Origin of the sequence: Pseudomonas moorei (genome assembly GCF_008801475.1) — a bacterium.
GTDB lineage: Bacteria > Pseudomonadota > Gammaproteobacteria > Pseudomonadales > Pseudomonadaceae > Aquipseudomonas > Aquipseudomonas moorei.
This window is the reverse complement of sequence record NZ_VZPP01000006.1, coordinates 1-110357: the sequence shown is the minus strand read 5'-3', so window position 1 is coordinate 110357 and position 110357 is coordinate 1. Positions and strand designations below refer to the sequence as shown.

Sequence of the window (110357 nt, the reverse complement as noted above, 5' to 3'; positions counted from 1 at the left end):
TGTGTTGCTGCTGGCGCGCGAAGGGCGCTGGGCGGCGGTGCGCTCGGTGGGCAGCAGTGACAGCGATGCCGCGCTGACTGCCCTGATCGGTCGCGAAAGCCAGTTGCAGGCCTCCACCAGTGAACGGCCGCTGAACGTTTACCTGCATGCGCCGGCCCGTATCGACTCACACCCCGACGTTCCCGGTGTGCACCTGCGCACCCTCGAAGAGGACCGGACAGCCGTACACGATTGCCTGTACGTCATGTCTCGGGCGGTGGCCTGACATGCGCGCCCTGATGCTCGACTTTCAACCGCGTCGTCGCGCGAGCACGCTGGGTTGGAGCCTGCTGGCCGGTGGTGTGGTGTTGGTGCTGACCTGCATCGTGATCCAGCAACACCTCAGTGAGGAGGCCGAACAACAGCAAGGTCACCTGCAGACCGCCCAGCGCGTACTCACTGGCGACACAGGCGGCAAAGTCAGCCTGACCCCGGCGGAAACCCGCGAACAGGCACAGAACCTGGCCGAGATGCGCAAGGTGTCCCAGCAATTGCGCCGCCCCTGGGAGCAGTTGTTCGCCACGCTCGAAGCCATGCCTCGGGACAATATTGCCTTGCTGACCCTGACCCCGGATGCCCGCAAGGGCCAGGTGCGGATCAGCGCCGAGGCGCGGGACCTGGACGCCATGCTCGACTTTCACCGACGCCTCGAAGCCAGCGACGAGCTGTCCGACGTGTCGCTGCTCAGCCACGAAATCGTCGCCAACGTGCCGGAACACCCGGTGCAATTCAACTTGTCGGCTACCTGGGAGATTGGCGATGCAAATCCCTAGATTGATCGTCCACGAGTACCTGCAAAGCCTCGGCGTGCCGGGTCTGGCAGGGCTGGCGATGGTGGTGCTGGCGCTGACCTATGGCCTTGCCGGGCTGTTGCCGGATTGGCAGTCCGTGCAGCAGCTCAGTCAGCAGACCCGCGAAGCCAGCGAATACCTGGCCAAGGTCGAAGACGGCACGGTGGCCGCGCCGGTGGTGCCGCAACGGCAACTGGATGATTTCCGCAGCAAGTTGCCGACCCAGCCCCAGGCCACGGTGGCCATCGACAAGATCTACGCGCTGGCCGCCCAGGAACACATCACCCTGGCCCGGGGTGAGTATTCCCTGGGCATCGATCCGAAAACCCACCTGGCGCGCTATCAGATCCTGCTGCCGGTGCGGGGCAGCTACCCGCAACTGCGGCGCTTCCTGCACGCCTTGCTCGGCCAGTTGCCGGCGGTGGTGCTGGAGGACGTGGAGTTCCAGCGCAAGAAGATCGCCGACACCGACCTGACCGGGCGGATCCGCATGACCCTTTACCTGTCGAGGTCATGATGAACAACAAACGCGCAGTGGGCTGGGTAGCGTTCTTGTCCGTGGCGGCGGCGCTGGCCTGGTTGCCCGATTACTTCAAATCGGCCGACGACACCGGGGCTGACGTGGCCGTAGTGGCCACGCCGGCCAAAGGCAAAGCCGGTGGCGCGTCGTCAGCCACGCAAGCCGCTGGTGTGTCGAGCGCCATCAAGGACCTGAGCCCGGCCGGCGATCTGTTCGCCGCCCGCAGCTGGAAACCGGCGCCGACACTCGCCAGCGTCACTGAAACAGCGGTCAACGTCGCCCCGGTGGTCCAGGCCCCTACTGCACCGGCTTTGCCTTTCCAGTTCATTGGTCGGCTGGATGATCGCAGCGACCTGCAAGTGTTCTTGCAGAACGGCGAAAAAATATACGTCGTACGCAAAGGGGATGTGATCGACGAAACATGGAAGATCGAGGGGATTTCCGACAGGGAACTGAGCCTGGTCTATCTGCCTCTGCATTTGTCCCAGACGCTGTCTGTGGGGAGCGCGCAATGAACAAATCCCGTTTGCTGATGAGCTTTTGTCTCTGTGCAGGTCTGGCGGCGTGCAGCTCGGCACAGATTGCCAAGGAAGAGGCGACCCAACTGATGGAGTCGGGCCAATACGAAGCGGGCCTGGCCAGGATCGAGGAGGGCTTGCGGGAAAACCCTCGTGATACCGAGCTGCACCTGGCGCTCAATCACGGTCGCGCCCGGGCGGTGACGGCGCTGCTGACCCAGGGCGACATGGATCGCGCCCAGCGTGATTTCGCTTCGGCCCGCATGGCGTACGGCCGGGTGTTGACCATCGAGCCGAACAACCGTCGGGCGCAGGACGCGATGCGCCAGCTCGAACACATGCGCAGCCTCGATGAAAAACTCGAACTGGCCCGAGGCGACCTGCGTCGCGGCGACATCTATGGTGCCGAACGCCAGGTCAAACAGATCCTCGAACTGGACCCGAACAACGAAGGCGCCCTGGAACTGCAAGGCAATATCCGCCTGGTGCAGAGCCGCAACGTGGTGCCTTATCCGCAACTGCGGACCCGCCTGGACCGGCCGGTGACCCTGGAATTTCGCGATGCCAACCTCAAGACCATTTTCGAGGTGCTGTCCCAGGTCGCCGGGTTGAACTTCATCTTTGACAAGGACCTGCGCCCGGACATGAAAGCCACGATCTTCGTGCGTGACGTGCGCATCGAAGATGCCGTGGAACTGCTGCTGCAACAGAACCAGTTGCACCAGAAAGTGGTGAACGAAAACACCCTGCTGATCTACCCGGACTCGCCGCAGAAGCTCAAGGACTACCAGGAGTTGGTGATGCGCACCTTCTACCTGACCAGCATCGATGCCAACACGGCGCTGAACATGGTCAAGACCATGCTCAAGACCCGCGACGTGTTCGTAGATGAACGCCTCAATACCCTGACCATGCGCGACACCGGGGACGCCATCCGCATGGCGGAAAAACTCCTGCAATCCCAGGATCAGTCCAACCCCGAGGTGGTGCTGGAAGTGGAAGTGATGGAAGTCGCCCGCCAGCGCATCCTCGACCTCGGCCTGCAATGGCCCAACACCTTTGGCGTGGTCAACGGCGACGGCTCGCCCGTGACCATTCTCGATCAGCTCAAGGGCATCGACTCCAGCCGGATCACCATCAATCCTTCGCCACAGGCCAAGATCAACGCCCAGGACAAGGACATCAATACCCTGGCCAGCCCGGTGATCCGCGTAAGCAACCGTGAACAGGCGCGCATTCACATCGGTCAGCGGGTGCCGATCATCAGCGCCACCTCGGTACCTTCGACCCAGGGACCGGTGATCACCGAAAGCGTGACTTACCTCGACGTCGGTTTGAAGCTGGAAGTTCAGCCGACCGTGCACCTGAACAACGAGGTGGCGATCAAGGTCGCCCTGGAAGTCAGTAACGCCACGCCGCTGGAGCCGACCCGCCAGGGCACCATCCCGGTCCAGGTCGATACCCGCAACGCCCAGACCACGCTGCGTCTGCATGACGGCGAAACCCAGATCCTCGCCGGCCTGGTGCGTAACGACCATGGCAGCACCGGCAACAAGATCCCCGGTCTTGGCGACATCCCCGGCCTGGGCCGCCTGTTCGGCAGCAACAAGGACGACATCAGCAAATCCGAGCTGGTGCTGTCGATCACCCCGAGGATCGTGCGCAACCTGCCGTACCAGAGCCCGTCGGACATGGAGTTCAGCACCGGCACCGAAACCAGCATGCACATCCAGGCGCCGGACCGTTCGAAGGTCGAAGTCGAAGAGGTTCGCGCCAATGGCATGAGTGCACCGATCGCGACCACCGTAACCGTCGGGAAGCCTTGATCATGAACGCCTCGCAACGCGGTTTTACCCTGATCGAAGTCGTGGTGACGCTCGCCCTGGTCGGCCTTCTGGCCGGCCTGGCCGCGCCGCTGACCGAGACCGTGGTGCGCCGGGGCAAAGAGCAGGAACTGCGCACGGCGCTGTACCAGATTCGCGATGCCATCGACGCCTACAAACGGGCGTTCGACGCCGGTTACATCGAAAAGTCCCTCGACAGCAGCGGCTATCCGCCGAACCTGAAAGTGCTGGTGGAGGGCGTGCGTGACGTGCGCAGCGCCAAGGGTGCCAAGTTCTATTTCCTGCGGCGCGTGCCCCACGATCCGTTGGCTCCGAGCAAGCGTGACGACGACGGTGGTTGGGGCTTGCGCGCCTATGACAGCACGGCTCAAAACCCACGGGAGGGTGTAGACGTCTACGACGTTTACTCCAAGGCCCGGGGCAAGGGTCTCAATGGCATCGCTTACCGGGAGTGGTGAATCTATGCGCCGGGAAAAGGGTTTTACCCTGTTGGAGTTGATGGTGGTCATGGCAATCATCGCGACCCTGATGACCATTGCCTTGCCGCGTTATTTCAACAGCCTCGAAGCCTCGAAAGAGACCACCCTGCGCCAGAGCCTCTCGGCCATGCGCGAAGCCCTCGATCACTACTACGGCGACACCGGGCGTTATCCCGATTCCATTGAGCAAATGGTCGAACAGCGCTATCTGCGCAACCAGCCAATGGACCCGATTGCCGAACGCAAGGACGCCTGGGTCCTGGTCGCGCCGCCCGATGGCGTACAGGGCGGTGTGGCCGATATCAAGAGCGGAGCCACCGGGAGGGCGCGTGATGGCAGCCTCTATTCCGAGTGGTAAGCCTGCTGCGCAGGGCGGTTTCACCTACCTGGGTGTGCTGCTGCTGATCATGGTGATGGGCATGGGCCTGGCCAGTGCCGGCGAGATGTGGGCCACCGCCTCGCGCCGCGACCGTGAACGCCAGTTGCTATGGGTCGGCACGCAGTACGCCCAGGCCTTGCGCAGCTATTACCGCAGTTCGCCCGGTGTGGCCCAGTACCCCAAAGAACTCGCCGACCTGCTGCAGGACGAGCGCTTTCCCAACCCGAAACACCATCTGCGTCAGCTGTATCCGGACCCGATCGGCGGCGGCGAGTGGGCCCTGATGCGCGGCTTCGACGGGCGCATCACCGGCCTTAGCAGCGCCTCCACGGAAAAACCGTTGAAACAGGCGAATTTCCCCAGCCAGTGGTCGGACTTCAACGGCATGGCCAGCTACAAGGACTGGCAGTTCGTGGCCGAGAAGGCCTTCCTCGATGGCAGCTCGGGGCCGGCCAAAGGCCAGAGCAAAGCCCCTCAGGCGTTGCAGCCATGAAGCGCTTGTGCCTGGCCTTGATCCTGCTGCTGAGCAGCGCTGTCGCTTCGGCCGGCGAGGAGGACGAAATGCTCGGTTTCATCGTCGACGACACGATCTCGCACATCGGCCACGACTTTTACTACGCGTTCAGTGAACGCCTGCGCGCCACCAGCCCGATGGATTTCAACCTGGTGGTACGCGAACGGCCTTCGGCTCGCTGGGGCAGCCTGGTGACCGTGGAATATCAACAGCGTTTGGTTTATCGGCGCTTCCTGCCGCCGAACACCGTGGACCTCAAGGACGACGCCTATGCCGCCGCCGACTGGGTACGCGGGCAGGTTGTCCAGCGCAAGCTGGAAGCCTTGTTGCAGGACACCACGGACCTTGAGAGGGACGAACTATGAAAACGAACACTGTCTCGCGGCACCTCGGGCTCTGGTTGCTCGGGCTGGGAAGTTGTGGGTTGGTCCAGGCCACCGAATTGGTGTACACGCCGATCAACCCGTCGTTTGGCGGCAACCCGTTGAACGGCACCTGGCTGCTCAACAACGCCCAGGCGCAAAACGACCACGACGACCCGGACTTGAAGGATCGCACCACCGTGGCCGGGACATCGGCCCTGGAGCGGTTCAGCAGTCAATTGCAATCGAGGTTGCTGGGGCAACTGCTGGACAACATTTCCACCGGCAATACGGGAAGCCTGTCCACCGACGCCTTTATCGTCAACGTCGTCGACGACTCAGGGCAATTGACGATTGAAGTGACCGACCGGGCTACTGGCGAGCTCTCGGAAATCAAGGTGAATGGCCTGAACTGATAGGGATTGGGTCGATGGGGAGTTAGGGACATGAAAAAAATAATTGTGCTGGGGCTGATGTTGGCGGCATTACAAGGGTGCGGTCTGCGCGAGCCGATGTCGGCCGAGCAGGACACCGAAACCCCGACCCTGACCCCCAGGGCCTCGACCTACTACGACTTGTTGAACATGCCACGACCCAAGGGCCGGTTGATGGCCGTGGTCTATGGTTTCCGCGATCAGACCGGGCAGTACAAGCCGACCCCGGCCAGTTCTTTTTCCACCAGCGTGACCCAGGGCGCGGCGAGCATGCTGATGGACGCCTTGCAGGCCAGTGGCTGGTTTGTGGTGCTGGAGCGTGAAGGGCTGCAGAACCTGCTGACCGAGCGCAAGATCATCCGCGCCTCGCAGAAGAAGCCGAACACCCCGGTGAACATTCAGGGCGAGCTGCCGCCATTGCAGGCGGCGAACATGATGCTCGAGGGCGGCATTATCGCCTACGACACCAACGTGCGCAGCGGCGGGGAAGGGGCGCGCTACCTGGGCATCGACATTTCCCGGGAGTATCGCGTGGATCAGGTCACGGTCAACCTGCGGGCGGTGGACGTGCGCAGCGGGCAGGTGCTGGCCAACGTGATGACCAGCAAGACCATCTACTCCGTGGGCCGCAGTGCCGGGGTGTTCAAGTTCATCGAGTTCAAGAAGTTGCTTGAGGCTGAAGTGGGCTACACCACCAACGAACCGGCGCAGTTGTGTGTGTTGTCGGCGATCGAGGCGGCGGTGGGGCATTTGCTGGCCCAGGGCATTGAGCGGCGTTTGTGGCAGGTGGCCGGGGATAATTCGCCGGACACTAATGCGACGCTGGATCGCTACCTGACGCAGAACAAGGTGGATCCTGAGGGGCAGGGGGAGTGAGGTTGGGTGGTTGCTCGCAGGTGTAGTCCGATCGACTGTGGGAAGGTGTACCCGGTCTATTGTGGGAGCTGGCTAGTCGGGGCGCCGCATCGCAGCGATGGCGGCCTGACAGCCGACCTGTGTGGTGTTGACCGCGTACATATCCGTTGCTGCGGTAACGGCGGCTTAGGGTTTCGCCCTTACGGCGAGTCCCTTTTGTCAAACGCCACAAAAGGAACCAAAAGGTCTCGCCCCGGCGTCCGGCCCCTCGCTAAGGCTCGGCGTTCCTTCGCTGCGGTATCCATCCGGGGACACTGCCCTCCGGTTGGCTTCGCTTCAACCTACATGCAGCGTGTTCGACTGCGTCGAACGGCGCTGCGCGCCACTCCCCGGATGCACACCTCCACTCAGCCTCCCGAAGGGGCGGGTGGATCAAGATCAAGAGCTGCAGGCGAGCTAACGCTCGGCCTGATGAGTGGTGAGGAGCGGGGTGGCGCGCGTTGCTGTGCCTTTCTGTAGGAGCGAGCCTGCTCGCGATGAACGTCCGTGCAACGCGGGCATTCAGACAGCCCGCGTCATCGATGACGATGGCGGCCTCACAGCCAACCAATTACCCGCAGGTGCAACCGATCCACTGTGGCGAGCGAGCTTGCTCGCGCTGGGTTACGAAGTAGCCCCATAGCTGACGATTGCGTTTTGTCTGACACACCGCATTCATCGGGTTTGGGGTTGCTTGCAACCCAGCGCGAGCAAGCTCGCTCGCCACAGGGATCTATGTTTGTCAGAACGGGCTGTAGGACTTGGAGTGAAGCTGCGTCACCTTGCGTCGTTGCCTACAACTACGCCAGAATCCGCCGGCTTGTGCGCTTTGGCCCTGATCTCTATCGTTTTCATGTCGCTACCCATTCAGCGACCGGGTTTAGCGACCCGATCAGGTATAAGCGCATCAACGCTCCAGTTTCGATGGCATGCTTGTAAGTGTGCAATTTTCGACATGGTGGCTGTGCGTGGGAGGCCCTCGGGTCTGCCGGGTCTTATACCTCCCGGTTCGCTAACCTGCGTACAGCTGCCACCCTTGCTTGTTTAGCGACAGGTATTGGTGGTTTCACCAGGTATAAAGGAGCTCCACCATGCCCAAACCCACCCCCAATCCCCCCGAATCAAATACCGACAGCACGACCCCCAGCCTCCACCTCAAACCCACCCTCCTGCAATCCAGCACTCCCCACACCCCGAGCAAGATGTTCCTCATCGCCCCCGACATCGACACCGAGAGCCTGCTGGCCCACGCCTGCGAATCACTGGCGTCCGCGAGCATCATGGCCACCGACTTCGCGACCTTCGTGGACGGGCCGCAGCGCAGCATGTTGTTGGGTATCCAGCAGGTGATCATGCTGGCCGAGCTGTCGGTGAACCGCGCACCGGATAACCTCGCTCCGCCCGGTTGAACACTGATCCATTGTGGCGAGCGAGCTTGCTCGCGCTGGGTTGCGAAGCGACCCCAAACCCGGTGAATGCGGTTTATCAGACAAAACGCAATCAACAGCTATGGGACTGCTTCGCAACCCAGCGTGACGGTGCGGCGTTCCGACAAGCTCGCTCGCCACAGATGTTTTGCGATCCATAAAAAACGCGACCCCACAAAGGGCCGCGTTTTTTCACATCATTCAACTTCCGCAAAAACAGTCGCCGAGATAGCCGGATCAACTGAACGCGCGATTACCGGTGCTAAACAATACACGCCTATCAGTTCTGCTAGGTCACAACCAGAGCGACGTCACAGATACTCGTGCTCTCGGACATTGAAAACCGGAGCACACCATGATTTCCCCCCAGCAGAACCAGCTCTGCTCCTATCGCTACGATCCTTTGGATCGCCTGGTCAGCCAGGCCAAACCGCAAGAGTCCACGCTTCAACGCTTTTATTGTAAAAGTCGCGTGACCACTGAAGTTCAGGGCACATTGCACCACTCAATCGTCCAGCACGATGAGCAGCTATTGGCACAACAACAGCGCCAGGACGGTGTAAGCGACACCATGTTGCTTGCCACGGATCAACAACGCTCGATACTCCATACGCTCAAACCAAATCATCAGCGACAACCCTTCACGTATTCACCCTACGGTTATCGCCAACTTGGAAATGGCTTGCTCAGCTTGCTGGGTTTCAACGGCGAACGACTGAATCCGGTAATCGGGCATTATTTGTTGGGTAACGGTTATCGGGCATTTAATTCGGTGTTGATGCGGTTCAACAGTCCGGACAGTTTGAGTCCATTTGGAAAGGGAGGGATAAATTCGTATACGTATTGTTTGGGGGACCCGGTTAATCGGTATGACCCAGATGGACATGTTTCCCAATTTATAAAAGCTGGACTGTTAGCTTGGAAGAGTCGCGCAGCTGCCAAAATAACAGCCAGAATAAATGAGGCAAAAATTGTAGCAAAAACAGGGACTATAAACATGTGGGAGAGTGGGGGGGCGAGGACATTAAAATCTGGAGTGACGCCATTGCAAGCGGTCGAGGCTCGTGATCTGGCGCTCCGCCTTGATTTTTTGGGTAGCAGCAAGCCCCGTCGCAACGCGAAATTTTTTAATGATCTGTCCAGTGCAAAAAGAGAAAGCGAATATCTGCAAAAAATGACAGGGATAGCAGCTGATCAGAATGATCACGTTAAACTGCTAAATTATATTAAGAGCCTGTCCACGGATAGACAGGAAGCAATTAACTACACAAGGTTGAACGACGCAGCGCAAGGAAGGTTTGATCGTGAAGTTTCGCTAATGAACCGCCCCAGCGTCAACGCAGCGCAACAGTATCTTAAGGAGTATCACGCAGTCATTAATCCCAATAGCAACGCATTTAGTGCCGAAGCTGCTCGAGTTCGAAGTGCACACTTCATCAGACTCAAGTAGATAAAACTCGCAAGCACGTTCAATTTCGGAGGTTGTCAGTCAACCATAATATGGTTCGAACGTATCAAGCCCACTAAACCGTGACCCTCTCTCAAGGGTCGCGGTTTTTTTTCACCCCACGCACTTACTTCTGCAACACCGTCGCCGAGTTCGCCGAACCAAACTGCTGCACGCTGGCGGTCTGCGCCATGCCGCTCTGATCAACACTGGCAATGTTGCCAGTGCCGCCCTGGGTCACATAAGCCACGTTCATGCTGTCAGCCTGCTTGATGGTGATGACGTTGTCGTCGCCATACAGCTGCGCGGTGAACGCCTGGTTGCCGCTGCCTTCCTGGTTGAACTCGGTGCTGTTGCCGCTGCCGTTGCTGCTGCCCTGGGCCAGGTTGTTGGTGCCGCGCTGGTCGGCGATGAGGATGTTGTCGCTGCCATTCTGGTCGAAGTACAGCTCGTTATAGGAATCGGCCTGGGTCACGGTGGTTTTGTTGCCGGTGCCGGTCTGGTTGGTGGTCATGATGTGGCCGACGCCGTTCTGGGTGAAGTTGGCGACGTTGTTGGTGCCGTTCTGGTTGACGGTCGCCCGTTGGTTGCTGCCGAACTGGCCACCTTTCTGCGGGCCTTTCCAGTTGCTGGCGTAGACCTTGTTGCCGGTACCCGAGGAGGTGGCGTTGAGCACATGGCTGTCGCCGCTCTGGTAGGTGAAATGCACGTTGCTCGTGCCGGTTTGATAGAGCGCCAGGGTCGAGCCGACGGAGTCGAACTGGTCGGCGTAGATCGCGTTGAGGTCGCCGACTTGCATCACATTGGCGACGTTGTTTTCGCCGAAGCTCTGGTCGACCACGGTTTCGTTGGTCTGCCCGTATTGGGTGACGGTGGCCTTGGCGCCGATCTGGGTGTCTTGCCAGACTTCGGTGCCGTTGCCGTCGCCGTACTGGTTGATGCTCAGGTTGCCACCGGTGCCGCTGCGCTGGTCGCCATAGGCATAGTTGGTGTTGCCGGCCTGGTTGATGTCGATCTGGCCGCCCATCTGGCCGATCTGTTCGGCTGTCGCGTAGTTGGTGGTGCCGTACTGGATGATCACGGCGTTGTTGCCCGTGCCCAGTTGAATCTGTTCGATGTTGGCTTCGTTGCTGTCGCCGTACTGGTAGGTCTTGGCGGTGGTGCCTTCCTGACTGTCCTGGTAGATGAACGAGAAGTTGCCAGTGCCTTCCTGTTGCTGCAGGGCTTCGCCGCCACCGACACCGATCGACTGGCTGGCATGGCTGGTGTTGAAACTGCCGCTCTGGTTCTGGGTGATGGTGCTGTTGTCCTCGAACAACTGCTCGGCATAGCCGGCGTTGTAGTCGCCGACCTGGGTCTGGCTGATGGTGCTGGTGGCCGTGTCTTGCACGGCGGCCGCATCATTGCCCTGGCCAGTTTGCTGCTGGGTGGCGGTGCTGAATGGCGCCGAGGTCTGCTTCACATCGGCGATGTTGGCGGTACCGGACTGGTTCTGCGTGGACACGCTGTCGTCGGCAAGGGCCTGGGCACTGACAATGACCAGGATGGCGGCGGTGAGGGGCGTCAGTTTGAACATGGTGAAACCTCCAAGTGGTGCAGTGCTTTAGCGATATTGTTTGACCGATACGCTCATGCCGTTGCCGGCCTGGGTGACGGCGCTTTGCTGTCCTGAGCCGGCCTGTTCGATGCTGGCGTCGTTGTTGTTGCCGTTCTGGGCGATTTGCGCGCGGTTGTGGCTGCCGCTCTGGATGATCGAAGCGGCGTTGCCCGAACCTTGCTGGGTGATCAATGCCATCAGGTCGCTGCCTTGTTGCAGGATGAAAGCTTCCTGATTGCTGCCCGACTGCACGATCTGGCCGAGCAGCGACTGACCGTTCTGCTGCAACAGCGCGATGTTGGCCTGGCCGTTCTGGTCGATCAGTGCGTGCTGGCCGATCGGTGGTGGCAGCTCGCCGAGATCGGCGGCAGGGGCCAGGTCGTCGTTCTCCATCAAATCGTCGGCGCGCACACCTGCACTGCTGCAAAGCAGAAGCAGGCAGAGCAGGGTGGCGGTCGACAGGTTCATGGCGTTGTCCTGTGGGAAGCGGCCAGCCCCATCGACCCGGGAGTCGATGGGGCAAGGGCTCAGTTGGAGATCACCGACACGGTGCGCACGGTGCCTTGGGACGAGGTGATGGTGGCTGTCGGGTTCGCCGACGGAATCACCGTGGTGGTGTTGTTCACTGTCAGTCTCCAGCGACCGGTCACCGGCACCGTGGTAGTGCCCAGGGTTTGCAGCCCGGTCGGGGTGCTGACCTGGATGGTGATGGTGTTGCCGGTGGTCACCGATGAGGTACCCGCGAAGTCCCAGGTGAAGCGGTTGTTGGAACGGGCGGACACCGTGGCCGTGGTCACCGTGAAGGTTTCCGCAGCAGGCCGTGGCGAGACTTGCACCGTGACCGTGGCCGGCGTCGTCGACACAGCACCGAAGCTGTCCCGGGCGAAGTAGCTGAAGGTCGTGGTGAAGGCCGTGGTGATCGTGGCCGGTGGGGTGTAGGTCAGGACCGTGCCATTACTGCTGACGGTGCCGCGACCTGTCGGTGGTTGGGTGAAGCTGGCGACGGCGAGCGGTACGTTGCCTTCCGGATCGGTATCGTTGGCCAGCACGCTGATCGGAATCGCCACACCCAGGGTCGCGACGCTGTCGGCGACGGCTACCGGAGGCTGGTTGGGCGCCACGGTAATGGTCACCGTCGCAGGATTGGCCGAGGCCAGGCCTTTGACGTCTTGAGCCTTGTAGGTGAAGGTCGTGGTCAGTGGTGCATTGACCACGGCTGGCGGGGTGTAGATGACGGCGGTCGATCCGCTCAATGCCACCGTGCCCTGGCCGGCGGCCGGTTGAGTGAGCGCGGTGATGCTCAGCGGCACGTTGCCATCCGGGTCGTTGTCGTTGGCCAGCAGGTTGAGGGTGATCGGCACGCCGAAGCTGGTGCTGCCGCTGTCGGCCACGGCGATCGGCGCCTGGTTCTCGCCACTGTCCGGTGCGGTACCGACCACCACCACCGGCTCGGTGTCGCTGCCGCCGGCGGCGGATTTGACGGTGACCGTGGCCGGTGGTTGTGGCAGATCCGCCACGGTCAGGCTTTGCAGGGTGCCGGACTTCGACAGTCGGCCATGGCCTTGAGCGACCATGTCCGGAACCGCCACTTCGTCGCTGGACGTCGCCTCGATCAGCAGGCTGTGATTGCTCCAGTTGTAGCGAGCCGTCTGGATTTTCACCAGGTCACTGAGCTTGCTCGACACGGCGGTCGGGCGAGTGGAGCCGGTCGGGTTGGTGGCGGTGAGCACCACCACCGCAGGCACGGGGCCGTTGAAAAGGCGCTGGCCGAAGAACAATCCGGTACCGTCGCCGACCAGGTTGGTCAGGCAGGGGCTTGGCGGTGGGCCTGGGACCAGGGCGACGGTTTCGCGGAAGCACAGCGTGGAGCTGTTGTCGGCTTTGCCGAAGACTTCGACCCGGGTGCTGGTGCTGGTGCCGGTGCCCGATGTGGTGCGGCGGTAGGTGGCGCGGTTGAGTTCGACCGCGGTCTGCGCCCGGTTATCGAGGACTTTGCCGGACACGGTGAAGAGGTTGGTCTCGATGGTCCCGGCGGGGCCCTGGATGCGCACGAAGTTGGTGTTGTTGGGGCTGCCGGTGACCTGTTCGGTGAGGTTCGGGTCGCCGACGAAGGTCTCGATGGCCCCGGTGTCGGGGTTCACTTCGGTGTAGGGCCCGTTGACGCTGCGCAGGAATGGCCCGATCGCACCGTTCAATGCACCGTTGAAAACCCCCGGTGCCCCGACGCCGATGTCCCGGGTGATATTGATGGCGCGCCGTCCGGGCGTGGTGACGTTGACCGTTTCAACACCATAGGGATGGGTGATGGTGTAGGTGCCGGCTACAGGCACGTTGATCCGCATGCGGATCCGCGCAAAGCTGATTTGATCGCCATCGAGTGGGCTGCCTCCGGCGAATGCCGCTTCGACGCCCGCCACGTAGGCATCCATTCCATAGCCGGCGGCGTTGTTGGGAATGGTGGCGTCGGCGAGGAACCAGAACGATTCGTCTGGCCAGTTATCCGGGAACACCATCGGCAAGGTGTCGTCGAAAATGCCCGGAGTCGGCAGCAGGGTGCACATGTAGGCCGGTGGTGTGGCAGCCGCCACCCGCGAGCTCACGGCCCGGGACTGGCACAGTTCCATCGACAGCAGGTTGTTGTCCTGATACCAGATCGGGAATTTCCCGGTGGCAAAGGTATAGGGGCCAGGGTCGACGGCAGCGAGTTGCGCGAAAGCACTGCCGGACAGCGAAAGAGTCAGTCCCAGGGCGTTGAGCGCCAGGCGTGGCCAATTGTTCATGATGCCTCCTGATGGGGATCTGGGCATGTGAGCGTTCATTGCACGATGACCACTTCTTCGGTATCGCTGCCGCCATTGGATGACGTCACCTGAACCTTGGCCGGTGGAATCGGTGAGATCCCGGTGGACAGGGTTTTCACCGCGCCATCGCCACTCAAGGCACCGATGGTTGCTCCGCTGGCGGAAGTGGCGGTGAGCACGGGCGGTGATGTTTCATCGCTGGTGGAGGCGACCACGGTGATTTGTCCGGTGCTCAGGCTGTACTCGGCGCGTGAAATCACCACCAGGTCGGTCAGGGGGATGGGCAATGTGGTCGGTGTGCTGCTGGGGATGGCCAGGTGGTTGTCGGCGGTCACCTGCAGGGTGCTTGGCAACGTCGGGTTGGTGGAGGACTGGGCGTACCAGCTGCCGGTGGTGTCAGCCTCGGAGAAGTTGAGCACCGGGTTGTTGCTGTCCAGGGTCACTTTGGCGGGCGGTGGCGGGGCCAGGACGAAAACGTCCTGATGGGCCACAGGCGCACTGCTGCCGGCCGTACGCGAGTAGGTGCTGCGCTGGGTGATCATCGGGGTCGGCCGGGTCACCGTCGACAACTTGCCGGAAATGGCCATCACGGTCGTGCGCAGATCCAGGCCATTGGGGCCTTCTATGCGGATGTAGTTGGTATTGAACGGGCTGCCGGTGAAGGCTTCCACCAGGTTCGGGTCGCCGACGAATTGCTCGGCGGAACCGGTGACCGGGTTGGTTTCGGTGTAGGGGCCATTAACGCTGCGCAGGAACGGCCCGACGTCACCTTTAAGCGCGCCGTCGTAGGTCTTCGGTGCGCCAATCCCGATGTCCCGGGTCATGTTGATCGCCCGGCGCCCGGGGGTGTCGACGTTGAAGACTTCGACGCCGTAGGGGTGGGTGATGACGTAGGTGCCAGCGGTGGGCACGTCGACGCGAATGCGGATGCGGGCGAAGCTGATCTGGTCGCCTTCGACCGGGTCGCCACCGCTGAAGGCGGCTTCGACGGCGCTGACGTAGGTCAGGTCGATCCCGCGGGCGGCATCGACGATCGAGCCGTCGCCGGTGAACCAGAACGCTTCATCGGGGAAGTTGGTCGGGAAAACTACCGGTTTCGTGTCGTCGAAGATCCCGGGAGCCGGCAGCAGATTGCACATGTAGGTGGGGGCCCCCGGCGCGCTGGGGACCCGCGAACTGACGGCCTTGGACAGGCACAAATCGAGCGTGCGGCCATGGGTGTCCTGGTACCAGGACGCGAAGGAGCCAATGGCGGGTAAATAGGGTCCGGGGTCGACGGCAAACAGCGCTGCCTGGGCAACGCCTTGGGCCAGAGCGGTGACGACCAGGGCAGTCGCGGTTTTGGACAGTAAAGGGTGCATGAGTATTCCCTCTATCGAAGTACCTGCCCCTTGGGGATGGGTCAGTTGGCAGGGCTTCGGCAACTTCCATACCAATCGTTGGAAATACCCCTGAGAGCCCCGCGATACAGGCGTTTGTGACACAGGCGCAGAACCTGGCCCGATAAAGGGAACGGGCCTCTTTCCCCAACATTGGGGGCAGATGGGGATGGTGCGACAGTGGGGAAAGGGTGGGGGGGATGAAACCCAACTTCGGGCAAACTGCCAGCAGTGGGCTATAAACCCTCTAGGGGTTTTTCGGAAAAACGTCGATGACCATGCAGGCAAAAACGCTGGAGTCCGATAAGGGCGACATCCGCTTGAGCAGGCGCAAGCGGCCGTTCAATCTGCTGCGCTGGTTTTCGCTCATCAGCATGGCGGTGATCGGTACGGTGGCGGTGGCGCTCGGCTCGGTATCGACCAGGTTCGTGATTACCGAAAGCGTGCAGCGCGATGCGTTATTGACCTCGCAGTTCCTGACCGCGATTGCCTCGGCCGAGGTGCGCCATGTGTCGATCCCCAACGTGCGGACCATGGGTGAATTGCTCGACCCGCGCAAAGACCGCGACTTTCCCGATGTCGACCCAATGGCCCGGGCCAATGCCCGTGGCGAATTCCTCGACCACCTCTCGCACTTGCCGGACGTGATCCTGGCCAACGTCTATGCCCCTGACCGCATGGTGATCTGGTCGACCAACCCGGCCTTGATGGGCACCACCATTCATGCCGATGAAGACCTGGATCGGGCCTTCGCCTCAATGACGCCGGTTTCGGCCAGTTACCACGATGTGGACAAGACCCGCATGGAACAGAAGTTCGTGACGCCACCGCAATACATCTTCATCGAGAACTACATTCCACTGTTCGATGCCGATGGCGACAAGGTCACCGCGATGGTCGAGATCTACAAGGAACCCCAGGACCTGATCCAGCGCATGGCGCGCGGCCTGGTGCTGATCTGGCTGGCCACGGCCCTGGGTGGTGGGCTGATTTACCTGGGCCTTTACTGGATTGTGCGGCGGGCGGCGATTCTGCTGGCGCAGCAGCAAAAGCAATTGATCACCAACGAAACCTTTGTCGCCCTGGGCGAGATGTCATCGGCGGTCGCCCACAGTTTGCGCAACCCGCTGGCGACCATTCGCTCAAGCGCCGAACTGGCCCTGGAGTTCGACGGCGGGCCTGCGCACAAGAACATCAACGACATCATCGGTCAGGTCGATCGCATGTCGAAGTGGGTGCGCGAGTTGCTGCAATCCTTGCGACCGCTGAGCGACGAAGCCGAGCCGGTGAACCTGGTCGCGGTGTTGCTTGACAGCCTCGCGGCGTTTGAGCAGCAGATCGCCAGGGCCGGGATCAACGTCGTGTTCGAGCCTCAGGACACGCCCATGGTGTTGAGCCAAAAGGTGCAACTGACGCAGATCCTCAACAGTTTGCTGGCCAATGCCCTGGAGGCCATGGACGAAGGCGGAACGCTGACCATCAGCCTGAAGCCGATCGATGCCCGCCGCGTGTGCCTGGTGATGAGCGATACCGGCAAAGGCATGAACGCGGAGCAGCGTGCCATGGCGTTCCGGCCGTTCTTCAGCACCAAGCAGGGCGGGCTCGGAGTCGGGCTGCTGCTGGTCAAGCGAATCATGGAGCGTTTTGGCGGCACGGTGGCCCTGGATAGCCGTGAAGGCGAGGGCACGCGTGTCCGTCTGACGTTCAAGCTGATTCCCTGAAAATGGGGACGAACTTTCCCCGCTAGCGGGTGCCATTCCCCAGTCGTTTTTTTCAGGTCATGGCACATTGATGTTGATAAGCCATTGTTTCAGCGTGTATTAATTCTTTCGTATAACGCTGTTACAAATTTGGCGAGCTATTTGCAAAACCCCCATCACCCCCTTCACGCATACGAGGCGGCTGGTGATGGACAGAAAAGCGCGGTACCCCTCCAAGTGGTTCGGCCTGTTGACGCCCTTGAGCGTCCTCCTCTCGATGACACTCAGCACAGGGACGCTGCGCGCTGCACCCATAGACGACGAGCGACAGCCGGAGCCGTCCGATCCTTCCGCTTACTACGATGAGCCGGCGGACGAGCCGGCTGCATTGAACGCCATTTTGACCATGCCGGAGGCCAACCAGGATTCCTTCGAGTTGCCTGACGGGGTCAAGGGAACACGGGATTCAACCCGGGTGGAAAACGTTCTGCCGCCCCCGGTGCAGACCAGTTTCAACTACCCCACCAATGGCAAGCCGAGCCCGTTGTTTGGTGCGCAGCCGTTCACTCAGCAGTTGGTGCTGTTCGAGGAATTCGGCCCGGAAAAACTCGACCCCACCACGCCTGCGGCGCCCTTGCCGTTTCCACCGGCAGCCATTGGCCCATTGCCCCAGCAGGACCCCACCAGTGCGGCCCGCAGTGCGCCACCCAGCGCCGCGCTCGATGCGTTCATGCGTCAACCGGGGCTGACGCCGTTCCCCAGTCAGTACTCCAACGTGGTGGACCGCAACCCTTGGCAGGCGCAGATCGAATATTTCCTCAACCGCCGCATCGGTTCGTCGGCTGAAGGTCGTCCACCAGGAAAGGGCTGGTCGCATCAGCGCTGGAACGAGTTCTACCCGCAGATGGCCTACAAGACTGTGCAGACTGGTGCGCGGGTCAACAGCGGCTGGCGTGACAGCCATCAGATGCACGGCTATGCCGTCGGTGAGTTCGGCCCCGGCGGGCTCTACCACAACGTTGCCGGTATACCGGCAACGGATGGCACCTCCAAGGGCGTCGATGCGCGTTTCCACCCGAACATGCCGGTGCAGAACCACAATTCGGTGTGGACTTTCGACGGCACGTTGCCGCCCAAATTGTTGATGGTGCGTTACGGTCAACCGGTGTTGATGCGCCACTACAACGGCTTGCCCATCGACCCGGCCGCCAACATGGGGTTTGGCCTGCACACCATCAGCACCCACGAGCACAACGGTCACGCACCGGCGGAAAGCGACGGATATGCCAACGCGTTTTTCTTCCCCGGCCAGTACTACGACTATCGCTGGCCGATCCAGTTGGCAGGCTATGACAGCATCAACACCGACGCCCATGACCCGCGCGCGGCATTTCCTTGCGCACCGGGCGAGACCCTGTGGACCAACGACGTCAATCCCAGCCGCAAGACCTGCGAGAACGGCACGATCAAGATCCGTGGCGACTGGCGCGAAACCATGAGCACCCACTGGTTCCACGACCACATGCTCGATTTCACCGCGCAGAACGTCTACAAGGGCAACGCGGCGATGATGAACTACTACAGCGCCCTGGACCGTGGCAATGAATCGGTGAAGGACGGCGTCAACCTGCGCTTCCCCAGCGGCAGTGCCTTGCCGTGGGGTAACCGCGACTACGACGTCAACCTGGTGTTTGCCGACAAGGCCTGGGATCAGAACGGTCAGCTGTGGTTCAACCCGTTCAACACCGACGGCTTCCTCGGGGACCAGGTGCTGGTCAACTGGCAATGGAAACCGAGCCTGGATGTGCGCGCCCGCAGCTACCGCTTCCGCATGCTCAACGGTTCGGTATCGCGTTACTACAAGTTTGCGCTCGTACGTGAAATCAAGGGCACCAGCGGTGAGTTCCAGGGGCCCAAGGGCTCGGGCGTTTCCTATGCCCGGGTGCCGTTCCACATGATTGCCAACGACGGCAATATCATGGAACACAGCGTGCCCTTCGACGGCACCATGGACCTGGACGGCGACGGCGATAAACAGAACCACAACGCGATCCTGCCGACCCAGGGCATTGCCGAGCGCTTCGACATCATCGTCAACTTCGCGAAAAACGGGATCAAGCCGGGCGACAAGATTTTCTTCGTCAACCTGCTGGTGCACGACGATGGCAAAGGCCCGAAAGAACCGGTCTCCCTGGCCGACGTACTGTCCGAGAAATACCTGGCGGTAATCAAGCAAACCAGCAAGGGGCCGCAGTGGGACAAAGGCGATCCGGCGGTGGGCAAGGTGTTGCAGCTCAACGTCAAGCCTTACACCGGTCAGGACCTGGCCATGGACCCGGCGCTGTATGAACCGGCCAAACCGGGCAAGGCTGAAGGCCTGGTGATGATCCCGCTGAAGATCCACCGCGACAACGCGGCCGACAAGGCGCTGCTGGCCAAGGCCCGTCACCGCACCTTCGTCTTCGGTCGCTCCGACGGCACCGACGAAGCACCCTGGACGGTCAAGACCGATGGCGGCTTCGGCTTCCACATGGACCCGCGTCGCTTGAACGCAGCGACCCAGTTGGCCAGCGGTCCCACCGATGCCGGAGCGGCCGGTTTCGGCACCCTGGAAGTGTGGAACATCAAGGCCGGTGGTACCGGCTGGAGCCACCCGGTGCATGTGCACTTCGAGGAGGGGATCATCCTCAGTCGCGGCGGCAAGGCACCACCGGAATGGGAAAAATGGGCACGCAAGGACGTTTACCGCATCGGTTCGGAGAAGGATGGCCTGGACAATGTGGAAATGGCGATCAACTTCCGCGAATTCGCCGGGACCTACATGGAGCACTGTCACAACACCCAGCATGAAGACAACTCGATGCTGCTGCGTTGGGACATTGAGAAGCCCGGGCAATTCCAGTTGATGCCGACACCGCTGCCCAGCTGGGATGGCGTGCGCTATGTGAACTCGGCGGCGCTGCCAACCTTCCGCACTGGCGACGGCATGGGCCCACAAGTGCTGGCCAGGTAATGAACCGGGAGGGTGTCGACATGAAGTGGCAAACACCACGCTCACGAGACTGGGGCATGCACCTGGTGCTGGTATTGGCGACCTGCGTGCTGGCCAGCCAGTTGCTGGTCGCCGGCCAGTCACCGTCGACACCTGCACCTGCATCGACAGCCGCTGATACCGCGGTCGCCGACTCCGCCACCCCGTGGGGTGGCGACTATTTCCCCAACACCCTGCTGACCGATCAGGACGGTCGGCAGGTGCATTTTTTCGACGACCTGATCAAGGGCAAAGTGGTGGTGATCAACTTCATCTTCACGTCCTGCAGCGACTCCTGCCCGCTGGAAACCGCGCGCCTGCGCCAGGTGCAGAAACTGCTCGGTGATCGGGTCGGCAAGGACGTGTTTTTCTACTCCATCAGCATCGATCCACTGAGCGATACACCGGCCGTGCTCAAGGCTTATGCGCAACGCTTCCAGGTCGGGCCGGGCTGGCAGTTCCTCACCGGGGAATTCGCCGACGTCACCGAGCTGCGGAAAAAACTCGGGCTGTTCATTGAAGGTGTCGACAACGGGCGCAGCAAGGATCACAACCTGAGCCTGATCGTTGGTAACCAGCAAACCGGGCGCTGGATGAAAGCGTCGCCGTTCGAAAATCCGTGGATTCTGGCCGACCAGTTGGCCAACACCTTGCAGAACTGGAAGCAACCGAGCATTGAGCAGAGCTACGCCGACGCTCCGCCAATCCGGCCGCCGAGCAACGGCGAAGAACTGTTTCGCACCCGCTGCGCGTCCTGTCACAGCCTCGGCCCGCTGGACGGGCAGGGTATCGGCATGCGCAGCATCGGCCCGGACCTGATTGGCGTGACCCGTCAGCGCAATCCGGTCTGGCTCAACCGCTGGATTCGTGAGCCGGACCGCATGCTGGCGGAAAAAGACCCGACTGCCATGGAACTGTTCGAGCGTTTCGACAAGATCCCGATGCCCAACCTGCGCATGGACGAGCATTCAGCGCAGTCGATCATCGAATTCCTCGAGGAAGAAACCGAGCGCCAGCATCCGGTCGCGGCATCGTTGGCCAGCAGCACAGAGGCACCGGAAGATCATCCGGCGATCGCGGTGCCCGGCAAGGCCCTCGATAAAACCCGGGCGCAGTAATGGCTAAATAATTTCAATGGGCAGTCAATCCCGGTCAATGCCACCTACACTGATCCGGGACATGGCTAAGAAGGCTTGTTTCAAGTATCCAGGACGGTTCCATGCAGATACTAGAACAACAAAAAATACCTGCGCCGGATGCGCCGGCAGCAGAAGGCAAGGGCTGGCGGCCACCCTTCAATCTGGTGCGCTGGTTTTCCCTGGCGAGTTTTTTCATCATCGCCGCCGTGGCCCTGGGGCTGGGTTACATTTCCACGCGTTTCGTGGTGGAAGAGAGCATCGAGCGCGACTCGCTGCTCACCGCCCAATTCATCCAGGCCATTGGCGATGCGGAAATTCGCCATGCCGGAATAACCACAACCAGGACCATGGGCGAGATGCTCGACCCGCGCCTGGACAACGCCTACCCCGATGTCAGTCCGGGTTCTCGTGCCGCTGCCCGCATAGAGTTTCTCGACCATGTCGAGCACTTGCCGGATTCCCTGCTGGCGGTGGTGTATGCACTGGATCGCACGGTGGTCTGGTCGACCAACCCGGAGATGGTCGGCATGCACGTCGAAGGCGACGATGAGCTGGACGAGTCCTTCGAAATGAAGGAAACGGTGTCCACCAGCTACCACGAAATCGATGAGGAACGTCCCGAGCAAAAACTGCTGCGCGAGCCTGAATATCTGTTCGTCGAGAACTACATCCCGATGTTCAACGCCGACAAAAGCAAAGTGATTGCCATGGTGGAAATCTACAAGGAGCCGGCCGACCTGGTGGCGCGTATCCAGCGCGGATTCAAGGCGATCTGGCTGGCGACCCTGCTCGGTGGCGCGGCCATCTACCTGGGGCTGTTCTGGATCGTGCGGCGGGCGGCCACGCTGCTGCAGAGCCAGCAGAAACAACTGATCGCCAACGAGACGTTCGTGGCCCTGGGGGAAATGTCCTCGGCGGTCGCCCACAGCCTGCGCAACCCGCTGGCGAACATCCGCTCCAGCGCCGAGCTGGCCCAGGAAATCGCCAGCCAGACCGCACAGAAGAACATCGGCGACATCATCAGCCAGGTCGATCGCATGTCGCGCTGGGTCCGTGAATTGCTGGTGTCGTTGCGCCCGGTGAATGACGACGATGAAAACGTCGATCTGGTGCTGGCCGTCGACGATGCCCTGAGTGCCTTCGACCCCTTGATCAAACGTTCGAACGTCGAAGTGCGCTTCACGCCCAAGAGTGTTCCGCCAGTCGTCAGCCAACAGGTGCTGCTGACGCAAATTCTCAATAGCCTGTTCGCCAATGCGCTGGAGGCCATGCCCAAGGGTGGCGTGTTGAGCGTCGATATCGAATCGACGACGCCCGAGCAGGTGAGCCTGATTATCAATGACACCGGCAAGGGCATGACCCAGCAACAACTGCACTCGGTCTTCAAGCCGTTCTTCACCACCAAGCAAGGCGGGTTGGGCGTAGGCCTGGCCCTGGTCAAAAGAATAATGGAGCGTTTCGAAGGTTCGGTCGAACTGACCAGCCAGGAGCAGGAAGGAACCCGCGTCAGTCTCAACTTTAAAGTGGCAACGGGAGGGGAATATGGAGCACAGCATATTGCTGGTCGAGGATGATGAACTCCTCGCCGAGAATATTCAGACCTACCTGGAGCGCAAGGACTTCGAGGTGACAGTCTGCCACTCGGCGGAAGACGCACTGGAGCAATTGGGGACCTTCGTTCCTGACGTCGTGCTGACCGACAACTCCTTGCCAGGCATGAGTGGTCACGACCTGATCCAGAAGTTGCGCATCAGCGCACCGGACCTGAAAGTGATCATGATGACCGGCTACGGCAACGTCGAAGATGCCGTGGTGGCGATGAAAGAAGGTGCCTTCCATTACGTGACCAAACCGGTGGCTTTGCCAGAGCTCAAGCTGTTGCTGGACAAGGCCCTGGCCACCGATCGGATGGAGCGCACGCTGTCGTTCTACCAGGAACGCGAAGCCCAGAAATCCGGGGTGCAGGCACTGATCGGCGAATCGGCACCGATGCTTTACCTCAAGGGCACTATCAACCAGTTGCTCGACGCCGAACGCCGCATGGCCAACTCCGATCTGCCACCGGTGTTGGTGGAAGGCGAAACCGGCACCGGTAAGGAACTGGTGGCCCGCGCCCTGCATTTCGATGGTCCACGGGCCAAAGGTCCGTTCATTGAATTCAACTGCGCCTCGATTCCGTCCAACCTGGTGGAGTCGGAGCTGTTCGGTCATGAGAAGGGCGCGTTCACCGACGCCAAGGACCGTCGCCTCGGCCTGGTCGAAGCGGCCGATGGCGGCACGCTGTTTCTCGACGAAATCGGTGAAATGGACCTGCTGCTGCAGGCCAAATTGCTGAAGCTGCTGGAGGACCGGACGATTCGCCGGGTCGGTTCGGTCAAGGAGCGCAAAGTCGATCTGCGGGTGATCAGCGCCACTAACTGCAACCTTGAACAAATGGTCCAGCAGGGCAAGTTCCGCCGCGATCTGTTCTTCCGGTTGCGCATCATTTCGATCAAGGTGCCGCGCCTGTATGCCAGGGGTGAAGACATCCTGCTGCTGGCCCGGCACTTCCTGGCCACCCACGGCAAACGCTACGGCAAGCCGAACCTGCACTTCAGCGACCAGGCCGAAGAGTTGCTGCTCAACTACAGCTGGCCCGGCAACGTGCGCGAGCTGCGCAATATGCTCGAGCAAACCGTGTTGCTGGCGCAGCACGACACCATCGCGGCCCATCAGCTCAACGTCTGCCTGAGCCTGGTGGATGAGCCGCCGATGTTCCAGCACGAGATGCCGCCCAGCGAGCCGCGTCCTTCCTACAACGGCAGCGAGTCGATGAACCTGCCGGAAGTCGAGCGCGACATGGTGCGCAAGATGCTCGACAAGACCGACTGGAACGTCACCAAGTCCGCACGCCTGCTGGGCCTGAGCCGCGACATGCTGCGCTACCGGATCGAAAAGCTCGGCCTCGCTCGCCCGGACAAACGCCAGTGGTAACGAGCCACTTCAAGCGGGAGCGGCCCGTTACAGGGCCGGGTCCGGTGCGCTGCGACAGGACTGCATGCACGAGGGATCGAGGACTTCCTGGTTCACGTAGACACCGCGCTCCGGGTCGTAGGAGCGGATGAACACGCGAACGGTGGTGTCCGCTACCGTCGGCAGGCGGGAGTCGGAGAACACATGCTCGCTTGAAATCGGGATGAATTCGGCGGGCGCCGTCGGGATGTATGAGCCTGGCGGCACGGTGTTGATGGAAGGCGGCGAGGGATGGGCGAAGGGTTGGTCTGACCCGTAATAATGGAACTCAGTGTTCGACTGATCGGTTTGCATCAGGCTGTCGTCCGCCTGTACACCCGTGGCGGCAGTCAGGCACAGGGCAAGCAACAGTGTCTGTTCGGTTTTGTTCATGGCAACACCTGCGAAATCGGTTTTCGCGCATTTCCCCAAGGCCATTAACTATAGCGTTCCCGTGGCCAGGCGTCGGTGTGGCCTGGCTTACAAGATCACTACAACCTCCGGATGGGGTGATTGCCAGGCATGAACTAGAATCGGCGCGGTCAATCAAGACCCGATTCTGGAGCGTGCAATGGAAATGCCGACAAAAGATAAAGCCATCGCCAGCAACCGCGATGCCTGGAATGACTCCGCCCGCCACCACAAGGACAGCGCCGAATGGCAGGTGCTGTTAAGCGCGGTGACTCGCAGCGATTTCTCTTGCCTGGACGACACCCTGACCGGGTTGCTGACGCAGGTCGGGGTCGACGGCAAGGAGGTGGTGCAACTGGGCTGCAACAATGGTCGCGAAAGCCTGTCGCTGTATGCCCTGGGGGCCAGGCATGTGGTCGGCGTCGATCAGTCGGCGGCGTTTGTCGATCAGGCGCGGGAACTGGCCTCTCGCTCACCCCGTGATCCGGAATTCGTCGAGGCGGACATTCACCACTTGCCGCTTCAGTTGCAGGGTCGCTTCGACCTGGCGCTGATCACCATCGGCGTATTGAACTGGATGCCGGACATCGGCGAGTTCTTCCGCCACGTGGCACAAACCCTGAAGCCGGGCGGCGCGCTGGTGGTGTACGAAACCCACCCGTTCCTGGAAATGTTCGACCCCGAGGCCGCCGAGCCTTTCGGACTGGCCAGCTCGTACTTTCGCGCCGAGCCTTTTGTCCAGAACCAACCGATCGTCTACGAAGGCAAAGTCGAGCAAGCGGCGGCTGCTTCCTACTGGTTCGTCCATACCCTGGGCGCCATCTTCACCGGGGCCCTCTCGGCCGGGTTGCAGATCAGCCACTTCAAGGAGTACCCGCATTCCAACCGCGAGGAACTCTATGATCGCTATCAGAAGCAAGCGGCGCAGTTGCCGTTGTGTTTTACCTTGGTGGCGGTGAAGTAGGCGAAAAGGCCAGGGGCATCCAATCAGAAATCTTAGTGATTGATCACATGGCCAGGTTGTGCGCAAAGATCGATGCCAAGGGCATGAATGACTTTCAATACCGTGTCGAATCGCGGTTTCGCTCCTGGGGCGAAGGCCTTGTACAGGCTTTCGCGACCCATTCCTGAATCCTTGGCGATCTGGGTCATCCCACGGGCTTTTATCACGTAGCCGACGGCGCGAAGAAACTCCTCGTTGTCACCGTCTGCCAGTACTTGGGAGAGGTACTCGCTGATAGCTTCTTCACTGTCGAGCAGTGTTGCCATGTCGAAAGTAGTCAAAGTCTGGCTCAAGGTTAAACCTCCTTTGCCAATTTTTTTGCACGTTTGATATCAGTGCTTTGTGAGGATTTATCGCCACCGGCCAGCAGGACGATGACGACACCGTTTCGCATCGTGAAATAAATTCGATATCCCGCGCCTATGTCCACGCGCATTTCGGAAACGCCATCACCTACTGGCTTGATATCGCCAAGGTTGCCCGCACAAGCGCGCTCAATGCGACGAGCTATGGCAATCCTGGCTCGCAAATCGCGAACCGAAGCGTGCCATTGAACAAATAGGCTGGTTTGCTGAACAAGATAATTCATTACCCGACTGTATCCAAGTGGATACGGTTGAGCAGTCAGAAATTTCCTTGCGTATTCGTGTTTTTTCCCAAGAGTGTGTAGGGCGATGTAGCTCCGGACATCTGATGCCAAAGATGTGAAGGCTTACTCTACTGACTCCGCATGGTCTTCCATGGCAATGCCAGCCACGCCATAGGCCACCCTCGGCACCCCTGGCAGGTGCTGCTCCAGCAGTTCACTCAACGACTCGCCCTGCTCCAGACAAGCATCGCCAAAGTCGGCACCCAGTTGACTGGGGTGGGCGACGATTTCCAGTAGACCGTCGTCCGGTGGTGGGGCGTTGCGCAGGTCCTGCGGGGTGCCCACGTAGTCGGCGGTGGCGCCGGCCAGGCGGCTCAAGCGGTGATTGAGCAAGTGCTTGAACATGCGTTTGGGCAGGCTTTGCGTGTGTCCCAGGTTACGCGCCAGGCGCAGGGGAACGCCTTGGTCGGCGGCGAAACGCGCGACGATTTCGCCGATCGGCCAGATGGTGTGCACGTTCTGATGGGAGTCCAGATGGCTGGGCCTGACCCCGTGGTCCAGGCAGCGTTGCCATTGCGCTTCGAGTTCTTCGTGTACGGCGCGGCGATCCTGATGGCCGAGCCACAGGCGGGCGCGGGACAGGTTGAGGTCGAACAGGCCGGCGCTGTCGCAGAAGGTCCGGCGCGTCAGAATGCGCCGGCTCAACGGGCGGCCGGAGGTGAGGTTGAAGTGCAGGCCCACGCGTCCTTCCAGCAACGGATGCCGGGCCAGTGAACACGCCGCTTCGAAGGCCGGCATATTGGCCATGGCGGTGGCGGAACTGATGACCCCGGCCTGGAAGGCGCCCAGGATCACCGCGTTGTCGCAGGCACTGAGGCCGAAATCGTCAGCATTGACGATGACTTGGCGAGGCATGTTCGTCCTCCATGGGGTTAGGTGGATGCAAGGGCTCAGAAATCAATCCAAGGGGTATAGACCAGACTCCCGCATCCATGACAGCCAAATGTCAGATCAACATCTCCCGCTTTTGCGGCCAATTGCCATCAAGCGCTTGCCGCTGCTGGATCTGCAACAGGCAGGAAGGGCCGGGAAGGCTTTGGGCAAATCGATAAACGGTCGTGAGTCTTTGAATTCGTGGCAGGCGCTACCGTCTTTTGAACACGGCTCGAAGGCCATTCGGTAACCGACAAAAAACATTGAGTCCCGCTATTCTTGGCCCACGCTCCTCCAACAGGTTCTTCCATGCTTGAAGTCCGCGGTGTCTTCAAAAGCTACGCCACGCCCCAAGGGCCATTGCCGGTGTTGCAAGGGGTCGACCTGACCTTGAAACCCGGCAGCAGCCTGGCGTTGATGGGCGAGTCGGGCAGTGGCAAGAGCACCTTGCTGCATTTGATCGCCGGTCTGGACAAGGTGGATCGCGGCAGCATCCGCCAGGGCGAGCATCGCCTGGAACAGATGAACGAAAGCCAACTGGCGAGCTGGCGGCGCACCGAGATCGGTTTGGTGTTTCAGCAGTTCAACCTGATCGGCAGCTTGCGCGTGGAGGACAACCTGGCGTTCCAGGCGCGGCTGGCGGGGCGGCATGATCGGCGTTGGCAGGCGCATCTGGTGCAGCGCCTGGGGTTGAGTGAGTTGCTGCGGCGCTATCCGGAGCAGTTGTCCGGAGGGCAGCAGCAGCGGGTGGCGTTGGGGCGTGCCCTGGCGTCGCGGCCGCCGTTGCTGTTGGCCGACGAACCCACCGGCAGCCTCGATGAAGCCACCAGCGATGAAGTGCTCAAGCTGTTGCTGGAACTGCTCGATGACAGTCCGACGACCCTGCTGATGGTCACCCACAGCCCCCACGTTGCGGCGCGGCTGGCCGACAAAGTGGTGCTGCACGGCGGACGTCTGGCCGGTGTGGGCGAGCGCTGAGATGCGCATTTTTGGCGAGACCCTGCGCGCGTTGCTCAGCCATTGGCGGCTGCATCCGGTGCAGTTTTTCAGTGTGCTGACCGGGTTGTGGCTGGCCACCAGTCTGCTGACAGGCGTGCAGGCGCTCAACAGCCAGGCGCGGGACAGCTACGCCCGCGCCAGCCAGTTGATCGGCGGCGAACCTCAGGCCAGTCTCAGTGCGCCGGGGGGCGGGACCTTCTCACAGCAGCTGTTTGTCGACCTGCGCCGCGCGGGTTGGCCCGTGTCGCCGGTATTGCAGGGCCGGCTGATGCTTCAGGGTCATGAGGACCAACGTTTGCAACTGATGGGCATCGAGCCGGTGTCACTGCCGGCCGGTGCGGCGGTGGCCGGACAGGCCCTGGCCATCGAGCAGGTGGTCGGGTTTTTCACGGCGCCCGGCAGCACCTGGATTTCGCCGCAGACTTTGCAGTCCCTGGGATTGAGCGAAGGGGCGCGCCCCCTCGCGGCAAATGGTCAGGTGCTACCGCCATTGCACGCGCAAAGCGACATGGCCCCTGGGGTGTTGCTGGTGGACATCGGTTTTGCCCAGGCGATTCTCGGATTGCCCGATCAGTTGTCGCGTCTGCTGCTGCCCAAGGGCTTCACCGCGACGCTACCGGATGCGCTCAAGGGGCAACTTCAGCTCAAGACCGCGGGCGAAGAAAACAATCTGGCGCGCCTGACCGAAAGCTTTCACCTGAACCTCGACGCCTTGGGTTTTTTGTCATTCGTGGTCGGCCTGTTCATTGTGCATGCCGCCATAGGCCTGGCGCTGGAGCAGCGTCGAGGTTTGCTCAGAACCCTGCGTGCCTGCGGGGTCAGTGCGCGAATGCTGAATGCCTGCCTGGCTGTCGAGCTAGGTGTGCTGGCGCTGATGGGCGGGGTGGCCGGCGTTGTCAGCGGCTATTGGCTGGCCGGCGTATTGCTCCCGGACGTCGCCGCCAGCCTGCGCGGGTTGTATGGCGCGGAAGTGGCGGGGCAACTGAGCCTCAGTCCGCTGTGGTGGCTCAGTGGGATCGGTCTGAGCCTGCTGGGCGCCTTGCTTGCCGGAGCCAACAGTTTGTGGCGGGCGGCGCGCTTGCCATTGCTGGCGCTGGCCGATCCGCAAGCCTGGCATCAGGCCCATGCGCGCTGGCTGCGGCGCCAGGGGTGGGTGGCGACCCTGGCCTTGGCTATCGCATGGCTGGCCTTGCTGCGCGGTGACAGCCTGGCCAGCGGTTTTGTGCTCATGGCCACGCTGTTGCTGGGGGCCGCGCTGGCGTTGCCGGTGCTGCTCAATACCTTGCTCAATGGTTTGCTCAGAGGCAGTCGATCCGTGCTTGGCCAATGGTTCCTGGCCGATTGCCGGCAGCAATTGCCCGCGCTGAGTCTGGCGCTGATGGCGTTGCTGTTGGCGCTGGCGGCAAACATCGGTGCCGGCAGCATGACCGCCGGTTTTCGCCAGACCTTCAGCGACTGGCTCGAGCAACGGCTGACCGCCGAGCTGTACCTCAATCCGCAAAACCCGGCCCAGGCCCGGGAACTGCACGCCTGGCTCAAGCAACAGCCGCAGCTCACGGCGGTGTTGCCGAACTGGCAAGTCGCAATCCAGTTGCAAGGCTGGCCGGTGGATGTCTTTGGCGTGATCGATCACCCGACTTACCGCGAGCATTGGCCACTGCTCGAAGCCTTGGGCGACAAACCCTGGGATCGCCTGGCCAGGGACGACGCGATGATGCTCAGCGAACAACTGGCCCGACGCTTGAAAGTGCATCTGGGCGATCACTTGACGATTCCCACGCCCAATGGCGACTGGTCGCCGCGTATCGTCGGGATCTACGCCGACTATGGCAATCCGAAGGGGCATGTGCTGGTCAACGTCAATCACTTGCTGCGCGGCTGGCCGCAATTGACGCCGAACCGTTTCAACCTGCGCATCGAGCCGACATTGATCACACCGTTCGTCACGGCGCTGCAAGCGCGTTTCGCCCTGGATGACAGCCGCATCGTCGATCAGGCCCGGCTCAAGGGCTGGTCCACGCAAGTGTTCGAACGCACCTTCGCCGCCACCGCCGCGCTCAACAGCCTGACCCTGTGCGTAGCGGGCGTGGCGCTGTTCATCAGTCTGCTGACCCAAAGCCAAAGTCGCCTCGGACAATTGGCGCCGCTGTGGGCGCTGGGCGTGACGCGCCGGCAACTGATGCTGCTCAACCTCGGGCAAACCTGGTTGCTGGCGTTGCTGACGCTGGTGCTGGCGTTGCCGCTGGGCATTGCCCTGGCGTGGTGCCTGGACACGGTGATCAACGTCCAGGCCTTCGGTTGGCGCCTGCCATTGCGGGTGTTCCCGCTACAATTGCTGCAACTGATGGGGCTGGCGGTGCTGGCGACCTTGCTGGCCTCGGCATGGCCGCTGTATTCGCTGTATCGCACGCAACCGGCGGACCTGCTGAGGACCTTTGCCCATGAGGATTAGGCTGGGTGTATTGATAATTGCCACCTTGCTCGCCGGTTGCGATCAATCGGCACCGGTGGACAAAGGCTTTGCCGGGCTCGGCAACCAAGCGGCCGCATTCACCCCGGTGGTGCCGGGTCGTGTGTTCAGTTTTCCGGCGGATCATGGCTCGCACGATGGCTTTCGCATCGAGTGGTGGTACGTCACCGCCAACCTCAAGGACGCGCAGGGCCGTGAGTTCGGCGTGCAATGGACGCTGTTTCGCAGCGCCTTGCAAGCCACGCCCGAGCAGGCTGGCTGGGCTAATCGGACCTTGTGGCTCGGTCACGCGGCGGTGACCTCGGCGGCGGTGCATCACGCCGCCGAGCGTTACGCCCGTGGCGGTGTGGGCCAGGCCGGAGTGAACCTGACACCGTTCGATGCGTGGATCGACGACTGGCGTTTCAGCAGTCAGGCAACGGTGGCCGACCCGCTGGCCGATCTGCAACTCAGCGCCCGCGACAAAGGGTTCAGCTATCAATTGCACCTGACCTCCAATCGGCCCCTGGTGCTTCAAGGCGACCAGGGTTTCAGTCAGAAGTCCGAACAGGGCCAGGCGTCGTACTACTACAGCCAACCGTTTTTCCAGGCCAGCGGCACCCTGGAGATCGACGGCGAGACGCATCAGGTCAGCGGTCCCGCGTGGCTGGACCGTGAATGGAGCAGCCAGCCCCTGACCGCCAACCAGACGGGATGGGACTGGTTTTCCCTGCACCTGGACAGCGGCGAACAGGTGATGCTCTATCGCATGCGGCAAAAGGACGGCGGCCCTTACCTGACCGGTACGTGGATCGACGCCCAGGGGCAGGCGCAGTTGTTGAAGGCCGACGACATCCGCCTTGCTCCCCAGGACACCACCAGGGTGGCCGGGCGCAAGATGCCGGTCAGCTGGTCGATCCAGATCCCCGGCAAGCACCTCGACATCGTCATCAGTGCACTCAATCCCGGCGCCTGGATGGATTTGCGCATTCCGTATTGGGAGGGGCCGGTACGCCTGAGCGGCAGCCATGGCGGGCAGGGCTATCTGGAAATGACCGGCTATTGAGGGGGAACTCTCGACAGCGCGCTATCCTCCCAAGTCAATAAGCCCTTTCACAGGAGCCTGCCATGCGCGAAGACCTGACACCGCCCGACCTTGAAACGTGGCAGCGCCTGTTCGAAGACGAGGGCTACTGGCAACAATCCCCCGACGCCCACTACATGGAACTGCAGCGCCTGGCCGACGACCTGTTGGGGCAGGGCGCCATTGACCTGGAACAATGGCAGGACCTCAAGGCCAGGGCTGAGCAATCCCATAAGGACTCCCCGGCCGTGAACGTGGCCCGGGAAGTCGACGATCCCGAAGCCTGATCCCGTGAAACCCTGCCTCTTGCGGATCCGCCCGACTCAAGGGTCGCGGCAATGCAAGCGCCAGCAGCGAATCGACGTCGCAAGAAACCGCGAGCACTCCCTGATCAGCGTCTATGCTCATCGGCACGGTCGGCGCTTGATCGAGGTTGAGCGCCTTTCGCTGCCATTCTTCACAGGGAAAGTACCGCTATGAAACGTCACACCCGCAAGCTCTCCACATTGACCCAGGCGATCAGCCTGGCGGCTGTGTTGTCGACGGCCAGCTTCTGCGCTTTCGCTGCGGACATTCCGTTGGCGGAATCCGTGATTTCCGATCATGTCACCACTAAAGTCGTGTCGGTCGACGTCCCTAACCGTCAGGTGGTGCTGGAAGGCCCTGAAGGCAATCAGGTGTCGTTGCAACTCACTGAAAAGGCCAAGAATCTGGATAAGCTGAAGCCCGGTGACAAGGTCAAGGTTGATGTTCTGCACTCGGTCGCGGTCTCTCTGGACACCAGCGTCGATAAAGGCCAGCCGGGCACTACCGAATACACCGGAGAGACGCGCAATGCACCGGGCTCGGCCAAGCCAGGTGGCGAAGCCTACCGGCAGGTGAAGGTGGAGTTGCAGATCACTGATATCGATCTCAAGCACCATCGCGTGACCTTCAAAAACCCGGCCGGCCAGTCGAAAACGGTCGATGTGCAACGGCCTGAAGTTCAGGCCAAGCTCAAGGACCTGAAAAAAGGCCAGAGTGTGGTGGTGACTTATACCGATCTATTAAAAGTGACCACTCTGAAATAGATGGATAGTTGGTTTTACAGGGCGATTGTTCTTGTATAAGCGTTTGTACAAGAACAATCAGTTGTTAATGGACGAACTGGTGAGTTTGGTTTTTTTGTTCGAATCAACTATCCGTTGATATGTCAGTAACAGGTGTAACTGCAAATTTCATGTTGTAAACGCGGTTTTTCTCAACGACATCAATTAAAATGCTTCTCGTTCGCCCAGTGCCGAGGCTCTTTACCAGTGCAAGGATTGCCGAGGCCATTGCACTGGGCGAACAACTTTCTCCAGTCATTCCAGCCTGTTTTTCACCCCCTCAAAAGAATCCAAGTCGATCAGCTGCGCGGATCGATATTGATGTCGCCTGCGCAGACTTTCCCATGAGGGATGAACGTCACTCATCGAAAGTTGAAGTTCGGATATTCCGTCAGCCCCCATCATGTCGGGGTCACCGAAATGCAGCTCTGCAAAATGTACAAAGTGCAGGCGTTTACGCCGGATACCGATAAACACGGTCCCTTACTTTGAGTTCGGCCATCGGCAGGCGAATTCGCTTGTCGCGCACTATGCTAGAGGGCCGGCAAGTCGAACGATCAGTGCCGCGCGAAGGTCATACGGCAGGACCCTGCGCCACGTTGTGCGCACCATGGCTAAAGCCACCACTGCAGTCCCGAGATGGAGTGAAGACGACATGAAAATCCTGATGGTTTTAACGTCCCACGATCAATTGGGTAACACCGGCAAGAAAACCGGGTTCTGGCTGGAAGAATTCGCCGCCCCGTATTTCGCCTTCAAGGACGCGGGGGCTCAGTTGACCCTGGCCTCGCCCAAGGGCGGGCAGCCACCGCTGGACCCGAAGAGCGATGAGCCCGATGCGCAAACCGAAGCCACCGAGCGCTTTCGCAAGGACGCCGCAGCACAATCGGCGTTGGCATCGACAGTCGTCCTCAGCTCGGTGAAGGCCGACGATTACGACGCCATCTTCTACCCCGGCGGCCATGGGCCGTTGTGGGACCTGGCCGAAGACAAGCATTCAATCGCGTTGATCGAAGCCTTTTACAAGGCAGGCAAACCGGTCGCGGCTGTGTGTCATGCACCGGGTGTCTTGCGCCATGCCAAAGGCGCCGATGGCCAGCCACTGGTCAAAGGCAAGAAGGTGACGGGGTTTACCAACAGCGAAGAAGAAGCGGTGCAACTGACCCACGTCGTGCCGTTTCTGGTGGAGGACGAACTCAAGGCCAAGGGCGGGATTTATTCAAAGGGACCTGACTGGGCCAGCTATGTGCTGACCGATGGTCTGTTGCTGACCGGGCAGAATCCGGCGTCTTCGCAAGCGGCTGCCGAAGCCTTGTTGGCAAAATTGAAGTAGATACTGCTTTTGTCGGAGCACGGCTTGCCAGTGATGGCGCAGGCGAAATCGCTATCGCTGGCAAGCCAGGCTCCCACAGTCCCGTGTGTTAGAGAGTGCTCAACACGGCGAAACACTGCTCTATCGAGCGCCGCTGCGTCTCGGCGTACAACCCCAGCTCATCAATCGTCGGACGGCCCAGGGCCTGCTCGAACGCTTGCTGGTTGGAATGCACCCCGTAGTGGGTTTGCGCCGCATCACCCAGGTTTGACTGAAATATCCCCGCCGCACTGACCGGCAGGAAATCTTCGTACACCAAGGGTTCAACCTGCAGATAGCCACCGCTGACCAGATCTTCCAGCGTCAAGGTGTTCAGCCCCTTCGCGGCCAGGCCTTTTTCCGTCACGAAATAGCGAAAGTACGCCAGGTCCTGTTGGCGCATGCCTTCGTACGTGTCGGGAAACTCACTGAAATGCTGCACCATCAGCGCGTTGTAGCGAGCAGCGTTGGCTTCGTTGGGGAAATCCTTGAGCTCATCGCGCGCCGCATTGAGCAAGCGGTCGTACAACGCCCGTCCTTTAGGCGTGAGGGCCGCGCCGCGTTGTTCTATTTCACCGAAACGGGCGCTGTGGCTGCCCCGGGCCTCGGCCTGATCGGTGAATGCGATCGGCTCGTCGAGTGCCTTGAAACTGGTCTGGCGCAACAGGATCGGGCACTGGCGGCGGGGCGGGCCTTCGATCACGGCTTTGGGGGTGATGCCATGCGCCGGCATTTGCGCCTGGACGATATCGATGTCCAGGGTGCGCGGTGTCAGGTGATTGATGTGCGGGCCCTTGAAGGCCACCACATCGGCAATCAGGCGATGCTGGGCGCTGAGCTGGCGGTACTGCTCGGCAGTGACCGTGGCGCTGTGGTGCCAGCGGAAGGTTTCCAGCGCTTGTTCGACGAAGTCCCGGGCTTGCGGTTCGGTGAGGCCGCCCTGGCTTTCGGCTTGATCGATGAGGGCGAGGGCGGTGGGGGTGAAGATCGAGCGTTTGTCGAGCGTCGATTGGGCGAATGCCCGCAGCTCAAGGTCTTCGATCAACTCCAGGCGCAACAGCGAGGTGAATACCCGGAACGGGCTGACTTGCAGTGCCTCTTCATGCACGGCACGAAACGCGGTGGAATGCACCGGCACCCCGGCCGGCGTCAGGTCGTAATAACCCACCGGTTGCATGCCCATGACCGCGAACAGACGGGCGAGGGTCGCCAGTTCTGCCGCCGTCCCGACACGGATCGCGCCGTGGCGCTCCAGGTCCAGGCGCTCGATTTCGCCGGTGCTTTGCAACTGCCGGGCCACTTGCGGATCGCTGTCCAGCACATGACGGTTGGTCTGCTCCACCAGTTCCATCAGCGCGCCGTACAGCGGCACCTCTTCGCGGTACATGTCGGACATCGCTTTGGAGAAGCGTTGGCGGATCAGGTCGGGGCTGACGAAGTTCGGGTGATTCATGAACACAATTCCTGGCGCGGTGACGTTGAGCAAAAGATCGCAGCCTTCAGCGTCGCCGACAAACGAAGTTTCTGACGAACTTCATTCTGCAAAGGACTGCATCCTCAGTGTAGTCGTTGATCCTGAGGGCTTTCCGAGCGCAGGGATGCCAAAAACTCCCGATACAGGCGCGCCGAACCGGAGGGCGCTTCGACCATGGGCATATGGCCGATGCCCTCCCAGACTTCCACCCGCAGATTGGCCAGGCCTTTGCTCCAGATGGCCACGCTGCTGACATCGATCAAGCGATCCTTGCGTCCCCACAGCAACAGCGCGGGTGCTTGAATGGCTGGAAGCTTGGGCTCCATCGGTGGGCTGGCGCGAAAGTCGCGGAAGATTTCCTCCAGTTCGTCACGTGCCTGTTCATAGCGATGGGCCATGGCGTCCAGCACCACGCGCGGCACCCAGGGCGGAGCCGCCATGGTCATGCCATAGAAGTATTTGAATTCTTCCCGGGAGTTGATCAGAAACGGGTTATGGCCCTTGGCCAAGTGCCGTTCCAGGTCACTGGGTTCGGGGGCGGTGACGCCCGCCGGGTCGAACAGGGCGACCGAGGCAATGCGGTCCGGATAGGTGGCCGCCAACCATGCCGCAATGTAGCCGCCCATCGAGTTGCCGATCACATGGACCTTGTCGACCCCACAGACATCGAGCAGCTGGATCATGCGCTTGGCCTGCAGCGGGATGTCATAGCCGCCGCCTTCCTTGAAGCCGGTTTCGCCATGGCCGGCGATGTCGGGAATGATCACCCGGTAGCTGCCGACAAAATGCCGGGCAAAACGCAGCCAGAGATTCTTGTCGGCACTGAAGCCGTGCAGCATCAAGACGTTGCTGGACGCCTCATAAGGGCCGCCTTGCCAGGTCGAGACGGTCATTTCGGATATGGGCACGACGATCTTGTGCAACTTGTACAGCTTGGCCTCGGTGGCCACGCTCAAGTCATAAAGCCAATAGCCGATGGCCGGGTAGCTCAACCAGCTCCAGGCGGCAAAGACCGCGATAGCGACAACCAGTAAAAGCATCAGGCGTCTTCCTTCTAACGGTTCAGGACAAAATGTGATCGGCGGGTTTCAGGGCTCGGGTCAGGCGATGGAAGCTGAAACTGAACCCCGGAAACATGGCAATCACATGACCGCTCTTGCTTTGATACCAACTGTGGCAGCCTCCTGACTTCCACACGGTGCGTTCCATTTCTCTATGGATCATTTCAGTGTAGGTACGTTCTGCCTCGGGGCGAACTTCGATGCTGCGCAAACCTCGTGATTTGAGGGTACGAATGCAGTCGAGGATGTAATTCATCTGCGATTCGATGATAAACAGCGCCGACGTATGGCCGATGCCGGTGTTTGGGCCGGTGACGATAAACAGGTTGGGAAAGTCCGGCAGGCTGGTGCCGAGGTACGCGCGCGGGAACCTGGCCCAGACATCTTTCAGGCGAGTGCCGTGTTTGCCGGTGACCGGGTAGGAGATCACCCCGTCGGTGGCGTCGTAGCCGGTGGACCAGACAATGAGGTCCAGGTCGATGTGCTGGCCGTCCTGCATGACGATGCCGGTTTCGTCGAGGGCGGCAATGCCTTGTTCGCGGCTGTGCAGCGTCACATTGCTGCGACCCAGTGCCGGGTACAGCGTGCTCGACAGGATCACCCGTTTGCAGCCGATGGTGTAGTCCGGCGTCAGTTTTCGCCGAAGTTCGGCGTCCGGCACTTGGCGCTTGATGAAGCGCAAGGCCTGGTGCTGGACCATGCGTATCGCCGGTTTGGAGTATTTGAAGGCAATCACCCGGGTTTCGAATTGCCAGTAAATCAGCCAGCGCAGCAGTTTGTAGGCCGGTTTCAGCCCGAGCAACCAGCGCTGGAAGCGGCCAAACGAGCGGTCAGCCCGGGGCAATACCCAGTGCGGCGTCCGCTGGAATACATGCAGGTGCGCGACATCCGGGGCCATTGCCGGAATCACCTGGGCCGCACTGGCGCCGCTGCCGACAATGGCCACGCGTTTTTGTCGGTAGTCGTAGGTGTGATCCCAGTTGTTGGTGTGAAAAGTCTTGCCCTGAAAGCGTTCCTGGCCTTCGAAGTGCGGCACCACAGGCTGGCTCAACGGCCCGGTGGCATTGATCAGGAACTGCGCGTAGAAGGTGCCCTTGGCGGCCGTGTGGACCGCCCAGCGTTTGTTTTCGTCGTCCCATTCGACGCGTTCGACATTGGCCTGCAGTTCAACCCGGTCGCGCAGGCCGAAGTGCTCCACGACATAGCGGGTGTAACGGTGCAGTTCGGCCTGTTCGGCGAACATCTGCGTCCAGCGGTAGGGCGCGAAGGACAGCGAGTAAAGCGGCGAGGGCACGTCGACCGCGGCGCCCGGGTAGGTGTTCTGGCACCAGGTGCCACCGAAAAAGTCCCGTCGCTCGAGCAGGCGAAAGTCGGTGATGCCGGCCTTGAGCAAATTGACCGCTGCACATTGACCGCCAAAGCCGCTACCAATGATCAACACCTGAAAGGTCTGCATGGGCCTCCTCTTTATCGTTTTTGCGTCAAGCCTGTCTTCATGTATAGCCAAACATTGAGCGTACGCCTGGCGGCTATGCCACGGTATTCAGCCCGCCCACCGGTGATGGCTATTTAACGTTGCCCTGTTAGACTTCGAGGCATACGCGCAACCCTGGAAGCATCAGGTACCGCTCTGTGGAGAGGTCCCAATGGGAAAGATGGGAGTGAAAGGGCTTTCACTGGCCAGGAGGCTCTACACGTCGCGCATGCTTGGCCTGGTGCTGGGGCTGTTATGCGTGAGTGTGGCGATGTACCCCCTGAACCCGGCACCCTGGGTCTGGGCACTGATGTTGTTCAACGGCCTGATCTGGCCGCACCTGGCCTATCAATGGGCGCGCCGGTCCCAGGCTCCTTATCACGCCGAACACCGTAACCTGCTGGTTGACGCCTTTCTGGGTGGCTTCTGGGTGGCGGCCATGCAGTTCAATCCGCTGCCCAGCGCGATCACCATTTCCATGATGGCCATGAACAACGTGGCGATCGGCGGCTTGCGTTTTCTATTGGCGGGCAGCGTTACGCAGATCCTCGGGATCGGTATCGGATGGCTGATTTTCAAACCGCTGTTCATTCCTGAAACCAGCCAGATTCAGCTTTACGCCTGCTTGCCCTTGATGTGTTTTTATCCGCTGGCGCTGGGCTGGATCTGCTTTCGCCAGGCCCATACCCTCGGACGGCAGAAACGTGAATTGCTGGCCCTGAGCCGAACCGACAGCCTGACCGGTCTGCTCAACCATGGTGCCTGGAAGGATCAGCTGGAAGTCGAGTTTCAGCGCTGCCAGCGCCAGCATCAGGGTGGGGCGATTGCGCTGATCGACATCGACCATTTCAAAAGCATCAATGACACTTACGGTCATGTCGCCGGTGACATCGTGTTACGGCAACTGAGCAAGATGCTCAAGCAGAACCTGCGGGCCACCGATGTTGCCGGGCGTTATGGCGGTGATGAGTTTTGCGTGATTCTTCCGGATCTGCCCTTGAACAATGCCGCGGCGGTCATGGAGGCGCTGCGTGATCGCTTTGCCACGTTGGGCTATGAGCAGAATCCGGCGCTGACCGTCAGCCTGAGCATCGGCCTGGCTGCGTTCAATCCCGCTCACAGTGACGCGACCTTATGGCTCAGCGATGCTGACCGGGCGTTGTACGAGGCCAAGACGACGGGGCGTAACCGGGTCATTTGCTGCGGTGATGGTCGGGCTGAGCATGAGCTGCTTGATTCGGTTTGATGTTCATTGAGGCAGCCTGCCTTGCTCCCCGATTCCTTGTAGGAATTGGCTTGTTGGGGCGTCGCATCGCAGCGATGGCGGCCTGAGAGCCGACCGGTGTTTTGTTGATTGAGTACATATCCGTTGCTGCGGTAACGGCGGCTTAGGGTTTCGCCCTTACGGCGAGGCACTTTTTTCAAACGCCAAAAAAGTACCCAAAAAGGCTCGCCCCGAGCGTCCGGCCCCTCGCTTAGGCTCGGCGTCCCTTCGCTGCGGTATCCATCCGGGGACACTGCCCTCCGGTCGGCTTCGCTTCGACCTACATGCAGCGTGTTCGACTGCGTCGAACGGCGCTGCGCGCCACTCCCCGGATGAACACCTCCACTCAGCCTCCCGAAGGGGCGGGTGGATCAAGATCAAGAGCTGCAGGCGAGCTAACGCTCGGCCTGATGAGTGGTGAAGAGCGGGTGGCGCGCGCTGCTGTGCTTTTCTGTGGGAGCGAGCCTGCTCGCGATAAATGTCCGGGCAACGCGGGCAATCAGACAGCCTGCGTCATCGTCGATGTCCATCGCGAGCAGGGGATGGGGTTTCACGCGATTAGCGTTTGCTCACCCTCACTCTTTAACGTGCATGAACTCTTCAGCCCAACGAATGTATTCCGCCGGCTGCGTATAGGTGTGTGTCAGTTCCGTCGCGCTCAGGTCGGCGGCCTGGGTGAAGATTTGGCGTTGCTCGCGCAGGCTGTCATAGGTGGCCTTGATCGCGGCGAAGTAGGCGCCGTGGCCGTCGATGACGACACGCACGCCCAGTTCGGCCAGGCGTTTGTCGTCGCGCAACAAAGGGTTTCCGTAGGTCACGAGCATCAGCGGTACGTTCAGGTGTTCGGCGATCTGTTCCAGGTGGTCGAAATCCTTCACGCCCACCATGCAGATGCCATCCGCGCCGGCAGCCTGGTATTGCTTGGTGCGGCTGATGATTTCCTGTACTGGCAGAATCCCTGCGTGGGTGCGGGCGATGATGGCCATTTCCGAGTCACACCGGGCTTCCAGTGCCGCGCGAATCTTGCCGACGCCTTCGGCAACGGTGATCAGGTCCGTGGACTTGCGGCCGAATTGCGCCGGCAGCAAGGTGTCTTCGATGGTCAGGGCCGCCACGCCGGCACGTTCGAGCTCGACGATGGTGCGCATGACATTGAGGGCGTTGCCGTAACCATGGTCGGCGTCGGCGATCACCGGCAATTGGGCGACACGGCCGATGCGGGTGGCCTGTTCGGCGAACTCGCTGAGGGTGATCAAGGCAAAATCGGGGGCGCCCAGTACCTGCAACGACGCGACCGAACCACCGAGAATGCCGACTTCAAATCCCAGGTCGGCCGCAATGCGCGCCGACATCGGGTCGAAGACCGACGCCGTGTGATAGCAGGTGTTGGAAGCGAACAGTTGGCGAAAGTTGCGGCGTAAATCTTGATGAGAAAGCCTGGACATATGAGTTCCACCAATGGAAATGGAAGGGCTTGAGCAAAAGTGTCAACGCCGAAGATGTAAAAGGCTATCACGCGGGGCAGTCGAGAATGATGACGAATTTGTCGGCGATGGCGGATGGGCGCTCAGTTGGTGGTGAGCCGGCAGGCACTTACGCTGCCACCGCCTGCGGCTGTTGCGGGTGCAAGGGGACGGCACGGACCGAGTCGCCGGGTTGCAGTTGCAGGCGCTTGGCGGTGAGGCGATCGACGATCAGGCGCTCGTCCACCAGGCGCGCCGGAGTGGCGGTGATGCGACAGTTTTCCAGGCGACGGTTGTGGATCAGCCACATCGGGGCCTGGTCGTCCAGGGGGGCGATGGCCAGCTCCAGTAACTGGCAGTCGCGCACCAGGCGAATGCTCGAAACGGCGGACTCGATCACCGGGCCAGCGTCGAAGATGTCGATGTAGCCCTTGTGGGCAAAACCTTCGGCGCTGAGGATCTTCAGCGCCGGCTCGGTTTTCGGATGAGGCTTGCCGATCACCGCCCGGGCCTGTTCGGTCAGCAGGCAGGTGTACAGCGGCTGGCGTGGCATCAGTTCAGCGATGAACGCCTTGTTGCCCAAACCCGACAAGTGATCGGCGTGCTTGAAGTCCATCTTGAAAAAGTGGCGGCCGACGCTGTCCCAGAAGGGTGAGCAGCCTTGTTCGTCGGCACGGCCGCGCAGTTCGGCGATCAGCTTGTCGCCGAACAGGTGTGGGAACTCGGCTACAAACAGCAAGCGTCCCAGGGACAGCAACCGGCCGTGTCTGCTCTGGCGTCGATCGGGCCGCAGGAACAGCGAGCGGAGTTCCGATTGACCGGTCATTTCATTGTTCAGGAACAAGGTCGGGATGTGTCGCTCGATACCCAGGTCCGGTGATGAACTGACCGTCAACCCGACCCGATAGTTGTACCAGGGTTCGCGCAGGCCCACGGCTCCGGTCAGGGCGCTGACGCCCAGCACCTGCTGGTCGTCGTCTTCGAGTACGAACAGGTAATCGGCGTCGGCGCGCTCGACTTGTTCGGCGAAGGTTCTTTGCGCCCAGCGCAAGCGATGGTTCAGGCGCTCTTCGCTGGCCGGCAGCGACGTCAATCCGCAATCGGTCTGCCGGATCAGTGCGAGCAAGGCGGGCAGGTCGGTCGGCTGGACCGGACGAACAATCATGCTGCAACTCCTTCTGCGGGCTTGCCGGGGCATCGTCGTTGGGCGCGACCATGGACAATGATCACAAGGCAATCAGCCGGATCAGGCTGCCTTCGTTCACCTTCAGGGCCGTGCACATCGCGGCATCGAGGGTCACCGGCTGCCCGGCGCTGTAGTCCAGTTCGGCGACGATGGCGCGGTAGTTTTCCAGCGAGTCATTGCTCACCAGATAGCGGCCACGGGCGTCGATGGGTGAGCCGGTCCGCACTTCAGCGATGTGGCTCTGCTCGATGGAGCGGATGCCACGGGTGCGTGCATGGAGCGTCGGGCCCCCGTCAAAGAGATCGACATAACTGTTGGTTTCGAAGCCTTCGCGCTCGAGAATATCGAAGGCCTCCTGGCCATCGGGATGGATTCGGCCGATGCAGTCTTGCGCGGCCTGGGGCAGCATCGGCACGTAGATCGGGTACTGCGGCATCAATTCGGCGAGAAACCCACGACTCTCAAGTCCGCAGAGTCGCTCGGCCTCGACATAGGGCAAATCGAAGAAGTGCTTGCCCACGGCATCCCAGAACGGTGAATGCCCGTCATCGCTGCTGAAACCGACGATTTCGGTGATGACCGCGTCGGCAAAGCGCGGCGCGTGGGCGGCGATGAACAGCAGTCGCGCCCGTGACAACAATTCGGAATAGGCCGTGCGCACCAGCTGCGGATCGATATGAAAGCCGCGTAGCAAGGTGTGGCCGTTGAGGTCGTGGCAGAGCGACAGTGCAGGCACGCCATGTTCGATGTTCAGCTCCCGCGAAGCGCTGTTGAAGTGGCGGTTGCGCAGGGTGTAGAACGGCTCACTGAACCCCGCGCTGGCAACAATTTCCGAGCAGCCCGCCAGACGCCGCGTCGTCGAGTCTTCCAGCACGAAGAAGTAATTCTCCGGGCCCGGGCTCTGGACGGTTTGCTCGAACGACGTGCAGGAATCGAGAATTTTATCGCGCAAGCGTTCGCTGTCGTCCGGCAGGGACGTGACGCCCACCAGGCTTTCGCGAGCCAGTCGCTGCAATTGGGGCAGGTCGGTTAACACCACTGGACGCAAGACCAGCATGGATGCACTCCTGTATCAAAAGGCCCGGCGGCTTGCACCGGACCTGACTATCGCTGTCGGTTTCCACGCATTGAATCGGCGGTTGCCTTGCCAGGTCCGCACTGATTTCAGTCGCTACTCGAGGTTGGCCGCGCGCGCTATCAATCCCGGGTCATTACGGCGGCAGGGATTGATCAGATTGCATGGGGTTTTGAGTGTGGACGGTGGGCTGTCCAGACGGGAATCGATGTTCGGGTCTTTGAAAGAAGGCATCCGGGCTCCTGCTGGATGGGGGATTAATAGTCCGTTGAAAGCAGTATTTATTTAAGGCGCACTGCATGTCTAGTTAATTTTCGAGGGGTTTTTCAACGCACGAAAACAGGGCGAAATGTCCGTACGGCGGTGGCTACATGGATGTCAGGACATCTTGTAGGGCATTGCCTATAAACAGGCCGGAGATGGCTTTTAATACGAAGTGAAAGGCCCACAAGGCAATCTTTCTTGCGGCACAATTGCACAACCACCGACGGCGAGGCGCCGTACTGACTTTCCATCGACAGAGTGAACCTTTGTGCAGGCGACCCGTTTGACCCTGATCTGCCACGCTCGAACCGTCGCACAGAAATTGGCGCGATTTCCCACGAACGAAGCCCTGGAAATGGATTGGCAATCGGCGCGGGGTTCTCGTGGTGCCCGATTCAAACATGCGCGACTGTTGTGCGGCCCGGAAGAGCGTACCCGGCAGACCGCCGAACTGTTCGGGAGCGCCGCAGACGTGGTCATGGCCCTGCGGGACTGCGATTTCGGGCGCTGGAGCGGTCAGCGAATCAACGATGTGCAAAAAAACGAAGGCGAACGGCTCCAGTCCTGGCTTGCCGACCCCGATTCGGCGCCTCACGGTGGTGAATCGGTGAGTCAAGTGACTGAACGCGTGGTGGCCTGGCTGGACACACTGCAGGCGACACCGGGTCAAGTGGTCGCGGTGACGCATCCGTTTGTCATCCGCGCCGCGCTGACGCATGTGCTGCAAGGTTCAGCGTTCAATCTGATAGATGTTGAGCCGCTGTCGACCGTCGAACTGAGGTTCCAGGGTTGCTGGCGACTTCGCCTGGCCGGAGCAGACCTCGAGGAAGGGTGTTGATGAAAAAGCTACTGGTCATCGGCATCGGTGCCGGCAATCCCGACTACATCACCATTCAGGCGGTGAAGGCGTTGAACACGGTCGACGTGTTTTTCCTGATGGACAAGGGCCGGAGCAAGGACACGCTGATCGACCTGCGCCGCGATATCTGCGAGCGCTACATCACGGATCGCCACTACCGCTTTGTCGAAGCCCGAAGCCCTGAACGCGATCGCGATGATGCGGACTACCGGGCCAGTGTCGATGACCTCAACCAGGCCAGGCAGCGGATCTTCGAACGGCTGATTAACGAGGAAATGACTGACGAGGAGTGTGCCGCTTTCCTGGTGTGGGGCGACCCGGCGTTGTACGACAGCACCCTGCGCATCCTGCAGGCGATTCTGACTTCAGGTGCCTGTACGTTCGAGTACGAGGTGATCCCGGGCATTACCAGCGTTCAGGCGTTGGCGGCGCAGCACAAGGTGGCGCTCAATCAGATTGGCCGCGCGGTTGAGATCACCACGGGTCGGCGCCTCGCCGCCGGGCAGGTGAGCGAGGCCGACAGCCTGGTGGTGATGCTCGATGCGCAGGACGCTTACCGTCAGGTGGCGGATCAGGAGACCGAGATTTACTGGGGCGCCTACCTGGGGACGCCGGATGAAATCCTGATCAGCGGCCGGCTCAAGGACGTGGCCGATGAAATCGAACGGGTGCGCAAGGCAGCACGCCTGGCCAATGGCTGGATTATGGATACCTATTTGTTGCGTAAGCCTTGAGCATTACCTTGTCTGTTCGGGCCGCTTCGTGGCCCGCAAGGCCACCTCAAGAAAGGGCCTTGACCCCGCGCCCAAAGCGCTCCCGATACACCGACGGCGGTACGCCGACCACGCTGCGAAACGCCACCCGGAAGCTTTCCACCGAACGATAACCACAGCGCAGGGCAATCTGCTCGGTGTTTTGATCGGTGCTTTCCAGCAGTTCGCGGGCGCGGCCCAGGCGCTCATGTTGCAGCCAGGCCTTGGGTGACTGGCCGCTGGCTTCGGTGAAGCGGCGCAGGAATGTCCGCTCGCTCATCGCCGCTTCGCTGGCCAGGTCACGCACTTCCAGCGGTTCATGCAGGCGCTCGCGTGCCCACTGCATGACGCGGGAAAGATCGCTGCGCGGTGCAGGACTGACCGGTGTCGGAATGAATTGCGCCTGGCCGCCAGTGCGTTGTGGCGACATCACCAGCCGCCGTGCCACCGAGTTGGCCACTTGCGTGCCGAAATCCCGGGCCACCAGATGCAGGCAAGCATCGATGCCGGCAGCGCTGCCGGCCGAGGTAATCAACTGGCCTGAGTCGACATACAGCACATCGGGGTCCACCCGAATGTTCGGGAAGCGTTCCGCCAGTTCCGTGGTGTAACGCCAGTGCGTGGTCGCACTGTGACCATCGAGTAACCCGGTGGCGGCCAGCACGAATACCCCGGAACAGATCGACAGCAACCGTGCGCCTCGGGCATGGGCCTGGCGCAGGGCGGCGAGCAATGCCTCGGGCACCGCTGCCTGGCGGTCGCGCCAGCCGGGAATGATGATGGTCCGGGCCTGTTCGAGCAGTTCCAGGCCGCCGTCGGCCAGCACCTGAATGCCACCCATGGCGCGCATCGGGCCCTGATCGACAGCGGCGATGCTGTGCTCGTACCAGGGGAATTCGAACTCCGGCCGCGCCAGGCCGAAGATTTCGATGGCGATGCCGAACTCGAATGTACAGAGGCCGTCGTAGGCCAGAATGGCGACCAATTCAGGGCTGGGTTGCATTTGGCGGAAAATTCCCGGTGAGTGTCTTGTGCGCCACTTTAGCGAGAATGGGCCGGCGGATAAAGTCTGCTCACACCCAACGACACTTAGGAGTACTGACCATGACCAGCCTGGTTCGCGAAATTCCCGCCGCCCCTTCGGCCATTGCCCTGATGCACTTCAGCAATCGCCTGACGTTCGAAACCGATTGTTCCGACGTCCACGGCAGTCAGGCCGCTGGCGAAGTTGATTTCACGCTGTTGGACGTGCGCGGGCCGCTGGCGTTCGAGCGCGGGCATGTACCCGGAGCGATCAATATTCCAGGGCGCTTGCTCAGTGCTGAAGGCCTGGCGGCTTACCCGAAAAACACCCTGTTCGTGGTCTATTGCGCCGGCCCTCACTGCAACGGCGCGAACAAGGCGGCGGTGAAACTGGCGGCGCTGGGGTATCCGGTCAAGGAGATGATCGGTGGTGTGACCGGGTGGCTGGATGAGGGGTTTGAATTGAGCGTCACAGTGCAACGTCCAGCCAAAGCGACGATAGGGTGTGAATGCTGATCAACTGTGGCGAGGGAGCTTGCTCCCGCTGGGCCGCGAAGCGGCCCCAAATCAGTCGACTCAATTCTTTTGACGATCGCGTACTCAGGTTCACCGGTTCAGCGTGTGCCTGAAGACGCCTCCCACCACCCATCCAGCGTCCCCTGCAACCACTCGAACACGGTCGCATGGGCGGCGCTGTCCTGCTGACCCCGCGGCAATGGCGATTCATCCGCAAAATGCTCATTCAGAACCGCCACCGATTCGGCATTCCACTCCGGATGAAACTGCAGGCCCACCCGCGTCGGTCCGATGCGGTACATCTGCTGCTCACACTGTTCGCTGCTGGCCAGCAACTGCGCATTCGCCGGCAGGTCGATGGCGTCTTCGTGCCACTCCAACACGTTCAGGCTCCGGCCATCGACGAAGTGCACGGTGGTCCATCCGGTCTCGGTACGCTCCATGCGCCGCACATTCCCGCCCAGGCTCAACGCCAGCAATTGGGCGCCCAGGCAAATGGCGAACACCGCCGCGCCTTGATTCAGGCTGGCTGCCAGCCACTGCCGTTCGGCCGACAGCCATGCCGGACCGGCGTTGGACTCGAAAGGCCCGCCCAGCAAAATCAGCGGCGCGGCGCTCACGGGCGGCAGTTGACCCAGGTCGGCGCGAAAAACGTTCAGCGTCACACCACGGGATTCGGCCCACAGGGCGATAGCGCCGGGACCTTCGGCGGGATGGTGCTGGATCAGATTCAAGGAAGGCATCACGCATCTCTTCAGGGGCGGGTGGGCGGCCAATGTGCCGTAAAAAGTGCTGGGTCGCCAGCGCGACTCTTGGGTCGGAAAACAACCAAATTCTTGTAGGCTTTTTCCGAATTAGCGGATTATCTGACAGTCTTTGCACCGCGATGGCGCACACCACAATGGCCTTCTTTCCTGTGGCCACTTTTCTGTAAGTATTTGTCGCTTCAGCACAATTTGCCCTCCTGAAGCCACTCTAGACTGCCGGCCACTTCGGTCTTTACCAGCCAAAAGCTACCGACCGAAAGCTGATAATCGAAAGCTGCCAATAAAAGCCTCCGCACACAGGAGTTATAAATGAAGAAGCTAGTGATGTTCGGTGCCCTGGCACTGTCGATGCTGTCCCTGACCGCCGTGGCCGAAGACGCCAAGCCGATCCGTATCGGTATCGAAGCCGGCTACCCACCGTTCTCGATGAAAACCCCGGACGGCAAACTGACCGGTTTTGACGTGGACATCGGCGACGCCCTGTGCGAACAGATGAAAGTGAAGTGCACCTGGGTCGAGCAAGAGTTCGACGGCCTGATCCCGGCACTGAAGGTCAAGAAAATCGACGCCATCCTGTCGTCCATGACCATCACCGACGACCGCAAGAAGAACGTCGATTTCACCATCAAGTACTACCACACCCCGGCGCGCTTCGTGATGAAGGAAGGCACCGATGTGAAGGACCCGCTGACCGAACTCAAAGGCAAGAAAGTCGGTGTGCTGCGCGCCAGTACCCACGACCGCTTTGCCACTGAAGTGCTGGTACCGGCCGGAATCGACCTGGTTCGCTACGGTTCCCAGCAGGAAGCCAACCTGGACATGGTGTCGGGACGCATTGACGCGCTGCTGGCCGACTCGGTCAACCTGGACGACGGTTTCCTGAAAACCGACGCCGGTAAAGGTTTCGCGTTCGTAGGCCCTGAGTACAACGATCCGAAATACTTCGGTGGCGGCGCCGGTATTGCCGTGCGCAAGGGCGATAAGGAACTGGCGGACAAGTTCAACACCGCTATCACCGAAATCCGCGCCAACGGCAAGTACAAGCAAGTGCAGGACAAGTACTTCAAGTTTGACGTTTACGGCAAGGAATAACCGAGCCGTTCCAGGAAAATGGCAGCCGTTGACGCGGCTGCCATTTTTTTATGATTTGCAATCAGGCCGCGGTCTCTTGTGGGAGCGAGCTTGCTCGCGAAGGCGTTGTGTCAGGCAACATCAATGTTGAATGTGCCGACCTCTTCGCGAGCAAGCTCGGTCCCACAAGGGATCTTGGTGCCGCTGATATCGGAGCGCCCCATGCAACGCATCAACCACTCTCTGCCCTGGAGCCATCTGGGAACGGAACGCACCCTCAGCGTGTTCCGTTATGGCGCGGGTACTCGCAAGGTCTACATCCAGGCCAGCCTGCATGCCGACGAGCTGCCGGGCATGCGTACCGCCTGGGAACTGAAAAAGCGCCTGACCGAGCTGGAAAGCCAGGGCCAGTTGCAAGGTGTGATCGAACTGGTGCCGGTGGCCAACCCCATTGGTCTGGATCAGCACCTGCAAGGTAGCCACATGGGCCGCTTCGAGCTGGGCAGCGGCAAGAACTTCAACCGTTCGTTCGTCGAGCTCAGCGCACCGGTGGCGCAGTTGATCGGTGATCGCCTGGGCAGCGATGCCGAGGCCAACATCGCGCTGATTCGCCAGACCATGGGGCAGGTGCTCGACAGTCTGCCAAGCCCGACTTCGCAGCTGGAAGCCATGCATCGCCTGTTGCTGCGCCATGCTTGCGACGCGGATATCACCCTGGACCTGCATTGCGACTTCGACGCGGCGATTCACATTTACGCCCTGCCGCAACACTGGCCACAGTGGCAATCCCTGGCCGCGCGCCTGAAGGCCGGCGTCGCGTTGCTGTGTGAAGACTCTGGTGGCAGCTCGTTCGACGAGTCGTGTTCCTCGCCGTGGTTGCGTCTGGCCAGGGCGTTCCCCGAGGCGGCCATTCCACCGGCCAACCTGGCGACCACGCTGGAGCTGGGCAGCATGGGCGACACTCGCGTCGATCAGGCCCAAGCCAATTGCGAGGCTATTCTCGGCTTCCTCGCCGAACAGGGCTTCATCAAGGGCACCTGGCCAGCGGCGCCGGCGCAATGCTGTGAAGGCATGCCGTTCGAAGGCACTGAATACCTGTTCGCGCCGCATCACGGTGTGGTCAGCTTCCTGCGCGATGCCGGTGAGTGGGTGGAGAAGGGCGACGCGCTGTTTGAAGTGGTCGACCCGCTGAACGACAAGGTCACCACCGTTCGCGCCGGCACCAGCGGCATGTTGTTCGCCATCGACCGCGGACGTTACACCCAACCGGGTACCTGGCAGGCGAAAGTCGCCGGGCGCGATCCGATTCGGGCGGGCAAGCTGATCAACGACTGAGCCGATTCACCTCGGCAGGCGCTGGCTTGCCAGTGATGGGGTCGTTGAGATCGCCATCGCTGGCCAGCCAACGCTTTTACAGGGGAGTGCGTAGCCGGGAAGAGATGTTAGGCTCTGTCCCGAATCCTGCGCACTGTGAAGGAAGGTCCATGTTGAGATTTCTTGCTCTGCTCACGCTGCTGGCGTCCGCCGCTGTCCACGCTCAAACCCCGTTGCACACCGATCTGCCGCTCAAGTACCTGGAGCAGGCCAGCATCGACTCCCGCGATCAGCCCCTGGTGATTTTCCTCCACGGTTACGGCAGTAACGAGCAGGATCTGTTCGGCATCAAGGACGACTTGCCCGCGCAATACACCTACCTGTCGGTCCGTGCGCCGATGGTGATGGAAGAGGGCAGTTACCAGTGGTTTCGCAAGAAGGGCGAGGGTGCCTATAACGGCGAAACCGATGATCTGAAGTCCAGCGCTCAATTGCTCCTGGACTTCATCGCCCAGGCGGCGACGAAATATCACACCGGGCCTGACAAGGTGTTTCTGGTGGGGTTCAGCCAGGGGGCGATCATGTCTTATGAGGTCGGCCTGCGCCACCCCGACGCAGTGGGCGGGATCGCGGCGTTGAGCGGGCGGATTCTGCCGGTGCTCGAGTCCGAGCTTCAACCCGATGAAAAACGCCAGTCGCTGGCGATTTTCATCGGGCATGGCACGGCGGATAAACGTCTGCCGTTCAGTGACGGCACCGACGCCGAGCGCCTGCTCAAGAGCGTGTCACTCGAACCCGAGTTTCATGCCTACCAAGGGGTTGGCCACAACATCAGCGCCGACGAGGTGCAGGACTTGAGTGCCTGGTTGCAGCGGCTCAATCCGTGATGCTTATTTGCCGCTGACGATCTGCTTGATCAGGTTTTCGTGGGCAGCCATGTCGCCGGGACGGGAAATCACCTGGACCACGGTCATGTGACTGCCGGACGCTGCCATCAACGTCGTATTGAGGGTCTGACCACCACCCTGGGTGGCGGTGCTGTCGACCTGGCGCAAGCCCAGCCCGTTACTTTTCAGGGTCAGGCTTTTTTCACTGAGTTTGTTGTAATCCGGCAGGGCCTTGCGTTGGGCAGCGTCGAAGTCGGCCACGGTGCCGTCGAGAAATGCGCCGTCGTTGTCCTTGACCTGGACGCCTTCCGGCAGGCTGTTTTCAGCAGCGATCACCACGGTCTTGGTGGTTTCGTTGCTGTACATGGTGCCGCTCGCGCCGGTGGGACTGGTCGGCAGCGGGTTGGCGATGAAGCCCTTGGGCAGGGTGAAGGTGAACTTGCCGCCGAGCATCGAGACTTTCTGCGTCGGTGCCGTCTCCTTGGCAGTGGCCTTGGCGGCCTGCGCATTCAAAGCCCCCAGACTGGCCGCCGCTGCCAGCAACAGAACAACGGCTTTTTTACTCAACAGTGACATTCGGAATCTCCAGGGATGGTCGCGCGATGGGGCGGCGATCATCCCATGGAGGTTATGGCGGGTTCCAGTGCGGACTAACGGACGGTCAGGGATGCACCTTTGGCGAAGGAACTTGCTTACGTGGGCGGCCCCTGCATTTTTCCAGTTGCACCGCACTGGCAGGTTGGCGACGGCTGCGCCGCCGAACGGGGGCAAGCCCCCTCGCCACAAGGTCTGGCGCAGTCAAGCCTCCCGGCGCACCGGATAGCTTTTGATCACCTCCAGAAACTCGATCCGACGCTCCCCGGCCAGCAACTCCGGCAGCAGTTTTTCATACGCCTGACGGTAGGGCTTGCTCAGGTGGCGAGTGATGAAGTCTTCCTTGCTGCAATTCCAGGTTTCGTAGAGCACCAGGGTGTTCGGGTCGTCCTGGAGCTGGTGCACCCAGGTGTTGACGAAATCCGGCTCGGCCGACATCTGGTGCACGACGTCCAGCAGGCGTTCCCTGGTTTCGGCGAATCGTTCCGGTTTGGCGGGCAGGTAAACGATAAACGCGACTTGATCACTCATTTCATCACCTTCGAACGTCGGGAGCGGGTTATTGAGCCTGGTTCTGCGGGAACAGGTTGCGGCGGGTTTCCTCGTCGAATTCCGCTTTCAGCACCAGTTGCCCTTTCAGGCCGTGAGCACGCTGGGCTGCGGGGCGGGCGCTGATTTCATCGAACAGGCGCTTGACGTTCGGGTAGGCTGCCAGGCCGTTTTCGCCCAGGATGTACGGCGCGTAATTGGCCCAGCCCCAGAGTGCCATGTCGGCGATGCTGTAGGTGTCGCCGGCCAGGTACGGGTGATTGGCCAGGCGCTGGTCGAGCACGCGGTAGTGACGCTCGACTTCCTTGAGGTAGCGGTTTTTCGCGTAAGGCAGGTCTTCCGGTGCGTGGTGCAGAAAGTGCACGGCCTGGCCGGAGAACGGCGACAGGCCGGTGGCGATGAACATCAGCCACGACAGCAGTTCGGCATTACCGGCAGCGGTGGTGGGCAGGAAGCGCTGATGTTTTTGCGCCAGGTGCAGCAGGATCGCTTGCGAGTCGAAAACCGTGGCGTCGCCATCGACCAGAGCCGGTACCTTGGCGTTCGGGTTGATCGCCAAAAAGTCTGCCAGATGTTGCTCGCCCTTGAAGGTATCGACGCCGATCAACTCATAAGGCGTTTGCAGTTCTTCGAGCAGCAGGGCGACTTTCATCGGGTTGGGCGAAGGGTGGAAAAAGAATTTCATGGTGTAGGCCTCAGTCAGTGGTGGGTTGTGAACTGAGGCTGATGTTGGATGAAACCCGTTCGAATGACGTACGAGGTTGTTGCTCTAGTCGTGCGAAACCATCGAAGGTGTTGCAGGGGCTTTGCCGAGGGGTTGCGACGTGGCGATCACCGCGCCAGCAATGATCAGTAAGGCGGGGATCATCAGGATCGGGCTGGCATGGCTGCGCCCGACCAGAATCAGCAGCACGGTGGAAATCAGCGGCGCCAGGTAAGACAGCGCCCCCAGCGTGGCCAGACTGCCGTGTTTGGTCGCGTGGTCCCAGGCAAAGAACGCCAGCCCCGCCGGCCCCAGGCCGAGGACGATAATGGCTGTCCATTGGCTCGCATTCGGCCAAATAGTGGTTTCCAGCACCCAATGGCAAACCAGCCCCGCTGCTGCGGACATGCCGCAGATGCCGCCGATGGTGCTGCTCGGCACTTCGCTGAATCGCCGATTGAACACGGAGTATCCGGCCCAGATTACTGCACAGCCGAACGCCGCCAGGTAGCCGGCGAAGGGCGTGGCGGCGGACGTCTCCGTGCCGCGTTGTTGCATGATGAAGGCCGTGCCGGCCAGGCCCAGCACCGCGCCGAGCACCTGTCGCTTGTGCAGTTTTTCTCCGGCGGCGAACGCCGAGAGCAGCACCAGCAACAGTGGCCACAGGTAGTTGATCAGACTGGCTTCGGCCGCTGGCGCGGATTTGAGCGCGAAAAAATACAGCGCGTGATAAACGAAAATGCCGACAAAGCCCGTCGCCCATACAGCCCAGGGTTGGCGCCAGCTCCTGAAACCACTGAGGCCCCGACGGCCGAGAATCATCAGGCTCGCGGCAAAGGCCACGCCGAAACTCAGTGTCAGCAGTTCAAAGGGGGGGATGCCTTCGGTGAGGGTGGTCAACAACGCCAGGCAGGACCAGAGGAAGATCGCAATCACGCCGACCGCTGTGGCAGCGTGAGCAGTACGGACGCGAGACGTGGTCATGTCTGTTCCTTCAGGTCGTTGAACGGGCGACTTCCTTGCCCGATGACCAGATGCAGCTTAGCGCTTGATCGCGGTTCGTCCAGCCTCCGCCGCCATCGGGCCGACGGGCCGCGCCAGCAAGCGTTTGGTCACCCCCAGCATCGCCACCGATACCGCCACTCCAAGGGTGAATGCGTGCATCCCGAGTTCAGGCAATGCCAGCGCCAGGACCAGGCAAAAGGCCGAGAACGAATACATCCCGGTTGCCGTCGCCCGCAGCAGGGCGGCGGTAAACGCCGGGCCACGGGTTTGCTGGGAAAACACCGCCATCACGCTGCCCAGCACCGGGAACACGGCGAGCAGGCCGCTCCAGCGATCGCCCACGGTGCTGGCGAGCAAGGTGACCGCAAGAGTCAGCAAGGCGCCGGCCATCATGCGCAGCAGCAGTTTGTCGGACTTCGGTGCCGGGCCTGACACGATCGGCTGTACCGACGGGAACAGGTAGGGCGCGGCCAGCAGTGCCGTTGCGGCGGCGATCAATGACAATGGCAGCGACGGCGGGATCAACGACAGCAGCACCGCCACCGTGGCCCACACCAGCAGCGAAGCCCCTAGCGCCAGCGGCCATCCCGTGCGTTGGGCAACCTGTGCGTAGGTCACACAGAAGGCGATCATTGCGAACATCGCAGACAGGGCCGCCGTGGCCGATTGCGCAGCGAAGGCGACCCCTTGTTCGATGGCGAGGAAGAACAGAATCGGCCCGACCACCACCGGCAATCCGGACAGCCAACCGGCCACGCTCGGCCCCCAGCGTTTACCAGCCAGGGAAATGAGCAGCAGGAATCCCGGAATGACCAGCAGTTTGAGCATCAGCACACGCACATCTCCAATCTGTTTCAGGCGGCAACGTTAGCATTGCGAACAGTGGATTGCTCTATAGAGTTAGAGTTCTTGTATACAACTTTCCATCTGACCCCCTCACACCCCTGTAGGAGTTGGCTTGCCAGCGAAAGCTTTACCCTCATCAACACCCTAATCGGATGCAGCCACTTCATCGCCAACTACCCGACTTGGGGTGGGAGTTGTTTGTGCTGATCAGCGGGGCGAACGCCTGGTTGATCCTGCAGTTTCTGGGGTGAGTGACAGCAAGGTTGTGCCGACAGTGAACAAAGGTTCTATGGTCCTAGCGATGAACCCTCACACGTTGTCGCGGTGAAACGCCTCGACCATGTAGTCAATGAACACCCGCGTCTTGGCCGGCATCAGCGTCCGGCTCGGGTAATACAGTGAAAGCGCCCCCGCATCGGCATGCCAGTCCGGCAGCACGCGCACCAGTTCGCCGCGCTGAATAGGCGCTTGTACGTCGGGCAGGATCAGCAGGGTGACGCCCAGGCCAAGAATTGCCGCTTCGCGCATGGCCGCCGGGTCATTGAGCACGATGTTCTCGTTCAGGCTGGCTGTGGCTGCATTGCCGGCGCCATCTTGCATGAGCCATTGGCGAATGCGTCCGGTGCGGCTGCCGCGCATCACGATGCCATTGAGTCGTGACAACTCCGAAGGGTGGGTCGGCAGGGGTTGCCCTGCCAGGTACGCAGGGGAGGCCACGGCCACAATATCCGCCATTGCGAGTTTCCTTGACACGACCCCTGGCGTTAGCTCGAAGGCCCCACCGATGGCGGCGTCATAGCCTTCAGCGATCAAGTCCACCTGGCGATTTTCGAAGTGCCATTCGGGGCGGATTAATGGGTAACGCGCGAGAAAGGCCGGGAGCAATGGCAACACATGGCTGATGCCAAACGTCGGCGGCAGGCTCACCTTGAGCACGCCGGCGGGTTCGCCACGGTCGCTGCTCACGGCGCTGATCGCCGTTTGCAGTGCCTCCAGATTACCGCCGATGTCGGCCAGAAAACGTTCGCCGGCTTGCGTGAGGGACAATTTGCGCGTCGAGCGCTGAAACAGCCGTACGCCGATGTTGCGCTCGAGTATTGCCACATTGCGGCTGACCGCCGCAGGCGTCAGTGCGAGCAACCGCGCGGCGGCGGAAAAGCTCCCCGTTTCGGCGCTGCGCACAAAGGATTCAAGGTTGGCAAGGGTTTCCATGGGGCGATACCTGATAGCAATGCTTGAAGATCATTCAATTTATTACCGGCTAATCAAGCGCTAATGGCAAGTGCAGTATTCACTCCAACCACAACCCCTCGGAGTGAAAAACCATGAGCACCATCGGAATCATCGGCGCCGGCGCAATCGGCGCAGCGTTTGCCAGAGCACTGTCGCGTCAAGGCATCGAACTGGTCATCGCCAACAGTCGCGGCCCTGAAAGCCTGGCGTCACTGGTGGCAGAACTCGGACCGACCGCTCGCGCCGGCACCCGTGAAGAGGCGGCCGCCCAGCCTATCGTGCTGGTAGCAGTGAACTGGTCGAAATTGCCTGCCGCGCTGGCGGGTCTGCCGGCGTTTGACGGGCGGATCGTGATCGATGCCAACAACTCGATAGAGGCACCAACGTTCAAGGCAATAGATCTGCAAGGCCGTATGTCCAGCGAAGTGTTCGCCGAGTGGGTGCCCGGTGCGCGGGTGGTCAAGGCTTTCAATCACCTGGCGGCGGGATTGCTTGAGCGTGATCCGGCAGCGGAGGGCGGACGGCGAGTGCTGTTTGTCTCGGGTGACGATGCCGACGCCAAAGCGCAGGTGGTGGACTTGATCGAGCGAGTGGGGTTCTTCGGGATCGATCTGGGGACGCTGAGTGTTGGGGCCAGGCTGGCGCAGTTTCCGGGCGGACCTTTGCCGATCTTGAACCTGGTCAGATTTGCCTGAAAACCGGGCAAAAAGAACCCGGTGTGACCTGAGTCACACCGGGTGTTTTACCAGGCTGCGGCGGTTCTTCGTGGGTCCCCGCGCAGCCTGTTGAACGCTTTACGCCCGTTCGATCGCCAGAGCCACGCCCTGACCACCACCGATGCACAGGGTGGCGAGGCCTTTCTTGGCGTCACGCTTGATCATTTCGTGCAGCAGCGTCACCAGTACCCGGCAACCCGACGCACCGATCGGGTGGCCCAGGGCGATGGCACCGCCGTTGACGTTGACCTTGTTCAAGTCCCATTCCAGGTCCTTGGCCACTGCCAGGGATTGCGCGGCGAAGGCTTCGTTGGCTTCGATCAGGTCAAGCTGGTCGATGGACCAGCCGGCCTTGTCCAGGCAACGACGGGTCGCCGACACCGGGCCGATGCCCATGATCGCCGGGTCCACGCCAGCATTGGCGTAGGCCGCGATTTTCGCCAGCACCGGCAGGCCCAGGGCCTTGGCTTTTTCGGCGCTCATCAGGATCACGGCGGCGGCGCCGTCGTTGAGCGACGACGCGTTACCGGCAGTCACCGAACCGTCCTTTTTGAAGGCGGGTTTGAGCTTGCCCAGGGATTCGGCGGTGGTGCCGGCCCGTGGCTGCTCATCGGTGGCGAAGGACAGCGGATCGCCCTTGCGCTGCGGAATCAGGATCGGCGTGATCTCATCGACAAAACGTCCGCCTTCGATGGCGGCCGTGGCTTTTTGCTGAGAGGCGGCGGCGAAGGCGTCTTGCTGCTCGCGGGTCAGGCTGTACTTCTCGGCCAGGTTTTCGGCGGTGATGCCCATGTGGTAATCGTTGAACGCATCCCACAGACCGTCACTGATCATGGTGTCGACGAGCTGCGCGTTACCCATGCGCAGGCCGGTGCGAGCGCCGGGCATGACGTAGTTGGACAGGCTCATGTTTTCCTGGCCGCCAGCGATGATCACCTCGGCGTCGCCGCAACGGATGGCCTGGGCGCCCAGATGCAGGGCCTTGAGGCCGGAGCCGCAGACCTTGTTCAGGGTCATGGCTGGCACGGCGAAGGGCAGGCCGGCCTTGATCGACGCCTGGCGCGCAGGGTTTTGCCCGGCGCCGGCGGTCAACACCTGGCCCATGATCACTTCATCGACTTCGGCAGGGTCCAGACCGGTTTGCGCCAGCAACTGACGGATCACCGCCGCGCCCAGGTCAACGGCGGAGACGTTTGCCAGGGAACCCTGGAAACTGCCGATGGCGGTGCGTGTGGCGGCAACAATGACGACTTCTTGCATGGAATGATTCCTCAGTGGTCAGCGAACTGCATTTCCGGAACATGGTCCGGCACGATCAGTTTACCGGCGGTTTTGGCAACGATCTCTTCGACGCTGACGCCTGGAGCGCGTTCCTTGAGGACAAAAGCGCCATTTTCGATTTCCAGGTAGGCCAGGTCGGTCAGCACGCGCTTGATGCAACCGGCGCCGGTCAGCGGCAGGCTGCATTGGGACAACAGCTTGGACTCACCGTCCTTGGACGCGTGGGTCATGATGACGATGATGTTTTCCGCACCGGCCACCAGGTCCATGGCGCCGCCCATGCCCTTGACCAGTTTGCCGGGAATCATCCACGAGGCGATGTTGCCGTGTACGTCGACTTCGAAGGCGCCCAGCACCGTCAGGTCGACATGGCCACCGCGGATCATCGCGAAGGACTCGGCCGAGGAAAAGATCGAAGCGCCGATGCGGGCGGTCACGGTTTGTTTGCCGGCGTTGATCATGTCGGCATCGATGGTTTCTTCAGTGGGAAAAGGACCCATGCCGAGCAGGCCGTTTTCCGACTGCAGCATGACTTCCATGCCTTCGGGGATGTAGTTGGCGACCAGGGTCGGAATGCCGATGCCCAGGTTTACGTAGAAGCCGTCCTGCATTTCGCGGGCGACGCGTTGAGCCATTTGTTCGCGGGAAAGTGCCATTGTTGTTATTCCTTCATTCGGTCCGGGGGCAGGGGATCACTTACGCACGGTGCGCTGTTCGATGCGCTTCTCGAACGTGCCGCAAATGATCCGGTCGACGTAGATGCCAGGGGTGTGGATCTGCGACGGCTCCAGCTCGCCGGGCTCGACGATTTCCTCGACTTCGACCACGGTGATCTTGCCGGCGGTGGCGGCCAACGGGTTGAAGTTCTGGGCGGTGTGGCGGTAGATCACGTTGCCGAAATGGTCGGCTTTCCAGCCTTTGACAATGGCGAAGTCACCGGTGATGGATTCTTCCATCAAGTACTTGCGGCCATGGAATTCGCGCACTTCCTTGCCTTCGGCAACCGGAGTGCCGACACCCGTGGCGGTGAAGAACGCGGGGATGCCGGCGCCACCTGCGCGCATTTTTTCGGCGAGGGTGCCCTGCGGGGTCAGGATGACTTCGATTTCGCCCTTGAGCAGTTGTTCTTCGAACAGCTTGTTTTCGCCGACGTAGGAGGCCACGACTTTGCTGATCTGGCGGTCGGTCAGCAATACGCCGAGCCCGAAGCCGTCGACGCCGCAGTTGTTGGAGACGACGGTGAGGTCGCGTGTGCCCTTGCGCTTGATCTCGGCGATCAGGTTTTCCGGGATCCCGCACAGGCCGAAGCCGCCGGCGATCACGGTCATGCCGTCTTCAAGACCTGCCAGAGCTTCCTCGTAGGAACTCACGCGCTTGTCGAAACCTGCCATATGCACCTCTTTTATTCTTTGTGGGCGGCTGGCTAGCCGTATGGAATGGAGTGTCTCGCTGCAAGATTGATTTGTTAAGTTGTTTTTTTGGCTGGATTAATTGATTAATGTCATTAAAGAGTCATCCTGTACGCGCTGGCTTGCCAGCGAAGACGGCAGGCCAATCGACGACGATGTCGTCTGGCAAATCGCTTTCGCTGGCAAACCGGCTCATGCAGAACCCTCGGCTGTTGATTTTATCCTGCGGCTTGAAATTTGCCGCATGCAAACGGAGCGAAGCGACCTATGACCGTCAAGCAGATCCGCGCCTTCCTGGCGGTGGCCCAAAGCCTGAGCTTCGCCGTGGCCTGCGAACGCCTGCACCTGTCACAGTCGGCCTTGAGCCTGACCATCAAGGCGCTGGAGGAGGGCCTGGGCGGGCGCTTGTTCACCCGCAACACGCGCAATGTCGCGCTGACCGCCGAAGGCGAAGCACTGGTGCCGCTGGCCCGTCGATTGATCGCGGACTGGGACAATGTCGAAGATGAATTGCGCCAGCGCTTCACCCTCCAGCGCGGGCGCGTGACCCTGGCGGCGATGCCGTCGTTCGCCGGCAACCTGCTGCCACCGATCCTCAAGACCTTCCGCGCGCGCTACCCGAAAGTCAACGTCACGGTGAACGACGTGATCAACGAGCAGGTGCTGGAAATGGTTCGTGATCGCCAGGTGGAATTGGGGGTGGCGTTTGAGCCGACCCAGAGTTCGTCGCTGCATTTCACGCCGCTGTACGTTGACCGCTTTGTGGCGGTCGTGCCCCATGACTCGCCGCTGGCCATACTCAATGACATCGACTGGCTGACCTTGCTCAAGGAACCGTTCATTACCTTGCAGCGCCCCTCGACGGTGCGGGTGATGCTGGAGGAACACTTGCAGGCGCGGGGCATGAAATTGCCGGTGGAGTTTGAAAGCCATCAGTTGTCGACGGTCGGTCGGATGGTTGCCAGCGGGCTGGGCGTGAGCGCGGTGCCGGCCTTGTGCGCCGGGCAGATGCGCGAACTGGGCGCGCGTTGTATCACCTTGCGCGACCCGGTGGTGGAGCGGGCGCTGGGCGTGCTGACGTTGCCGGGAGGGGAGCTGTCGGCGGCGGCGCAGGCGTTGTTTGATGTGCTTAAAGAAGAAAGCCTGGGTTGGCAGGCAGTCGGACATTGATCACCCTGCTCGCGATGGACGCCAGGACACCGCGGGCATTCAGATAGCCCGCGTCATCGTTGACGTCCATCGCGAGCGGGCTCGCTCCTACGAGGATTGGGTCGCATCAGTGGTGGGTGAGGCGCTGCGCCAATAACGGCAACAGCTGCTCGCAGGACATTTCTATCTTCAAATCCAGCAGGTCATCGGCCCGGGTCTTGCCCAGGTTGATCGCCAGCAATGGCTTGCCCTGATCCACCACCGTGCGGCACAGGCGAAATGCCGAATAGGCCATCAACGACGAACCGACGACCAATAGCCCGGCCGCCTTCTCCACCGCAGCCATCGCTTTGGCAGCGGTTTCCTGTGCAACGTTTTCGCCAAAGAACACCACGTCCGGTTTCATCCGTTCACCGGCGCAGTACGGGCAACGCGGCACTTGAAAGCGGGCTTCGAAGGCGGCATCCAGCAAGGTGTCGCCGTCCGGCGCCTGCACTGCGTCAACGCCGGCCAGATAGGGGTTTTGCGCTTCCATCAGTTGCTGGATCGAATCCCGTTCGCTGCGTTTCGCGCAGTCCAGGCACAGCACCCGGTGCAGGCTGCCGTGCAGTTCGATCACGTCATGGCTGCCGGCCTGATCGTGCAGGGTGTCGACGTTCTGGGTGATCAGGCCGCTGATCTGCCGGGTACTCTGCAAGCGGGCCAGGGTGTCGTGAGCCACGTTCGGCCGCGCCTGGCGCACCCTTGGCCAGCCGAGCATCGCCCGCGCCCAATAACGTCGGCGGGACTCGGGTGCCGAGAGAAATTCCTGATACATCATCGGCTGCCGGCCACGGCGTACGCCCTGATTGTCGCGATAGTCCGGGATACCCGACGGGGTGCTGATCCCGGCACCGGTCAGGACCACGAACGGTTCGTCGGCCATAAGCTGTTGGAGACGGTCGAGTTGTTCGTGGATAAGGCTGTCGAACATGTCGGGAAACCTATAGGAGCGAGCTTGCTCGCGATGGTGTGTCAGTCGACATCAATGTATCTGATACACCATCGCGAGCAAGCGGGCTCCTACCAAAGGCAGCCGGGTTTACTTGCGTGCTTCAAGAATCAGGTTGAACGGCGTTTGCGTCGCCCGGCGGAAACTGGAGAACCCGGCTTCGGTGAACACCTTGCGCAACCGGGCTTCGCCCGCCTGGGCACCGAGGCCGAGGCCGACTTCCTGGGACAGCGAGTTCGGCGTGCAGATGAAAGTCGAGGCGGCATAGAACAAACGTCCGACCGGGTTGATGTTTTCATCGAGCGTGTCGTTGGCGAATGGCTCGACCAACAGCACCGTGCCGTCCGATTTCAGCGACTCGTAGGCGTGTCTGGCCGCGCCGACCGGGTCGCCCATGTCATGCAGGCAATCGAAATAGCAGACCAGGTCATAGTCGTTGCCAGGGTAGCTCTTTGCCGTGCCCTGGAAGAATCGCGCCCGTCCGGCCACGCCACCTTCTTCGGCACGCTGGGTGGCGACGGCGACAGACGGCGCATGGTAGTCGAACCCGACAAATCGCGACTCGGGAAAGGCCTGGGCCATGATCACGGTGGAGGCGCCATGCCCGCAGCCGATGTCCGCCACTTTCGCGCCGGCTTCCAGCTTGGCCACCACGCCTTCAAGGGCCGGCAGCCATTCGGCGATCAGATGGGCCTTGTAGCCTGGGCGGAAGAACCGCTCCGTGCCGCTGAACATGCACGGGTGGTGATCGCCCCAGGGCAGGGCGCCGTCGCCGCGCATGGCGTTGACCAGTTTGTCCTTGTCATGGAAAAACGACGCGACCACCCCGATACCACCGGCGATGTAGACCGGCGAGTCCTCGATGGCCAGCGCCAGGGCTTGCTCTTCGGGCAAGCGGAACTGGCCGTCGGTGTGTTCCATATAGCCGGAGGCGGCGTGGGCGCTGAGCCATTCGCGCACCAGGCGTGGGTTGCAGCCGGTCTTGCCGGCGAGTGTTTCAGGGGTGACTGGCTGACTGTCGGCCATGGCCCGGTACAGCCCGAGTTCTTCGCCGAGAATGACGTTGGCGAGCATCGCCGCGCCGCCCATGTCATTCACCAGTTTGCCCATGAAGTCATTGAGTCTGGCCTCGTCCATCACGTGTGCTCCTTCAGAAAGGATCACGGTCCAGAGGCCGGGTGTGTAGGACTCGCGCCACTGGGCGGTGGTCGTGGGGGATGAACAGGACGATTTGCATGTCCTGAGTGAAATAAGTTTAGTTCGCGGGTCGAAAGCCGCCTTTGCTGGCGACGAAGCTACCTGTGGGAGCGGGCTTGCCCGCGAAAGCGCAGTGTCAGGCAACAGATGGGCCAGATCTGCCGGCCTCATCGCGGGCAAGCCGAATGGTCGCACCGCCGCTCCCAGAGACATTTTGGCCAGCACTGCCTGCGCATGTATCCCACTGTATCTAACGGCCTTCCCGATACAGTCCCCCTCAATTCAGGGCCACCGCCGAACACAGAGCAGATACAAATCTGCGCTGAACTGTGCAGGCCGTTTTGGCGCCCTGAACCGTGGCGGCCAAGACCCTTTCCTTGGCCGTCGCAACCGGCGGCCGTTCGCTCCTGACACTGTTCCGCGCCTGATGCGGTCAAGGGGACCCCAATGACAACGCTTGTGTCGCAAGCCAATCTCAACGCCACGCCGGTCGATCGCCTGCGGGTCGATCACTACACCCATGGCATCATCGGCCCCAGCCAGCCGATGCTGGGGCCTTTGGCCGACGGCGGCACCCTGATCACCGGAACGCCGCCGGGTTGCTGGGGGCCGATGATCACCCCGGCCTTTGAAGGCGGCCATGAAGTCACGCAACCGGTGGCCATCGCCGGTGCGCAAGTCGGCGATGCGGTCGCCATCAAGATCAAGAGCATGCGCGTGACCTCGCTGGCGACTTCGTCCGGGGTCATGACCTTTGTTGAGGGTCGTTACAACGGCGATCCGTTCGTCTCCAAGTTCTGCGCCAAGTGCGGCACCGAACATCCGGCCAGCCATGTCGACGGCATCGGCGAAGACTCGATTCGCTGTAACCACTGCGGCGCCGAAGTCAGCGCGTTTCGCTTCAGCCATGGCTATGTGATCGTGTTCGATGCGCAGAATCAGGTCAGCCTGACGGTCAACCAGGACATCGCCAATCAACTGGCCGGCCAGGCGTCCGAAATGTCAGCGCTGCCGGAATTCGCTGCGCAGCATTCGATCCTGTCCCTGGCCCGTGCCGACATGCCTGGCGTCGCCGCGCACATGCGACCGTTCCTCGGCAACATCGGCACTATGCCGTCCCGCGATTTGCCTGATTCCCACAACTGCGCCGATTTCGGCCAATACCTGATCAACGCACCGCACCGTTTCGGCATGACCCGTGAAGAACTGCATGCGGCCAAGACCGACGGGCACATGGACACCAATTCGATCCGCGAGGGCTGCGTATTGATCTGTCCGGTGAAAGTCCCCGGGGCCGGGGTGTACATGGGCGACATGCACGCCCAGCAGGGCAACGGCGAAATCGCCGGGCATGCCACCGATTGCTCCGGGGAAACCGAAGTGGTGGTCGAGGTGGTGAAAAACCTGACGCTGGACGGGCCGATCCTCCTGCAGAACCTCGATGACTTGCCGCCGATGGCGCGGCCAATGAACGCCGAACAACGGGCGAAGGTCCGTGAGCTGGGCGCCCGTTGGGGCCAGCACGAGATCGAGCAGAGCGGCCCGGTCACCTTTATCGGCAGCGGCGAAAATCTCAACCTGGCGGTAGAGAATGGCTTGACGCGTGCCGCACAGGTCACCGGCCTGCCGTATGACGAAGTGCTCAACCGCGCCACCCTCACCGGTTCGATCGACATCAGCCGCCTGCCGGGCACGGTGCGCGTGACGTTCCTGTGCCCGATGGAGGTGCTCGATCGCATCGGCATCGGTCATCTGGTGCGTGAGAAGTACGACCTGGCTTGAGCCTGACCGGCGGGTTTGTACCGAAGTGTGTACAGACCCGCTGGCGATACAAGCACTGCCGTTTTCCGTCGGTACGCAACACAGACCCGATACATCGATTCGATTAACTGTGATTGCGTACCGACAACCCCAGGAATCGACACTATGCAAACCCCCATCATTTCAGCGAAGGCCAGCGCCGGGCTCGGCTTGCGTCGCGGTCTGCTCAACGACCTCCAGGCTGCCCCGGTCGGCCAGTTCGACTTTCTCGAAGTCGCACCGGAAAACTGGATCGGCATCGGCGGCGCCCATGGCGCAGCGCTGCGAGCCCTGGCCGAGCGCTATCCGCTGTCCTGCCACGGGTTGTCGTTGTCCCTGGGCGGGCCGTCGCCGCTGGACGTCGGCTTTCTGCAAGAAGTGCGAGTCTTCCTCGATCATTACAACGTGCCGCTGTACAGCGAGCACCTGAGTTACTGCAGCGATGACGGTCATCTGTACGACCTGTTGCCCTTGCCGTTTACCGAAGAGGCGGTGCACCACGTCGCCGCGCGCATTCGTCAGGCCCAGGACATTCTTGGCCGGCGCCTGGCGGTGGAAAACGTTTCCTATTACGCCGCGCCACAGCAGGACATGGACGAGGTGACCTTCACCAACGCCGTGTTGCACGAGGCCGATTGCGACCTGTTGCTGGACGTCAATAACGTGTACGTCAACTCGATCAACCACGGTTTTGATCCACACACCTTTCTCGCCGGTATCGATTCGAACCGGGTGGTGGCCATGCACATCGCCGGGCATTTCGATGAGTCCGACACCTTGAAAATCGACACCCACGGTGCGTCGGTCAAACCGGCGGTGTGGTCGTTGCTGGCCGAGGCCTATGCCCGGTTCGGCGCCCAGCCGACATTGCTGGAGCGGGATTTCAATTTTCCGGCGTTCAGCGAACTGGTCGCCGAGTTGCAGACCATTCGCCGTTTGCAGGCCAGGGAGGTGAGCCGTGGCTAATCGCTCGTTGCACGAACAACAAAGCAGCATGGGCCGTTATCTGCGCGACCCGGAGCACTGCGCGCCACCCGCGGAAATGGACCCGGCGCGGGCACGGGTTTACCGCGACCTGGTGTTCGCCAACCTGTCGTCATTGATCAGCGGCACCTTCCCGGTACTGGTGCAAATCCTCGGTGATGAACAGTGGCGTGCGCTGGTGCGGATTTTTCTGCGCGACTACCGTGCCCACACGCCGAAATTCGGTGAAATCGCCGAGGAATTTGTCGAGTTCCTGGCGTCTGCACCGCTGGCGTTGGCCGAAGGTTCCTGGCCGCCGTTCATGGTCGAGCTGGCGCACTACGAATGGGTGGAAATGGCGCTGCAGCAATCCGTGGCCGAGCCGTTGCCAGCGGGCGATGTCGAGCCGTTGCCGAGTCGCCCGTTGCGCGTCTCGCCACTGGCCTGGCCGTTGGCTTATGCCTGGCCGGTGCACTTGCTGGGGCCGGATTATCAGCCGGACACCGCGCCCGCTCAGCCGACATTGCTGTTGGTGCGGCGGGCCGAAGACTGGCAGGTGAAATTCTCAGAACTGAGCCCCTTGGCGTGGCGCTTGTTGCAGCGCATTGACGAATTTCCGGAGCTGGACGGCCGTGCGCAATTGCAGGGGCTGGCGCTGGAGGCGGGTGGGTCCGGGTCGTCGACCTTCTTCGATGACGGCCTGGCGTTGATCCGTCAGCTGCATGGGGAAGGGGTGGTGGGCGTGAGGCTGTAGGGTCCCGTCGTTTAGCAGGCGGGCGCGCTTGCCTGCCAGGGCGCTTCAGTTGAAGCAACGCACCGTCGCGATCACCAGCGCAATCAGTTGGCCTGCCGGTGTCCACGCCACCTGGACGATCAGCAGGAGGATGAACGCCAAAAATGCCCTGAGCAGAAAGGCATGGGTCATTTTGATGCAGGACACTTTGCGATTGGCCCCGGCGTGGTTGTACCTGACGGCGATAAGCAGCTTCTTGACCAGTTCGGGCTTGGGGGTGGCCGCGCTCCACAGGCTGGCCAGGTCCGTTGCATCGACACGGCTGGAGGTTGAAACCCTGAGCGTTTCGAAGGCCCATATCCCGGCCCTGAACAGGTACAACGTGGCCAAAAAGAAGATGGCCAGCGAACAGACGCTGAAGCTGATCGTTGATTTGTCGCTCCAGATGCTCGGCAGCAGAGAAGCCAGCACCGGTGTAAGCGCCGTCACGGCCGCCAGATAGATACTGGCCTTGCTGTCTGCCGTTTTCCGGCGGTCCGATTCGGCGTCATCGAGGCGCCGTGCCTCCTCCAGGGCGGCATCGGTGTCGACAGCCCAGCGGGCGATATTGATTTTGGCGATGTCCTGCTTATGCCGGGCGTCCTGCAGCTTGAGCTCTTGCGAAGTGAGCGGCTCCATTGCAGGCCAGATCAGTTCTATCAAGTCCATGGGCGACCCATGCCTTGAAGCTCGTCCACAATGGCACTGGTGATCGGCGCGCCGGTCATGTTTTCCAGCCAGGCCCACTGGCCATTGGGGTTGATTTCCAGAAACCAGAATCGATCATCCTGATCACAGATCAAATCAATCGCCCCAAAGCGTAAACCCAAGGATTGGGTCAGCTCGATGCACTGCTGTTGCAGGCGTTCCGGTAGCTGGATGAGTTCATGCTTGAGGTCGGCATGGGAGCCGCGGCGCCAATCCACCGTCGTCTCGGCATGCGCCTGGGACCCGATCGCAACGGCAAATACCCGCTGTCCAACCACGGTCACACGTACGTCGTACTGCTTGGCGATCTCTTGTTGGACGATGATCGGCGCCAGGGCCAGGGCGGGGGCATCCGCCGCACAGAGACCATCAAGGCGAGTGGTGAACATCACGCTCTCGCGCTCGCCCGTCAGCAGGGATTCTCTAAGGGGCTTGGCAATGGCGTTGAAGTGCTCGGTGATCTGTTGCGCCGTTTGCAGGTCGTTGGTGATACGAGCCGCCGGCACGTCAAACCCGAGGCGATGGGCAAGCAGCAACTGTCGCGGCTTGTCCTCCGCCAGGACAATTTGAGTCGGCGAGTTCAGCCAGCGCCCCTCAAGGCGGGTATACAGGCTTTTCAGCAAGCTGGCCCACTCCGACTCCGCGTAGCGGCGTGCGGCATCGTCGATGATGTTTTCGCAAATCCGAGGCTTGCCCGGCCGCCTGAAGTAAGCGCCCGAAACCTGCGAGCCGCAGACCGTCCTGCCATCGAGTGTCAGCGTCCAGTCGTCGAGGATGCGATCCGAAAAGCTGCACGCCATGGAGGGCAGCAGTTCGGTGTTGAGCCGGAAAAAATCGATGCCCCGCCGCCTTGATTCGAGCACGACAAAGTCCGTCGTAATGTCCCGTTGATTGGTCACTAAAAGCAGCATCAGCGTGGCACGTCCGGCGCCGAGACATCGACGCATTCAGGGTCCAGCGTCGAGTCTGTAGTGTCATCCTTCTCCGCGACCGCGTTGGTCTTGGTGATCAACTCAAGCAGATAATCCAGCGAGGGATCGTCTTGCTCAGGCGCAGCAAGGGTTTTGGTGAGCAGTTCGAGCGGGTATTGGCTGACCGCTTCCATCATGACGAACGGCGTGTCGTCGTCTTCTTCCACTCGAGCGTGTGTCTTGGTCAGAATTTCGGGAATTTGCCGGCATTCGACGAGGGGCACGGCGCCTTGTGCATGGTCGACCACCCACACATCCAGTTGCCTGGAGTAATGACCGGGAATACGGGCTTCACCGGTACGTAACGTCGCATGGGCGACCAGTAGGGGCGTGGCGTCAGCGGGCGAGTTCGACCTGGGCATGATACGTAGCTCCCTCAGCCTTGGATGCAGCACCGTTGAGTGTTGACGGCCATCCGGCTGAAGCCGGGGGCGTACGCGCCCTGGGCCGGACATCTTCAAGGATAGTCGAGAGTGCGGAGTTTTTCGGGGCGATGCTGTCACTTTGCCTCAGGTGTTTCAGCGATGAAACACTTGTAAGTCGTTGAAATTTTTTTGCTCGATCCCCGAAATAAACCTCAAGCCTGGCCGATACAAAGAGCAGGCGCATACAAACCCACGACAACAATAGCGCCCCGCTGAAAGGGCCTGCGCCTGTCTGCCATTCAGTGATCACGCAAGGATGCTCGTAGCCACCATCACCCGAGAGTCATCCTATGTCATTGCGTAATCTGAGTATCGCGCCTCGAGCTTTCCTGGGTTTTGCCTTCATTGCCCTGCTGGTCATCGTGCTGGGGGTGTTTGCGGTGAATCGCATGAGCATCATCCGCCAGGCTTCCCTGGACATGGAAACCAATCAACTGCCCAGCGTCGGTTATCTCGGCAACATGACGGAAAACGTGCTGCGCATGCGCATCCTGTCGTTCCGCGTATTGGTCAACCGTGATCCGGCGGCGTTGCAGGAAGCACAGACGCGTATCGGTGTGCTGGTGGACAAGGTGCGCAGCGCTCAGGCCAGCTATGCCGCGTTGCCATTCCAGCCCGAAGAGGCGCAGCTGTACAAGTCGTTCACCGCCACCCTGGACAGCTACATGCGCGACCAGGAGCAGATGCTGGAGTTGTCGCGGCAAAACAAGCTCGATGAAATGCGCGCGCTGATCAATACACGGATCAAGGACGGTACCGATCAGATGGGCGAGCAGCTCAACAAGTTGGTGGCACTCAACACCGGCTATGCCAAAACCGCCTCGGCCGAAGCGGGCGACAACTACAGCAGCGCCATTCTCGGCATTGTGGTCGCCGCCGTGATAGCCGCGCTGATGACCATTCTGTTGGCCTGGCTGCTGACCCGCAGCATCGTCACGCCGCTGAACCGTGCATTGCAGGCAGCGCAGACCATTGCTGACGGCAATCTGAGCAAAACCATCGAGGCCGATGGCCAGGACGAGCCGGGGCGGTTGCTCGGTGCCTTGGCGAACATGCAGGCCAATCTGCGCAAAACCATCGAACAGATCGCCGGTTCCGCCACGCAGTTGGGGGCTGCCGCCGAAGAGCTCAGCGCCGTGACGCAAGACGCTTCCCGCGGGCTGCAGCAACAGAACAACGAAATCGAACAGGCGGCGACGGCCGTCAACGAAATGACCGCCGCCGTGGAAGAAGTGGCGCGCAATGCGGTATCGACCTCCGAAGCGTCGAACCAGTCGACCCAGGCCGCCCGCGAAGGTCGCAACCGTGTGGTGGAGACCGTCGACGCGATCCAGACCATGACCCACGACGTGCACACCACCTCGCTGATGATCGAAGGCCTCGCCGCTCAGGGACGCGACATCGGCAAGGTGCTGGATGTGATCCGCGCCATCGCCGAGCAAACCAACCTGTTGGCACTGAATGCCGCGATCGAAGCCGCCCGTGCCGGTGAAGCCGGACGCGGTTTTGCCGTGGTTGCGGACGAGGTGCGGGCGCTGGCCCATCGCACGGCGCAATCGACCCAGGAAATCGAGAAAATGGTCGCCGGCATCCAGAACGGTACCGGTGAAGCCGTGGCGTCGATGCAGCAAAGCAATCAACGTACCCAAAGCACCCTGGAAATGGCGCGTGCCGCCGGTGTCGCACTGGAACAGATCACGCAGTCGATCCATTTGATCAACGAGCGCAACCTGGTCATTGCCAGCGCGTCCGAAGAGCAGGCCCAGGTCTCGCGCGAAGTCGACCGCAACCTGGTGAACATTCGCGATCTCGCCACCCAGTCCGCCGCAGGAGCCGACCAGACCAGCGCCGCCTCCCATGAACTGTCACGCCTGGCGGTGAATCTGAATGCGCTGGTGTCGCGGTTCGTCATTTAACGCTGAGCCTATGGCCGGGGTTGCGGATTGATCCCAAACCCCGGTCTTTCAAGCCGAGCGAGCCGGCAACTTCAGCTGCGCACACAAGCCTCCGCCCTCACGGTTACTCAACGTCAGCGATCCCCCGATCGCCAACGCCAGTTGCTTTGCAATCGCCAGCCCCAGGCCGGTGCCGCCCGTACTGCGGTTGCGTGAATTTTCCACGCGGTAGAACGGCTCCATGACCTGGGCCAGTTGCTCTTCGGCGATGCCGGGGCCACGGTCCATGACTTTCACCGACACGCTGCCGTCGGACTGCTTTTCCACCAGCAACTCTGCCGAGCCTGCGAATTTGAGGGCGTTGTCCGTGAGGTTGACCAGCACCCGGCGCAACGCATGGGGGCGGGTGTCGATGACAGTGGTGCTCTTGCCGTTGAGCTGAACCTGCTTGCCCATGTCCTGATAGTCGAAGACCAGGCTGTCGAGAAACGAGTCCAGGTCGGTGCGGCGACTTTCTTCGGTGGAGCCATGGATGCTGCGCGCGTAGGCCACGCCTTCGCGCACCAGGTGTTCCATCTCGCCGAGGTCGTTCCAGAGTTTGTCTTTTTCGGCGGAATCGTCCATGAATTCGGCGCGCAGTTTCATCCGGGTGATCGGCGTTTGCAGATCATGGGAGATCGCCGCCAACAGTTGCATGCGCTCCTTCAGGTAGGCGGCAATGCGCGCCTGCATGGCGTTGAAGGCTTTGGCCGCGTGCGCCACTTCAGTCGGGCCTTTTTCGTCGAGCAGCACTGGATGGGCGTTGGGGTCGAGGGTGTCGACGGCTTCGGCGAGGCGGCTCAGGGGGCGAATGGCGATCCGCACGGCCAGCCAGGTGCAGGCCAGCATCAGCGCCAGTTGTCCAAGCAGCACGAAGGGCAGCCAGGGCGACAGCGGCACCATCGCAGGCCGCACATCGATGGTCAGCGGGCTGCCGTCCGAGAGTTTCAGGTGCACTTGAAAGTGTTTTTTCGGCCCAGGAATGTCGGTGAAGGTCATCGGGTAATCCTTGCCAATGGCGTCCTTGATCGAGGCCATCGCAATCGGCGCCTCCGGCATGTCCATGTCCATGGGCGTGCCTTTCTCGCCGTCACTGAGCAGATAGCCGTAGTTGGCCCGTTGCAATTGTTGCAGCCAGCTGGCGCGCTCATTGGCCGGCAAGCGGTCGAGGATGGCGATGGAGGTCGAGACGTCGGTTTCCAGGTTGCCGAGCATGGTGTTTTTCGAGCTTTCATAGCGCTCGTAGTACTGCGCACCGAATGACAGGGCCTGGGCGAGTATCAGGCCGATCAGGAAAATCAGCGACAGCCGTGAAGCCAGGGTGCGAGGCCAGCGCATCGAGAGACTCATGAGGGCGCACCGACGATTTCCACCGGCAGGGAAAACACGTAGCCCTCGCTGCGCACGGTCTTGATGTAGGCCGGTTCGCGGGCATCGTCCAGCAGGCGCTGGCGCAGGCGGCTCACCAGCAGGTCGATGGAGCGATCGAACAGGTCGGCATCGCGGCCCTGGGTCAGGTTCAGCAACTGGTCGCGGTTGAGCACCCGCTGCGGATGGTCGAGGAACACTCGCAGCAGGCGATATTCCGCGCCACTGAGCGCGACCAGGGTGCCGTCGCCGTCCAGCAGGTGGCGGGCCGAGGTGTCCAGGCGCCAGCGCCCGAAGGCCAGCAGGCGACTGGTTTCGGTGACCACCAGGTTCGGCGGCAGCATCCGTGTGCGGCGCAGCACGGCGTTGATCCGCGCCAGCAGTTCACGGGCGGCGAACGGCTTGACCAGGTAATCGTCGGCACCCATTTCCAGGCCGATGATGCGATCGGTTTCATCGTTGCGGGCGGTAAGCATCAAGACCGGAGTGGCCTTGTGTTTGCCGGAGCGCAGCTCGCGGCAGAGCATCAGGCCGTCGTCACCGGGCATCATGATGTCCAGCACGATCAGGTCTACCGGGGTGGATTCGAGGAAGCTGCGCATTTGTCGACCATCGGCCACGACCGTGGTGCGCAGGCCGTTCTTCTTGAGGTAGTTGCCGACCAGTTCGCGGATCTCGCGGTCATCGTCAACGATGAGAATGTGATCGACGTGTTCCATGGGGACTTGCCTCTGTCAGTGGGGGGTGTCGCACAGTCTATCGAGCCCTGGTCTGCTCGCCCTTGGCCCTTTGTATTGCAGTGTATCTGGCCAGTCGGTGGATACACACAGACGCAAAAAAGCGAATTTTCAGGGGTTTTGTATCCCTGTGTATCCCGGCCCGGCTTTGATACTTGCCGATTTACCCGCGCTTTTTCCCGACACATACGGGATACCTCGGGGGCTTCTAATAGGTCCCAACGAGGCACACCCAACCGCCTCTAGCCACCCAACGACCTGTCCGTTGAAACCTTGAGGAAAACGCCATGAACACCAAAGCTGTCTACGCCGCTTGCCTGTTTGCCGCTCTGAATATCTGCACTTTGTCGGCCCGCGCCGAAGCCGATGTCAGCGCTAAAACCTACACCTACGGCACGCAACTGGACATCAAGAAAGTGGTGTCGTCGAAACAGGACGCCACGCCGTCCTGCGGGATTGTGAATGCCCAACTGACCTACCTGGACTCCCAGAGCAAAACCCGGGTCCTGGACTACCGCAAGTTTTCTGACAGCTGCAACTCGGACAACTGAGTCCTGCGATCAGCCATTACCCATCCGCCATCCCCTTTGAATACAGGAAGAACACCATGAAACATCTCAGCCGCTACTTGACCGCCATTGCCTTTTCCGTCGCCGGCGCCGCTGCCCACGCCAACACCGCTGTGGAACAAAGCGCGTGCGGCAGCAGCACTTGCTTTCAACTGACACCCGTGGCGCAGAAGGGCGGCAAGGCCTTTCTTGCCGAGGACGGCTATAGCCGCACGCCGCAGGGACGAGTCGTTGCCGAAAACGGCTATAGCCACACGCCCCAAGGTAAGCAGCAGGATAGCCAGACAGTTTGATGAATAACACGATCCCCTGTAGGCGCTGGCAAGCCAGCGCCTGCAGGGGGACGTCTGTGCACCGCCCCCCTCATTTTCAAGGTGATCCCATGTTACTCATCGCTTTCCTGGGCGGCCTGTTGACCGTGCTCAGCCCCTGCATCCTGCCGGTCGTGCCGTTCCTGTTCGCCGGTGCCCATCGATCGCGCTCGTCGATCATCCTGACCCTGGCTGGCATGGTGCTGACCTTCGCCCTGATTTCCAGCCTGGCGGTGGTCAGCAGTGAATGGGTGATCAAGGCCAGCAGCACCGGCCGCCAAGTGGCGCTGATCGTGATGGTGCTGTTCGCCCTGTCGCTGATTTCCGCACGGGTCGGCGATTGGCTGGCGCGGCCTTTCGTGCTGCTGGGCAATCGCATCGACCCGGCCAGCCGCAAAATGTCCGGCCCGTTGAGCTCGATCATGATCGGTGTCGCCACCGGCCTGCTGTGGGCACCGTGCGCCGGGCCGATCCTCGGGGTGATCCTCACCAGCGCCATGTTGCAAGGCGCGAATGCCGGGACCAGCCTGTTGCTGGTGGCCTATGGCACGGGCAGTGCGTTGTCCCTCGGCACCTTGATCTTCGCCGGTCGCGGTCTGGTCAATCGCCTGAAACCCTCGATTCCCGTAACCGGTTGGCTGCGTCGAGGCGCCGGAGTGGCGGTGCTGGCCGGTGCCGTGATGATCTCTACCGGCGCCGATGACGTGCTGTTGGCCAATACCTCGTCGGAAGGGGTCAGCAGCGTCGAGAAAGGCTTGCTGGAAACCGTGCCGAAGGTCGTCGACTACCTGGTCAGCAAGGTCACGGCCGAGTCGTCCATGGACAACGCCAAAGGCGCCATGCCGTCGCTGTCCGGGGCGGTGGCATGGATCAACTCGCCCGCGCTGAGCAACGAGTCGCTCAAGGGCAAAGTGGTGCTGGTGGATTTCTGGACCTTCGACTGCATCAACTGCAAGCACACCCTGCCGTACGTGAAGGACTGGGCGAAGAAATACGGGAAGGACGGCCTGGTGGTGATCGGCGTGCACACGCCTGAGTACGGGTTTGAACGCATCATCGACAACGTCAGGGACAAGGTGAAGGAGTACGGCATCACCTACCCGGTAGCGATCGACAACAACTACGCGATCTGGCGCAACTTCGACAACCAGTACTGGCCGGCGCACTACCTGATCGATGCCAAGGGGCAGGTGCGATACACGCACTTTGGTGAGGGCAGCTATGAGACCCAGGAGAAGATGATCCAGCAGTTGTTGGAGGAGTCGAAGGCAACTGCGCCTGCGGCGTAATATCCACAGCTCAATGAGCCGTCCGATTCTCCTGACTTCGCCGCCACGCCGCTGGCGGCGATCCAAATTCACGTCTGAATGCCCGGCTGAACGCCGTATCCGTCTGGTATCCCACCTCTTCGGCGATCCGCAGCAGAGAACTGTTACTGCTGCGCAACAGATTGGCCGCCAGCAACATGCGCCATTGCGTCAGGTACTGCATCGGCGAAATCCCGACCAGTTGCTGGAAGCGTTCGGCGAGTACCGATCGGGATGTGCCGGCGGTGCGTGCCAGCTCTTCCAGGGTCCAGCAGTGACAGGGTTTGCCGTGCAGCGCGTTGAGGGCGGCGCCGACGATGCGGTCGCTCACGCCGGCCAGCCAACCGGTCCGGCCCTTGCCTTGTTCCTGCATGTACAGGCGAAGTACCTCGATGAACAACACCTCGGCCAGTTTCGCCAGCACGCCTTCGCCGCCAGGCCTGGGTGAACGGGCTTCGGCCAGGGCGTAACGCACCGAAGATTCCAGCCAGATACCGGCCGCCGAGCCGCGCACATTGACCCGCACCACGGACGGCAACCCCGTCAGCAGCATCCCCGCCAACCGCGTGTCGCACGCCAGATAGCCGCACACCAGGCGCGTGACCGCGCCGCCCCCGCCATAGCTCAACTGCCGGGGGCGGCGCGCCAGTACCGCGTCCAGACGGGCACCACTCGCAGGCGCAAGGCCGGGTTGCGAGCACATGCGATGGGCATCGCCTTGGGGGAATACCACGACATCGCCGGCCGTCAGCCGCAACGGCGGGTCATTGCCCAGTTCGACGTAGCACTCGCCTTCGGTGATCAAGTGAAAGATCACCACCCGTTCGGCGTTGGGCTCCAGGAAGGGCGCAGCGCTGTCCGCGCTCGGTGACTGGTAGCACCAGGGCGCGGTGAACCGGGCGTTGATGAAAATCGCGCCGACCAGGCGCACGACACGCAGGGTTTGTGACAGGGCATCCATAATGGGTTTTCCCATGCCGATCGTGGGTCAAAAGCTGATTGTGGGCCTGTCGCGGCGAAGCATGAAACCTCCGGACGATCGGACAGTCTTGGCCGACGATCGGGCAGGACGCCGCCGTTGCCCGGCGCGATAGTTGTCACACAGGGCCCGCCGGCCCTGCCATCCAAAACAAGAATGAGAGGTTGCCATGCCTAAGTTCGTCATAGAACGCGAAATTCAAGGTGTTGGGACACTGTCACAAAGGGATTTGAAAGCCGCTTCGCAAAAGTCCTGCCGGACGTTGCGCGACTTGCCGGAGGTGCAGTGGCTGCAGAGCTATGTCACCGGTGACAAGCTCTATTGCGTGTACATCTCGCCGAGCGAAGAGCTGATCAGGGAGCACGCCAGGCAGAGTGGTTTCCCGGCCAATCGAATTTCCGAAGTCACCCAGATCATCGATCCCACCACGGCCGAATAAGCCGGGCTGCGTTCCTGACCGCAACGGAGCGGAATCCATGAGTACACCCATTGATCTTGTTGCCCTGAAAAACCGTCAAATGGCCGCTTGGGCCAGTGGCGACTACGCCGTGATCGGTACCACCCTGCAGATTGTCGGTGAGCAACTGGCCGAAGCCTGTGACCTGCTGTGCGACGAGTTGGTGCTCGACGTGGCGGCCGGTAATGGTAATGCCACGCTGGCGGCGGCGCGTCGCGGCTGCATCGTGCGCTCGACGGACTATGTCGCCGCATTGCTTGAACGCGGTGAAGACCGGGTCAGGGCAGAGCGCCTGAATGACAATGTCGTCTTTCAAGTGGCTGACGCCGAAGCGTTGCCCTTCGAGGACGCCAGTTTTGACGCTGTGCTTTCGACCTTTGGCGTGATGTTTGCGCCAGACCAGCCCAAGGCCGCTGCGGAACTGGCGCGGGTCTGTCGGCCAGGAGGCCGGATTGGTCTCGCCAACTGGACACCGGAAGGCTTCGTCGGCCAGATGTTCAAGACGCTGGGTAAACACCTGCCGCCACCGCCCGGCGCGCTGCCGCCGTCGCAGTGGGGCACCGAAGCCTGGTTGCGCGCGCACTTCGACGAGCGCGACTTCCTGCTTCAGGTGACACGCCGCACGTTCAACTTCCGCTATCGCTCGGCGGTGCATTTCATCGACACCTTCCGCACGTGGTACGGGCCGATGCACAAGGCCTTTGCCGCGCTGCCACCCGAAGGTGCCGAGGCCCTGGAACATGACCTGACCGAACTGATCAACCGGTCGAACCGGGCAGGGGAAAAGTCGCTGGTGGTGCCGGGTGAGTATCTGGAGGTAGTAATCACCAGGCGTTAAGTCGACAACCCATCACCCCCTGTGGGAGTGAGCTTGCTCCCACAGGGTATTTGCACTGATTGTCCGGGGACTAGATGACTTTCGCCCCCCGAGCCACCAGCAACTCGCGCAATACCGAACGATGACAATGGGCTTCGTCCTCGCAGTAACAGCCGACGGCCAGCGAGGTGTGATGGGAGAGGGCGGCCAGCAGATCGAGCAACTGGCTGGGCGCTGGATGGTTCATTTCGGCCTTGAACTTGCGTTTGAAGGCGTGCCAGGCCTTTTCGTCTTCGGCAGCCTTGGCTTCGTGCACCAGTTCCGCGCTCGGAGACAGCAACGGCTGCCAGACATCATAGAAATCCCGGCTGGCGAATTCGGCCTTGGGTACGCCCCGCGGTGGCCGGCGCACGGTACCCAGGCGCAGGCCTTCTTCAGGTTGGCGCGGGGCGCCCAGGCGCACGATATGAATGGGCATGGCGCTACTTGAGCCGCGAGCCGTCGAACCACTCCAGCGCCGTGCGCCACAAGCAGATCCCGAGAAAGTACGCCGACATCAATAGCCAAAGCCCCATGACCATCGGATTGATGACCGGATGGTTGAGCACCAGGGACAAGCTGCACAGTAACCAGATGGCCGTCACGGCGATATTGACCGGCATGAAGCGGCGCACACGGAACGGGTGCAGGAATTTCATGCGGGTCAGGGTCAGCAAGGCGAGGCCAATCACGGTGAGAAAGGTGATCCATGGCGACGGCGCAATGATGTACAGGCACAGGGCAACCACGTTCCAGGCGGCAGGGAAGCCCTGAAAATAGTTGTCCTTGCTTTTCATGTTGACGTTGCAGAAGCAGAACAGCGATGACACCAGGATCAGCGACACGGTCAACAGCAGGGTGTAATCCGGCAGCGGAATGTAGCGGTAGATGAACAGCGCCGGGATGAAGACATACGTCAGGTAGTCGATCACCAGGTCGAGGATCGAGCCGTCGAAACTCGGCAGCACCGACTGCACATTGACCTTGCGCGCCAGGGCACCGTCGAGGCCATCGACGATCAGGGCCACGCCCAGCCACAGCAGGCAACTGGTCGGCTGGTTATCGAGCAGGGCGAGGGTCGCGAGGAAGGCAGTGACTACGCCTGTGGCGGTAAAGCCATGGGCTCCCCAGGCTTTGAGCCTGGCGATGTGTAGAGTCGATATCACGGGGCGTTCTCCAGAAAGTGAAGCAAGCCAGTCATCACCCTCATCTAGCGGGCGGCGGCAAACCGGGGTCGGGTTGCAGGTATCGACCGGGTATCCGGGAATAAGGTTCACCACTCATGAATCTTAGCCGCGCCGTAAAAAAATACAGCGGATAAATCTGCGCTACCCAGTGGCGACGTGTCGGCCAAACGGTGGTGGCGCAATCGGAGGCGAGGACTATCGTTGCCTGACTGGATCACTCTCATCAATGAGGACGCCGTCATGAACACCAGCGATCTGCTCGAACAATTACTGCGGGCCGGCCAGGGCTCGATGTCTCAACAGGGCGCGGGTGGGGCGTCGGCTCAAGGTGGGCTCGGGGATCTCGGCGGATTGCTCGGCGGCCTGCTGGGGGGCGGTGGTGGCGCAGTGAGTGCAGGCGGCGGTGGCCTGGGAGGGCTGGGTGGTTTGCTGGGTGGCCTGCTCGGCGGTGGTTCGCCAATGGGCGGTGCGGCCCCCTCGCGTTCCGGTGGTGGCACTAACTATGCCGCCCTCGCTTCGTTGGGAATGATGGCATTTCAGGCGTATCAAGCCTGGCAACGCAGCCAGGCCGCCGCGCCGCAACAGGCACCCCGCACGGTGGACTTGTTGGCGGGTCCGGAAGTCGAGGCGCACAGTCACGCGATCCTTCGCGCATTGATAGCGGCAGCCAAGGCTGACGGGCGGATCGACGATGCCGAAAAACAGATGATCAGCGCCGAAATCGGCCGTCACACCGATGACCCGCAATTGCAGCAGTGGCTTGATGCCGAAGTTGCCAAACCGCTCAATGCGTCCGAAGTGGCACAGTCGGCCACCGACCCCGGCATGGCGGCGGAAATGTACCTGGCCAGCGTGATGCTGGTCGACGATCAGCAGGACGCCGAGCGCAATTACCTGGACGAACTGGCGGCGGCGCTGAACATCGACCCGGATCTGCAGGTGCATCTGGAACAGCAGGCCAAGGGCGGGGCGGCCTGAAGATCAAGTCGTTTGACGGGGCGCCATCGTCGGAACGCCGCCAGGAGCAAGCCACGCACCCACAGTTCGCTCTTCGGTGTGGCCGTGCCGAAATCCTGCGGGAGCGGGCTTGCTTGCGATGGCGATTATCAAACACCGCAGATTTCAGCGCTTAACCTTGGGTTTCCCGCTCCAGGGATTCTTCAGCCGCTGCAACCTTACCTTTTGTCTTCAGCTCACTGACAATCACCGCCGCGACGATCAATCCCGCCCCCAGCAGCGCAATTGCCGGCAAGCGTTCCCCGGCGATCCGCCCGACAATCCCGGCCCACACCGGCTCACCGGCATAAATCAGCGTGGCACGGGTGGGCGAAACACTCTTCTGCGCCCAGTTCATCGCCACCTGAATCGCCGCACTGGCCATGCCCAGGCCCAAGGCACTGCACAGCAGCAGCCAGGAGAAATCCGGAATCCGTTCCTGGGTCGGCACCACCATCAGGAACGACAACAGGGATGTGACGGCCAGTTGCACCACGGTCACTCGCTTCACATCGACCTGGCCGGCAAAGTTGCTGATCAAGATGATTTCCGCGGCGATGGCTATGGCGCTGATCAAGGTAGCGATTTCACCAGGACTGAAGTGCAACGAAGCTCCGGACGGGCCGGACAGTAGCATCAAGCCGGTAAAGGCCAGCATGATCCCGATGCTCGGCATCAGCCCCGGACGCCGCCCCAGCACCAGCCATTGCAGCAGGGGCACGAAGGGCACGTACAGCGCCGTGATGAACGCCGACTGGCTGCTGGGAATGCTTTGCAAGCCAACCGTCTGTAAGCCATAACCGAGCATGATCGCCACGCCGATGAAGGTGCCGGCCTTTAACTCGAACAGGGTCAGGTCGCGCAGGGTGCGCCAGGAGAAGAGGGCAACGATGCTCGCGGCGGCGGCAAAGCGCAGGCCGACGAAAAACATCGGTCCGCTGGCCGTCATCGCATGCTGAACCAGCAAAAAGGTCCCGCCCCAGACCATGGTGATCAGCACCAGCACGCACTCGGCCTTGCTGAGCCGCAGGAAACGGGAAGGGGCTTGAGGAGCGTTCAGCGACGTCATGATCTTGCGCACTACCTGAAGGGGGACGCACAATGCGCCCGAAGTTGGGCAGTATACTGCGCAACACCACCAAGTGAGCAATATAGTGCACAAAGATTCCACGCCTCGGGCTTCGGTCCTGCAGCACGTCAGCCAGAATATCCGACGCCTGCGCCATGCCGCCGACATGAGCCAGACCGCCCTGGCGGAAAAGTCCGGCGTCAGCCGCCGCATGCTGGTGGCCATCGAAGCCGGCGAAAAGAATGTCAGCCTGACCACCCTCGATCGCGTGGCCGAAGCACTGGACGTGGCCTTCAGCGACCTGATCCAGGCCCCGGACGTCCGCGATCACAGCCGCATCAACGAACTGGCCTGGGCAGGCACGATCCCCGGCAGCAAGGCGGTGTTGCTGGCCAAGGCCAACGCCACCCGCGAAGTCGAACTCTGGGAGTGGCGCCTTGAACCGGGCGAACACTACCCCTCGGAGCCGGATGCCGATGGCTGGAGCGAGCAGTTCTACGTCTTCGAAGGCTGCCTGACCCTGATGGTCGGTGACGTGCCGCATCGCATCAGCGCCGGGGAGTTCTTCATGTTCGCCAGCAACCAGCCGCATTCCTATCGCAACGAGGGGCCGGTGGCGGTGCGTTTTGTGCGCAACGTGGTGATCTGAACTGTTTGCCGATCAACAGCGGATACACATTTTGCTGTTCTCAAATGGTTATATGTTCTCTGTTTTTTATTTAAATCACTGATAAATAAAGACTTAATTTTCAGGCACGACTCCTGCAAAAGCTCTGGTGAATTCACCCAGAACCTGGAGTCGGCCCATGACAGCCTCAGCCCAATCCCCCCGCTCTGCCAATGTGAGCCCCGCCCATGTGATCGGCTCGGACGCCGAGGCGATTGCCGTCGCCCACAGGCTCGCCGCGCGTTTCGCCGTCGAGGCCAGCGTGCGCGATCGCGAGCGGCGTTTGCCGGTCGCCGAACTCGACGAGTTCTCCGCCAGCGGTCTGTGGGGCATCACCGTGCCAAAGGCCTACGGTGGCGCCGGCGTCTCCTACGTGACCGTGGCCGAAGTGATCAAGATCATTTCCGCCGCCGATTCCTCCCTCGGCCAGATCCCGCAAAACCACCTCGGCGTGCTCGACATCCTGCTGCAAACCGCCAGCGAAGAGCAGAAGCATTACTACTTCGGCAAGGTCCTGCAGGGTTACCGTTTCGGCAATGCCTTTTCCGAAGCCAAGAGCAAAAACGCCGGTGCCTTCGAAACCCGGATTCGCTTCAACGACGACAGTGCGCAAATTGACGGCGAGAAGTTCTACTGCACCGGTGCGCTGTTCGCGCACATCGTGCCGGCGGTGGCGGTCAACGAGCAGAATCAGGCGTTCATCGCCTTCATCGAACGTGACAACCCCGGCTTGAGCGTGATCGACAGCTGGGACGGTTTCGGCCAGCGCACCACCGCCAGTGGCGGTGTAACCCTGAACGCGGTGAAGGTCCCGCTCAGCGCGGTGATCCCGGCCCATAAAGCCTTCGACGAACCCACCGCCGACGGCCCGATCTCGCAAATCATCCAGGCTGCCGTCGACACCGGCATCGCCGTCGGCGCCCTGGAAGAAACCAAGCGCTACGCCCGTGAGGCGCGACCCTGGATCGACAGCGGCCAGGATCACGGCTGGCAGGACCCGTTCAGCATCGCCGCGATCGGCGATCTCGAATGGCGCGTGCATGGCACTGAAGCGATCCTGAAAAAAGCCGGCCAGGCCATCGATGCCGCGCTGCTCGACGCCAATGAAGACACCGTGGCCCACGCCTCGGTGGTGGTGGCCCAGGCCAAAGTGCTGTCCGCCGAGATCGCCTTGCTCGCCAGCAGCAAGCTGTTCGAACTGGCCGGGACCCGCTCGGTGCTCGGCAAATACAACCTCGACCGTCACTGGCGCAACGCCCGGACTCACACCCTGCACGACCCGGCGCGCTGGAAATACCACTTGATCGGCAACTACCTGCTCAACGGCGTGAAACCTGCGCGCCACGCCTGGAACTGAGGAGCACAGCATGAACGCCTTGACCCAACCGATTGCTACCGCACACCCCTTGGCCAAAACTCAGCACGACCTGCACAACGCCCGCAGCCTGTTCGATGCGACCCTGGGTTTCGTCCGCCAACACGATCAGCCAACGGACGATCCTTTGCTCATCAGCCGTTTCGGCGATGTGCACATCCGCATCGAAGTCGCCGCCGCGTTGCTGGAACGGGCCGAAGAATTTCTTGCCAGTCACACGGATGCCATTGAAATCAGCATCGCCGTTGCCGAGTCCCACCTGGCCAGCGCCGAGGCCTTGAGCACCGCGAGCAACGCTGAGTTCGAACTCACGGGCTTGCGCACCGCGCTTCCCGGCTCGCTGCACGACCCCCTGCGCTGGAAACTCCAGCTCATCGGCAACTTCCGCCTCAATGGCATTCATCCCCCCAGTTTTCCAACCGCCGCAGAGGGAGTCGTTTGATGGCCCGTGAAATTCGACTCAACGCCTTTGACATGAACTGCGTCGGCCACCAGTCGCCGGGATTGTGGGCACACCCACGGGACCGCTCATGGCAGTACAAGGACCTGGAGTACTGGACCGACCTGGCGAAAATCCTCGAGCGCGGCAAGTTCGATGGTTTGTTCATCGCTGACGTGCTGGGCATCTATGACGTGTACAACGGCAATGGTGATGCGGCGATTCGCCAGGCCGCCCAAGTGCCGGTCAACGATCCGCTGCAACTGATCCCGCCGATGGCGCTGGTGACCGAGCATCTGGGCTTTGGCCTGACCGCGTCGCTGTCGTTCGAGCATCCGTATCCGTTTGCCCGCCGCCTGTCGACCCTCGATCACCTGACCAAGGGGCGCGCGGGCTGGAACATCGTCACGTCGTACCTGGAGAGCGGCGCGAAGAACCTCGGGCAGAAAACCCAGACCGAACACGACGCCCGTTACGACTTCGCCGAGGAGTACCTGGAGGTTTGCTACAAACTGTGGGAAGGCAGCTGGGAAGAGGGCGCCATTCTGCGCGATCGTGCGCGGCGGGTGTTCAGCGATCCGGGCAAGATCCATGAAATCCGGCACGTCGGCAAACACTTCCAGGTACCGGGCATTCACCTCTGCGAGCCTTCACCGCAACGGACGCCGGTGCTGTATCAGGCCGGCGCATCGAGTCGCGGCAAGCAGTTCGCCGCTGAACATGCCGAGTGCGTGTTCGTCGCCGCGCCGTCGAAAGTCCTGTTGAAGAAAACCGTGGCCGATATCCGCCGGCGTGCGGCCGAGGCAGGGCGCGATCCGAAGAAGATCCTGATTTTCAACCTGCAGACGGTGATCCTCGGCGAGACCGACGCCAAGGCCAGGGCCAAGTTCGAAGAGTACAAAAGCTGGGTCAGCTACGAAGGCGCCATGGCCCTGATTTCCGGCTGGACCGGCATCGATTTCAGCAAGTTCAAACCCGACGAACCGCTCAAGCATGTGCACACCAACGCCATTCAATCCGCGGTGGAAGCGTTCTCCACCGCCGACCCGAATAAAGTCTGGACCCCTAACGAACTGGCCGACTGGGTGGGCATCGGCGGCTTTGGCCCGTTGTTCGTCGGCAGCCCGGAAACCGTCGCCGACCTGTTGCAGGAGTGGGTCGAAGAGACCGATGTGGACGGGTTCAACCTGGCCTACGCCCTGACCCACGAAACCTTCATCGATGCCGTGGAATTGCTGGTGCCCGAGCTGCAGAAACGCGGGGTCTACAAGACCGAATACGCCCCCGGCACCTTGCGCGAGAAGCTGTTTGGTGAAGGGCCGCGATTGCCTGATATCCATCCGGGCAGTGGCTATCGCGATCTGGCGGCGTTGCGTCAGCAGGAGAAGAAAGTGGTGTCGGCCTAAAGGCAATCGTGAGCAGGCTCGCGATGAGGCCGTCTACCGCTTCGATGCCGGTTCGATCGTGTTCGAACAGCAACCGTTCGAACTCATCGACCTTTTGAGCGCCGCCCGCCGGGCCCTGATGACGCGTCCTACTTTGGTACTGCTCGATGAACCGTCCATGGGTTTGGCGCCTATTATCGTCCAGGAGATTTTCGAGATCGTCGCCCAGCTCAATCGCGAGGCGCAGGTGAGCTTCCTGATTGCCGAGCAAAATATTAATGTGGCGCTCAAGTACGCTTCACAGGCCTATGTGCTCGACACCGGCCGGGTGGTGTTGTCCGGCAGCGCCGAAACCCTGCGCACGCGGGACGATCTGCACGACTTCTATCTAGGCAAACATTGATCAGCGAGAACGCCATGAGCGAAACCCCAAGCGGACAGGTGACCGACGCCATCCGCCACGCAGACATCCTGATCATCGGCGGCGGCCTCAGCGGCGCGATGCTGGCGGCGCAACTGTTGCGCCTGCCCGGCAAGCGCCAAGTGCTGGTGATCGAGCCCCGCGCCGAACTCGGTCGCGGCGAGGCCTACAGCGCCGTGGAGTTGGGCCATACCCTCAATGGCAACGCGGCACGCATGAGTGTCGACCCGGACAATGCCGACGACCTGACCCAATGGCTGACCGACTACATCGGTGCCGGTGGCTGGCCGGAATCGGACGAGCAGCACGTACCCATCAGCGAACTGTTTCCGCCACGGGGGATTTTCGGCCTGTACGTGCAACAACGTCTGGCCGAGGCGCAGACGGTGGGCGCGTTGAACGGTTCAACGGTGGAGCATGTGCGGGCCGAGGTGGTGGATCTGCAAACCGATGCGGATTCGGTGCGATTGACCTTGAACGATGGGCAGCGCTTGCAGGGGGCTTTCGCGGTGCTGGCGACCGGGATGTTTGCCGCTGCGCGCACGCCGCAGACCGAATCCAGCGGCCTGAATGCGGCGGCACTCGATCCCTGGGATGTGGCGGCCATGCGTCAACTCGATCCGTATTCGACGGTGCTGATCATCGGCTCGGGCCTGACGATGGTCGATGCCGTGGTGTCCCTGGAACAGGCCGGGCATCGCGGGCCGATCGAGGTGTTTTCCCGGCACGGCCTCCTGCCTCATGTGCGACGCCAGCCACCGGCCTGGGTCGATTTTCTGGCCGAGGACCCCAGCATTCGCACGCCACGCCAGTTGGTGCGCGAACTGCGCCGGCATTGCCGCGACGCCATCGCCCAGGGCATCGATTGGCAGGCGCCGCTGGACACGGTACGGGCACATATCGGTCGTTTGTGGAGTCAGGCAAGCGATGCACAGCGCCGGCAATTCGTGCGGCATGTGCGACCGTGGTGGGAGAGCCATCACCATCGCTCGCCGCCCTTGAGCGCCGAGCTGGTGGCGCGCTTGCACGGAGAAGGGCGGTTGCGCATTCAGGCGGCGTCGTTCAAAGGGCTTGCACCTTCCAAGGGCGGTGAAGTGAGCATCCGCATTCGTCGTCGGGGGGAAGTGCAGACGGTTGTCGTCAGTGGCGCCGCGTTGATCAACTCCAGCGGCATCGAGTACGACTGGCGCCGGGTGGCTCGGCCGTTGCCGCAGCAATTGCTGGCTCGCGGATTGATCCGGCCTGGACCGCTGGCGCTGGGGATTGCCGCACAGGTGGATGGCGCGGTGCTGGACGCCGAGGGTCGGGCAGCCAGTCGGCTGTTTGCCATGGGACCGCCGTTGCGCGGGATGTGGTGGGAAAGCACGGCCGTCACGGATGTCGCCAGCCAGGCCAAGGCCCTGGCCGCACGACTGGCCAATAACGCTGTGGCGAGCGAGCTTGCTCGCGCTTGAATGCGTAGCGCTCACAAAATCCCGAGACCGCTACGCCGCCCCTTCCAACCGGGGCGCGGAGCGGCCCATCGTTGCTATCGGGGCGTGGTGTCGCTGAGCCAGCGCTGCTTGATCCGGGCCAGGCGCCCGTCACGGTTCATTTCATCCAGCGCCTGTTGCCAGCGCGCCACCTGGCGCGCATCGGTCTGCAGGGAAAACGCGATGTAGCTGCCTTGCCGCATCAGCGGCATCTGGTACTGCAGCCGGTCGGGTGCCAGGCCTTCTTCGCGGGCCAGGGTCGCGATGGAGAGGGTGTCGGCCACCACGAACTCGGTAGGCCCCATGCGCGCCAGACGTACCATCTGCTCGGGCGTTTCGACGCCATACAGGTTGTTCAGACCCTGCTGCTGCAAGTAGCTGTAGGCCAGCCATTTGCGTGGCACGGCGATGCGTCCCAGGCGTGCGGCGTCCACCAGGCTGCGAACCGGTGGCTGGGTGCTGTCGGCTGAATAGAGCGCGGTTTCGACGTCCAGCAACGGCCCCACCCACTGGTACTGGCCATCGCGCTCGGCGGTGCGCAACACGGTGAAAACGGCGGTGGCGGGTTCGCTGCTGGCCATGTGCAAGGCGCGCAGCAACGGAACCTGCTGCAACTGCACTTGATCGCCGGTGCGCTCGGCCAGGGCCTTGACCACATCGACGCCGAACCCGACCAATTCACCGTTCTGTTGGAAATGCAGGGGGGGATGGATGTCGGTGAGCAGGTTCAGACTGGCTGCGGACGCATGCACGCTCAGAACCCATAGCAGGCAACCGATAAAGCGCTTCATGAATCGTCCTTGATGAAATGAAGCGCAAATCTTAGTACGGACGTACCGCCACTGTCCCGGACAATCTGCGGGGCTTTTGCGTCAGACATCAGGAAGGGTGGGGCACCCGGAAAATACCCTCAATCCTGGGCGTCGAGCATTTCCACCGGGTAGGAGAATACATAGCCTTCGCTGCGCACGGTTTTGATGTAGGTCGATTCTCGCGAGTCATCCTTCAAGCGTTGGCGCAGGCGGCTGACCAGCAAGTCGATGGAGCGGTCGAACAGGTCGGCGTCGCGACCCTGGGTCAGGTTGAGCAACTGGTCGCGGCTCAGCACCCGCTGTGGGTGATCGAGGAACACCCGCAACAGGCGATATTCCGCGCCGCTGAGGGCCACCAGGGTGCCGTCTTCATCGAGCAGATGACGGGCCGTGGTGTCCAGGCGCCAGCGACCGAAACCGAGCATGCGGCCGCTTTCGGTGATCAGCAGGTTGGGCGGCAACATCCGGGTACGGCGCAGCACCGCGTTGATCCGCGCCAGCAATTCGCGGGCGGCGAAAGGTTTGGTCAGGTAGTCGTCAGCGCCCATTTCCAGGCCAAGGATGCGGTCGGTTTCGTCGTCGCGCGCGGTGAGCATCAGGATCGGCGTGGCCTTGTGCTTGCCCGAGCGCAATTCACGGCACAGGACCAGGCCGTCGTCGCCGGGGAGCATGATGTCCAGTACGATCAGGTCCACCTGATTGGCTTCCAGGAAGCTGCGCATGTGTCGGCCGTCGGCGACCACGGTGGTGCGCAGGCCGTTTTTCTTCAGGTAGTTGCCGACCAGTTCGCGGATTTCCCGGTCGTCGTCGACGATCAGGATATGGTTGACGTGGTCCATTGCTTGGGTCCTCTTTTTGGTCCTTGGTGGCCTTTTAGCCGACCTGCGTTTTTTTGATTGAGTACATATCCGTTGCTGCGGTAACGGCGGCTTAGGGTTTCGCCCTTACGGCGAGGCACTTTTTTCAAACGCCAAAAAAGTACCCAAAAAGGCTCGCCCCGAGCGTCCGGCCCCTCGCTAAGGCTCGGCGTTCCTTCGCTGCGGTATCCATCCGGGGACACTGCCCTCCGGTCTGCTTCGCGACGACCTACATGCAGCGTGTTCGACTGCGTCGAACGGCGCTGCGCGCCACTCCCCGGATGAACACCTCCACTCAGCCTCCCGAAGGGGCGGGTGGATCAAGATCAAAAGCTGCAGGCGAGCTAACGCTCGGCCTGATGAGTGGTGAAGAGCGGGGGGGGGGGCGCCTTGCCTCTCTGTAGGAGCGAGCCTGCTCGCGATGAACGTCCGGGGCAACGCGGGCATTCAGGCAGCCCGCGTCATCGTTGACGACCATCGTCGGAACGCCGCCCGGAGCAGGCTCGCTCCTACAGGGGCTCTGGCTGCCGGTATCGTCATTGCCGATGTGGATACCCTAGACCCCAGCCTGCCGCACTTCGATATAGCGCGAAGGCGGCCTGCCGGCCGACCCATCACCCGCTGATGTACCCAATTCCCTGGAGCTGGCTTGCCAGCGAAGAGGGCAGCCCATTCAACATGGATGGCGCCTGACGCACCGCCTTCGCTGCGATGCGACGCCCCGGCAAGCCAGCTCCTACTTTCACCCCCCCGATCCCGTCCAGCCACCCTCACGAGCCATCTCGATCTCTCAATTTTATCCGCTGACGCCTGATTCCTCTGTCCACAGAAGCAGCAAGCCGAAGCAATGGCTTCGGCTTGCGATGTTACAGAACGACCTCGGCTTGATTACGCAACGACCTGATAGCACGGCACGTAGGCCGCGCCGCCGGGCAGTTTCATCCGGTGCTGGGCGACGAATGCCTTGAGCAGTTGATCCAGCGGTTGCATGACGGCCGCATCGCCACGGATCTGGTACGGTCCGTGTTCTTCGATCAGGCGGATGCCCTTGTCCTTGACGTTGCCGGCGACGATGCCGGAGAACGCGCGGCGCAGGTTGGCGGCCAGTTCGTGGGGCGGCAGGTCGCGGCTCAGTTTCAGGTTGGCCATGTTTTCGTGGGTCGGATCGAACGGACGCTGGAAGCCTTCGTCGATTTTCAACAGCCAGTTGAAGTGGAACGCGTCATTGCGCTCGCGGCGGAACTGCTTGACCGCTTTGAGGCCCTGGGTCATCTGCCGTGCGACTTCGGCCGGGTCGTCGATGATGATTTCGTAGTGCTGTTTGGCGCCATCGCCCAGGGTGGCGCCGACGAACGCGTCCAGCTGTTCCAGGTACGGCGCGGCGTGTTTCGGGCCGGTGAGGATGACCGGGAAGGGCAGGCCCTTGTTGTCCGGATGCATCAGGATGCCGAGCAGGTACAGGAACTCTTCGGCGGTGCCGGCGCCGCCCGGGAAGATGATGATGCCGTGGCCGACGCGGACAAAGGCTTCCAGGCGTTTCTCGATGTCCGGCAGGATCACCAGTTCGTTGACGATCGGGTTCGGTGCCTCGGCGGCGATGATGCCCGGTTCGGTCAAGCCCAGGTAACGACCGGCATGGATACGCTGCTTGGCGTGGGCGATGGTGGCGCCTTTCATCGGGCCCTTCATCACGCCGGGGCCGCAACCGGTGCAGACGTCGAGGTTGCGCAGGCCCAGTTCGTGGCCGACTTTCTTGGTGTACTTGTATTCTTCGGTGTTGATCGAGTGACCACCCCAGCACACCACGATTTTCGGCTCGACGCCGGGGCGCAGGGTGCGGGCGTTGCGCAGCAGGTGGAAGACGTAGTCGCTGATGCCCTGGGAGGTGCTCAGGTCGATGCGTTGGCTGTCGAGTTCATTTTCGGTGTAGACGATGTCGCGCAGGGCGCTGAACAGCATTTCCCGGGTGCTGGCGATCATTTCGCCATCGACGAAAGCGTCGGCCGGGGCGTTCAGCAATTCCAGGCGTACGCCGCGGTCTTGTTGGTGAATGCGGATTTCGAAGTCCTTGTAGGCTTCGAGAATGGTCTTGGCGTTGTCGACGTGGGCGCCGGTGTTGAGGATGGCCAGGGCGCATTGGCGGAAGATGTTGTAGGTGCTGCCGGATCCGGCTTCGCTCAGTTGCTGGACTTCCCGTTGGGACAGGGTTTCCAGGCTGCCTTTCGGGCTGACCGAGGCGTTGATTACTTGTCGTTGGGTCATTCAATGATCCTTAAAACGATGTCATCCCCACAGAAACAACGAATGACATCCGAATAGTGTGTATCCATGAAAGAAGATGGCACTAATTGCACGCTCTCGCCACGTCCCCCGTTTGACGATGAAAAGATGAAAAGGAGCTCCAGCATAGCTAAATCCCGTGCAGAGGCGATAATGCCCGCAATCTTTTTACCCGCGACTGAAGGAAACCCGACGTAATGTTCGAAATCCAGCCGATGAACGCCGAAACCTATCGGCAACAAACGCGGCGCAGTACGGTGATCATCGCCCTGATTTTCCTGACGCTGGCCATGGCACTGTCGGCCCTGGCGGTGGCGTTGTTCGGTGAGCCTGGCGGGGACAATCTTCGATTCAACATTGGCGGCGTGTTTGCTGCCGTGCTGGTGATGGCGGCGCTGATGCGCCAGGTGTTCTGGACCCGGCAATGGATGGCGCCGGCGGTCTACAGCTGGCAGCTCAAACGCAGCCTGATGAGCATCACCAACGTCATGCACCATGTCACGACGGCAGTGGAGGCGGGCGATCCGACGGCGATGAAGCTGTTGCGCTTCTATCATCTTGGGTTGAGCCAGATGCACCAACTGGACGGCAACTCCAGCGATCATGGGCAATTGAACCGGGAAATGGAACAACACGAGGCGCGGATGGCCGCGCTGGGCATCGATACCGGGCAGACGCGGCTGGATCCGCTCTGGATCGAAGCCGTGAAGCAGGCGCGGTAGGCGCTGGCGCAGCCCACCAACATTCAAGGAGCGAGGGCATGGGACATCCGTCCATTCACGACCACATCGAAAAAAACCGGCCCGGCGTCGCCAGGCTCAAGGTGCGCTCGGCCGTCACGCTGATGCTTGCGGTGTGCCTGTCGATGATGGTGATCGTGATCTGGGAGACGTGGAACTCGCGTCAGTACCACTTGCACGACAAGGAAGTGGCGATGTCCAACCTAGCGCAGACCCTGGCCTCGCAAGCGCAGTCGTCAATCAAGCAGGCCGATACGCTGCTGTTTGCGTTGGTCGATCGCCTGGAAAACGAGGGCATCGCGCCTGGGCAACTGGATCGCCTGCAACGCTTGCTCGGCGCCGAGCGCAGTGAACTGAGCCAGATCCACGGCCTGTTCGTGTATGACGAAAACGGACGCTGGATCGCCAATTCCAACGGTGCCGAAGTGGGCGGTGCCAATAACTCGGACCGTGAGTATTTCATCTACCACCGCGATCATCCCGACCGGGGGCCGCACATCGGTCCGTCGATCAAAAGCCGTTCCAGCGGCGAATGGATCATGACGGTGTCGCGCCGGGTCAATCACCCGGATGGCAGTTTTGCCGGTGTGGCACTGGCCACTCTCTACCTGAACCACTTCCTGCAACTCTACGACAGCATCGACATGGGCGATAACGGGGTCATCAACCTGATCGCCGACGATGCCAGCATCATCGTGCGTCGACCGTTCAATGAGGCCGACATCGGCGCGAACCTGTCAAAGAGCCCGCTGTTCACCCAGCTGCTGCCCGCCGCGAGTTCCGGCACGGCGACGATCAGGTCCCTCATGGATGGCGTCGAACGGGTGGTGGGTTATCGCCGGGTCGAGGGTTATCCGCTGATCGTCTTCGTCGCCCTCGACAAGCAGGAAGTGCTGGCCAGCTGGCGCAAGCAGTCGATGCTCAGCGCCGGGATCGTCGCGGTGCTGCTGGGCTTTCTCGGCGTGCTCGGCTTTCGCCTGATCAAGCTGATGAAGCAGCAGGATCGGGTCCAGACCGAGCTGCTTGGCACCCAGGAAAAACTTCTGGAGCTCAATCGCAACCTTGAACTACTGGCGCTCGAGGACGCATTGACCGGACTGGCCAACCGCCGCCAGTTCGATTTGTTCATTCATTCGGAAATGGGACGTGCGCGGCGCAACGTCACGGACCTGGCGCTGCTGATGATCGATGTCGACCATTTCAAGGCCTTCAACGATCAATATGGCCATCTGGCCGGCGATGAGTGTCTGCGCAAAATCGCCGCCATCATCACCGATCACATCAAGCGCCCCAAGGATCTGGCGGCCCGGTTCGGTGGCGAAGAGTTTGCCGTGGTGTTGCCCGGCACCGATTACGTAGGGGCGTTCCTGGTGGCGGAAAAAATCCGCCAAGCAGTGCTGACAGCCGGTCTTCAGCACAGTGAAAGCCCCGAGGGCAGGGTGACCGTGAGCGTGGGTGTCTGCGGCCACGGCCCGGCATCGCAAGCGCAGACGGACGACTTGATCGGTGCCGCCGACAAGGCGCTGTACGTGGCCAAGGCCAGCGGGCGCAACATGAGCGTGATTGCCAACTGACGCTCAGACAAAGCGGTCGCTGCCTTGAACCAGTTGGGTCGCCAGGTACGACTGCTTGAGTTTTTCCAGCCACCAGCCCAGCGCGCGACCGTCGTGGTCGCCGCGCCATCCGGCATACAGGATGTTGGGCTCACGCGGATCGGCCATCTGCTTCTCAATCAGGGCGCCGCTTTTGAGTAGCGAGCCGACCCGGTGCCTGGGCAACCAACCCACGCCCAAACCGTCGCACTGCGCGAGGATTTTCGCGCGCATGGTCGGAAGCGCCAGCACGCTCTGGCCGCTGGAAACGCCGTAAGTACTGCCCTCGGTCGCGCGCGACGAGTCGGCGACGACAATCGCCCGGTGTTGCGCCACCTGGGCGCGTGATACCGGTTCCCTGGCCTTGGCCAGCGGATGCTTTGGCGACACGGCGAACACCCACTCCATTTCGCCCAACTGCATCCAGCGCAAGGACGGGATCGCCGGCGGTTCGTTGGTGGCACCGATGATCAGGTCCGCGCGGCCTTCACGCAGGGCTTCCCAAACCCCGCGCAGCACTTCCTGGGTGATGCGCAGCGGGACGCCGGATCCCAGGGCGTCAAACTCATGGATCACCGGCATCAATGTCTCGAATTCCAACAGTTCATCGGTGACGATCCACAAGCGGCTCTCCCAGCCGTTGGCCACTTGCTGCACCCGTTGGGTCAGGCGCGAGACGTCCTGCATCAGCCGCGCCGCTTCGTTCACCAGCAACTCGCCGGCGGGGGTGAGTTGCAGGCGATAACGACGGCGATCGAACAGCAGCGCATCGAAGCGTTCTTCCAGTTGCCGGGCGGCGTAGGACACCGTGGACGGCGCCTTGCCCAGATGAGCGGCGGCCCGCGACAGACTGCCGGTTTCGCGGATGGCTTCGAGCAGTGCCAGGTCTTCAATCGACAGCATGTTTTTCAATCCTCAATCGGGCACTCCCTATTGCAAGAGCCTGGCTGGCCAGCGAAGGCGTCCCCAGTGTTGCCATCTTCGGCAGGCAAAACCGGGTGAATCAGGGCGTTCGGCGCAATTTCCATCGCCGCAACAATCGAAGATAGACCAGCCCGTTGATCAGCAGCACAACACTGCCCAAAACGAGTTGAATGGCTGGCGTCAGGCCGGCCGGATAAATCACCGGCCAAACGTAATGTTCGATGAATCCACCGCCATAGCCGGCGTCCCCGGCTGCCTGGCGCAGGTGATTTTCCCAGTCGGTGAGTGGGCAGGGCAGGTGGAAAAACTCCACCGCCATACCCCACAGCGCCACGGGCAAATGCCAGGCGATCAATTGACGCCACTGGAGCGCCAGCAGGCCGCCGCCCACCACAAACAGGATGAACAGCAAATGAAACAGCACCAGCCCATCGGCGGCGATTCGGTAGGGCATGTCGACTCCCGGACGCGTCAGGTGAGTGCCTCCATGGTACGCGGGCGGGTGGCGGGCGCTCTATCGATTGTCGTGCGCCAGGGTGCCGAGTACCTCCTTCAATCGCGTCACCATGGCCTCGCTGCTGCGTTGCATCGGTGCACGCAGTTCATCACCGATCAAGCCTTGCAGGGCCAGGGCGGTTTTCACCGGGGCGGGATTGGGTTCGATGAACAGGCTTTGAATCAGTGGCAACAACTGGAAGAACGTCACGCGCCCGGCGGCCAGTTGGTTGTCGCGGATCTGTTGATACAGCTGGACGAACCGTTCCGGATGAACATGCGCCGACGCGGCAATCGCGCCTTTGGCGCCCAGGCACAGGGCGTTGAAGATCTGGTTGTCTTCACCGCACAGCACATCGACCTGGCCGCTGTTGAGCAAGGCGAGGGTGTTCGAGAAGTTACCGCCGCAATCCTTGATGGCGACGATGCGTTCATGGGCCACGATGTTCAGCAGGGTCGCCTGTTCGAAAGCGACCCCGGTGCGGTAAGGAATGTCGTAGAGAATCAGCGGCACGCTGGAAGCGTCGGCCACGGTCTGGAAAAACGCTTCGAGGCCAGCCTGGGACGGGCGGATGTAATACGGCGGCGGCACCAGCAAACCTGCCACCGGACGCTTCAGGATCTCGCGCTGGAACTGCAGCAACTCGCTCAGGTTGTTGCCGGCCAGGCCCATGACGATGCGATCGGCCGGCACCAGCTCGAGTACGGCATCGAGTACCGCCAGTTGCTCCTGTTTGCTCATGGCTGCCGGTTCGCCGGTGGTGCCACAGACAACCAGGCCGTCGACGCCCTTTTCCAGCAGGTGGCTGACCAGCCGGCGCAAGCCGACGAAATCGATGGCACCGTTGTGGAACGGCGTGACCAGTGGAACCCAGATACCTTGAAACGATGACATACGCTGACTCCTGAAGGTTTGACCGATTTCGTCACCGTCAGAAGCGTAGAAGGAAGCAAGCAAGGGGAGGGTGGTCCGTCGCGCTCAATGTCCTGTCAGCTCATCTGACGGGACAGCGCGCCCCGGTCACATGAGCGACTGTTTCTTCGATTTGAGGGCGTGCGCAACGCAACCTTGCGCCTTGGCATTCAAGCCAATGACGTCAATGTTGAGGTAGAAGGTTGCGGACATGTTTGCTTACACCCTGAATGAGGTGCCCAGTTTTAAAAGGCGGCGCCGGGTTTGTCAATCACGAAAATCTGTGAACGCCGCGCGCATGCGCCCGTTGCGCTTGGCCTGATAGAGCAACTTGTCCACCTGTTCGACGAACGCCAGTGCCGTGGTGTGCGGCGTTGCATGGGTGGTACCGACCCCCAGGCTCAGGCTGAGCAAGGGCGATACAACGGAAAATTCGTGGGGAATCTGTTGTTGGCGAATCAGGTGCAGGCACTTGTTGGCCACCAATCGGGCGGATTCGGCGTCGGTTTCCGGCAGCAGCCAGACGAACTCTTCGCCGCCGATCCGGGCGATGAAATCCCGTGGCCGATTCGCCGCCAGCGACAGCGTGCGCGCCACACGGCGCAGGCATTCGTCACCCTTGATGTGGCCGTAATGGTCGTTGTACTGCTTGAAATAATCGATATCCAGCACGATCACCGACAGCGGCGCGCCGCTGCGCTGGGCGCTGGTCCATTCCCGTTCCAGCACAGTGTCGAACATGCGCCGGTTGGCAATGCCCGTCAGGCCGTCCTGGAAGGAATATTCCTCGAGCTGTTTCTGCAGGCGAATCAGGTGCTCTTCGGTTTTCTTGCGCTCGCTGATGTCGAACATGAAGCCGACCAGCGCTTCGACCTCGCCGTCCTTGCGCACCACGTGCACCACATCGCGAATCCACACGTATTCACCGTTGCGGGTCAGTGCGCGGTAATCCGCCTCGTGATCGACGCCGGCACGGGATTGCGAGACGCAGAACTCCACCACGTAGTCGCGATCGTCCGGGTGCATGCGTTCGACCCAGTCGTTGACCCCGACCCAACTGTCCTGCGCCCAACCCAGCAGGCTCTCGATCTGCGGGCCGATGTAGCTGAAGGTCATGGTCTTCCAGTCGATTCGCCACGGGATCGCCTTGGTCGACTCAAGCAGGGTTTTATAGACGTCGCTGTCGGTTTCGACTGAATGCATGAACGGCCGCACCTTGAGGGGGAAAATGCAGCGCCATCATGTTGCTACTACTGAGCCGGCGCAAGCAGGCAGCCGATGAATGGCAATGTGCGCAAGATCGTTCAAGCCAACGGCGGCCAGAGCTGGCACAGTTTGCTGTCTTTCACTGGTTGTCGAGCGTTATGTCCAACTCACTCATGCCGCGCAGTGCGTTTCTTCGCGGCGCTGCGGCGATCATGCCGTTGTCCCTGGCCACCGCACCCTGGGGGTTGCTGGCCGGTTCCATGGCCATCGAAGCCAATCTCACCCCCCTGCAAGGCCAGGGCCTGTCGAGCATCGTGTTTGCCGGCGCCGCGCAATTGGTGGCCATCGGCATGCTCAAGGGCGGTGCCGGGATCTTTTCGATTCTGTTGACCACCTTGTTACTGACCTCCCAGCATCTGCTCTACGGGATGAGCCTGCGTTCGGTGATTTCGCCGCTGCCGGGGCGCTGGCGGGCAGGATTGGGCTTTCTGCTCACCGACGAGTTGTTCGCCCTGACCAGTCAGTACGACAAGCAACAATTCAACCGCTGGTACGCCCTGGGTGTCGGCTTGACGTTCTACGTCGCCTGGAACCTCTTCACCCTGCTGGGCATCGTGCTCGGCAGCAGCATTCCGGGCCTGGAGCACCTGGGGCTGGATTTCTCCATCGCCGCCACCTTCATCGCCCTGATCACCCCGGTGGTGCGCAATGTGCCGACCGTGGTGTGCGTCGCGGTGTCGCTGTTCTGTTCGGTGCTGTTCAGCTACTGGCAATGGGGCTCGGCGCTGGTGTTGTCGGGGTTGGCGGGCATGAGCGCCGGTTTTATCTGCAATAAATTCCAGGGTGAACGCACATGATGGTCTGGGCAGTGATTATCGGGATGGGCGTGTTGGTGTTTCTCAACCGCTACGTGTTTCTGGAACCGCGGCTGCCAGTGCGCTTGAGCAGCAATGCCCGACAGTTCCTGGGCTTTGCCGTGCCGGGCATGTTGACCGCCATCTGCGGGCCGATTGTGTTCATGCCGGAAAAGCAGCTGAATCTGCATTGGGACAACCCGTACCTGATCAGTTCGCTGGTGGCCGTCGGCCTGGTGCTCTACACCCGCAATACCTTGCTCAGCATGCTGTTGAGCATGGGCTTCTTCTTTCTGCTGCGAGGGTGGCTTTGAGCCGGACACCGGAAATTGTTCTACGCTTAAAGTTGATGACCGATCCCTTCAGGAAGAGAGGTGAACATGGCAACTGACCCAAAGCGTCCGGACCTGGACGATGACACGGATGAACCGACGGAAGAAGAGCTCGAGCAGCAGAAGCACGCTGAGCAGACATGGAAACATGACGACAGCCGTGAGTTGTCGGAGCGCGACATGGAGCGCCCATTGAAGCCCTGACCGGGCTGCGTACAAATAAGCCCCCACTGTAGGAGCGAGCCTGCTCCGGACGGCGTTCCGACGTGGACCCAAGGACGGCGCGTTTAGCCAGTGAACACGCGCTATCGTTAACGACCATCGCGAGCAGGCTCGCTCCTACAAGTGGAGCACGTTCATTCAACTGAACCCCATTGCCATTGAACGGGGCTTTTCAATTCTTCAAGTGTGGATCAGGCGTCGTCCAACAGAAACTCGGGATGAGCGGCCCGATACCCCAGGGTTTTGTCGAGCCAGGCGTTCAACTCATTGACCATCACCGGCGGTTTGCCCGGATATCTTTCGAGGGTTGAACTCAGTAAGTGATTGATATTGTGGACTGTTCGCAGGTTCCGGGTCTTTATGTATTGCCCGATAAAACAGTCGAGTTGGTAGTGTTCTGTCGGCGAAAGATAAATGCACGCCAGACCCACGACTTGATTCATTGCAAAATCGTCGCGCAATTTAGTTCTCTGCAAGGCTTGTTTTCAGGGATTTCCTTAGTTGTTGACTCTTTGGTCAACTGGGTGGTGCAACTGGAAATGCGGCGCGCATGCTATCGGTAGTTTTTATAAATGTATGCACGATCAACGAATTGTCGGACAAGCGGTTAATTCACCAAACTCATGGATATATATAAGTGTTAATTGATTGAAACAGTCGGCATGACGAAGTTGGTTATGTCTTGTATAAACAATTGTTGGTTATGCCAATGTTCCTGTCGTTATTGACATATTCAAGTTATTTCATCAATCAATGTGGCCGCCTGATTTCTGACGTTGCCAACCGCTTTGGCGACCTTGTGCCATTGGAACGCGTCACTGCCTTCACCCTGCAAAAGTACCATCTGTTCGGCACGTTCCTTCGGGGTGGCCGGGTCCAGCCATTCCCGCGCCAGCTCGGCTGACAGCACGACGGGGCGGCGGTCGTGTATGTCCAGCAAACCGCCAGCGCTGTCGGCGGTGATGATGACAAAGCCGTCATCGTCTCGCGGCGCGGCGCCGCCAAGTGGGAACTGCCCGATCGCCGCACAGTAGATCGGCCCCCGGTCGCGTCGTCGGATCAGCCAGGGTTGGCGGGTGCCGTCTCCGGCGTCGACCCATTCGAACCAGTTGTCTATCGGGCAGATCGCGCGGTGCGGCCAGATCGCCCGGAAAAACGGGCCATGGGCGACTTTCTCGACCCGCGCATTGATCGGTGCCGCACGATCCTTAGCCCAGTGCGGGCGCCAGCCCCATCGCTGCCGATCGGCGTGCAGGCCGTCGCTTTCCAGATGCAGCAGCGCAAGCTGCGTGGTCGGCGCGGCGTTGTAGCGCGCCAAGGGTTCATCGCCAACGTGATTGATCAGTGCATCGGGAATGCTCAGCACGGCAACGAAATCGTGAATGCCTCGATACTGCGACAGTCTTCCGCACATTGAATGAACCCTCCGCTGGGAGTTTCAGCATAGATGCTCAAATCATTTCAGAGCACCCAACTCCGCAGGCGTCCGGCTTGCCGCGAAGCTGTGGACCAGGCAAGGCGGCGACTGTTTCAGTATTCCTTATCCATTAATCCCGGATGCCGGGCAGCGCCGGAACCAAACTCTGTGTACCCTGATCCAACCTCGGCCCACAGCGACCTGCGGGCTGGCGAAGGATGAACGGGCGAAGGACTTTGCCGTTTGACGTGGTGACCGAAACGGTCTGGCCCAAGGCAAAACATGAAACAGTTGGTCAAGGTTTTATCGGCGATCGCCATGGCAGCCAGTCTGCTGGGTTGCATCGCCGCCCCTATCGAAATGACACCGCAGACTGAACAACGTCTACGCACCCAACCCCCGATCCGCTTTCTGCTGACCTTCGATGACGGTCCCAGCGCGTCGAGTTTCTGGAACCCGACTGAAACCGTGCTCGATAGCCTGACGCGCAATGGGTTGCAGCCGGACATCAAGGCCGTGTTCTTTGTGCAGACCCGCGCCTCACGGGCCGGCGGCAGTGACATCGGGCGCGCGGTCATGCACCACGAGCGCGATGCCGGGCACATTCTGGGCTTTCACACCGCCACGCCTTCGCACACCAACCATCGCTCCCTCGACCCGCAAACGCTGGAACAATCACTCATCAATGGCAGCGCCGACATCGCCGCGATCACCGGCGCGCCCCCGACGCTGCTGCGCCCGCCATTCTGGAACTACGACAAGCGCACCTTCGCCGCGTATCAGCAGCACGGCATGCATGTGTTGCTCACCGATTTGAGTGCCAACGACGGCAAGATCTGGGGCTTTAACGCCAGCCCCCGCCGGCGCGCCCACTTCCTGCGCTCGATGTCCGAAGTACGCGAGCGCATCGCCCGGGGCGAGCTGCCGGTGGTGGATGGGGTGATTCCGGTGGTGGTGACGTTCCACGATCTCAATCGCTATACCGCGCGGCACACCCGCGAGTACCTGCAAATCCTGCTCGACAGCGCCCAGGCGACAGGGGTGAGAACCGCCGAACAGCCTTTCTACGACGATACGGCCGCGCTGCAGCGGGCGGCGATGGCGCGTACCGTGCGCGACAGTTCGCAGCCGGTTGAGTTACCCGGTTTCTGGAACTGGATCTGGGGCGGAAATTCCGATTGAAAAAATGCTCGAAACTGCGAGGCAGCTAACACTTTTTGCTGGCGCAGGATTGGTAAACAGCATCTATCCTGAGTGGGATCCAATCCGATCAATTGCCGTGCGAGGCAGCGGCCATGGTTCCCATTTCAGTTCTTTGCAACATAGTCGAGTCCGGTTTTGTGCCGTTGGCCTGCGAATGCACGGAGAACGGCGGGTTGCTCCGTATCGAGATCTACGAACCGGTGAGCGGGCGAGTGGAGCTGTTATTGAGCGGTGTCTCGACCGAAGACTTGACCAGTGTGCGTGCCATTTCCGAATTCATTGGCGAGTTGCGCACCGAGATGAAAGCCGGGCGCCGGGCGTTTGCCGGTTAACGCCGATCGCGGCTCATGAGGACCTGTGGAAAGGGAGCAAGCTTCCTCTCCACAGGTCCTCATGAGCCCTGCGGCAGCAGCTCATCAATCATCCGCAAACAATGGTTCAACCCCGGTGACACGTCGCCGACCCGCCGGCTGAGAATGATTGGCGAGGTCGCGTTGTCTTCCAGCAACGGGGTGAAACCAATGTCGTCGCGGTGCAGCAGTTGCACCGAGGCCGGCACCAGCGTGACGCCGATTCCAGCCCCCACCAGTCCGATCGCCGTTTGCAGTTCGTTGGTCCATTGCGCGACATGGATACTCACGCCGTAGGATTCGAAGAGTGCAATCACGTGGTCGGCGTAACTCGGCCGGGGGTTGCCGGGGTACAGCACGAAGGCTTCTTTGGCCAGGTCACGCAGGCTGATGGGACCGGCGAGCAAGGGGTGGCCGGCGGGCAGGGCGGCGACCAGGCGATCTTCGGTGAGGACGGTCTGGATGATCGCCGGATCATCGATACGGATACGCCCGAAGCCAATGTCGATACGCCCGGCCTTCAGCGCCTGAACCTGCTGCAGGGTGGTCATCTCCGACAGCCCCAGCTCCAGCTCCAGTGGTTCGCCGCTGCGCAGGCGGCGAATCAGTTCCGGCAACACGCCGTAGAGCGTCGACGGCGCAAAACCGATGCCCAGCCAGGTCTTTTCCCCCAGGCCGATACGCCGCGTGTTGTCGCAGACCTTGTTCAGTTGTTCGAGCAGGGCCGTGGAGTGTTCATGGAAAAAACGCCCGGCGTCGGTCAGTTTCAGCGGTCGCCCGCGTTCGAGCAGGATCACGCCGAGTTCATCTTCCAGTTGCTGGATCTGCCGGCTCAAGGGCGGTTGGGCGATGTGCAGCAACTCGGCGGCGCGGGTGAAATTGAGGGTTTGAGCCAAGACCTGAAAATAACGCAGGTGACGCAGTTCCATAGAGCCTCCAGTCGGCCATCAGTTGCATACCTTTAAGGTATCAAATCAGACAAATTCTATATTGGCTTCCTGAAAAAAGCCGTACCAGAATCGATTCCAGAACTTCAAGAACCTGACGCGGGTATCGAAATGCTTGCAACAGCCATTGAATCGATCGAGACGATCATCGTCGATCTGCCGACCATCCGCCCGCACAAGCTGGCGATGCACACCATGCAGAACCAGACCCTGGTGATCATTCGCGTGCGTTGCGCCGATGGCATCGAAGGCATCGGCGAATCGACCACCATCGGTGGCCTGGCTTACGGCAACGAAAGCCCCGACAGCATCAAGACCAACATCGACACGCACTTTGCGCCGCTGTTGATCGGCCAGGACAGCGGCAACGTCAATGCCGCGATGTTGCGCCTGGAACGCAGCATCCGTGGCAACACCTTCGCCAAATCCGGGATCGAAACCGCGTTGCTCGACGCCCAGGGCAAGCGCTTGGGCCTGCCGGTCAGCGAGTTGCTCGGCGGTCGCGTGCGTGACGCTCTGCCGGTGGCCTGGACCCTGGCCAGTGGCGACACCGAGAAAGACATCGCCGAAGCGGAAAAAATGCTCGACCTGCGCCGCCATCGCATCTTCAAACTGAAAATCGGTGCCGGTGAAGTCAACCGCGACCTGGCACACGTGATTGCGATCAAGAAAGCCTTGGGTGACCGCGCCAGCGTGCGGGTCGACGTCAATCAGGCCTGGGACGAAGCGGTTGCGCTGCGTGCTTGCCGGATTCTCGGCACCAATGGCATTGACCTGATCGAACAGCCGATTTCGCGCAATAACCGCGCCGGCATGGTGCGCCTGAACGCCATGAGTCCGGCGCCGATCATGGCGGACGAATCCATCGAGTGCGTGGAAGACGCGTTCAACCTGGCCCGTGAAGGCGCGGCTTCGGTGTTCGCCCTGAAGATCGCCAAGAACGGTGGCCCGCGTGCGGTGCTGCGTACCGCCTCCATCGCCGAGGCAGCGGGTATCGGCCTGTACGGCGGCACCATGCTCGAAGGCGGCCTCGGCACGATGGCGTCGGCCCATGCCTTTATCACCTTGAACAAGCTGGCGTGGGACACCGAACTGTTCGGCCCGCTGCTGCTGACCGAAGACATCCTCAGCGAACCGCTGGTGTATCGCGATTTCGAGCTGCACGTACCGAAAACCCCGGGGCTGGGCCTGAGCCTGGATGAAGAACGCCTGGCGTTTTTCCGCCGCGACAAAACATCCACTGCCATTCATCAAGCCTGAGGAGAGCATTATGCTGTTCCACGTAAAAATGACCGTGAACCTGCCGGTCGATATGAATCCGGAAGCAGCCGCCAGACTGAAAGCTGACGAGAAAGCCCTGGCCCAACGCCTGCAAGAGCAAGGCAAGTGGCGTCATCTGTGGCGCATCGCCGGGCATTACGCGAACTACAGCGTGTTCGATGTCGACAGCGTTCAGGAACTGCACGACCTGCTCATGCAATTGCCGTTGTTCCCGTACATGGCCATCGAGATCGACGCGATGTGCCGTCATCCTTCTTCCATCCGTGACGATGACCGCTGAACGGCGCCTGTTCAGCTCGCAACGCCCATAATTACAAGATGAGGACCCACCCAAATGAACGTCAAGATTTCCCATACTGCTGAAGTCCAGAAGTTTCTCGAAGAGGCCAGCGGCCTGCACAACGATGCCGGCAGCCCGCGCGTCAAAGCCCTGATGTACCGCATCCTGCGTGATTCGGTGAACATCATCGAAGACCTCGCCGTGACCCCGGAAGAGTTCTGGAAAGCCGTCAACTACCTGAACGTCCTGGGCGCGCGCCAAGAGGCCGGGCTGGTGGTGGCCGGGCTCGGCCTGGAGCATTACCTCGACCTGCTGATGGATGCCGAAGACGAACAGGCCGGCAAATCCGGCGGCACGCCGCGCACCATCGAAGGTCCGCTGTACGTGGCCGGTGCGCCACTGTCCCAGGGCGAAGCACGCCTCGATGATGGCGTGGATCCGGGTGTGACCCTGTTCATGCAAGGTCGCGTGTTCAACACCGCTGGCGAACCGCTGGCCGGCGCCGTGGTAGATGTGTGGCACGCCAACACTGGCGGCACCTACTCGTACTTCGACACCGCGCAATCGGAATTCAACCTGCGTCGTCGCATCGTCACCGATGCCGAAGGCCGCTACCGTTTCCGCAGCATCGTGCCGTCGGGCTACGGTTGCCCACCGGACGGTCCGACCCAGCAACTGCTCGATCAACTGGGCCGTCACGGCCAGCGCCCGGCGCACATCCACTTCTTCATTTCCGCGCCGGACCATCGCCACCTGACCACGCAGATCAACCTCGATGGCGATCAATACCTGCACGACGATTTCGCCTACGCCACCCGTGACGAGTTGATCGCCAAGATCACCTTCAGCGATGACCAGGCGCGTGCAGCGGCCCACGGTGTCAGCGGTCGATTCGCGGAAATCGAGTTCGACTTCACCCTGCAGTCGTCGGCCCAGCCTGAAGAGCAGCAGCGCCACGAGCGGGTTCGCGCACTGGAGGACTGATCGAAAAAACCTGTAGGAGCGAGACTGCTCGCGATGGTCGTTAACGATAACGCGTGTTTACTGGCTAAACACGGTGTTCTCGAGTCCATCGCGAGCAGGCTCGCTCCTACAGGCGTTTCGGTTCTAGAATGAAACGATGCAACCCATAACAACAATCAGAGTGACCCGATGATGCAAGCGCAACTGTTGAGTCAGCGCAGCAGAGTGTTCGACCATGCCGACCCCCATGCAGTGTCTGGCTACGTCAATCAGCACGTCGGCAACCACTGTATTCTCATGCCCCGCGCAGGCCAGCCTCTGGCCAGTCTCGACCATCGCAAATTCGCCAGCCTCGATCTGTGTCGCATCAGCTACGGTGGCAGCGTGCGGGTGACCTCGGGCGCGCTGGAGGATATCTATCACCTGCAAGTGTTGCTGCGCGGCAACTGCCTGTGGCGCGGGCACGGCCAGGAACATTATTTCGCCCCCGGCGAATTGCTGCTGATCAACCCCGACGATCCGGTCGATCTGACGTACTCGGCCGATTGCGAAAAATTCATTCTGAAAGTCCCCACCCGGTTGTTCGAGTCGGTCTGTGATGAGCAGCGCTGGCGTTATCCGGGGCAGGGCGTGCGCTTTGTGGAGAACCGTTATCAGCTCAATGAGCTGGAAGGTTTCGTCAACTTGCTGGCGATGATTTGCCAGGAGGCCGAGGCCACCGAGCAGATTCCCAGGGTGCAGGAGCATTACACGCAGATCATCGTCAGCAAGATGCTCAGCCTGATGAAGACCAATGTCAGTCGCGAGTGCCTCGGTTCGCCGACGGCCACCTTTGACGTGATCGCCGATTACATCGCACAGAACCTCAAGCGAGACATCGACAGCGAAGAACTGGCACGCCAGGCCAGCATGAGCCTGCGTTCCTTGTATGGCCTGTTTGAGCGCAACGCCGGGGTCACGCCGAAAAACTACATCCGCCAAAAGCGCCTGGAACGCATCAACGCCTGCCTGAGCGACCCGACCTGCAATGTGCGCAACGTCACCGAAGTGGCCATGGATTACGGTTTCCTGCACCTGGGACGGTTCTCCGACAGCTACCGCAAGCAGTTCGGCGAGCTACCTTCCGACACCCTCAAACGCAGGCTCTGAGCCCCCATCCTTCAGGGGCTGGCTTGCCAGCCAAGGCCGAAGCAAAAACAAAAAAGGGCCCGCGCAACCCGACGTTGCGCTGGCCCGAGGGTGACACCTGACTACGGTCCACTGGTATGGACCGCAATGAATCAATGGGCTCCGGCAGCCTTGTTCAGATCGCTTTCAGCCCATTCGGTATAGACGCAGGCATCCGCCGTCGCCCAGCGCACACGCACCGGATCTCCCGCCTTCATGGGCATGCCGGCCGCCGACAACGCCTTGACGGTCATCGACGTGCCGCCCGAAGTCACCACGCTGCAGGTCTGGCTTTCGCCCAGGAACAGCACTTCCACGACCTTGGCCGAGACTTCATTCCAGCCTGCCGCCAGGGGCTCCTTGGCCGCTTGCTCAACGCTCAAGGCCAGCGCCTTTTCCGGACGCACCATCAGCAGCACATCCTGATGGGTTTGCAGCCCGGCGGTCAGGCGGATCGACAGCGACTGACCTTCAAACGAAGCCGCCGCATTGCCCTGGGCCTTGAGCTTGAGGAAGTTCGAGTTGCCGAGGAACGAGGCGACAAACGCATTCGGCGGGTTCTGGTACAGGTCATAGCCGCTGCCCAGGCCAACGATCTTGCCGTGGCTGAAGATCGCGATGCGCTGGGACAAACGCATGGCTTCTTCCTGATCGTGAGTCACGTAGACGATGGTGATGCCCAGGCGCCGATGCAGCTGGCGCAGTTCATCCTGCAAGTCTTCACGCAGTTTTTTGTCCAGGGCGCCGAGGGGTTCGTCCATCAGCAGGATGCGTGGCTCGTAGACCAGCGCCCGAGCGATGGCGACCCGCTGTTGCTGACCGCCGGAGAGTTGCGAAGGGCGGCGATGGGCAAATTGCTCCAGCTGCACCAGCTTGAGCATCGCATCGACCCGGCGTTCACGTTCGGCCGCGGCCAGCTTGCGAATCGTCAGCGGGAAGGCGATGTTGTCGCGCACCGACAGATGCGGGAACAGCGAGTAGCGCTGGAACACCATGCCGATGTCGCGCTTGTGCGGCGGTACATTGACCAGCGACTGGCCGTTGACCAGGATCTCGCCGCTGCTCGGGGTTTCGAAGCCGGCGAGCATCGACAGGGTGGTGCTTTTGCCGGAGCCGCTGGAGCCGAGGAAGGTCAGGAACTCACCGTCCTTGATGTCCAGCGAGATGTTGTCCACGGCGGCGAAGTCGCCGTAGTACTTGTTCAGGTTGCGCAGGCTGACCAGCGGCTGGTCGTTTTGTTGCGCGCTATCTTTGATCACTGCACTCATGTCGTACTCCTGCGCGCTCAGGCGCTGATTTCGTTGCGCCGGCGCAGTGCGGCGGCGATCACCATGACCAATACCGAGAGGCCGATCAGCAGCGTCGAAGCGACGGCGATCACGGGCGTCAGGTCCTGGCGCAGGGTGGTCCACATTTTCACGGGAAGGGTCTGCAGGGTCGGGCTGGCCATCATCACGCTCAGCACCACTTCATCCCACGAGACGAGGAAGGCGAAGAGGGCGCCGGCCACCATGCCCGGGCGAATCGCCGGGAAGGTCACCTTGAACACCGCTTGCAGGCGCGAAGCACCGCAGATCACCGCCGCATCCTCGATCGACTGGTCGAACAGCTTCAGCGAGTTGATGATCGAGATGATGGTGAACGGCAACGCGACAATCACATGGCTGACCACGAACGCGAACATCGTCCCGGTGTAGCCCAGTTTCAGGAACAGCGCGTACACCGCCACCGCGATGATCACCAATGGCACGATCATCGGCAGGGTGAACAGGCCGTAGAGCATTTCCCGACCGGGGAAGCGACCGCGCACGAGGGCGAACGCCGTCGGCAGGCCCAGGGCCACCGCAAAGAGCGTGGTCAGCACCGCGACCTTGAGGCTGGCCATGGCCGCGTTCATCCAGTCGGCGTTGGAGAAGAACTGGACGTACCATTTCAGCGTCCAGCCCGGTGGCGGGAACACCAGCCATTGCGACGACCCGAACGACAGCAGCACGATGAACACGATCGGCAGCAACAGGAACAGACCGATCAGCCCGGTGGTGGTGTACAGGCCGAAGCGCATCCGGCGGCTCATGGCATTGGGAGTCAGGAGCATGACGGCTTACCTCGCGTTACTGGCGCCAACCGGGGATTCCGGCTGAAGCTTCAGGTAGAAGTAGAACAGCACCAGCGTAATGACGATCAGCAACGCGGCGCCGGCGCTGGCCAGGCCCCAGTTGAGGAACGACTGCACCTGCTGAATGATGAACTCGGGCAGCATCATGTTCTGCGCACCGCCCAGCAGTGCCGGGGTGACGTAGTAACCCAGCGACATCACGAACACCATCAAGCCGCCGGAGAACAGCCCCGGCCGGCACAGCGGCAGGAACACCCGGAAGAAGTTGGTCCACGGACTGGCGCCGCAGATCGAACCGGCCTGCAGGATCATCGGGTCGATGGCCTGCATGGTCGCCTGCAGCGGCAGCACGATGAACGGGATCATGATGTAGCTCATGCCGATCACCACGCCGGTCAGGTTGTGCACCATCTCCAGCGGCTGATCGATGATGCCCATGGCCATCAGTGCCTTGTTGATCACCCCGGAGGCTTGCAGCAGCACCAGCCAGGAGTAGGTACGGGCGAGGAGGCTGGTCCACATCGACAACAGCACGATGTTGAGAAGCCAGCGGCCCCAGCCGCGCGGCACCAGGGTGATCGCCCAGGCCAGCGGGAAGCCCAGCAACAGGCTGAACAGCGTGACCAGGCCGGCCACCGAGAAGGTGTTGAGCAACACCCGGGCGTACGCCGAGTTGGCGAACAACTGTTCGTAATTGCCCAGGCCCGGCACCGGTTCAAGCACGCCGCGCAGCAGCAGGCCAATCAACGGCGCGAGGAAGAACAGGCCGAGGAACAACAGCGCGGGGATCAGGTTGCTCGCACCACGCCAGCGTTGCGCCAGGGTCGGGGTTTGCGTCATCGCAGCGGCCTTGCCGGCAGCGCCGGAGGCGCTCCCGACGGGCGTGGATGGACGGGACGCGGTTACCGTCATTTTCATTTGACCAGCCATTCGTTCCACCGTGTCGCGATGGCCGGACCGTTCTTGGCCCAGTACGCGAAATCAAGAGTGATCTGATCCTTAACGTAGGCCGTCGGCAGGTTAGGGGCGAGCACCGAGTCCAGGCGCGCGACGCTGTCGACGTTGACCGGGGCGTAGGCGGTCAGGTTGGAGAAGTCGGCCTGGCCCTTGGCACTGCTGGCGTTGGCCAGGAACTTCATCGCCGCGTCCTTGTTTTTCGAACCTTTTGGAATGACCAGGATATCGGCCATGACCAGGTTCTGTTTCCAGCTTACGCCAACCGGGGCGCCGTCTTCCTGCAGGGCGTGGATCCGGCCGTTCCAGAACTGACCCATGCTCGCTTCGCCAGAGGCCAGCAACTGTTGCGACTGCGCGCCACCGCCCCACCAGACGATGTCTTTCTTGATGGTGTCGAGTTTCTTGAAGGCGCGATCCAGGTCCAGCGGGTAGAGCTTGTCGGCAGGCACGCCGTCGGCCAGCAGCGCCAGTTCCAGCACGCCAGGGCTCGGCCATTTGTAGAGGGCGCGTTTGCCGGGGTAGGTCTTGGTGTCGAACAGCGCGGACCAGTCCTGAGGCTTGGCGGCGCCGAGCTTGCCTTCGTTGTAGCCGAGGACGAAGGAGAAGAAGAACGAACCGACACCGTGATCGGAGACGAACCGCGGGTCGATCTTGGTGCGATCGATGACTTTGAAATCGAGGGGTTCGAGCAAGCCTTCGGAGGCGGCGCGCAAGGCGAAGTCAGCTTCGACATCGACCACGTCCCATTGCACGTTGCCGCTTTCGACCATGGCTTTGAGCTTGCCGTAGTCGGTCGGGCCATCCTGGACCACGGTGATGCCGGTGGCCTTGCTGAACGGGTCGGCCCAGGCCTGCTTCTGCGCGTCCTGGGTGCTACCGCCCCAGCTGACGAAGTTGACGCTTTCAGCCGCCATCAACGCCTGGCTGGTGACGCTCAGCAGTCCCGCAAAAATCGCTGCGGTTACACGTTTGTTCAACACCATTTTCACGCCCTCATTGTTGTGTTTATGAGCGGGGCTTTTGAGTGCCCGCCAGTCGGGAGCAGTAGGCCCTTCGAGTCAGTTCTGACTGTCCGGTCTATGGAATATCATATTATGGTATTCCAAACTTTGTGCAAGCACTTTGCCTTACCGGCTATCTGCCGAATCGGTTTTTTTTTGGAAAACTTCGGTGCCTGTGATCACCACCATCCCTTGTGGTAGCGAGCTTGCTCGCTCCCACAAGGGCAATTCCGCTCGGGTCATTGGGTGAAGGGAATGCTCTCCACTACTTCCAGGTCGTACCCGGTCAAACCGGCGTATTTCAGCGGTGGCCCCAGGTGCCGCAGCTTGCCCACGCCAAGGTTTTGCAGGATCTGCGCACCGGTACCCACTTCCGAATAGATCCGCGACTGCGAACGGCTGAACTGCCGTGGCGTTTGGGTCAATTGCGGTACGCGTTCGAGCAACGCTTGCGAGGATTCATGATTGGCCAGCACCACAACCACGCCACGTCCTTCTTCAGCCACTCGCTGTAACGCCGCCCATAACGTCCAGTTGGACGGCCCGCTGTATTCGGCACCGACCAGATCGCGCAACGGGTCGATCACGTGCACGCGCACCAATGTCGCTTCATCGCGGCGCAAGTCGCCCATCACCATGGCCATGTGGACACCGCCTTCGATGCGGTCCTCAAAGGTGATCAGACGGAAGGTGCCATGCACCGTAGGCAGCTCGCGCTCGCCGATGCGTACCACCGTGTGTTCGGTACTTAAACGATAGTGGATCAGATCGGCGATGGTGCCGATCTTGATCCCGTGTTTGCGCGCGAACACTTCCAGATCCGGGCGGCGGGCCATGGTGCCGTCGTCGTTCATGACTTCGACGATCACCGAAGCCGGGGTGAAGCCGGCCAGGCGCGCCAGGTCGCAACCGGCCTCGGTATGCCCGGCGCGGGTCAGGACGCCGCCTTCCCGGGCGCGCAGGGGGAAAATATGACCGGGCTGCACGATATCGGCGGCGCTCGCGCCGTGGGCCACGGCCGCAGCGACGGTACGCGCCCGGTCGGCGGCGGAGATGCCGGTGGTCACACCGACGGCGGCTTCGATCGACACGGTGAACGCCGTGCTGAACACGCTGCCATTGCTCGGCACCATCTGTTCCAGGCCAAGGCGCTGGCAGTGCTCGTCGGTCAAGGTCAGGCAGATCAGCCCGCGTGCTTCCCGGGCCATGAAGCTGATGGCTTCGGCGCTGCAACGGTCGGCGGCGAGCAACAGGTCGCCTTCGTTTTCCCGGTCCTCGTCGTCAACCAGGAGCACCATCTTGCCTTGGCGGTAGTCTTCGATGATTTCTTCGATGCTGTTGAAGGCCATGTCTGGATTCTCGGTGTTTGATGGAGATGCGTTGTGGTATACCATAATACAAAACAACCAGAGAGGTCACTATGAAGGCGTACTGGATTGCTCACGTGGATATCACCGACCCCGATCAATACAGCCACTACACCCAGCGCGCACCCAAGGCGTTTGCCGAATACGGCGGGCGGATATTGGCGCGCGGCGGGCGCAGCGAGGCGATGGAAGGGCGGCAAACACCGCAACGCAGTGTGGTGATCGAGTTTGAGTCCTATGACCAGGCGGTGGCCTGTTATCGGTCGGATCTCTATCAAGAGGCCAAGGGGCGCCGCGAGGGGGCGGCTCGGGCCGAGGTGATCATCGTCGAGGGAGTGGCGCCGGTTTGATGGGTGGATACCCTTCAGGTTTTCCTGGATCTACTGTAGGAACTGGCTTGTCGGGGGGCCGCATCGCAGCGATGGCGGCCTGACAGCCGACCTGCGTTTTGTTGATTGAGTACATATCCGTTGCTGCGGTAACGGCGGCTGGCGGTTTCGCCCTTACGGCCATCCCTTTCAAGGTCTTTTCGTTTTGGCGGCCTTGATTACCCTGTCCGTTGAAACATGAGCATGCACCGCTGTGCCTTGGACCCAC

At 61.3% G+C, this 110357-nt stretch carries 112 protein-coding genes and 2 pseudogenes (1 of these 114 running past the window's edge); 62 read left to right on the top strand and 52 right to left on the bottom strand.

The features are described from left to right. From F7R06_RS12830 to F7R06_RS12770, 13 genes are all read left to right on the top strand, one after another. A protein-coding gene (locus F7R06_RS12830) for a hypothetical protein (RefSeq protein ID WP_090319241.1) crosses the window boundary here: on the top strand, positions 1-265 show its final stretch. It extends 539 nt beyond the left edge of the window; the window shows 265 of its 804 coding nt (coding positions 540-804); its start codon lies off the left edge, out of view; the stop codon is at positions 263-265. A 1-nt stretch (position 266) separates the two neighbouring features. Then, positions 267-812, top strand: a complete 546-nt coding sequence (locus tag F7R06_RS12825) for a PilN domain-containing protein (RefSeq protein WP_090319245.1) — start codon at positions 267-269, stop codon at positions 810-812. Further along, on the top strand, positions 799-1347 hold the full coding sequence (locus tag F7R06_RS12820) for a pilus assembly protein PilO (RefSeq protein WP_090319248.1): 549 nt from the start codon (positions 799-801) through the stop codon (positions 1345-1347). The genes F7R06_RS12825 and F7R06_RS12820 overlap by 14 nt, the downstream gene beginning before the upstream one ends. After that, positions 1347-1865, top strand: a complete 519-nt coding sequence (locus tag F7R06_RS12815; protein ID WP_090319252.1) for a hypothetical protein — start codon at positions 1347-1349, stop codon at positions 1863-1865. Before F7R06_RS12820 ends, F7R06_RS12815 begins: the two co-directional genes overlap by 1 nt. Beyond that, positions 1862-3694: a secretin N-terminal domain-containing protein gene (locus F7R06_RS12810; RefSeq protein WP_090319254.1), complete on the top strand. Its 1833-nt coding sequence runs from the start codon at positions 1862-1864 to the stop codon at positions 3692-3694. The genes F7R06_RS12815 and F7R06_RS12810 overlap by 4 nt, the downstream gene beginning before the upstream one ends. 2 nt (positions 3695-3696) lie before the next feature. Then, positions 3697-4170 carry a type II secretion system protein gene (locus tag F7R06_RS12805; RefSeq protein ID WP_090319257.1) on the top strand — a complete coding sequence of 158 codons (474 nt, stop codon included), beginning with the start codon at positions 3697-3699 and terminating at the stop codon, positions 4168-4170. Between the two features lie 4 nt (positions 4171-4174). Beyond that, the gene (locus tag F7R06_RS12800) at positions 4175-4549 is read left to right on the top strand and encodes a type II secretion system protein (protein WP_047530667.1); all 375 of its coding nucleotides are present in this window, start codon (positions 4175-4177) and stop codon (positions 4547-4549) included. Continuing rightward, the gene (locus F7R06_RS12795; protein ID WP_090319261.1) at positions 4524-5063 is read left to right on the top strand and encodes a type II secretion system protein; all 540 of its coding nucleotides are present in this window, start codon (positions 4524-4526) and stop codon (positions 5061-5063) included. The genes F7R06_RS12800 and F7R06_RS12795 overlap by 26 nt, the downstream gene beginning before the upstream one ends. Further along, the gene (csgE, locus tag F7R06_RS12790; protein WP_090319264.1) at positions 5060-5449 is read left to right on the top strand and encodes a curli production assembly/transport protein CsgE; all 390 of its coding nucleotides are present in this window, start codon (positions 5060-5062) and stop codon (positions 5447-5449) included. The genes F7R06_RS12795 and csgE overlap by 4 nt, the downstream gene beginning before the upstream one ends. Beyond that, positions 5446-5862 (top strand): curli assembly protein CsgF, encoded by a 417-nt coding sequence (locus tag F7R06_RS12785; protein WP_090319267.1) that lies wholly within the window; start codon positions 5446-5448, stop codon positions 5860-5862. The genes csgE and F7R06_RS12785 overlap by 4 nt, the downstream gene beginning before the upstream one ends. A gap of 30 nt (positions 5863-5892) precedes the next feature. Then, on the top strand, positions 5893-6756 hold the full coding sequence (locus F7R06_RS12780; RefSeq protein WP_090319270.1) for a CsgG/HfaB family protein: 864 nt from the start codon (positions 5893-5895) through the stop codon (positions 6754-6756). Positions 6757-7865: 1109 nt separating this feature from the next. Next, positions 7866-8183 carry a DUF6124 family protein gene (locus F7R06_RS12775; RefSeq protein WP_090319273.1) on the top strand — a complete coding sequence of 106 codons (318 nt, stop codon included), beginning with the start codon at positions 7866-7868 and terminating at the stop codon, positions 8181-8183. A gap of 373 nt (positions 8184-8556) precedes the next feature. Next, on the top strand, positions 8557-9651 hold the full coding sequence (locus tag F7R06_RS12770; RefSeq protein WP_090319276.1) for an RHS repeat-associated core domain-containing protein: 1095 nt from the start codon (positions 8557-8559) through the stop codon (positions 9649-9651). Positions 9652-9775: 124 nt separating this feature from the next. On the opposite strand, the gene F7R06_RS12765 is transcribed toward F7R06_RS12770, so the two are convergent. From F7R06_RS12765 to F7R06_RS12750, 4 genes are read right to left on the bottom strand one after another with little or no spacing between them, the layout of a single operon-like run. Further along, positions 9776-11224, bottom strand: a complete 1449-nt coding sequence (locus F7R06_RS12765) for a curlin (RefSeq protein ID WP_090319279.1) — start codon at positions 11222-11224, stop codon at positions 9776-9778. Positions 11225-11251: 27 nt separating this feature from the next. Further along, positions 11252-11713, bottom strand: a complete 462-nt coding sequence (locus F7R06_RS12760) for a curlin (protein ID WP_090319283.1) — start codon at positions 11711-11713, stop codon at positions 11252-11254. Between the two features lie 59 nt (positions 11714-11772). After that, on the bottom strand, positions 11773-14025 hold the full coding sequence (locus tag F7R06_RS12755) for an Ig-like domain-containing protein (protein WP_090319286.1): 2253 nt from the start codon (positions 14023-14025) through the stop codon (positions 11773-11775). A 35-nt stretch (positions 14026-14060) separates the two neighbouring features. Beyond that, positions 14061-15407 carry a hypothetical protein gene (locus F7R06_RS12750; protein WP_090319289.1) on the bottom strand — a complete coding sequence of 449 codons (1347 nt, stop codon included), beginning with the start codon at positions 15405-15407 and terminating at the stop codon, positions 14061-14063. A gap of 290 nt (positions 15408-15697) precedes the next feature. Between F7R06_RS12750 and F7R06_RS12745 the strand changes: the two genes are divergently transcribed. The 5 genes from F7R06_RS12745 (at position 15698) to F7R06_RS12725 (ending at position 24268) form a co-directional block, all read left to right on the top strand. Further along, positions 15698-17146, top strand: a complete 1449-nt coding sequence (locus tag F7R06_RS12745; RefSeq protein WP_090319292.1) for a sensor histidine kinase — start codon at positions 15698-15700, stop codon at positions 17144-17146. A gap of 187 nt (positions 17147-17333) precedes the next feature. Then, positions 17334-20138, top strand: coding sequence for a multicopper oxidase domain-containing protein (locus F7R06_RS12740; RefSeq protein ID WP_090319295.1), 2805 nt, complete (start codon positions 17334-17336; stop codon positions 20136-20138). Then, positions 20138-21274, top strand: a complete 1137-nt coding sequence (locus tag F7R06_RS12735; protein WP_090319298.1) for an SCO family protein — start codon at positions 20138-20140, stop codon at positions 21272-21274. The genes F7R06_RS12740 and F7R06_RS12735 overlap by 1 nt, the downstream gene beginning before the upstream one ends. Before the next feature lie 101 nt (positions 21275-21375). Continuing rightward, complete coding sequence (locus F7R06_RS12730; RefSeq protein WP_090319303.1) at positions 21376-22869, top strand: sensor histidine kinase; 1494 nt, start codon at positions 21376-21378, stop codon at positions 22867-22869. Continuing rightward, complete coding sequence (locus F7R06_RS12725; RefSeq protein ID WP_090319306.1) at positions 22838-24268, top strand: sigma-54-dependent transcriptional regulator; 1431 nt, start codon at positions 22838-22840, stop codon at positions 24266-24268. The genes F7R06_RS12730 and F7R06_RS12725 overlap by 32 nt, the downstream gene beginning before the upstream one ends. Positions 24269-24295: 27 nt before the next feature. Here the strand turns inward: F7R06_RS12725 and F7R06_RS12720 are convergent, their stop codons facing one another. Next, positions 24296-24679: a hypothetical protein gene (locus tag F7R06_RS12720; RefSeq protein WP_090327253.1), complete on the bottom strand. Its 384-nt coding sequence runs from the start codon at positions 24677-24679 to the stop codon at positions 24296-24298. A gap of 178 nt (positions 24680-24857) precedes the next feature. Between F7R06_RS12720 and F7R06_RS12715 the strand changes: the two genes are divergently transcribed. Beyond that, positions 24858-25661 (top strand): class I SAM-dependent methyltransferase, encoded by an 804-nt coding sequence (locus F7R06_RS12715; RefSeq protein WP_090319309.1) that lies wholly within the window; start codon positions 24858-24860, stop codon positions 25659-25661. 32 nt (positions 25662-25693) lie between these two features. Here the strand turns inward: F7R06_RS12715 and F7R06_RS12710 are convergent, their stop codons facing one another. The 3 genes from F7R06_RS12710 to F7R06_RS12700 form a co-directional block, all read right to left on the bottom strand. Next, entirely contained in the window at positions 25694-25993 is a 300-nt protein-coding gene (locus tag F7R06_RS12710; protein ID WP_090319312.1) for an addiction module antidote protein, read from the bottom strand. 2 nt (positions 25994-25995) lie between these two features. Next, entirely contained in the window at positions 25996-26289 is a 294-nt protein-coding gene (locus F7R06_RS12705; protein ID WP_090319315.1) for a type II toxin-antitoxin system RelE/ParE family toxin, read from the bottom strand. A gap of 123 nt (positions 26290-26412) precedes the next feature. Further along, positions 26413-27204 carry a ChbG/HpnK family deacetylase gene (locus F7R06_RS12700; protein ID WP_090319318.1) on the bottom strand — a complete coding sequence of 264 codons (792 nt, stop codon included), beginning with the start codon at positions 27202-27204 and terminating at the stop codon, positions 26413-26415. A gap of 327 nt (positions 27205-27531) precedes the next feature. Here F7R06_RS12700 and F7R06_RS12695 point away from each other — a divergent pair, with 327 nt between their 5' ends. The 5 genes from F7R06_RS12695 to F7R06_RS12675 all read left to right on the top strand — a co-directional run bounded on the left by F7R06_RS12695 (position 27532) and on the right by F7R06_RS12675 (position 32824). Next, positions 27532-28200, top strand: coding sequence for an ABC transporter ATP-binding protein (locus tag F7R06_RS12695; protein WP_090319324.1), 669 nt, complete (start codon positions 27532-27534; stop codon positions 28198-28200). A gap of 1 nt (position 28201) precedes the next feature. Then, on the top strand, positions 28202-30673 hold the full coding sequence (locus F7R06_RS12690) for an ABC transporter permease (protein WP_090319327.1): 2472 nt from the start codon (positions 28202-28204) through the stop codon (positions 30671-30673). Continuing rightward, complete coding sequence (locus F7R06_RS12685) at positions 30663-31736, top strand: lipocalin-like domain-containing protein (RefSeq protein ID WP_090319330.1); 1074 nt, start codon at positions 30663-30665, stop codon at positions 31734-31736. Before F7R06_RS12690 ends, F7R06_RS12685 begins: the two co-directional genes overlap by 11 nt. A gap of 62 nt (positions 31737-31798) precedes the next feature. Further along, on the top strand, positions 31799-32041 hold the full coding sequence (locus F7R06_RS12680) for a hypothetical protein (protein ID WP_090319334.1): 243 nt from the start codon (positions 31799-31801) through the stop codon (positions 32039-32041). 189 nt (positions 32042-32230) lie between these two features. Further along, positions 32231-32824 (top strand): hypothetical protein, encoded by a 594-nt coding sequence (locus F7R06_RS12675; RefSeq protein WP_090319337.1) that lies wholly within the window; start codon positions 32231-32233, stop codon positions 32822-32824. Between the two features lie 273 nt (positions 32825-33097). On the opposite strand, the gene F7R06_RS12670 is transcribed toward F7R06_RS12675, so the two are convergent. Further along, positions 33098-33319: a hypothetical protein gene (locus F7R06_RS12670; RefSeq protein ID WP_139204770.1), complete on the bottom strand. Its 222-nt coding sequence runs from the start codon at positions 33317-33319 to the stop codon at positions 33098-33100. 178 nt (positions 33320-33497) lie between these two features. On the opposite strand from F7R06_RS12670, the gene F7R06_RS12665 reads away from it, so the two are divergent. Then, positions 33498-34175, top strand: coding sequence for a type 1 glutamine amidotransferase domain-containing protein (locus tag F7R06_RS12665; protein WP_090319340.1), 678 nt, complete (start codon positions 33498-33500; stop codon positions 34173-34175). Between the two features lie 88 nt (positions 34176-34263). On the opposite strand, the gene hglS is transcribed toward F7R06_RS12665, so the two are convergent. From hglS to F7R06_RS12650, 3 genes are all read right to left on the bottom strand, one after another. Continuing rightward, entirely contained in the window at positions 34264-35646 is a 1383-nt protein-coding gene (hglS, locus tag F7R06_RS12660; RefSeq protein ID WP_090319343.1) for a 2-oxoadipate dioxygenase/decarboxylase HglS, read from the bottom strand. A 104-nt stretch (positions 35647-35750) separates the two neighbouring features. Beyond that, the gene (locus F7R06_RS12655; RefSeq protein ID WP_090319346.1) at positions 35751-36707 is read right to left on the bottom strand and encodes an alpha/beta fold hydrolase; all 957 of its coding nucleotides are present in this window, start codon (positions 36705-36707) and stop codon (positions 35751-35753) included. Between the two features lie 22 nt (positions 36708-36729). After that, complete coding sequence (locus tag F7R06_RS12650; protein ID WP_090319348.1) at positions 36730-38184, bottom strand: flavin-containing monooxygenase; 1455 nt, start codon at positions 38182-38184, stop codon at positions 36730-36732. 190 nt (positions 38185-38374) lie between these two features. On the opposite strand from F7R06_RS12650, the gene F7R06_RS12645 reads away from it, so the two are divergent. Beyond that, entirely contained in the window at positions 38375-39448 is a 1074-nt protein-coding gene (locus F7R06_RS12645; RefSeq protein WP_090319351.1) for a diguanylate cyclase, read from the top strand. A 593-nt stretch (positions 39449-40041) separates the two neighbouring features. Here F7R06_RS12645 and F7R06_RS12640 read toward each other — a convergent pair. The 3 genes from F7R06_RS12640 to F7R06_RS12630 all read right to left on the bottom strand — a co-directional run bounded on the left by F7R06_RS12640 (position 40042) and on the right by F7R06_RS12630 (position 43172). After that, on the bottom strand, positions 40042-40911 hold the full coding sequence (locus F7R06_RS12640) for an isocitrate lyase/PEP mutase family protein (RefSeq protein ID WP_090319354.1): 870 nt from the start codon (positions 40909-40911) through the stop codon (positions 40042-40044). 148 nt (positions 40912-41059) lie between these two features. Further along, the gene (gene astA, locus F7R06_RS12635; RefSeq protein ID WP_090319358.1) at positions 41060-42094 is read right to left on the bottom strand and encodes an arginine N-succinyltransferase; all 1035 of its coding nucleotides are present in this window, start codon (positions 42092-42094) and stop codon (positions 41060-41062) included. A 61-nt stretch (positions 42095-42155) separates the two neighbouring features. Further along, a complete protein-coding gene (locus F7R06_RS12630) occupies positions 42156-43172 on the bottom strand; it encodes an arginine N-succinyltransferase (RefSeq protein WP_090319361.1) in 1017 nt (338 codons plus the stop codon). Between the two features lie 550 nt (positions 43173-43722). Between F7R06_RS12630 and F7R06_RS12625 the strand changes: the two genes are divergently transcribed. Both F7R06_RS12625 and cobF read left to right on the top strand, forming a co-directional pair. After that, positions 43723-44292 (top strand): histidine phosphatase family protein, encoded by a 570-nt coding sequence (locus F7R06_RS12625; RefSeq protein ID WP_090319364.1) that lies wholly within the window; start codon positions 43723-43725, stop codon positions 44290-44292. After that, positions 44292-45047: a precorrin-6A synthase (deacetylating) gene (gene cobF, locus F7R06_RS12620; RefSeq protein ID WP_090319368.1), complete on the top strand. Its 756-nt coding sequence runs from the start codon at positions 44292-44294 to the stop codon at positions 45045-45047. The genes F7R06_RS12625 and cobF overlap by 1 nt, the downstream gene beginning before the upstream one ends. 46 nt (positions 45048-45093) lie before the next feature. Here the strand turns inward: cobF and ftrA are convergent, their stop codons facing one another. Next, entirely contained in the window at positions 45094-46068 is a 975-nt protein-coding gene (gene ftrA / locus F7R06_RS12615; RefSeq protein WP_090319371.1) for a transcriptional regulator FtrA, read from the bottom strand. 101 nt (positions 46069-46169) lie between these two features. Between ftrA and F7R06_RS12610 the strand changes: the two genes are divergently transcribed. After that, entirely contained in the window at positions 46170-46604 is a 435-nt protein-coding gene (locus F7R06_RS12610; RefSeq protein WP_090319374.1) for a rhodanese-like domain-containing protein, read from the top strand. A gap of 98 nt (positions 46605-46702) precedes the next feature. Here F7R06_RS12610 and F7R06_RS12605 read toward each other — a convergent pair whose 3' ends face one another. Then, entirely contained in the window at positions 46703-47347 is a 645-nt protein-coding gene (locus F7R06_RS12605; protein WP_090319376.1) for a type 1 glutamine amidotransferase, read from the bottom strand. A 333-nt stretch (positions 47348-47680) separates the two neighbouring features. On the opposite strand from F7R06_RS12605, the gene F7R06_RS12600 reads away from it, so the two are divergent. The 3 genes from F7R06_RS12600 to F7R06_RS12585 all read left to right on the top strand — a co-directional run bounded on the left by F7R06_RS12600 (position 47681) and on the right by F7R06_RS12585 (position 50643). Beyond that, a complete protein-coding gene (locus tag F7R06_RS12600) occupies positions 47681-48463 on the top strand; it encodes an ABC transporter substrate-binding protein (RefSeq protein ID WP_090319378.1) in 783 nt (260 codons plus the stop codon). Positions 48464-48664: 201 nt separating this feature from the next. Continuing rightward, positions 48665-49777, top strand: a complete 1113-nt coding sequence (locus F7R06_RS12590; RefSeq protein WP_090319381.1) for a succinylglutamate desuccinylase/aspartoacylase family protein — start codon at positions 48665-48667, stop codon at positions 49775-49777. A 149-nt stretch (positions 49778-49926) separates the two neighbouring features. Further along, positions 49927-50643: an alpha/beta hydrolase gene (locus tag F7R06_RS12585; RefSeq protein ID WP_090319384.1), complete on the top strand. Its 717-nt coding sequence runs from the start codon at positions 49927-49929 to the stop codon at positions 50641-50643. Positions 50644-50646: 3 nt separating this feature from the next. Here the strand turns inward: F7R06_RS12585 and F7R06_RS12580 are convergent, their stop codons facing one another. From F7R06_RS12580 to F7R06_RS12555, 6 genes are all read right to left on the bottom strand, one after another. Then, on the bottom strand, positions 50647-51219 hold the full coding sequence (locus F7R06_RS12580) for a DcrB/PsbP domain-containing protein (protein WP_090319387.1): 573 nt from the start codon (positions 51217-51219) through the stop codon (positions 50647-50649). Between the two features lie 222 nt (positions 51220-51441). Further along, positions 51442-51768 carry a putative quinol monooxygenase gene (locus tag F7R06_RS12575; RefSeq protein WP_090319390.1) on the bottom strand — a complete coding sequence of 109 codons (327 nt, stop codon included), beginning with the start codon at positions 51766-51768 and terminating at the stop codon, positions 51442-51444. 28 nt (positions 51769-51796) lie between these two features. Further along, positions 51797-52471, bottom strand: coding sequence for a glutathione S-transferase family protein (locus F7R06_RS12570; RefSeq protein WP_090319393.1), 675 nt, complete (start codon positions 52469-52471; stop codon positions 51797-51799). 84 nt (positions 52472-52555) lie between these two features. Continuing rightward, on the bottom strand, positions 52556-53473 hold the full coding sequence (yddG, locus tag F7R06_RS12565) for an aromatic amino acid exporter YddG (protein WP_090319396.1): 918 nt from the start codon (positions 53471-53473) through the stop codon (positions 52556-52558). 57 nt (positions 53474-53530) lie between these two features. Further along, a complete protein-coding gene (locus tag F7R06_RS12560; protein WP_090319398.1) occupies positions 53531-54328 on the bottom strand; it encodes a hypothetical protein in 798 nt (265 codons plus the stop codon). 321 nt (positions 54329-54649) lie between these two features. Continuing rightward, positions 54650-55552, bottom strand: coding sequence for a LysR family transcriptional regulator (locus F7R06_RS12555; RefSeq protein WP_090319400.1), 903 nt, complete (start codon positions 55550-55552; stop codon positions 54650-54652). A 113-nt stretch (positions 55553-55665) separates the two neighbouring features. On the opposite strand from F7R06_RS12555, the gene F7R06_RS12550 reads away from it, so the two are divergent. After that, positions 55666-56268, top strand: coding sequence for an NADPH-dependent F420 reductase (locus F7R06_RS12550; protein ID WP_090319402.1), 603 nt, complete (start codon positions 55666-55668; stop codon positions 56266-56268). Between the two features lie 99 nt (positions 56269-56367). Here F7R06_RS12550 and F7R06_RS12545 read toward each other — a convergent pair whose 3' ends face one another. From F7R06_RS12545 to F7R06_RS12535, 3 genes are read right to left on the bottom strand one after another with little or no spacing between them, the layout of a single operon-like run. Next, positions 56368-57549: an acetyl-CoA C-acetyltransferase gene (locus tag F7R06_RS12545; protein WP_090319405.1), complete on the bottom strand. Its 1182-nt coding sequence runs from the start codon at positions 57547-57549 to the stop codon at positions 56368-56370. An 11-nt stretch (positions 57550-57560) separates the two neighbouring features. After that, positions 57561-58226, bottom strand: a complete 666-nt coding sequence (locus tag F7R06_RS12540; protein ID WP_090319408.1) for a CoA transferase subunit B — start codon at positions 58224-58226, stop codon at positions 57561-57563. A gap of 36 nt (positions 58227-58262) precedes the next feature. Beyond that, the gene (locus F7R06_RS12535; RefSeq protein WP_047530551.1) at positions 58263-58961 is read right to left on the bottom strand and encodes a CoA transferase subunit A; all 699 of its coding nucleotides are present in this window, start codon (positions 58959-58961) and stop codon (positions 58263-58265) included. A gap of 285 nt (positions 58962-59246) precedes the next feature. On the opposite strand from F7R06_RS12535, the gene F7R06_RS12530 reads away from it, so the two are divergent. Next, positions 59247-60149, top strand: coding sequence for a LysR family transcriptional regulator (locus tag F7R06_RS12530; protein ID WP_090319411.1), 903 nt, complete (start codon positions 59247-59249; stop codon positions 60147-60149). A gap of 106 nt (positions 60150-60255) precedes the next feature. Here the strand turns inward: F7R06_RS12530 and F7R06_RS12525 are convergent, their stop codons facing one another. Both F7R06_RS12525 and F7R06_RS12520 read right to left on the bottom strand, forming a co-directional pair. Further along, entirely contained in the window at positions 60256-61101 is an 846-nt protein-coding gene (locus F7R06_RS12525; protein WP_090319414.1) for an NAD-dependent protein deacetylase, read from the bottom strand. Positions 61102-61209: 108 nt separating this feature from the next. Continuing rightward, the gene (locus tag F7R06_RS12520; protein WP_090319416.1) at positions 61210-62256 is read right to left on the bottom strand and encodes a class I SAM-dependent methyltransferase; all 1047 of its coding nucleotides are present in this window, start codon (positions 62254-62256) and stop codon (positions 61210-61212) included. 507 nt (positions 62257-62763) lie between these two features. On the opposite strand from F7R06_RS12520, the gene F7R06_RS12515 reads away from it, so the two are divergent. From F7R06_RS12515 to F7R06_RS12505, 3 genes are all read left to right on the top strand, one after another. After that, complete coding sequence (locus F7R06_RS12515) at positions 62764-64098, top strand: acetamidase/formamidase family protein (RefSeq protein WP_090319419.1); 1335 nt, start codon at positions 62764-62766, stop codon at positions 64096-64098. A 144-nt stretch (positions 64099-64242) separates the two neighbouring features. After that, positions 64243-65082 (top strand): HvfB family MNIO-type RiPP peptide maturase, encoded by an 840-nt coding sequence (locus F7R06_RS12510; RefSeq protein WP_090319421.1) that lies wholly within the window; start codon positions 64243-64245, stop codon positions 65080-65082. A 28-nt stretch (positions 65083-65110) separates the two neighbouring features. Then, entirely contained in the window at positions 65111-65833 is a 723-nt protein-coding gene (locus F7R06_RS12505) for an HvfC family RiPP maturation protein (protein ID WP_425415218.1), read from the top strand. 45 nt (positions 65834-65878) lie between these two features. Here the strand turns inward: F7R06_RS12505 and F7R06_RS12500 are convergent, their stop codons facing one another. The 3 genes from F7R06_RS12500 to F7R06_RS12490 are packed head-to-tail and all read right to left on the bottom strand — an operon-like array spanning position 65879 to position 67892. Continuing rightward, positions 65879-66520 carry a hypothetical protein gene (locus tag F7R06_RS12500; protein WP_090319427.1) on the bottom strand — a complete coding sequence of 214 codons (642 nt, stop codon included), beginning with the start codon at positions 66518-66520 and terminating at the stop codon, positions 65879-65881. Then, positions 66511-67506, bottom strand: a complete 996-nt coding sequence (locus F7R06_RS12495; RefSeq protein WP_342671274.1) for an MvdC/MvdD family ATP grasp protein — start codon at positions 67504-67506, stop codon at positions 66511-66513. Before F7R06_RS12495 ends, F7R06_RS12500 begins: the two co-directional genes overlap by 10 nt. After that, positions 67470-67892: a hypothetical protein gene (locus tag F7R06_RS12490; RefSeq protein WP_139204771.1), complete on the bottom strand. Its 423-nt coding sequence runs from the start codon at positions 67890-67892 to the stop codon at positions 67470-67472. The genes F7R06_RS12495 and F7R06_RS12490 overlap by 37 nt, the downstream gene beginning before the upstream one ends. Positions 67893-68245: 353 nt before the next feature. Between F7R06_RS12490 and F7R06_RS12485 the strand changes: the two genes are divergently transcribed. After that, positions 68246-69871: a methyl-accepting chemotaxis protein gene (locus tag F7R06_RS12485; RefSeq protein ID WP_090319436.1), complete on the top strand. Its 1626-nt coding sequence runs from the start codon at positions 68246-68248 to the stop codon at positions 69869-69871. 48 nt (positions 69872-69919) lie between these two features. On the opposite strand, the gene F7R06_RS12480 is transcribed toward F7R06_RS12485, so the two are convergent. Both F7R06_RS12480 and F7R06_RS12475 read right to left on the bottom strand, forming a co-directional pair. Then, the gene (locus tag F7R06_RS12480; RefSeq protein ID WP_090319439.1) at positions 69920-71239 is read right to left on the bottom strand and encodes an ATP-binding protein; all 1320 of its coding nucleotides are present in this window, start codon (positions 71237-71239) and stop codon (positions 69920-69922) included. After that, entirely contained in the window at positions 71236-71976 is a 741-nt protein-coding gene (locus F7R06_RS12475; RefSeq protein WP_090319442.1) for a response regulator, read from the bottom strand. The genes F7R06_RS12480 and F7R06_RS12475 overlap by 4 nt, the downstream gene beginning before the upstream one ends. A gap of 305 nt (positions 71977-72281) precedes the next feature. On the opposite strand from F7R06_RS12475, the gene F7R06_RS12470 reads away from it, so the two are divergent. The 3 genes from F7R06_RS12470 (at position 72282) to F7R06_RS12460 (ending at position 74163) form a co-directional block, all read left to right on the top strand. Then, complete coding sequence (locus tag F7R06_RS12470) at positions 72282-72545, top strand: DUF2790 domain-containing protein (protein WP_090319445.1); 264 nt, start codon at positions 72282-72284, stop codon at positions 72543-72545. Positions 72546-72601: 56 nt separating this feature from the next. Further along, positions 72602-72856, top strand: coding sequence for a hypothetical protein (locus F7R06_RS12465; RefSeq protein ID WP_090319448.1), 255 nt, complete (start codon positions 72602-72604; stop codon positions 72854-72856). A gap of 89 nt (positions 72857-72945) precedes the next feature. After that, entirely contained in the window at positions 72946-74163 is a 1218-nt protein-coding gene (locus F7R06_RS12460; protein ID WP_090319451.1) for a cytochrome c biogenesis protein DipZ, read from the top strand. Between the two features lie 10 nt (positions 74164-74173). On the opposite strand, the gene F7R06_RS12455 is transcribed toward F7R06_RS12460, so the two are convergent. Then, the gene (locus F7R06_RS12455; RefSeq protein ID WP_090319454.1) at positions 74174-75142 is read right to left on the bottom strand and encodes an AraC family transcriptional regulator; all 969 of its coding nucleotides are present in this window, start codon (positions 75140-75142) and stop codon (positions 74174-74176) included. A 187-nt stretch (positions 75143-75329) separates the two neighbouring features. Between F7R06_RS12455 and F7R06_RS12450 the strand changes: the two genes are divergently transcribed. Together F7R06_RS12450 and F7R06_RS12445 are read left to right on the top strand one after the other, a co-directional pair. Beyond that, entirely contained in the window at positions 75330-75599 is a 270-nt protein-coding gene (locus F7R06_RS12450) for a DUF4242 domain-containing protein (protein ID WP_090319457.1), read from the top strand. Positions 75600-75636: 37 nt separating this feature from the next. Beyond that, positions 75637-76455: a class I SAM-dependent methyltransferase gene (locus F7R06_RS12445; protein WP_090319460.1), complete on the top strand. Its 819-nt coding sequence runs from the start codon at positions 75637-75639 to the stop codon at positions 76453-76455. 70 nt (positions 76456-76525) lie between these two features. Here F7R06_RS12445 and F7R06_RS12440 read toward each other — a convergent pair whose 3' ends face one another. Then, a complete protein-coding gene (locus F7R06_RS12440) occupies positions 76526-76912 on the bottom strand; it encodes a DUF488 domain-containing protein (RefSeq protein WP_090319464.1) in 387 nt (128 codons plus the stop codon). Positions 76913-76916: 4 nt separating this feature from the next. Then, the gene (gene pcsA / locus F7R06_RS12435; RefSeq protein ID WP_090319467.1) at positions 76917-77639 is read right to left on the bottom strand and encodes a phosphatidylcholine synthase; all 723 of its coding nucleotides are present in this window, start codon (positions 77637-77639) and stop codon (positions 76917-76919) included. Between the two features lie 261 nt (positions 77640-77900). On the opposite strand from pcsA, the gene F7R06_RS12430 reads away from it, so the two are divergent. Next, positions 77901-78638 carry a tellurite resistance TerB family protein gene (locus F7R06_RS12430; protein ID WP_090319470.1) on the top strand — a complete coding sequence of 246 codons (738 nt, stop codon included), beginning with the start codon at positions 77901-77903 and terminating at the stop codon, positions 78636-78638. A 151-nt stretch (positions 78639-78789) separates the two neighbouring features. Here the strand turns inward: F7R06_RS12430 and F7R06_RS12425 are convergent. Continuing rightward, a pseudogene (locus F7R06_RS12425) lies at positions 78790-79816 on the bottom strand (DMT family transporter). On the opposite strand from F7R06_RS12425, the gene F7R06_RS12420 reads away from it, so the two are divergent. The 6 genes and pseudogenes from F7R06_RS12420 to F7R06_RS12395 all read left to right on the top strand — a co-directional run bounded on the left by F7R06_RS12420 (position 79811) and on the right by F7R06_RS12395 (position 85466). Beyond that, positions 79811-80374, top strand: a complete 564-nt coding sequence (locus F7R06_RS12420; RefSeq protein ID WP_090319475.1) for a helix-turn-helix domain-containing protein — start codon at positions 79811-79813, stop codon at positions 80372-80374. The pseudogene F7R06_RS12425 and the gene F7R06_RS12420 sit on opposite strands and share 6 nt — an antisense overlap. Before the next feature lie 157 nt (positions 80375-80531). Next, positions 80532-81749, top strand: a complete 1218-nt coding sequence (locus tag F7R06_RS12415) for an SfnB family sulfur acquisition oxidoreductase (RefSeq protein ID WP_090319478.1) — start codon at positions 80532-80534, stop codon at positions 81747-81749. A 10-nt stretch (positions 81750-81759) separates the two neighbouring features. Continuing rightward, positions 81760-82209 carry an acyl-CoA dehydrogenase gene (locus F7R06_RS12410; protein ID WP_090319481.1) on the top strand — a complete coding sequence of 150 codons (450 nt, stop codon included), beginning with the start codon at positions 81760-81762 and terminating at the stop codon, positions 82207-82209. Next, positions 82209-83612 carry an LLM class flavin-dependent oxidoreductase gene (locus F7R06_RS12405; RefSeq protein WP_090319484.1) on the top strand — a complete coding sequence of 468 codons (1404 nt, stop codon included), beginning with the start codon at positions 82209-82211 and terminating at the stop codon, positions 83610-83612. Before F7R06_RS12410 ends, F7R06_RS12405 begins: the two co-directional genes overlap by 1 nt. A gap of 100 nt (positions 83613-83712) precedes the next feature. Continuing rightward, positions 83713-83994 (top strand): annotated as a pseudogene (locus tag F7R06_RS12400) (ATP-binding cassette domain-containing protein); the annotation flags it as partial. Positions 83995-84008: 14 nt separating this feature from the next. Then, on the top strand, positions 84009-85466 hold the full coding sequence (locus F7R06_RS12395; protein ID WP_090319487.1) for an FAD/NAD(P)-binding protein: 1458 nt from the start codon (positions 84009-84011) through the stop codon (positions 85464-85466). A 74-nt stretch (positions 85467-85540) separates the two neighbouring features. Here F7R06_RS12395 and F7R06_RS12390 read toward each other — a convergent pair whose 3' ends face one another. The 3 genes from F7R06_RS12390 to ppnN form a co-directional block, all read right to left on the bottom strand. Then, on the bottom strand, positions 85541-86275 hold the full coding sequence (locus F7R06_RS12390) for a substrate-binding periplasmic protein (protein WP_090319490.1): 735 nt from the start codon (positions 86273-86275) through the stop codon (positions 85541-85543). 119 nt (positions 86276-86394) lie between these two features. Continuing rightward, complete coding sequence (locus F7R06_RS12385; RefSeq protein ID WP_090319493.1) at positions 86395-87135, bottom strand: response regulator; 741 nt, start codon at positions 87133-87135, stop codon at positions 86395-86397. Positions 87136-88041: 906 nt separating this feature from the next. After that, positions 88042-89415 carry a nucleotide 5'-monophosphate nucleosidase PpnN gene (gene ppnN / locus F7R06_RS12375; RefSeq protein ID WP_090319497.1) on the bottom strand — a complete coding sequence of 458 codons (1374 nt, stop codon included), beginning with the start codon at positions 89413-89415 and terminating at the stop codon, positions 88042-88044. A gap of 215 nt (positions 89416-89630) precedes the next feature. Between ppnN and F7R06_RS12370 the strand changes: the two genes are divergently transcribed. Both F7R06_RS12370 and F7R06_RS12365 read left to right on the top strand, forming a co-directional pair. Further along, positions 89631-90155 (top strand): DUF3087 domain-containing protein, encoded by a 525-nt coding sequence (locus F7R06_RS12370; protein WP_090319500.1) that lies wholly within the window; start codon positions 89631-89633, stop codon positions 90153-90155. Positions 90156-90193: 38 nt separating this feature from the next. Then, positions 90194-91747, top strand: a complete 1554-nt coding sequence (locus F7R06_RS12365) for a sensor domain-containing diguanylate cyclase (protein WP_090319503.1) — start codon at positions 90194-90196, stop codon at positions 91745-91747. A gap of 3 nt (positions 91748-91750) precedes the next feature. Here the strand turns inward: F7R06_RS12365 and F7R06_RS12360 are convergent, their stop codons facing one another. The 4 genes from F7R06_RS12360 to F7R06_RS12345 form a co-directional block, all read right to left on the bottom strand. Beyond that, on the bottom strand, positions 91751-92668 hold the full coding sequence (locus F7R06_RS12360; RefSeq protein ID WP_090319507.1) for a LysR family transcriptional regulator: 918 nt from the start codon (positions 92666-92668) through the stop codon (positions 91751-91753). Positions 92669-92768: 100 nt separating this feature from the next. Beyond that, a complete protein-coding gene (locus F7R06_RS12355) occupies positions 92769-93143 on the bottom strand; it encodes a DUF2784 domain-containing protein (protein WP_090319511.1) in 375 nt (124 codons plus the stop codon). Positions 93144-93203: 60 nt separating this feature from the next. Continuing rightward, complete coding sequence (dapA, locus tag F7R06_RS12350) at positions 93204-94079, bottom strand: 4-hydroxy-tetrahydrodipicolinate synthase (RefSeq protein WP_090319515.1); 876 nt, start codon at positions 94077-94079, stop codon at positions 93204-93206. Between the two features lie 285 nt (positions 94080-94364). After that, on the bottom strand, positions 94365-95300 hold the full coding sequence (locus tag F7R06_RS12345; protein ID WP_090319518.1) for a GGDEF domain-containing protein: 936 nt from the start codon (positions 95298-95300) through the stop codon (positions 94365-94367). Positions 95301-95461: 161 nt separating this feature from the next. Between F7R06_RS12345 and F7R06_RS12340 the strand changes: the two genes are divergently transcribed. The 3 genes from F7R06_RS12340 to F7R06_RS30745 all read left to right on the top strand — a co-directional run bounded on the left by F7R06_RS12340 (position 95462) and on the right by F7R06_RS30745 (position 96693). Then, positions 95462-96160: an AzlC family ABC transporter permease gene (locus tag F7R06_RS12340; protein ID WP_090319521.1), complete on the top strand. Its 699-nt coding sequence runs from the start codon at positions 95462-95464 to the stop codon at positions 96158-96160. Next, a complete protein-coding gene (locus tag F7R06_RS12335) occupies positions 96160-96471 on the top strand; it encodes an AzlD domain-containing protein (protein ID WP_162842384.1) in 312 nt (103 codons plus the stop codon). The genes F7R06_RS12340 and F7R06_RS12335 overlap by 1 nt, the downstream gene beginning before the upstream one ends. Positions 96472-96537: 66 nt before the next feature. Beyond that, positions 96538-96693, top strand: coding sequence for a hypothetical protein (locus tag F7R06_RS30745; RefSeq protein WP_162842367.1), 156 nt, complete (start codon positions 96538-96540; stop codon positions 96691-96693). 209 nt (positions 96694-96902) lie between these two features. Here the strand turns inward: F7R06_RS30745 and F7R06_RS12330 are convergent, their stop codons facing one another. Continuing rightward, positions 96903-97172, bottom strand: coding sequence for a hypothetical protein (locus F7R06_RS12330; protein ID WP_090319527.1), 270 nt, complete (start codon positions 97170-97172; stop codon positions 96903-96905). A gap of 272 nt (positions 97173-97444) precedes the next feature. Beyond that, positions 97445-98125 (bottom strand): SOS response-associated peptidase family protein, encoded by a 681-nt coding sequence (locus tag F7R06_RS12325; protein WP_090319531.1) that lies wholly within the window; start codon positions 98123-98125, stop codon positions 97445-97447. A gap of 285 nt (positions 98126-98410) precedes the next feature. Here F7R06_RS12325 and F7R06_RS12320 point away from each other — a divergent pair, with 285 nt between their 5' ends. Together F7R06_RS12320 and F7R06_RS12315 are read left to right on the top strand one after the other, a co-directional pair. After that, positions 98411-99310, top strand: a complete 900-nt coding sequence (locus F7R06_RS12320; RefSeq protein ID WP_090319533.1) for a polysaccharide deacetylase family protein — start codon at positions 98411-98413, stop codon at positions 99308-99310. A gap of 113 nt (positions 99311-99423) precedes the next feature. Next, positions 99424-99663, top strand: coding sequence for a DUF1652 domain-containing protein (locus F7R06_RS12315; RefSeq protein ID WP_090319536.1), 240 nt, complete (start codon positions 99424-99426; stop codon positions 99661-99663). Positions 99664-99722: 59 nt separating this feature from the next. On the opposite strand, the gene F7R06_RS12310 is transcribed toward F7R06_RS12315, so the two are convergent. Continuing rightward, a complete protein-coding gene (locus F7R06_RS12310; RefSeq protein WP_090319539.1) occupies positions 99723-100610 on the bottom strand; it encodes a LysR family transcriptional regulator in 888 nt (295 codons plus the stop codon). Between the two features lie 129 nt (positions 100611-100739). Here F7R06_RS12310 and F7R06_RS12305 point away from each other — a divergent pair, with 129 nt between their 5' ends. The 4 genes from F7R06_RS12305 to F7R06_RS12290 all read left to right on the top strand — a co-directional run bounded on the left by F7R06_RS12305 (position 100740) and on the right by F7R06_RS12290 (position 104301). Beyond that, complete coding sequence (locus tag F7R06_RS12305; RefSeq protein WP_151149674.1) at positions 100740-101888, top strand: muconate cycloisomerase family protein; 1149 nt, start codon at positions 100740-100742, stop codon at positions 101886-101888. Positions 101889-101898: 10 nt separating this feature from the next. Next, complete coding sequence (catC, locus tag F7R06_RS12300; protein ID WP_007978984.1) at positions 101899-102189, top strand: muconolactone Delta-isomerase; 291 nt, start codon at positions 101899-101901, stop codon at positions 102187-102189. Between the two features lie 54 nt (positions 102190-102243). After that, positions 102244-103173, top strand: a complete 930-nt coding sequence (catA, locus tag F7R06_RS12295; protein WP_090319542.1) for a catechol 1,2-dioxygenase — start codon at positions 102244-102246, stop codon at positions 103171-103173. Between the two features lie 168 nt (positions 103174-103341). Further along, entirely contained in the window at positions 103342-104301 is a 960-nt protein-coding gene (locus F7R06_RS12290; RefSeq protein ID WP_090319545.1) for an AraC family transcriptional regulator, read from the top strand. 131 nt (positions 104302-104432) lie between these two features. Here F7R06_RS12290 and F7R06_RS12285 read toward each other — a convergent pair whose 3' ends face one another. From F7R06_RS12285 to ribBA, 5 genes are all read right to left on the bottom strand, one after another. Continuing rightward, entirely contained in the window at positions 104433-105587 is a 1155-nt protein-coding gene (locus tag F7R06_RS12285) for an ABC transporter ATP-binding protein (RefSeq protein ID WP_090319548.1), read from the bottom strand. Positions 105588-105604: 17 nt separating this feature from the next. Continuing rightward, complete coding sequence (locus tag F7R06_RS12280) at positions 105605-106414, bottom strand: ABC transporter permease (RefSeq protein ID WP_090319550.1); 810 nt, start codon at positions 106412-106414, stop codon at positions 105605-105607. 6 nt (positions 106415-106420) lie between these two features. Then, positions 106421-107353, bottom strand: coding sequence for an ABC transporter permease (locus F7R06_RS12275; RefSeq protein ID WP_162493934.1), 933 nt, complete (start codon positions 107351-107353; stop codon positions 106421-106423). Further along, positions 107350-108375, bottom strand: coding sequence for an ABC transporter substrate-binding protein (locus F7R06_RS12270; protein ID WP_090319557.1), 1026 nt, complete (start codon positions 108373-108375; stop codon positions 107350-107352). Before F7R06_RS12270 ends, F7R06_RS12275 begins: the two co-directional genes overlap by 4 nt. 257 nt (positions 108376-108632) lie before the next feature. Continuing rightward, a complete protein-coding gene (gene ribBA / locus F7R06_RS12265) occupies positions 108633-109742 on the bottom strand; it encodes a bifunctional 3,4-dihydroxy-2-butanone-4-phosphate synthase/GTP cyclohydrolase II (protein ID WP_090319560.1) in 1110 nt (369 codons plus the stop codon). 71 nt (positions 109743-109813) lie between these two features. Here ribBA and F7R06_RS12260 point away from each other — a divergent pair, with 71 nt between their 5' ends. After that, positions 109814-110110: a DUF1330 domain-containing protein gene (locus F7R06_RS12260; RefSeq protein ID WP_090319564.1), complete on the top strand. Its 297-nt coding sequence runs from the start codon at positions 109814-109816 to the stop codon at positions 110108-110110. The last annotated feature ends 247 nt before the right edge of the window (positions 110111-110357 follow it).

Excerpts from the sequence above, each read along its gene's own strand:
- F7R06_RS12685 (WP_090319330.1), top strand. The coding sequence starts at position 30,663 with ATGAGGATTAGGCTGGGTGTATTGATAATTGCCACCTTGCTCGCCGGT.
- csgE (WP_090319264.1), top strand. The coding sequence starts at position 5,060 with ATGAAGCGCTTGTGCCTGGCCTTGATCCTGCTGCTGAGCAGCGCTGTC.
- dapA (WP_090319515.1), bottom strand. The coding sequence starts at position 94,079 with ATGTCATCGTTTCAAGGTATCTGGGTTCCACTGGTCACGCCGTTCCAC.
- F7R06_RS12490 (WP_139204771.1), bottom strand. The coding sequence starts at position 67,892 with ATGCCCAGGTCGAACTCGCCCGCTGACGCCACGCCCCTACTGGTCGCC.
- F7R06_RS12290 (WP_090319545.1), top strand. The coding sequence starts at position 103,342 with ATGATGCAAGCGCAACTGTTGAGTCAGCGCAGCAGAGTGTTCGACCAT.
- F7R06_RS12605 (WP_090319376.1), bottom strand. The coding sequence starts at position 47,347 with ATGCCTTCCTTGAATCTGATCCAGCACCATCCCGCCGAAGGTCCCGGC.
- F7R06_RS12460 (WP_090319451.1), top strand. The coding sequence starts at position 72,946 with ATGTTACTCATCGCTTTCCTGGGCGGCCTGTTGACCGTGCTCAGCCCC.
- F7R06_RS12510 (WP_090319421.1), top strand. The coding sequence starts at position 64,243 with ATGCAAACCCCCATCATTTCAGCGAAGGCCAGCGCCGGGCTCGGCTTG.
- F7R06_RS12570 (WP_090319393.1), bottom strand. The coding sequence starts at position 52,471 with ATGAAATTCTTTTTCCACCCTTCGCCCAACCCGATGAAAGTCGCCCTG.
- F7R06_RS12805 (WP_090319257.1), top strand. The coding sequence starts at position 3,697 with ATGAACGCCTCGCAACGCGGTTTTACCCTGATCGAAGTCGTGGTGACG.
- F7R06_RS12690 (WP_090319327.1), top strand. The coding sequence starts at position 28,202 with ATGCGCATTTTTGGCGAGACCCTGCGCGCGTTGCTCAGCCATTGGCGG.
- F7R06_RS12745 (WP_090319292.1), top strand. The coding sequence starts at position 15,698 with ATGACCATGCAGGCAAAAACGCTGGAGTCCGATAAGGGCGACATCCGC.
- F7R06_RS12775 (WP_090319273.1), top strand. The coding sequence starts at position 7,866 with ATGCCCAAACCCACCCCCAATCCCCCCGAATCAAATACCGACAGCACG.
- F7R06_RS12735 (WP_090319298.1), top strand. The coding sequence starts at position 20,138 with ATGAACCGGGAGGGTGTCGACATGAAGTGGCAAACACCACGCTCACGA.
- ppnN (WP_090319497.1), bottom strand. The coding sequence starts at position 89,415 with ATGACCCAACGACAAGTAATCAACGCCTCGGTCAGCCCGAAAGGCAGC.
- F7R06_RS12640 (WP_090319354.1), bottom strand. The coding sequence starts at position 40,911 with ATGTCCAGGCTTTCTCATCAAGATTTACGCCGCAACTTTCGCCAACTG.
- F7R06_RS12540 (WP_090319408.1), bottom strand. The coding sequence starts at position 58,226 with ATGGCACTTTCCCGCGAACAAATGGCTCAACGCGTCGCCCGCGAAATG.
- F7R06_RS12590 (WP_090319381.1), top strand. The coding sequence starts at position 48,665 with ATGCAACGCATCAACCACTCTCTGCCCTGGAGCCATCTGGGAACGGAA.
- F7R06_RS12275 (WP_162493934.1), bottom strand. The coding sequence starts at position 107,353 with ATGAAAATGACGGTAACCGCGTCCCGTCCATCCACGCCCGTCGGGAGC.
- F7R06_RS12740 (WP_090319295.1), top strand. The coding sequence starts at position 17,334 with ATGGACAGAAAAGCGCGGTACCCCTCCAAGTGGTTCGGCCTGTTGACG.
- F7R06_RS12280 (WP_090319550.1), bottom strand. The coding sequence starts at position 106,414 with ATGCTCCTGACTCCCAATGCCATGAGCCGCCGGATGCGCTTCGGCCTG.
- F7R06_RS12445 (WP_090319460.1), top strand. The coding sequence starts at position 75,637 with ATGAGTACACCCATTGATCTTGTTGCCCTGAAAAACCGTCAAATGGCC.
- F7R06_RS12455 (WP_090319454.1), bottom strand. The coding sequence starts at position 75,142 with ATGGATGCCCTGTCACAAACCCTGCGTGTCGTGCGCCTGGTCGGCGCG.
- F7R06_RS12700 (WP_090319318.1), bottom strand. The coding sequence starts at position 27,204 with ATGCCTCGCCAAGTCATCGTCAATGCTGACGATTTCGGCCTCAGTGCC.
- F7R06_RS12825 (WP_090319245.1), top strand. The coding sequence starts at position 267 with ATGCGCGCCCTGATGCTCGACTTTCAACCGCGTCGTCGCGCGAGCACG.
- F7R06_RS12405 (WP_090319484.1), top strand. The coding sequence starts at position 82,209 with ATGGCCCGTGAAATTCGACTCAACGCCTTTGACATGAACTGCGTCGGC.
- F7R06_RS12320 (WP_090319533.1), top strand. The coding sequence starts at position 98,411 with ATGAAACAGTTGGTCAAGGTTTTATCGGCGATCGCCATGGCAGCCAGT.
- F7R06_RS12535 (WP_047530551.1), bottom strand. The coding sequence starts at position 58,961 with ATGGCAGGTTTCGACAAGCGCGTGAGTTCCTACGAGGAAGCTCTGGCA.
- F7R06_RS12305 (WP_151149674.1), top strand. The coding sequence starts at position 100,740 with ATGCTTGCAACAGCCATTGAATCGATCGAGACGATCATCGTCGATCTG.
- F7R06_RS12600 (WP_090319378.1), top strand. The coding sequence starts at position 47,681 with ATGAAGAAGCTAGTGATGTTCGGTGCCCTGGCACTGTCGATGCTGTCC.
- F7R06_RS12270 (WP_090319557.1), bottom strand. The coding sequence starts at position 108,375 with ATGGTGTTGAACAAACGTGTAACCGCAGCGATTTTTGCGGGACTGCTG.
- F7R06_RS12505 (WP_425415218.1), top strand. The coding sequence starts at position 65,111 with ATGGGCCGTTATCTGCGCGACCCGGAGCACTGCGCGCCACCCGCGGAA.
- F7R06_RS12555 (WP_090319400.1), bottom strand. The coding sequence starts at position 55,552 with ATGGAAACCCTTGCCAACCTTGAATCCTTTGTGCGCAGCGCCGAAACG.
- F7R06_RS12360 (WP_090319507.1), bottom strand. The coding sequence starts at position 92,668 with ATGCTGTCGATTGAAGACCTGGCACTGCTCGAAGCCATCCGCGAAACC.
- F7R06_RS12580 (WP_090319387.1), bottom strand. The coding sequence starts at position 51,219 with ATGTCACTGTTGAGTAAAAAAGCCGTTGTTCTGTTGCTGGCAGCGGCG.
- F7R06_RS12430 (WP_090319470.1), top strand. The coding sequence starts at position 77,901 with ATGAACACCAGCGATCTGCTCGAACAATTACTGCGGGCCGGCCAGGGC.
- F7R06_RS12810 (WP_090319254.1), top strand. The coding sequence starts at position 1,862 with ATGAACAAATCCCGTTTGCTGATGAGCTTTTGTCTCTGTGCAGGTCTG.
- F7R06_RS12575 (WP_090319390.1), bottom strand. The coding sequence starts at position 51,768 with ATGAGTGATCAAGTCGCGTTTATCGTTTACCTGCCCGCCAAACCGGAA.
- F7R06_RS12390 (WP_090319490.1), bottom strand. The coding sequence starts at position 86,275 with ATGAAGCGCTTTATCGGTTGCCTGCTATGGGTTCTGAGCGTGCATGCG.
- F7R06_RS12410 (WP_090319481.1), top strand. The coding sequence starts at position 81,760 with ATGAACGCCTTGACCCAACCGATTGCTACCGCACACCCCTTGGCCAAA.
- ribBA (WP_090319560.1), bottom strand. The coding sequence starts at position 109,742 with ATGGCCTTCAACAGCATCGAAGAAATCATCGAAGACTACCGCCAAGGC.
- F7R06_RS12340 (WP_090319521.1), top strand. The coding sequence starts at position 95,462 with ATGTCCAACTCACTCATGCCGCGCAGTGCGTTTCTTCGCGGCGCTGCG.
- F7R06_RS12260 (WP_090319564.1), top strand. The coding sequence starts at position 109,814 with ATGAAGGCGTACTGGATTGCTCACGTGGATATCACCGACCCCGATCAA.
- F7R06_RS12365 (WP_090319503.1), top strand. The coding sequence starts at position 90,194 with ATGGGACATCCGTCCATTCACGACCACATCGAAAAAAACCGGCCCGGC.
- F7R06_RS12370 (WP_090319500.1), top strand. The coding sequence starts at position 89,631 with ATGTTCGAAATCCAGCCGATGAACGCCGAAACCTATCGGCAACAAACG.
- F7R06_RS12665 (WP_090319340.1), top strand. The coding sequence starts at position 33,498 with ATGAAAATCCTGATGGTTTTAACGTCCCACGATCAATTGGGTAACACC.
- F7R06_RS12355 (WP_090319511.1), bottom strand. The coding sequence starts at position 93,143 with ATGCCCTACCGAATCGCCGCCGATGGGCTGGTGCTGTTTCATTTGCTG.
- F7R06_RS12325 (WP_090319531.1), bottom strand. The coding sequence starts at position 98,125 with ATGTGCGGAAGACTGTCGCAGTATCGAGGCATTCACGATTTCGTTGCC.
- F7R06_RS12530 (WP_090319411.1), top strand. The coding sequence starts at position 59,247 with ATGACCGTCAAGCAGATCCGCGCCTTCCTGGCGGTGGCCCAAAGCCTG.
- F7R06_RS12450 (WP_090319457.1), top strand. The coding sequence starts at position 75,330 with ATGCCTAAGTTCGTCATAGAACGCGAAATTCAAGGTGTTGGGACACTG.
- F7R06_RS12310 (WP_090319539.1), bottom strand. The coding sequence starts at position 100,610 with ATGGAACTGCGTCACCTGCGTTATTTTCAGGTCTTGGCTCAAACCCTC.
- F7R06_RS12785 (WP_090319267.1), top strand. The coding sequence starts at position 5,446 with ATGAAAACGAACACTGTCTCGCGGCACCTCGGGCTCTGGTTGCTCGGG.
- F7R06_RS12285 (WP_090319548.1), bottom strand. The coding sequence starts at position 105,587 with ATGAGTGCAGTGATCAAAGATAGCGCGCAACAAAACGACCAGCCGCTG.
- F7R06_RS12545 (WP_090319405.1), bottom strand. The coding sequence starts at position 57,549 with ATGCAAGAAGTCGTCATTGTTGCCGCCACACGCACCGCCATCGGCAGT.
- F7R06_RS12800 (WP_047530667.1), top strand. The coding sequence starts at position 4,175 with ATGCGCCGGGAAAAGGGTTTTACCCTGTTGGAGTTGATGGTGGTCATG.
- F7R06_RS12730 (WP_090319303.1), top strand. The coding sequence starts at position 21,376 with ATGCAGATACTAGAACAACAAAAAATACCTGCGCCGGATGCGCCGGCA.
- F7R06_RS12335 (WP_162842384.1), top strand. The coding sequence starts at position 96,160 with ATGGTCTGGGCAGTGATTATCGGGATGGGCGTGTTGGTGTTTCTCAAC.
- F7R06_RS12820 (WP_090319248.1), top strand. The coding sequence starts at position 799 with ATGCAAATCCCTAGATTGATCGTCCACGAGTACCTGCAAAGCCTCGGC.
- F7R06_RS12395 (WP_090319487.1), top strand. The coding sequence starts at position 84,009 with ATGAGCGAAACCCCAAGCGGACAGGTGACCGACGCCATCCGCCACGCA.
- F7R06_RS12480 (WP_090319439.1), bottom strand. The coding sequence starts at position 71,239 with ATGAGTCTCTCGATGCGCTGGCCTCGCACCCTGGCTTCACGGCTGTCG.
- F7R06_RS12765 (WP_090319279.1), bottom strand. The coding sequence starts at position 11,224 with ATGTTCAAACTGACGCCCCTCACCGCCGCCATCCTGGTCATTGTCAGT.
- F7R06_RS12610 (WP_090319374.1), top strand. The coding sequence starts at position 46,170 with ATGACCAGCCTGGTTCGCGAAATTCCCGCCGCCCCTTCGGCCATTGCC.
- F7R06_RS12705 (WP_090319315.1), bottom strand. The coding sequence starts at position 26,289 with ATGAATTATCTTGTTCAGCAAACCAGCCTATTTGTTCAATGGCACGCT.
- F7R06_RS12695 (WP_090319324.1), top strand. The coding sequence starts at position 27,532 with ATGCTTGAAGTCCGCGGTGTCTTCAAAAGCTACGCCACGCCCCAAGGG.
- cobF (WP_090319368.1), top strand. The coding sequence starts at position 44,292 with ATGAAAAAGCTACTGGTCATCGGCATCGGTGCCGGCAATCCCGACTAC.
- F7R06_RS12675 (WP_090319337.1), top strand. The coding sequence starts at position 32,231 with ATGAAACGTCACACCCGCAAGCTCTCCACATTGACCCAGGCGATCAGC.
- ftrA (WP_090319371.1), bottom strand. The coding sequence starts at position 46,068 with ATGCAACCCAGCCCTGAATTGGTCGCCATTCTGGCCTACGACGGCCTC.
- F7R06_RS12715 (WP_090319309.1), top strand. The coding sequence starts at position 24,858 with ATGGAAATGCCGACAAAAGATAAAGCCATCGCCAGCAACCGCGATGCC.
- F7R06_RS12815 (WP_090319252.1), top strand. The coding sequence starts at position 1,347 with ATGAACAACAAACGCGCAGTGGGCTGGGTAGCGTTCTTGTCCGTGGCG.
- astA (WP_090319358.1), bottom strand. The coding sequence starts at position 42,094 with ATGATTGTTCGTCCGGTCCAGCCGACCGACCTGCCCGCCTTGCTCGCA.
- F7R06_RS12515 (WP_090319419.1), top strand. The coding sequence starts at position 62,764 with ATGACAACGCTTGTGTCGCAAGCCAATCTCAACGCCACGCCGGTCGAT.
- F7R06_RS12780 (WP_090319270.1), top strand. The coding sequence starts at position 5,893 with ATGAAAAAAATAATTGTGCTGGGGCTGATGTTGGCGGCATTACAAGGG.
- F7R06_RS12500 (WP_090319427.1), bottom strand. The coding sequence starts at position 66,520 with ATGGACTTGATAGAACTGATCTGGCCTGCAATGGAGCCGCTCACTTCG.
- F7R06_RS12630 (WP_090319361.1), bottom strand. The coding sequence starts at position 43,172 with ATGCTGGTCTTGCGTCCAGTGGTGTTAACCGACCTGCCCCAATTGCAG.
- F7R06_RS12720 (WP_090327253.1), bottom strand. The coding sequence starts at position 24,679 with ATGAACAAAACCGAACAGACACTGTTGCTTGCCCTGTGCCTGACTGCC.
- F7R06_RS12525 (WP_090319414.1), bottom strand. The coding sequence starts at position 61,101 with ATGTTCGACAGCCTTATCCACGAACAACTCGACCGTCTCCAACAGCTT.
- F7R06_RS12770 (WP_090319276.1), top strand. The coding sequence starts at position 8,557 with ATGATTTCCCCCCAGCAGAACCAGCTCTGCTCCTATCGCTACGATCCT.
- F7R06_RS12385 (WP_090319493.1), bottom strand. The coding sequence starts at position 87,135 with ATGGACCACGTCAACCATATCCTGATCGTCGACGACGACCGGGAAATC.
- F7R06_RS12795 (WP_090319261.1), top strand. The coding sequence starts at position 4,524 with ATGGCAGCCTCTATTCCGAGTGGTAAGCCTGCTGCGCAGGGCGGTTTC.
- F7R06_RS12485 (WP_090319436.1), top strand. The coding sequence starts at position 68,246 with ATGTCATTGCGTAATCTGAGTATCGCGCCTCGAGCTTTCCTGGGTTTT.
- F7R06_RS12315 (WP_090319536.1), top strand. The coding sequence starts at position 99,424 with ATGGTTCCCATTTCAGTTCTTTGCAACATAGTCGAGTCCGGTTTTGTG.
- F7R06_RS12345 (WP_090319518.1), bottom strand. The coding sequence starts at position 95,300 with ATGCATTCAGTCGAAACCGACAGCGACGTCTATAAAACCCTGCTTGAG.
- F7R06_RS12755 (WP_090319286.1), bottom strand. The coding sequence starts at position 14,025 with ATGAACAATTGGCCACGCCTGGCGCTCAACGCCCTGGGACTGACTCTT.
- F7R06_RS12650 (WP_090319348.1), bottom strand. The coding sequence starts at position 38,184 with ATGCAGACCTTTCAGGTGTTGATCATTGGTAGCGGCTTTGGCGGTCAA.
- F7R06_RS30745 (WP_162842367.1), top strand. The coding sequence starts at position 96,538 with ATGGCAACTGACCCAAAGCGTCCGGACCTGGACGATGACACGGATGAA.
- F7R06_RS12550 (WP_090319402.1), top strand. The coding sequence starts at position 55,666 with ATGAGCACCATCGGAATCATCGGCGCCGGCGCAATCGGCGCAGCGTTT.
- hglS (WP_090319343.1), bottom strand. The coding sequence starts at position 35,646 with ATGAATCACCCGAACTTCGTCAGCCCCGACCTGATCCGCCAACGCTTC.
- F7R06_RS12470 (WP_090319445.1), top strand. The coding sequence starts at position 72,282 with ATGAACACCAAAGCTGTCTACGCCGCTTGCCTGTTTGCCGCTCTGAAT.
- catA (WP_090319542.1), top strand. The coding sequence starts at position 102,244 with ATGAACGTCAAGATTTCCCATACTGCTGAAGTCCAGAAGTTTCTCGAA.
- F7R06_RS12725 (WP_090319306.1), top strand. The coding sequence starts at position 22,838 with ATGGAGCACAGCATATTGCTGGTCGAGGATGATGAACTCCTCGCCGAG.
- F7R06_RS12465 (WP_090319448.1), top strand. The coding sequence starts at position 72,602 with ATGAAACATCTCAGCCGCTACTTGACCGCCATTGCCTTTTCCGTCGCC.
- F7R06_RS12440 (WP_090319464.1), bottom strand. The coding sequence starts at position 76,912 with ATGCCCATTCATATCGTGCGCCTGGGCGCCCCGCGCCAACCTGAAGAA.
- F7R06_RS12655 (WP_090319346.1), bottom strand. The coding sequence starts at position 36,707 with ATGCTTTTACTGGTTGTCGCTATCGCGGTCTTTGCCGCCTGGAGCTGG.
- F7R06_RS12520 (WP_090319416.1), bottom strand. The coding sequence starts at position 62,256 with ATGGACGAGGCCAGACTCAATGACTTCATGGGCAAACTGGTGAATGAC.
- F7R06_RS12415 (WP_090319478.1), top strand. The coding sequence starts at position 80,532 with ATGACAGCCTCAGCCCAATCCCCCCGCTCTGCCAATGTGAGCCCCGCC.
- catC (WP_007978984.1), top strand. The coding sequence starts at position 101,899 with ATGCTGTTCCACGTAAAAATGACCGTGAACCTGCCGGTCGATATGAAT.
- F7R06_RS12680 (WP_090319334.1), top strand. The coding sequence starts at position 31,799 with ATGCGCGAAGACCTGACACCGCCCGACCTTGAAACGTGGCAGCGCCTG.
- F7R06_RS12760 (WP_090319283.1), bottom strand. The coding sequence starts at position 11,713 with ATGAACCTGTCGACCGCCACCCTGCTCTGCCTGCTTCTGCTTTGCAGC.
- F7R06_RS12585 (WP_090319384.1), top strand. The coding sequence starts at position 49,927 with ATGTTGAGATTTCTTGCTCTGCTCACGCTGCTGGCGTCCGCCGCTGTC.
- F7R06_RS12750 (WP_090319289.1), bottom strand. The coding sequence starts at position 15,407 with ATGCACCCTTTACTGTCCAAAACCGCGACTGCCCTGGTCGTCACCGCT.
- yddG (WP_090319396.1), bottom strand. The coding sequence starts at position 53,473 with ATGACCACGTCTCGCGTCCGTACTGCTCACGCTGCCACAGCGGTCGGC.
- F7R06_RS12495 (WP_342671274.1), bottom strand. The coding sequence starts at position 67,506 with ATGCGTCGATGTCTCGGCGCCGGACGTGCCACGCTGATGCTGCTTTTA.
- F7R06_RS12475 (WP_090319442.1), bottom strand. The coding sequence starts at position 71,976 with ATGGAACACGTCGATCACATTCTCATCGTTGACGATGACCGCGAGATC.
- F7R06_RS12645 (WP_090319351.1), top strand. The coding sequence starts at position 38,375 with ATGGGAAAGATGGGAGTGAAAGGGCTTTCACTGGCCAGGAGGCTCTAC.